The sequence below is a fragment of the Catellatospora bangladeshensis genome (assembly GCF_016862575.1).
GTDB lineage: Bacteria > Actinomycetota > Actinomycetes > Mycobacteriales > Micromonosporaceae > Catellatospora > Catellatospora bangladeshensis.
Window position 1 is genome coordinate 56065 of record NZ_BONF01000010.1, and the last position, 115343, is coordinate 171407.

At 73.3% G+C, this 115343-nt stretch carries 88 protein-coding genes and 1 pseudogene (1 of these 89 running past the window's edge); 40 read left to right on the forward strand and 49 right to left on the reverse strand.

The annotated features are described in order from the left end of the window. The first annotated feature begins 40 nt into the window (after positions 1-40). The 5 genes from Cba03nite_RS09535 (at position 41) to Cba03nite_RS09555 (ending at position 5612) form a co-directional block, all read left to right on the forward strand. The gene (locus tag Cba03nite_RS09535; protein WP_203744315.1) at positions 41-1924 is read left to right on the forward strand and encodes a Calx-beta domain-containing protein; all 1884 of its coding nucleotides are present in this window, start codon (positions 41-43) and stop codon (positions 1922-1924) included. A gap of 264 nt (positions 1925-2188) precedes the next feature. After that, on the forward strand, positions 2189-3004 hold the full coding sequence (locus Cba03nite_RS09540) for an META domain-containing protein (RefSeq protein ID WP_203744317.1): 816 nt from the start codon (positions 2189-2191) through the stop codon (positions 3002-3004). 198 nt (positions 3005-3202) lie between these two features. Continuing rightward, a complete protein-coding gene (locus tag Cba03nite_RS09545) occupies positions 3203-4069 on the forward strand; it encodes a hypothetical protein (RefSeq protein WP_203744319.1) in 867 nt (288 codons plus the stop codon). A gap of 254 nt (positions 4070-4323) precedes the next feature. Continuing rightward, the gene (locus tag Cba03nite_RS09550; protein ID WP_203744321.1) at positions 4324-4965 is read left to right on the forward strand and encodes a DsbA family protein; all 642 of its coding nucleotides are present in this window, start codon (positions 4324-4326) and stop codon (positions 4963-4965) included. A 2-nt stretch (positions 4966-4967) separates the two neighbouring features. Beyond that, positions 4968-5612, forward strand: coding sequence for a vitamin K epoxide reductase family protein (locus Cba03nite_RS09555; RefSeq protein WP_203744323.1), 645 nt, complete (start codon positions 4968-4970; stop codon positions 5610-5612). A gap of 62 nt (positions 5613-5674) precedes the next feature. Here the strand turns inward: Cba03nite_RS09555 and Cba03nite_RS09560 are convergent, their stop codons facing one another. Beyond that, a complete protein-coding gene (locus Cba03nite_RS09560; RefSeq protein ID WP_203744325.1) occupies positions 5675-7333 on the reverse strand; it encodes a RecQ family ATP-dependent DNA helicase in 1659 nt (552 codons plus the stop codon). Positions 7334-7538: 205 nt separating this feature from the next. On the opposite strand from Cba03nite_RS09560, the gene Cba03nite_RS09565 reads away from it, so the two are divergent. Further along, positions 7539-9218 (forward strand): GH12 family glycosyl hydrolase domain-containing protein, encoded by a 1680-nt coding sequence (locus Cba03nite_RS09565; protein WP_203744327.1) that lies wholly within the window; start codon positions 7539-7541, stop codon positions 9216-9218. 135 nt (positions 9219-9353) lie between these two features. On the opposite strand, the gene Cba03nite_RS09570 is transcribed toward Cba03nite_RS09565, so the two are convergent. After that, positions 9354-9692 (reverse strand): avidin-fold protein, encoded by a 339-nt coding sequence (locus Cba03nite_RS09570; RefSeq protein WP_203744329.1) that lies wholly within the window; start codon positions 9690-9692, stop codon positions 9354-9356. 91 nt (positions 9693-9783) lie between these two features. On the opposite strand from Cba03nite_RS09570, the gene Cba03nite_RS09575 reads away from it, so the two are divergent. Beyond that, entirely contained in the window at positions 9784-10563 is a 780-nt protein-coding gene (locus Cba03nite_RS09575; RefSeq protein WP_203744331.1) for an alpha/beta fold hydrolase, read from the forward strand. A gap of 191 nt (positions 10564-10754) precedes the next feature. Here the strand turns inward: Cba03nite_RS09575 and Cba03nite_RS09580 are convergent, their stop codons facing one another. Beyond that, positions 10755-11693 carry an SDR family NAD(P)-dependent oxidoreductase gene (locus tag Cba03nite_RS09580; RefSeq protein WP_203744333.1) on the reverse strand — a complete coding sequence of 313 codons (939 nt, stop codon included), beginning with the start codon at positions 11691-11693 and terminating at the stop codon, positions 10755-10757. A 165-nt stretch (positions 11694-11858) separates the two neighbouring features. On the opposite strand from Cba03nite_RS09580, the gene Cba03nite_RS09585 reads away from it, so the two are divergent. After that, positions 11859-12428, forward strand: a complete 570-nt coding sequence (locus tag Cba03nite_RS09585) for a TetR/AcrR family transcriptional regulator (RefSeq protein WP_239125596.1) — start codon at positions 11859-11861, stop codon at positions 12426-12428. A 129-nt stretch (positions 12429-12557) separates the two neighbouring features. On the opposite strand, the gene Cba03nite_RS09590 is transcribed toward Cba03nite_RS09585, so the two are convergent. Beyond that, the gene (locus tag Cba03nite_RS09590; protein ID WP_239125597.1) at positions 12558-13178 is read right to left on the reverse strand and encodes an HD domain-containing protein; all 621 of its coding nucleotides are present in this window, start codon (positions 13176-13178) and stop codon (positions 12558-12560) included. A 542-nt stretch (positions 13179-13720) separates the two neighbouring features. After that, positions 13721-14695 carry a phosphotransferase gene (locus Cba03nite_RS09595; protein WP_203744337.1) on the reverse strand — a complete coding sequence of 325 codons (975 nt, stop codon included), beginning with the start codon at positions 14693-14695 and terminating at the stop codon, positions 13721-13723. 221 nt (positions 14696-14916) lie between these two features. Here Cba03nite_RS09595 and Cba03nite_RS09600 point away from each other — a divergent pair, with 221 nt between their 5' ends. Then, entirely contained in the window at positions 14917-15918 is a 1002-nt protein-coding gene (locus Cba03nite_RS09600) for a sulfite exporter TauE/SafE family protein (RefSeq protein WP_203744339.1), read from the forward strand. Here Cba03nite_RS09600 and Cba03nite_RS09605 read toward each other — a convergent pair. The 6 genes from Cba03nite_RS09605 to Cba03nite_RS09630 all read right to left on the reverse strand — a co-directional run bounded on the left by Cba03nite_RS09605 (position 15915) and on the right by Cba03nite_RS09630 (position 20992). Next, positions 15915-16838 (reverse strand): RNA polymerase sigma-70 factor, encoded by a 924-nt coding sequence (locus Cba03nite_RS09605; RefSeq protein WP_203744341.1) that lies wholly within the window; start codon positions 16836-16838, stop codon positions 15915-15917. The genes Cba03nite_RS09600 and Cba03nite_RS09605 overlap by 4 nt on opposite strands. Further along, a complete protein-coding gene (locus tag Cba03nite_RS09610; protein WP_239125598.1) occupies positions 16838-17275 on the reverse strand; it encodes a carboxymuconolactone decarboxylase family protein in 438 nt (145 codons plus the stop codon). Before Cba03nite_RS09610 ends, Cba03nite_RS09605 begins: the two co-directional genes overlap by 1 nt. Positions 17276-17401: 126 nt before the next feature. Further along, entirely contained in the window at positions 17402-17818 is a 417-nt protein-coding gene (locus Cba03nite_RS09615; protein WP_203744343.1) for a four-helix bundle copper-binding protein, read from the reverse strand. A 40-nt stretch (positions 17819-17858) separates the two neighbouring features. Next, positions 17859-18467: an NAD(P)H:quinone oxidoreductase gene (gene wrbA, locus Cba03nite_RS09620; protein ID WP_203744345.1), complete on the reverse strand. Its 609-nt coding sequence runs from the start codon at positions 18465-18467 to the stop codon at positions 17859-17861. A gap of 163 nt (positions 18468-18630) precedes the next feature. Continuing rightward, entirely contained in the window at positions 18631-20289 is a 1659-nt protein-coding gene (locus Cba03nite_RS09625; protein ID WP_203744347.1) for an MDR family MFS transporter, read from the reverse strand. Positions 20290-20365: 76 nt separating this feature from the next. Next, the gene (locus Cba03nite_RS09630) at positions 20366-20992 is read right to left on the reverse strand and encodes a TetR family transcriptional regulator (RefSeq protein ID WP_239125599.1); all 627 of its coding nucleotides are present in this window, start codon (positions 20990-20992) and stop codon (positions 20366-20368) included. Between the two features lie 242 nt (positions 20993-21234). On the opposite strand from Cba03nite_RS09630, the gene Cba03nite_RS09635 reads away from it, so the two are divergent. Continuing rightward, positions 21235-21441 (forward strand): S1 RNA-binding domain-containing protein, encoded by a 207-nt coding sequence (locus Cba03nite_RS09635; protein WP_203744349.1) that lies wholly within the window; start codon positions 21235-21237, stop codon positions 21439-21441. A gap of 42 nt (positions 21442-21483) precedes the next feature. Here the strand turns inward: Cba03nite_RS09635 and Cba03nite_RS09640 are convergent, their stop codons facing one another. Continuing rightward, the gene (locus Cba03nite_RS09640) at positions 21484-22458 is read right to left on the reverse strand and encodes an Acg family FMN-binding oxidoreductase (protein WP_239125600.1); all 975 of its coding nucleotides are present in this window, start codon (positions 22456-22458) and stop codon (positions 21484-21486) included. 131 nt (positions 22459-22589) lie between these two features. On the opposite strand from Cba03nite_RS09640, the gene Cba03nite_RS09645 reads away from it, so the two are divergent. Beyond that, positions 22590-23231, forward strand: a complete 642-nt coding sequence (locus Cba03nite_RS09645; RefSeq protein WP_203744351.1) for a response regulator — start codon at positions 22590-22592, stop codon at positions 23229-23231. Here Cba03nite_RS09645 and Cba03nite_RS09650 read toward each other — a convergent pair. The 4 genes from Cba03nite_RS09650 to Cba03nite_RS09665 form a co-directional block, all read right to left on the reverse strand. Beyond that, positions 23228-24865 (reverse strand): GAF domain-containing sensor histidine kinase, encoded by a 1638-nt coding sequence (locus tag Cba03nite_RS09650; RefSeq protein ID WP_239125631.1) that lies wholly within the window; start codon positions 24863-24865, stop codon positions 23228-23230. The two genes, Cba03nite_RS09645 and Cba03nite_RS09650, sit on opposite strands and share 4 nt — an antisense overlap. 77 nt (positions 24866-24942) lie before the next feature. Continuing rightward, positions 24943-25386 carry a CBS domain-containing protein gene (locus tag Cba03nite_RS09655; protein ID WP_203744353.1) on the reverse strand — a complete coding sequence of 148 codons (444 nt, stop codon included), beginning with the start codon at positions 25384-25386 and terminating at the stop codon, positions 24943-24945. A gap of 99 nt (positions 25387-25485) precedes the next feature. After that, positions 25486-26343 (reverse strand): universal stress protein, encoded by an 858-nt coding sequence (locus Cba03nite_RS09660; protein ID WP_203744355.1) that lies wholly within the window; start codon positions 26341-26343, stop codon positions 25486-25488. Positions 26344-26435: 92 nt separating this feature from the next. Beyond that, entirely contained in the window at positions 26436-27074 is a 639-nt protein-coding gene (locus Cba03nite_RS09665; RefSeq protein ID WP_203744357.1) for a hypothetical protein, read from the reverse strand. A gap of 206 nt (positions 27075-27280) precedes the next feature. Between Cba03nite_RS09665 and Cba03nite_RS09670 the strand changes: the two genes are divergently transcribed. Both Cba03nite_RS09670 and Cba03nite_RS09675 read left to right on the forward strand, forming a co-directional pair. Next, positions 27281-28237 (forward strand): alpha/beta hydrolase, encoded by a 957-nt coding sequence (locus tag Cba03nite_RS09670; RefSeq protein WP_203744359.1) that lies wholly within the window; start codon positions 27281-27283, stop codon positions 28235-28237. A 272-nt stretch (positions 28238-28509) separates the two neighbouring features. Continuing rightward, positions 28510-28983 carry a hypothetical protein gene (locus Cba03nite_RS09675; RefSeq protein WP_203744361.1) on the forward strand — a complete coding sequence of 158 codons (474 nt, stop codon included), beginning with the start codon at positions 28510-28512 and terminating at the stop codon, positions 28981-28983. A 92-nt stretch (positions 28984-29075) separates the two neighbouring features. Here the strand turns inward: Cba03nite_RS09675 and Cba03nite_RS09680 are convergent, their stop codons facing one another. After that, positions 29076-29333 carry a hypothetical protein gene (locus Cba03nite_RS09680; RefSeq protein ID WP_203744363.1) on the reverse strand — a complete coding sequence of 86 codons (258 nt, stop codon included), beginning with the start codon at positions 29331-29333 and terminating at the stop codon, positions 29076-29078. 370 nt (positions 29334-29703) lie between these two features. Beyond that, entirely contained in the window at positions 29704-30567 is an 864-nt protein-coding gene (locus tag Cba03nite_RS09685; RefSeq protein WP_239125601.1) for a DMT family transporter, read from the reverse strand. 121 nt (positions 30568-30688) lie between these two features. Between Cba03nite_RS09685 and Cba03nite_RS09690 the strand changes: the two genes are divergently transcribed. The 4 genes from Cba03nite_RS09690 (at position 30689) to Cba03nite_RS09705 (ending at position 35337) form a co-directional block, all read left to right on the forward strand. Further along, positions 30689-31945: an alpha-L-fucosidase gene (locus Cba03nite_RS09690; protein ID WP_203744365.1), complete on the forward strand. Its 1257-nt coding sequence runs from the start codon at positions 30689-30691 to the stop codon at positions 31943-31945. 115 nt (positions 31946-32060) lie between these two features. Next, a complete protein-coding gene (locus Cba03nite_RS09695; protein WP_203744367.1) occupies positions 32061-33338 on the forward strand; it encodes an acyltransferase family protein in 1278 nt (425 codons plus the stop codon). Positions 33339-33370: 32 nt separating this feature from the next. Next, complete coding sequence (locus tag Cba03nite_RS09700) at positions 33371-34273, forward strand: ABC transporter ATP-binding protein (RefSeq protein ID WP_203744369.1); 903 nt, start codon at positions 33371-33373, stop codon at positions 34271-34273. Beyond that, positions 34270-35337, forward strand: a complete 1068-nt coding sequence (locus Cba03nite_RS09705; RefSeq protein ID WP_239125602.1) for an ABC transporter permease — start codon at positions 34270-34272, stop codon at positions 35335-35337. Before Cba03nite_RS09700 ends, Cba03nite_RS09705 begins: the two co-directional genes overlap by 4 nt. A 52-nt stretch (positions 35338-35389) precedes the next feature. Here Cba03nite_RS09705 and Cba03nite_RS09710 read toward each other — a convergent pair whose 3' ends face one another. Further along, positions 35390-36355 carry a GNAT family N-acetyltransferase gene (locus Cba03nite_RS09710; RefSeq protein WP_203744371.1) on the reverse strand — a complete coding sequence of 322 codons (966 nt, stop codon included), beginning with the start codon at positions 36353-36355 and terminating at the stop codon, positions 35390-35392. A 210-nt stretch (positions 36356-36565) separates the two neighbouring features. Between Cba03nite_RS09710 and Cba03nite_RS09715 the strand changes: the two genes are divergently transcribed. After that, positions 36566-37147 carry an SMI1/KNR4 family protein gene (locus Cba03nite_RS09715; RefSeq protein WP_203744373.1) on the forward strand — a complete coding sequence of 194 codons (582 nt, stop codon included), beginning with the start codon at positions 36566-36568 and terminating at the stop codon, positions 37145-37147. A gap of 113 nt (positions 37148-37260) precedes the next feature. After that, entirely contained in the window at positions 37261-37839 is a 579-nt protein-coding gene (locus Cba03nite_RS09720; protein WP_203744375.1) for an SMI1/KNR4 family protein, read from the forward strand. A gap of 75 nt (positions 37840-37914) precedes the next feature. On the opposite strand, the gene Cba03nite_RS09725 is transcribed toward Cba03nite_RS09720, so the two are convergent. Both Cba03nite_RS09725 and Cba03nite_RS39620 read right to left on the reverse strand, forming a co-directional pair. Next, positions 37915-38559, reverse strand: coding sequence for a response regulator transcription factor (locus tag Cba03nite_RS09725; protein ID WP_203744377.1), 645 nt, complete (start codon positions 38557-38559; stop codon positions 37915-37917). Continuing rightward, positions 38523-40574: a sensor histidine kinase gene (locus Cba03nite_RS39620; RefSeq protein ID WP_239125603.1), complete on the reverse strand. Its 2052-nt coding sequence runs from the start codon at positions 40572-40574 to the stop codon at positions 38523-38525. The genes Cba03nite_RS09725 and Cba03nite_RS39620 overlap by 37 nt, the downstream gene beginning before the upstream one ends. Before the next feature lie 133 nt (positions 40575-40707). On the opposite strand from Cba03nite_RS39620, the pseudogene Cba03nite_RS09735 reads away from it, so the two are divergent. Both Cba03nite_RS09735 and Cba03nite_RS09740 read left to right on the forward strand, forming a co-directional pair. Further along, positions 40708-41370: pseudogene (locus Cba03nite_RS09735) on the forward strand (ABC transporter ATP-binding protein); the annotation flags it as partial. An 85-nt stretch (positions 41371-41455) separates the two neighbouring features. Beyond that, positions 41456-42199, forward strand: coding sequence for an ABC transporter permease (locus Cba03nite_RS09740; RefSeq protein ID WP_203744381.1), 744 nt, complete (start codon positions 41456-41458; stop codon positions 42197-42199). 79 nt (positions 42200-42278) lie between these two features. Here Cba03nite_RS09740 and Cba03nite_RS09745 read toward each other — a convergent pair whose 3' ends face one another. Together Cba03nite_RS09745 and Cba03nite_RS09750 are read right to left on the reverse strand one after the other, a co-directional pair. Continuing rightward, positions 42279-42521, reverse strand: a complete 243-nt coding sequence (locus tag Cba03nite_RS09745; protein ID WP_203744383.1) for a DUF6458 family protein — start codon at positions 42519-42521, stop codon at positions 42279-42281. A gap of 37 nt (positions 42522-42558) precedes the next feature. Beyond that, positions 42559-43500 carry a cation diffusion facilitator family transporter gene (locus Cba03nite_RS09750; RefSeq protein ID WP_239125604.1) on the reverse strand — a complete coding sequence of 314 codons (942 nt, stop codon included), beginning with the start codon at positions 43498-43500 and terminating at the stop codon, positions 42559-42561. 33 nt (positions 43501-43533) lie between these two features. Between Cba03nite_RS09750 and Cba03nite_RS39625 the strand changes: the two genes are divergently transcribed. Beyond that, positions 43534-43887 carry a hypothetical protein gene (locus tag Cba03nite_RS39625; protein WP_239125605.1) on the forward strand — a complete coding sequence of 118 codons (354 nt, stop codon included), beginning with the start codon at positions 43534-43536 and terminating at the stop codon, positions 43885-43887. Here the strand turns inward: Cba03nite_RS39625 and Cba03nite_RS09755 are convergent. Then, entirely contained in the window at positions 43871-44710 is an 840-nt protein-coding gene (locus tag Cba03nite_RS09755; RefSeq protein WP_203744387.1) for an alpha/beta hydrolase, read from the reverse strand. The genes Cba03nite_RS39625 and Cba03nite_RS09755 overlap by 17 nt on opposite strands. 116 nt (positions 44711-44826) lie before the next feature. Beyond that, positions 44827-45984, reverse strand: a complete 1158-nt coding sequence (locus tag Cba03nite_RS09760; RefSeq protein WP_203744389.1) for an FAD-dependent monooxygenase — start codon at positions 45982-45984, stop codon at positions 44827-44829. Between the two features lie 81 nt (positions 45985-46065). Between Cba03nite_RS09760 and Cba03nite_RS09765 the strand changes: the two genes are divergently transcribed. Together Cba03nite_RS09765 and Cba03nite_RS09770 are read left to right on the forward strand one after the other, a co-directional pair. Beyond that, positions 46066-46776: a TetR/AcrR family transcriptional regulator gene (locus Cba03nite_RS09765; RefSeq protein WP_239125606.1), complete on the forward strand. Its 711-nt coding sequence runs from the start codon at positions 46066-46068 to the stop codon at positions 46774-46776. A 139-nt stretch (positions 46777-46915) separates the two neighbouring features. After that, complete coding sequence (locus Cba03nite_RS09770) at positions 46916-47713, forward strand: metallophosphoesterase family protein (RefSeq protein WP_203744391.1); 798 nt, start codon at positions 46916-46918, stop codon at positions 47711-47713. Between the two features lie 99 nt (positions 47714-47812). Here the strand turns inward: Cba03nite_RS09770 and Cba03nite_RS09775 are convergent, their stop codons facing one another. After that, positions 47813-49033, reverse strand: coding sequence for a hypothetical protein (locus Cba03nite_RS09775; RefSeq protein WP_203744393.1), 1221 nt, complete (start codon positions 49031-49033; stop codon positions 47813-47815). A 188-nt stretch (positions 49034-49221) separates the two neighbouring features. On the opposite strand from Cba03nite_RS09775, the gene Cba03nite_RS09780 reads away from it, so the two are divergent. After that, positions 49222-51015 (forward strand): glycoside hydrolase family 15 protein, encoded by a 1794-nt coding sequence (locus tag Cba03nite_RS09780; protein ID WP_203744395.1) that lies wholly within the window; start codon positions 49222-49224, stop codon positions 51013-51015. 1 nt (position 51016) lies between these two features. On the opposite strand, the gene Cba03nite_RS09785 is transcribed toward Cba03nite_RS09780, so the two are convergent. Then, positions 51017-52288, reverse strand: coding sequence for a vanadium-dependent haloperoxidase (locus Cba03nite_RS09785; RefSeq protein ID WP_203744397.1), 1272 nt, complete (start codon positions 52286-52288; stop codon positions 51017-51019). Between the two features lie 119 nt (positions 52289-52407). After that, complete coding sequence (locus tag Cba03nite_RS09790; protein WP_203744399.1) at positions 52408-52944, reverse strand: LURP-one-related/scramblase family protein; 537 nt, start codon at positions 52942-52944, stop codon at positions 52408-52410. 125 nt (positions 52945-53069) lie between these two features. Here Cba03nite_RS09790 and Cba03nite_RS09795 point away from each other — a divergent pair, with 125 nt between their 5' ends. Continuing rightward, the gene (locus Cba03nite_RS09795; RefSeq protein ID WP_203744401.1) at positions 53070-54962 is read left to right on the forward strand and encodes a vWA domain-containing protein; all 1893 of its coding nucleotides are present in this window, start codon (positions 53070-53072) and stop codon (positions 54960-54962) included. Next, positions 54959-56302 carry an extracellular solute-binding protein gene (locus Cba03nite_RS09800; RefSeq protein WP_203744403.1) on the forward strand — a complete coding sequence of 448 codons (1344 nt, stop codon included), beginning with the start codon at positions 54959-54961 and terminating at the stop codon, positions 56300-56302. Before Cba03nite_RS09795 ends, Cba03nite_RS09800 begins: the two co-directional genes overlap by 4 nt. Before the next feature lie 61 nt (positions 56303-56363). On the opposite strand, the gene Cba03nite_RS40260 is transcribed toward Cba03nite_RS09800, so the two are convergent. Together Cba03nite_RS40260 and Cba03nite_RS09810 are read right to left on the reverse strand one after the other, a co-directional pair. After that, the gene (locus tag Cba03nite_RS40260) at positions 56364-59168 is read right to left on the reverse strand and encodes a glycoside hydrolase family 9 protein (protein ID WP_203744405.1); all 2805 of its coding nucleotides are present in this window, start codon (positions 59166-59168) and stop codon (positions 56364-56366) included. Between the two features lie 180 nt (positions 59169-59348). Continuing rightward, positions 59349-61232: a cellulase family glycosylhydrolase gene (locus tag Cba03nite_RS09810; RefSeq protein WP_239125633.1), complete on the reverse strand. Its 1884-nt coding sequence runs from the start codon at positions 61230-61232 to the stop codon at positions 59349-59351. Between the two features lie 428 nt (positions 61233-61660). Here Cba03nite_RS09810 and Cba03nite_RS09815 point away from each other — a divergent pair, with 428 nt between their 5' ends. The 3 genes from Cba03nite_RS09815 (at position 61661) to Cba03nite_RS09825 (ending at position 65793) form a co-directional block, all read left to right on the forward strand. Next, positions 61661-62641 carry a phosphotransferase family protein gene (locus Cba03nite_RS09815; RefSeq protein WP_203744409.1) on the forward strand — a complete coding sequence of 327 codons (981 nt, stop codon included), beginning with the start codon at positions 61661-61663 and terminating at the stop codon, positions 62639-62641. Positions 62642-62719: 78 nt separating this feature from the next. Next, positions 62720-64378: an NAD(P)/FAD-dependent oxidoreductase gene (locus tag Cba03nite_RS09820; protein ID WP_203744411.1), complete on the forward strand. Its 1659-nt coding sequence runs from the start codon at positions 62720-62722 to the stop codon at positions 64376-64378. Next, entirely contained in the window at positions 64375-65793 is a 1419-nt protein-coding gene (locus Cba03nite_RS09825; protein ID WP_203744414.1) for an ATP-binding protein, read from the forward strand. The genes Cba03nite_RS09820 and Cba03nite_RS09825 overlap by 4 nt, the downstream gene beginning before the upstream one ends. Positions 65794-65889: 96 nt before the next feature. On the opposite strand, the gene Cba03nite_RS09830 is transcribed toward Cba03nite_RS09825, so the two are convergent. Together Cba03nite_RS09830 and Cba03nite_RS09835 are read right to left on the reverse strand one after the other, a co-directional pair. Then, the gene (locus Cba03nite_RS09830; protein WP_203744416.1) at positions 65890-67242 is read right to left on the reverse strand and encodes a lysine N(6)-hydroxylase/L-ornithine N(5)-oxygenase family protein; all 1353 of its coding nucleotides are present in this window, start codon (positions 67240-67242) and stop codon (positions 65890-65892) included. Positions 67243-67430: 188 nt separating this feature from the next. Continuing rightward, entirely contained in the window at positions 67431-68279 is an 849-nt protein-coding gene (locus Cba03nite_RS09835; RefSeq protein ID WP_239125607.1) for an NAD-dependent epimerase/dehydratase family protein, read from the reverse strand. 160 nt (positions 68280-68439) lie between these two features. Between Cba03nite_RS09835 and Cba03nite_RS09840 the strand changes: the two genes are divergently transcribed. Continuing rightward, a complete protein-coding gene (locus Cba03nite_RS09840) occupies positions 68440-69615 on the forward strand; it encodes a metallophosphoesterase (protein WP_203744417.1) in 1176 nt (391 codons plus the stop codon). An 86-nt stretch (positions 69616-69701) separates the two neighbouring features. Here the strand turns inward: Cba03nite_RS09840 and ligD are convergent, their stop codons facing one another. After that, the gene (ligD, locus tag Cba03nite_RS09845) at positions 69702-70673 is read right to left on the reverse strand and encodes a non-homologous end-joining DNA ligase (RefSeq protein ID WP_203744419.1); all 972 of its coding nucleotides are present in this window, start codon (positions 70671-70673) and stop codon (positions 69702-69704) included. A 181-nt stretch (positions 70674-70854) separates the two neighbouring features. Here ligD and Cba03nite_RS09850 point away from each other — a divergent pair, with 181 nt between their 5' ends. The 7 genes from Cba03nite_RS09850 (at position 70855) to Cba03nite_RS09880 (ending at position 82313) form a co-directional block, all read left to right on the forward strand. Then, a complete protein-coding gene (locus Cba03nite_RS09850) occupies positions 70855-71808 on the forward strand; it encodes a methionyl-tRNA formyltransferase (RefSeq protein ID WP_203744421.1) in 954 nt (317 codons plus the stop codon). After that, on the forward strand, positions 71805-72998 hold the full coding sequence (locus Cba03nite_RS09855; protein WP_203744423.1) for an ArgE/DapE family deacylase: 1194 nt from the start codon (positions 71805-71807) through the stop codon (positions 72996-72998). Before Cba03nite_RS09850 ends, Cba03nite_RS09855 begins: the two co-directional genes overlap by 4 nt. A gap of 104 nt (positions 72999-73102) precedes the next feature. Continuing rightward, the gene (locus Cba03nite_RS09860; RefSeq protein ID WP_203744425.1) at positions 73103-74824 is read left to right on the forward strand and encodes an ABC transporter transmembrane domain-containing protein; all 1722 of its coding nucleotides are present in this window, start codon (positions 73103-73105) and stop codon (positions 74822-74824) included. Positions 74825-74987: 163 nt separating this feature from the next. After that, positions 74988-76784: an ABC transporter ATP-binding protein gene (locus Cba03nite_RS09865; protein ID WP_203744427.1), complete on the forward strand. Its 1797-nt coding sequence runs from the start codon at positions 74988-74990 to the stop codon at positions 76782-76784. 140 nt (positions 76785-76924) lie between these two features. Beyond that, positions 76925-78835 carry a Xaa-Pro dipeptidyl-peptidase gene (locus Cba03nite_RS09870; protein ID WP_203744429.1) on the forward strand — a complete coding sequence of 637 codons (1911 nt, stop codon included), beginning with the start codon at positions 76925-76927 and terminating at the stop codon, positions 78833-78835. Positions 78836-79010: 175 nt separating this feature from the next. Further along, positions 79011-80000, forward strand: coding sequence for a phosphatase PAP2 family protein (locus tag Cba03nite_RS09875; RefSeq protein WP_203744431.1), 990 nt, complete (start codon positions 79011-79013; stop codon positions 79998-80000). A 114-nt stretch (positions 80001-80114) separates the two neighbouring features. After that, complete coding sequence (locus tag Cba03nite_RS09880) at positions 80115-82313, forward strand: transglycosylase domain-containing protein (protein ID WP_203744433.1); 2199 nt, start codon at positions 80115-80117, stop codon at positions 82311-82313. 25 nt (positions 82314-82338) lie between these two features. On the opposite strand, the gene Cba03nite_RS09885 is transcribed toward Cba03nite_RS09880, so the two are convergent. The 5 genes from Cba03nite_RS09885 to Cba03nite_RS09905 all read right to left on the reverse strand — a co-directional run bounded on the left by Cba03nite_RS09885 (position 82339) and on the right by Cba03nite_RS09905 (position 86183). After that, positions 82339-82785 carry a response regulator gene (locus tag Cba03nite_RS09885; RefSeq protein WP_203744794.1) on the reverse strand — a complete coding sequence of 149 codons (447 nt, stop codon included), beginning with the start codon at positions 82783-82785 and terminating at the stop codon, positions 82339-82341. Next, positions 82785-84398, reverse strand: coding sequence for a sensor histidine kinase (locus tag Cba03nite_RS09890; protein WP_239125608.1), 1614 nt, complete (start codon positions 84396-84398; stop codon positions 82785-82787). Before Cba03nite_RS09890 ends, Cba03nite_RS09885 begins: the two co-directional genes overlap by 1 nt. Then, positions 84395-85591: a PP2C family protein-serine/threonine phosphatase gene (locus tag Cba03nite_RS09895; protein WP_203744435.1), complete on the reverse strand. Its 1197-nt coding sequence runs from the start codon at positions 85589-85591 to the stop codon at positions 84395-84397. Before Cba03nite_RS09895 ends, Cba03nite_RS09890 begins: the two co-directional genes overlap by 4 nt. A 164-nt stretch (positions 85592-85755) precedes the next feature. Next, on the reverse strand, positions 85756-85980 hold the full coding sequence (locus Cba03nite_RS09900) for a hypothetical protein (RefSeq protein WP_203744437.1): 225 nt from the start codon (positions 85978-85980) through the stop codon (positions 85756-85758). Further along, the gene (locus Cba03nite_RS09905; protein WP_203744439.1) at positions 85977-86183 is read right to left on the reverse strand and encodes a hypothetical protein; all 207 of its coding nucleotides are present in this window, start codon (positions 86181-86183) and stop codon (positions 85977-85979) included. Before Cba03nite_RS09905 ends, Cba03nite_RS09900 begins: the two co-directional genes overlap by 4 nt. 153 nt (positions 86184-86336) lie before the next feature. On the opposite strand from Cba03nite_RS09905, the gene Cba03nite_RS40265 reads away from it, so the two are divergent. Beyond that, entirely contained in the window at positions 86337-87620 is a 1284-nt protein-coding gene (locus tag Cba03nite_RS40265) for a helix-turn-helix domain-containing protein (RefSeq protein WP_203744441.1), read from the forward strand. On the opposite strand, the gene Cba03nite_RS09915 is transcribed toward Cba03nite_RS40265, so the two are convergent. From Cba03nite_RS09915 to Cba03nite_RS09950, 8 genes are all read right to left on the reverse strand, one after another. Continuing rightward, the gene (locus tag Cba03nite_RS09915) at positions 87587-89299 is read right to left on the reverse strand and encodes a S9 family peptidase (protein ID WP_239125609.1); all 1713 of its coding nucleotides are present in this window, start codon (positions 89297-89299) and stop codon (positions 87587-87589) included. The genes Cba03nite_RS40265 and Cba03nite_RS09915 overlap by 34 nt on opposite strands. 216 nt (positions 89300-89515) lie before the next feature. Then, positions 89516-90538 (reverse strand): YeiH family protein, encoded by a 1023-nt coding sequence (locus tag Cba03nite_RS09920; protein WP_203744445.1) that lies wholly within the window; start codon positions 90536-90538, stop codon positions 89516-89518. A gap of 73 nt (positions 90539-90611) precedes the next feature. Continuing rightward, entirely contained in the window at positions 90612-92168 is a 1557-nt protein-coding gene (locus Cba03nite_RS09925) for a long-chain-fatty-acid--CoA ligase (RefSeq protein ID WP_203744447.1), read from the reverse strand. Further along, positions 92165-92743 carry an RBBP9/YdeN family alpha/beta hydrolase gene (locus Cba03nite_RS09930; protein ID WP_203744449.1) on the reverse strand — a complete coding sequence of 193 codons (579 nt, stop codon included), beginning with the start codon at positions 92741-92743 and terminating at the stop codon, positions 92165-92167. The genes Cba03nite_RS09925 and Cba03nite_RS09930 overlap by 4 nt, the downstream gene beginning before the upstream one ends. Further along, entirely contained in the window at positions 92740-94071 is a 1332-nt protein-coding gene (locus Cba03nite_RS09935; protein ID WP_203744451.1) for an MFS transporter, read from the reverse strand. The genes Cba03nite_RS09930 and Cba03nite_RS09935 overlap by 4 nt, the downstream gene beginning before the upstream one ends. Positions 94072-94186: 115 nt before the next feature. Beyond that, on the reverse strand, positions 94187-95239 hold the full coding sequence (locus Cba03nite_RS09940) for a beta-keto acid cleavage family enzyme (protein ID WP_203744453.1): 1053 nt from the start codon (positions 95237-95239) through the stop codon (positions 94187-94189). A 26-nt stretch (positions 95240-95265) separates the two neighbouring features. Next, a complete protein-coding gene (locus tag Cba03nite_RS09945; RefSeq protein ID WP_203744455.1) occupies positions 95266-96168 on the reverse strand; it encodes a TauD/TfdA dioxygenase family protein in 903 nt (300 codons plus the stop codon). A 42-nt stretch (positions 96169-96210) separates the two neighbouring features. Continuing rightward, positions 96211-97200, reverse strand: coding sequence for a quinone oxidoreductase family protein (locus tag Cba03nite_RS09950; RefSeq protein WP_203744457.1), 990 nt, complete (start codon positions 97198-97200; stop codon positions 96211-96213). A 170-nt stretch (positions 97201-97370) separates the two neighbouring features. Here Cba03nite_RS09950 and Cba03nite_RS09955 point away from each other — a divergent pair, with 170 nt between their 5' ends. Then, on the forward strand, positions 97371-98396 hold the full coding sequence (locus Cba03nite_RS09955) for an AraC family transcriptional regulator (RefSeq protein ID WP_203744459.1): 1026 nt from the start codon (positions 97371-97373) through the stop codon (positions 98394-98396). Positions 98397-98511: 115 nt separating this feature from the next. On the opposite strand, the gene Cba03nite_RS09960 is transcribed toward Cba03nite_RS09955, so the two are convergent. From Cba03nite_RS09960 to Cba03nite_RS09970, 3 genes are all read right to left on the reverse strand, one after another. Further along, entirely contained in the window at positions 98512-98727 is a 216-nt protein-coding gene (locus tag Cba03nite_RS09960) for an MbtH family protein (RefSeq protein ID WP_203744461.1), read from the reverse strand. Next, on the reverse strand, positions 98724-114614 hold the full coding sequence (locus tag Cba03nite_RS09965) for a non-ribosomal peptide synthetase (RefSeq protein WP_203744463.1): 15891 nt from the start codon (positions 114612-114614) through the stop codon (positions 98724-98726). The genes Cba03nite_RS09960 and Cba03nite_RS09965 overlap by 4 nt, the downstream gene beginning before the upstream one ends. 315 nt (positions 114615-114929) lie before the next feature. Further along, on the reverse strand, positions 114930-115343 hold the final stretch of the coding sequence (locus tag Cba03nite_RS09970) for a glycoside hydrolase family 19 protein (RefSeq protein WP_203744465.1). Its footprint extends 666 nt past the window's final position; 414 of the gene's 1080 nt are visible here — the last part of the coding sequence; the start codon falls outside the window, past its right edge — the gene reads right to left on this strand; its stop codon occupies positions 114930-114932.

Here is a 115343-nt window from a genome sequence, read left to right on the forward strand (position 1 = left end):
CGGCCGGATGCCGGCGGCTGCCCGAAAGGATGTGCCGAAGATGTCGCACCAGAACAGGTGGAGGACGCTGCACCGCAGGCGGGCGGGCCTCGTCGCGCTGGCCGTGCTCGCCGCGGCGGGCCTGCTGTCCCAGCCGGTGCCCGCGTACGCGGCGGCCGACCCCGGGGTCGAACCATCCGCCGTGACCCGCACGCTCCCACCCGGCGGCACCGCCACGATCAGCAAGGTCGTGCACACCCCGGCGGTGCCGCCGAACCCCGACATCGTCTTCCTCGCCGACACCACCGGCAGCATGGGCTCCGCGATCAACAACGTGAAGACCAACGCCGGGGACATCCTCACGGCGGTCAGCACCGCGCAGCCCAGCGCCCACTTCGCGGTGGCCGAATACCGCGACGTGGCCGTCGACCCGCCGGGCTTCACCGTCGACCAGGCGCTCACCGGCGACCAGACGGCCGTGCAGGCCGGGATCGGCGCGTGGACGGCGGGCGGTGGCGGGGACATCGCCGAGGACGGCCTCAACGCCCTCTACCAGCTGGCCACCGGAGCGGTCACGTTCCGCGACGGCGGCACCCGGATCGTGGTGATCTTCGGCGACGCCGTGTCGCACGACCCGAGCAACGGGCACACCCGCGCCCAGGTCATCGCCGCGCTGCAGGCGGCCGGCGTACGGGTGGTCGCGGTCAACGTCGGCGCTGGCGGGCTCAACAACGGCGGCCAGATCGAGGCCGTCACCACCGCCACCGGCGGCGTCTTCCTCAACAACGTGCCCGCCGACGAGGTCGCCGACGCGATCCTCGCCGGCATCCAGGCCATCGAGGTGACCGTCACCCACGAGGTCGAGTGCGACGAGCCGCTGTCGCTCTCGCTGACCCCCGCGCGCCGCACCGTGACCAGCGGTGACGACGCGCCGTTCAGCGAGACGGTGAACGTGGACGGCGACGCGGCGGGCGGCTCGTACCAGTGCGAGGTGGACTTCCTGATCGACGGCGTGAGCCACGGGTACGTGCAGACCCTGACCGTGCACGTGCCCGGCATCAGCGTCTACGACCTGTCGGTGAACGAGGGCGCGGGCACCGCGTCGTTCACGGTGACCCTGTCGGTGCCGGCCCCGCACCCGGTGAGCGTGAGCTACGCGACCGCCACGGGCACCGCGGGCGCGGCCGACTTCACCGGCGGCGCCGGCCTGATCACCTTCGCGCCGAACGAGACGCTGAAGTCGATCACGGTGCCGATCGTCGACGACACCGTGAACGAGCCGAGCGAGACCTTCAAGGTCGGGCTCAGCTCCCCCAGCGGTGCGGCGCTGACCGACGGCTCGGCCGAGGCCACCATCATCGACAACGACCGCGACGGCGTCTTCACCTGCCAGGCGACCGCGCTGGACCTGGCCGGCCAGGTGACGTCGCGGGCGAACCCGCCGCACGACCCGTGCGCCGACGACAGCAAGGCCATGCCGAACAACACGCTGAACGCGGGCCTGGTCACGGTCACCGCGACCGGCCTTTCGGCGGGCACCGACCTCACCCCGGACAACCAGAACAGCGCACCGGCCGTGGGTGACAAGGCGGTCTCCACCGCACAGCTCGACTCCACGAAGATCACCGTCGGCGGCCTGGTCACCATCGAGCTGGGCGTCATCAACTCGACGGCCTCGGCCACCTGCGCCACCGGTCCGGGCGGGCTGTCCCCGCAGTACGCGGGCTCGTCCATCATCAGCAGCCTGAAGATCAACGGTGCCACGGTGACGATCGGCAGCGGCCCGACGACCATCCCGCTGGTCGTCGGCAGCCTCAAGCTCAACAGCACCACCACCACCGCGACCGGGGTCGTCCAGCGCGCCGTCGTGCTGGACACCCTCCTCACCGACGTGGTGATCGGCGAGGCCAAGGCCGGCAACTCCGCCAACCCCTGCCGCGCCTGAAGGAAGGGCACCTTCGTCGGCTCGCGTCAGCGAGACGAGCAGCAGCTCTTATCGCTATACGTAGATGAAGGTGCCCTTCTTAACCTCTCCCGCGCTGGGCCTGATGCACCTCATCACGCCCAGCGCGGGAGCCGTTCCTCCGGCCGGGCAGGCCCTCGGAAAGCGGGCTCGTGCGCGGCGCGGGCGGCCGGTAGCGTTCCGGTCACCCCGCAACGGGCGGGAACCGGCGGCGCCGCCGGACACGTCGAAGGCAGTGTGACGACAGTGCGTAGAGCAGTGCCCCTCCTGACCGTGCTGCTGCTGGGCGCGTGTGCGCAGCAGCCGTCCGACACCGGCGCACCGGCCCCCGACGGGGCCCAGCTCGCCGGGCGGACCTTCCTCTCCACCGGCCTGGTCCGCGACGGCAAGCCGTCCGAGCTGGTGCAGGGCACCCGGATCACCCTCACGGTGCACCCCGACGGGCGGATCGGGGCGATCGCCGGCTGCAACAGCATGGGCGGGGCGGCCGACTTCACCGGCGGCAAGCTGCACGTCGACGGCGCGAGCCTGGCCACGACCGAGATGGGCTGCTCGCCCGAGCTGCACGCGCAGGACAAGATGATCTCCGACCTCCTCACCGCGGACCCGCGCTGGGACCTGAACGGGGACGTGCTCACCCTGCGCACCGACACGGTCCAGCTCACCCTGCAGGACCAGGAGTCCGCCGACCCGGACCGGTCGCTGGCCGGCACCCGCTGGGCCGTCGAGTCGACGGTCGACAAGGACAGCGTCAGCTCGGTGCCCACGAAGCCCGGCGGGGTGTACCTCGAGTTCGCCGACGGCAAGGTGACGGGCTCGACCGGCTGCAACCGGCTGGGCGGCAACGCCGTGGTGAACGGGGACAAGATCACGTTCTCCGGCATCTTCAGCACCCGGCGCGCCTGCTCGGGCGACCTGGGCACGCTGGAGCGGGCGGTCATGAAGACGCTGCGCGGCGAGGTGACCTACAAGATCACCGCCGACCGGCTCGAGCTGACCGGCGCGGACGGCCAGGGCCTGCAGCTGCGGGTGTCGGCCGCGCCGAGCCCGTCCGCCTCCTGAACCACCCCGCCCGAGGGGCCGTGCCGCGACGCGGTGCGGCCCCTCCGCGTTGCGCCCGTTCCGTCAGATCGGCGACTTTCCGCAGGTCAGAAAGCTGTCGCTGTAATCATGACCACGCGTCCTCTGTGGATTTCTCCGCACTGGCGGGCCGGGCGCGGTCCGTACGTTGAAGCCTCCTCAACCGAACAGGAGACTTCGATGCAGGCACGAGCGACCCGCGGCCGCCTCACCCGAGTGGCACTGGCCGCCGGCATGCTGCTGAGCGCCGCGGCGGTGAGCCAGCTCGCGCTGGCCGCCCCCGCGACGGCGGTGACCGGGCTGACCCGGCAGACCTCGACCGGCCCGAGCAACAGCGCCGCCAAGACCCAGAACAAGGCCTGCCCGGCGGGCACCGTCGCGCTCGGCGGCGGCGGGCTGGTCACCGGCGCCACCGGGCAGGTCGGCATGGACTTCATGCTGCCGCTGACCGGCGGCACGGCCTGGTCGGTGACCGGGCGCGAGGACGCGACCGGCACCGGCTCGAACTGGTCGCTGACCACGACCGTGCTGTGCGCGCCCGCGCCGGCCGGGTACGCCGTCGTGTCCGGCTCGTCGGCCTGGGCCTCCCCGAGCAGCAACTGGCACCAGGTGAGCTGCCCGCTGGGGCAGGTCGCGCTGGGCGTCGGCGGCGCGGTCAACGGCGCCTCGATCAGCGAGCTGCTGCTGCAGGACCTGCGGATCGACGGCAGCAGCGTGACCGTGGGCGGCTCGGAGGCCGAGGGCGGCTTCGCGGCCACCTGGCAGGTCCAGGCGCGAGCGATCTGCGCCGACCAGCCCGCGGGCTACGAGCGGCTGCTCGCCGACAGCGCGTACTCCTCCACCAGCACCCAGACGGTGTCCGTGCGCTGCACGCCCGGCCGCACCGTGCACGGGGTCGGCGCGGAGGTCGTCGGCGGCGAGGGCCAGGTGCGGCTGACCGCCGCGCACGCCAGCTCGACCACCGAGGTGACGGTGAGCGCGGCCGAGGACGAGACCGGGTACACCGGCAACTGGAAGGTCCGCGCCTTCGCTATCTGCGCGAACTGACGGGCTTGAGCGGGCGCGGGGCCCCTGGTTCCGCGCCCGCTCGGTGTGCAGCGCCCCACAGCCGACTCGCGGCGCGTTCACAGCAGGCGCTCAGGCCTCGTGAATAGAGTCCCCAGGCAGTCGGCCGATGCGTCCCGCGTTGGCTGGTTTACGGGGAAAGGTGTCTGATGCCCGCTACTACCCGACCGAACGCGTCCCGGCCGGCCCGGCCCGGGAACAAGAACCGCAAGCCGGTGGCGAAACCGGCGTCGGGGATGAGCACCAACCTGAAGTTCACGATCGGCGTCGTGGTGGCCGTGCTCGCGGTCGTCGTCGGCGCCGTGATCTTCGCGAGCAACTCGGGACCGCGCGCCGCGGGCGGTCCCGCCAACCTGGTCCGGCCCGAGTCGCACCGGCTCGGTACGGCCGCCGACGGCAAGGTCACCGTGGTCGAGTTCCTCGACTTCGAATGCCCGGCCTGCGGCGCGGCCTACCCCGGCGTGGAGAAGCTGCGCGCGGAGTACGCCGGGAAGATCACCTACGTGGTGCGCCACTTCCCGCTGGAGATGCACCCGAACGCGCAGACCGCGTCACTGGCCGCGCAGGCGGCGGGCAACCAGGGCAGGTTCGAGCAGATGTACCGGAAGCTCTACGACAACCAGCAGACCTGGGGCAACCAGCCGAACCAGGCGCCCACGTTCGAGGGGTACGCGCAGGAGCTGGGGCTGGACATGACGCGCTTCCGGGCCGACCTGGCCGCGCCGGAGACCGCGCAGGCGGTGGAGACCGACCGGCAGGACGGCATCGCGGCCGGGGTCACCGGCACGCCCACGTTCTTCGTCAACGGCAAGCAGTTCGAGCAGACGCCGACGTACGACAACCTCAAGGCCGCGATCGACGCGGCGCTGGCAGGCTGAACATGGCCACCGTCCTGGACACCGAGAGCGGGCAGGAGCTGGACGCGCCCCGGCGCACCACCGTCGACCGAGCCGCCGGCTGGATCCTGGCCGTGACCGGCGTACTCGGCACGGCGGCGGCGTTCACGCTGGCCGTGGAGAAGATCCACCTGCTGACCGATCCTTCGTACACCCCGACGTGCAGCATCAACCCGGTGCTGTCCTGCGGTTCCGTCATGATCACGGAGCAGGCGTCGGCGTTCGGATTCCCGAACCCGCTGCTGGGGCTGGGCACGTTCCCGGTGGTGGCGACGCTGGGTGTGCTGCTGCTGGCGGGGGTACGCCTGCCGCGCTGGGTGTGGCTGGGCCTGCAGGCCGGGGTCACCTTCGCGGTGGTGTTCGTGCACTGGCTGATGTTCCAGTCGCTGTACCGGATCGGCGCGCTGTGCCCGTACTGCATGCTGGTGTGGGTCGCCGTGGTGCTGATGTTCTGGTACACGACGCTGTACAACCTGCGGCACGGGCACCTGCGGACGCCTGCGCGGGCCCGACCGGCCGTGGACCTGCTGGTCGACGTGCACGCGGTCGGCCCGGCGCTGTGGCTGCTGGTCACCGTGGTCCTGATCGCCCAGGCGTTCTGGACCCAGTGGCAGATCATGCTGTCCTGACCGGCCAGTGTTAAGAAGGGCACCTTCCTATACGCATAGCGTTAAGAAGGTGCCCTTCCTTGTCAGGCGGGGGTGAGGAGGTTGCGGGCGCGGACGGCCTTGAGGGAGAGGGTGCGGTAGCCGACCTCGTCGAACAGGACGGTGATGCGGTCGTCCTCCTCGCGCATGACGACGCCGGGGCCCCACTGGGCGTGGGTGACGCGGGACTGGACCGGGAAGCCGGTGTCCACGTCGGAGCGGGCGTCGGCGGTGCCCGCGGCGCAGGTGTCGCAGCTGCCGCAGGTCTCGGCCAGGTCCTCGCCGAAGTAGCCGAGCAGGAACTGGCGGCGGCAGTCGTCGGTCTCGGCGTAGCCGCGCATCATCTCGACGCGGGTCAGCTCGATGGTGCGCATCTGCGCGGCCTCCGCGGCCGCCGCCTGGACCGCCTCGGCGACGGTGTGCTCGCCGGTCCACAGCACGCCTTCGCCGGTGGTGAGCGCGGCGGCGGCCTCCTGGAGGAGGTTGACCGAGCGGGTGACGCGGGCGCGGGTGACGTCCAGCTCCTCGACGAGGTCGTCGATGCGCACCGGGCCGCCCGCGGCGTCCAGACCGGTGGCGACGCGGGTGAGCAGGTCCTCGTCGACGGTGCCGGAGGAGAAGAAGCGCGGCAGGCGCAGGTCCTCGGGGCGGAAGTAGAGCACCGCGGTCGCCTGGTCGCCGTCGCGGCCGGCCCGGCCGATCTGCTGGTAGTACGAGTCCAGCGACTCGGCGGGGGCGGCGTGCACCACGAAGCGCACGTTCGGCTTGTCGATGCCCATGCCGAAGGCCGACGTCGCGACCACGATCACCTTGTCGGAGGCGAGGAACGCGTCGTGCACCTGCGCCCGCTCCGACGCGCTCAGGCCGGCGTGGTACGCGTACGCCTCCTCCCCGGCCTCGCGCAGCGCCTCGGCGTACTCCTCGGTCTCGCCGCGGGTCTGCACGTAGAGCAGGCCCGGCGGGTCCAGCGCGATGATCCGCTCGATGATCTCGCGGCGCTTCTCCCGCTCGGTGACCTCGCGGGACACCTCCAGCCGGATGTTGGGCCGGTCGAAGCCCTTCACCAGCTGCACGGCGTCGCGCATGCGCAGCCGCTCGACGATGTCGGCGCGCACCGGCGGCGAGGCGGTCGCGGTCAGCGCGAGCACGGCCGGGTGGCCGAGCCGCTCGATCACCTCGCCGAGGCGCAGGTAGTCGGGGCGGAAGTCGTGGCCCCACGAGGAGACGCAGTGCGCCTCGTCCACCACGAACAGCGACGGCTTGGCCTCCAGCAGCTCGGCGATGACCTCGTCCTTGGCGAGCTGCTCCGGGGCGAGGAACAGGAACTCGGCGTCACCGGTCTGCAGCGCCTCGAACGCCTCGCTGTTGGCCCGCGCGCTGCGCGCCGAGTTGACCACGTGCGCGTCCGGGGCGCCCCGGTCGATGAGGTTCTTCACCTGGTCGCGCTGCAGCGCGATGAGCGGCGAGACCACGATGGTCGGCCCGCCCACGAGCAGCGCGGGCACCTGGTAGATGGCCGACTTGCCGGACCCGGTCGGCGACACCACGAGCGTGTCCCGCCCCGCGGCCACGTGGACCATCGCCTCCTCCTGCGCCGGGCGCAGCGTCGTCCACCCGTAAACCTTCGCCGCGACCTCGCGCAGCCGCTCCAGCTCCCCCACCGTGTTCTCCTCCCCGACGGCCCACGCCGCCAAACGCCGCATCCTCCCACACCCGCGCGCCCCGGCCCGTTGATCAAGGATTACCGGGCCGGAGGGGCAACAGAACCGTTGCCCGCGTGTAACTTCCACGCAAACGACTTCTGTCAATGGTTCTGTTTACACACAGTTCGACGATGGCCTATGGTGTCCGGTGGAAGCGCTCCCAGTCTGGCACCGTCCCCGATCTCCTCCCTGCCCAAGGAGTGACATGCACGCCACGACGAGCAGAAAGCATCGCCTCACCACGATCGTGTCAGCCGCCCTGCTGACGATCGCCGCCACCGCCGTGAGCCTGCTCGCGGCCCAGCCGGCCCAGGCCGCCGTCATCTGCGAGCAGTACGGCACCGTGGTCGCCGGCAACTACGTCATCCAGAACAACCGCTGGGGCACCACCGCCACCCAGTGCATCAACACCACCAGCAACGGGTTCAGCATCACCCAGCAGGACGGCGTCGGCAGCACCTCCGGTGCCCCGGTGTCCTACCCGTCCATCTTCCTGGGCTGCCACTACAGCAACTGCAGCCCGAGCTCCCCGCTGCCCAAGCAGCTCAGCACCATCGGCACCGCGAGCAGCAGCATCAGCTACTCGTACCCCGGCAGCGGCACCTACAACGCCTCGTACGACATCTGGCTGAACGCGGACACCAACGTCTCCGGCGTCCAGGACACCGAGATCATGATCTGGTTCAACCGGCAGGGCAGCATCCAGCCCATCGGTTCCCAGACCGGCACCGCGAACATCGCCGGGCGCAGCTGGAACGTCTGGACCGGCAACAACGGCGGCAACAACGTGGTGTCCTACCTGTTCACCGGGTCGGTCATCAACTCGCTGAGCTTCGACGTGATGGACTTCGTCCGCGACACGTTCACCCGCGGCTCGCAGTACGGCAACATCAACTGGTACCTGACCAGTGTGCAGGCCGGTTTCGAGCCGTGGATCGGCGGCGTGGGCCTGACCGTGAACTCGTTCTCGGCGTCGGTCACCAACGGCGGCGGCACCCAGCCGCCCGGCACGCCCGGCACCCCGACCGCGTCCAACGTGACCTCCAGCGGCGTCTCGCTGAACTGGTCGGCGTCCTCCGGCACCGTGAGCAGCTACCAGATCGAGCGGGCCACCGGCGCGTCGAGCACCAGCTTCAGCCAGGTGGGCACGTCCAGCTCGCCGTCGTTCAACGACTCGGGGCTGGCCGCCAACACGACCTACCGCTACCGGGTCCGGGCGACGAACTCGGCCGGGTCGTCGAGCTACTCCGGCATCGTGAACGTCACCACCACCGGTGGCGGCACACAGGTGCCCGGCACGCCCGGCACCCCGAGCGCGTCCGGCGTGACCTCCAGCGGCGTCTCGCTGAGCTGGGCGGCGTCGTCGGGCACGGTCAGCGGCTACCAGGTCGAGCGGGCCACCGGCGCGTCGAGCACCAGCTTCACGCAGGTCGGCACGCCGAGCGGCACCTCGTTCACCGACTCGGGGCTGGCCGCGAACACCACCTACCGGTACCGCGTGCGCGCCGTGAACTCGGCGGGCTCGTCGGCGTACTCCGGCATCGTGAACGTCACCACCACCGGTGGGGGCGGCGGTGGCGGCTGCACCACGACCGTGGCTCCGCAGAGCCAGTGGAGCAACGGCTACGTGCTGACCGTGACGGTGACCAACACCGGCTCGTCCGCGATCAGCAGCTGGTCGTCCACGGTGACGCTGCCCTCGGGCCACGCGCACACCGGCTCCTGGCCGCAGGCCGCCGTGGTCAGCGGCCAGAACGTCACCGAGAACAGCCTGGGCTGGAACGGCACCCTCGCCCCCGGCGCCAGCACCACCTGGGGCCTCCAGGCGTCCCGCCCCAACAACACCACCACCCTCCCGACCACCTTCTCCTGCACCGCCTCCTGACACCGTGGGGGTGCGGCTCCGCCGCGCCCCCACCCCCAAGATCGTCCGACTTGCCTGGCACATCGGCGAATGCGCGGTCAAGATACGCCCGATTGCCAGGCAAGACGGATGATCGAGGGGGTACGCCCCCGCGGCTCAGCGGAGTTCGGCGACCGCGCTGGTGCCGTGGCCGGGGCGGGACTCCCACTGCCAGGTCTCGTCGAGGCGGAGGCGGCCGTCGGGGAGTGTGGACACCAGCGAAACGCAGTGGCCCGTGGACGTGGCACCGTCCAGGTTGAGCTGGGCGTAGCGGAAGTCGAGCCGGTCGCCGTCGCGGGTGCCGACCAGGAAGCCGCGCCGGATCGCGCCGCCCGCGTACTCGGCCCAGATCTCCCCGTCCTGCTCGTGGTAGGTGAAGACGGTGTCGGTGCCGACCTCGCCACCGGCCGTCTCGGACACGGCGGCGAAGCGCAGTCCGTCCAATGATCGCGTCACGAGCGCACCCTAGCCGCCGCGCGTACCGCGTCGTCACGGCCGCCGCCGGTGTAACGTCGGCCCTCATCGGCCCGAGATCATGGAGGAAGACGTGCGCACCGCCCACATCTCCTGGTCGCGCCACGGCGGCGAGCCGGGCATGCTGCTCCTGCACGGCTTCTCCGACTCCGGCGCGTGCTGGGACCCGGTCCTGCCGGGGCTGCTCGCGCACGCCGGCGCGGTGACCCTGGACGCGCGCGGGCACGGCTCCTCCGGCCTGCCGGACGGGCCCACCGGCACCGCGGCCAACGCCGCCGACGCCGCGCTGGTGCTCGACGCGCTCGGCGCGGGCCCGCTGGTCGTGATCGGGCACTCGATGGGCGCGCTGGCCGCCGCCGCGCTGGCCGCCGCCCGGCCGGACCTGGTCCGCGCGCTGGTGCTGGAGGACCCGCCCGGCCCGCACCACACCCTGGCCGCCGACGGCATGCCGTCCTGGCTGGCCGAATTGCAGGCGCTGGACCTGCCCGAGCGCATCGCCAAAGGCCGCGCCGACAATCCGGGCTGGCCGGACGCCGAGTTCGAGCCGTGGGCGGTGAGCAAGGGCGAGTTCGACCCGCGCTTCTACGACCTGCCGTACGAGACCGGCCCGTCCCTGGTCGACTCGCTGGCCGAGACGGCGTGCCCGACGCTGCTGCTCTACGGCGAGGTGGCCCGGGGCGGCCTGCTGGCTCCCTCGGACGCCGACGACTGTGCCGACGCGGCGGGCGGGCCGTTCCGCGCCGAGCGGGTCGCGCACGCCGGCCACTGCGTACGCCGCGACGCCCCGGAGGCGTTCCTCGCCGCCGTCGCGCGGTTCCTGAAGCACGGCCCCACCCCGGACCTGGCGGGCTAGCCGGGCGGGCCGCCCCGCGGCACGGACGGCCCCAGCCCTTCCGGCCTTCGCAGTTCGGGGAAACTGCAGCGCCAGCCCCTTCTGCCTTCGCAGTTTCGGGGAAACTGCAGCTTCGCGAGGCGAGGGCGCTGCAGTTTCCCCGAAACTGCAGCCGGGCCCAGTCGAGCCCAGTCGAGCCGAGCGGAGCGGTGTCAGGCCGTCAGGGTCTGCTCGGTGATCTCCCATAGCCGCTGGGCGGCGGCCGGGTCCAGCGCGTACGCCGCCACGCCGCCACGCGTGCCGGGCCGGTTCGGCCCGGCCGCGTTGCAGTCCTCGAAGTACCGCCCCGTGACACCGGCGACCAGCGGGGAGGCCGCGAGCAGCACGGACGTCGCGGCGCCCTGCTCGGGCGTCTTCCAGAAGACCTCGGCCGCGTCGAGCTGCGCGCGCAGCCGGACCAGGTCCTCCTCGCTGATGTAGCGCTGCAGGTTGGTGCTGATCGCGCCCGGCATCAGCGCGTTGACGGTGATCCCGTCGGCGGCCCAGCGCCGCGCCGCCTCGACGGCGAACAGCACGTTCGCGGTCTTCGACTGCCCGTACGCGGCCCACGGCTCGTACTCGCGCCGCTCGAAGTGGATGTCCTCGAAGACGACGGGCGAGCGCAGGTGCGCCGCGGAGCTGACCGACACGACGCGGGCGTCACCGGCCGCCGCGAGCGCGCCGTGCAGCCCGCGCGCGAGCGCGAAGTGCCCGAGGTGGTTGGTGGCGAACTGCATCTCCCAGCCCTGCGGGGTGCGCATCAGCGGCGACGCCATGATCCCGGCGTTGTTCACGAGGATGTGCAGCGGGCCGTCCCAGGCCCCGGCGAACGCGGCGACGGAGTCCTGCTCGGCCAGGTCGAGCCGGGCGACGTGGATCTCCTTGTTGCCGGTGGACTCGGTGAGGTCCGCGGCGGTGCGGTCACCGGCGGCGGTGTCGCGTACCGCCAGGGTCACCTCGGCGCCCGCGGCGGCCAGCGCGCGGGCGGTCTCGACGCCGATGCCGGAGGCGGCGCCGGTCACGACGGCGCGGCGGCCGGTCAGGTCGACGCCCTGCACGACCTCGGCGGCGGTGGACGTGGCGGAGAACGGCGTGGTGATACGAGTGGTCATGATCTTTCCGTCCTGATCGACGATGCCGGAGCAGCCCTTCCGGTACAGTCAACAACCGGAGGCCCCTCCGTTACGCCTTCCACGCTAACCGGAGGATCCTCCGCTTTGCAAGCGATCCGCGCGTACGCACCATGAGCCGCGTCACCCGCGACGAGAGGAGGAGCCGTGACCGCCCCCAGGCCGCTGCGCGCCGACGCCCAGCGCAACCGCGACCGGCTGCTCGAGGTCGCCGCCCAGGCGTTCGCCCACGACGGGCCCCAGGTCTCCCTCGACGCCGTCGCCAAGCAGGCCGGTGTCGGCATCGGCACCCTCTACCGGCACTTCCCCACCCGCGAGGCGCTGATCGAGGCGGCCTACCGGCAGGAGCTGGCCCGGCTGTGCGACGCCGTGCCCGGCCTGCTCGCCGACCTGCCCCCCGACCGGGCCCTGCGCACCTGGATGGACCTGTTCTTCGAGTACCTGAGCACCAAACGCGGCATGGCCGACGCGCTGCGCGCCGTGATCGCCTCCGGCGGCGACCCGTACGCGCACAGCCGCGAGCGGCTCGTAGGCGCCATCACCGCCCTGCTGGCGGCCGCGGTGGCGGCGGGCGCCATACGCGACGACATCGCCCCCGACGATGTGCTGATCGGCCTCGGCGGGGTGTCCCTGGCCACCGCCGACCAGGCCCGGCCCGGCCAGGCGGGACGCCTGCTCGACCTGCTCATGGACGGCCTGCGCTACCGCCCGCGCTGACCGGGGCGTTCGGGCGGAAACGCCGGAGAGGGCACGGCCGGACCGGCCCTCCCCAGCGCGCCCGCCTACCGGAAGCCATCTTGGCGAATCGCCGCTTCCGGCCGGCCCGAGCGGCGAGTGAGGACCGGCCTATCCGCGGGACACGGCCTGGATCGGGTGCCGGGACTGGAATGCCAGGCGGGCGTCCGCGTGCTCGGCCAGCGCGTCCAGGATGCCGTCGAGGCGGAGGAACGCCTCCCACGGCGGCTCCCCGGAGGCCGCGCACAGCCGGGCCGTGAAGGCGTCCTCCAGCTCGGGCACACGCCTGCCCTTCCAGACCTTGTCCGCGAGCACCACCAGGAGATCCTCCACGGTGAGCAGGTCATACGCCGTGGCGCCGTGATCGCGGGCGAAGCGGGCCAGGCGCGGGTCCACGCCGCGCTCCAGGAGCAGCTCGTATCCGGCGTACTCGTGCGCCGAACCCGGCTCCGACAGCTCCGCAAGGTGCCGCACCTTACCGATGTCGTGCGTGGCCGCGCCGAAGCGGACCTCGGCGGCGTCGCAGACCAGGGAGGGGTATGCGGCCACGACCTGCTCAACGAGGCCGGCCGCCACGTCGTGCACCGCGCGCAGGTGCGCGGCGAGCCGTGGCGGTGCGTCCAGCGCGGACAGCATGGCGGCCACCTCGCCGGGCAGCGGGCGCAGCGGCGGGTCGGCATCCTCGGTGAGTGCGAGTTCGATCGCGCGGCGGTGCGGGGAGGTCGGCGTCACCCGCGAAAGGTTAGCTGCCCGACGGCGCATACGAGCTGCGCCGGACAAGGGCCGCGAGCGGGTCAGCCCACCAGTTCCAGCAGCCGGACCGCCTGGTGTTGCAGCGTGCCGGGCGGATTACGGCGGGCAGCGCCGTTGCCGGGCAGCAGCCAGTAACACCACAGGGCCGCGAACACGCCCCGTGACCAGCGCAGCCGGTCGGGGTCGACGGCGAACCCGGCGAGGAACCCGGTCCAGTCGGTGTCGCGCGAGGACAGATGCTCGATCAGCGTGCCCAGTTCGTAGGCGACGTCCCGAGGCGCCCGCGTCCTCGAAGTCGATGATGCGCGTATCGCTTGACCAGGACGCCGCCGTCCACGGACAGCTCATGGGTCTGCATCCGGGCAGCCTAGCGGCGTTGCGGCAGGCGCGGGCGCCTCCTCGTCCGGATCAGGCGGCCGCCCTCCGGCGGTGGAGCTCCTCCGCCGGGCTGCCGGAAAGCGCCGCTGCGAGGTTAGGAAGGGCACCTTCCTCTACGTATTGCGTTAACAAGGTGCCCTTCCTTAGGTCAAGGAGGTGATGATCTCGGTGAGGAGGGTGAAGGACTTGGTGTCGTCGGCGGTGCCGGTGTGGGGGTGGCGGAAGCGGGCCAGGTCTACGGCGATGTCGGCGAGGGTCCAGCGCTCGCGGTAGAGGTCCAGCAGGGACGGGCTGGGGGTGTGGCCGGTGGCGTGGGCGTACGCGGTGAGCACTGACTCGTCGTCGGCGGCGAGCAGCCACAGGTCGCGTTCGGGTGGGGCGAGCAGGGCGGTGTCCCAGTCGATGAGGCGCCAGCCGTCGGGGGTGAGCATGGTGTTGCCGGGGTGGGGCTCGCCGTGGGTGAGCACGGCCGGTGTGTCGCGGTGCTGCTCGACCAGGTTTTCGTAGCGGGCGAGCAGGTCGCGGACCGGCTTGGCGTGCGCGGCCAGCAGGCGGGCGGCGCGGTGGGCGTACGGGCCGCAGTCCGGGGTGTCACCGGTGAGGGTCGCGTGGAGGCCGTCGAGGTGAGGCACGGTGAAGTCGTCGCGCAGGGCGTCGCGGCGCGCGGCGGCCGGTGCGGTGTGCACGGCGACCACCATCTCCAGGACGGCTTCCCGGTGACCGGGTGCGGTGTACTCGCCCCAGCCGAAGCTCTGCCCGTCGACGTGCGGGTACAGCGCGGCGGCGAAGTCCCCGGCCACCCGCACCAGCGGCTCGCCGCCCCGCGCGGGCAACGGCGCGACGGCGAACGCCAGGCCGCTGTCGCGCAGACCGCGCGCCACGGACAGAGCCGCCCGCAGCCGCCGGAAGGCGCCGTCGAGCGACTCGGTGCCCGTGCGCCTGCGGTGCAGTTCGTCGACGGTGAGGAACCACCTCCTGCCCGCGGCGTCGGCGACGGACCAGTGGTGGCTGCCCCAGCCCACCGGCTGGTACGCCAGCGTCACCGGCCCGATCCCCCACCCCTCGTCCAGGGCGGCGACGAGTCTGTCCTCGGCCAGGTCAGCGGGGCGCGTCAGCATGTCCGCCACCCTACGAACCACCCGGCCAAGGTCAACCGAATTCGTCGCAGGCGGCCCGACCCAGTCTCATTTCTGACTCACCGCGCGTCCAGGGTGTTGGATCGATCATGCACATGCGGGCGCTGAACAGCGCGTTAACAGAGTCGTGGGGACGCTGCGCCACGTACCGCAACCTGGGACGGAGACTGCCCGCCCGCACCGCCGGTCTATATGGTCACCGCATGGATCTATGGGTCGCGGTAGCCGGGTTCGGCGTCGGTGTCGTGGTCGGACTCACCGGCATGGGCGGCGGCGCGCTGATGACCCCGCTGCTGGTGCTGGTGTTCGGGGTGCCGCCGCTGAGCGCGGTCTCCAGTGACCTGGTGGCCGGCGCGATCATGAAGCCGTTCGGCGGGGCGGTGCACTGGCGGCGCGGCACCGTGGACCGGCGGCTGGTGCTGTGGCTGTGCGCGGGCAGCATCCCGGCCGCGTTCTGCGGCGTGTTCGTCGCGAAGGCGTTCGACAGCGAGGGTGCGTCGCAGGTCATCCAGTCGCTGCTCGGCGCCGCGCTGCTGCTCGCCGCGTCCGGGCTGGTGCTCAAGGCCTGGTTCGGGCTGCGCGAGCAGGCCCGTGCGGCAGCGGATCCCGCTCAGGGGGCCGTCGCGGGCGACCCGGCGCCTGTTCGCGTACGCATAATTCCGACCGTGCTGGTCGGAGCAGTGGGCGGGCTGGTGGTCGGGGTGACCTCGGTCGGCTCCGGCTCGCTGATCGTGATCGCACTGATGGCGCTCTATCCGGCGCTGCGGCCGCAGCAGCTCGTCGGCACCGACCTGGTGCAGGCGGTGCCGCTGGTCGCCGCCGCCGCGCTGGCCCACCTGCTGTTCGGCGACTTCCAGCTCGCGCTGACGGCGGCCCTGATCGCCGGCGCGGTGCCCGGCGTGCTGCTCGGCGCGGCCGTATCGTCCCGCGCTCCGGGCGGCCTGATCCGCTTCGCGCTGACCGTGGTTCTCACCGCCAGCGGCCTGAAGCTGCTCGGCGCGAGCACCCTCGCCGTCGGCATCACCACCGCCGCCCTGCTCGCGGTCCTCCCCGCCCTATGGCTGCTCGCCCGCCACCGCCTCGGCCTCACCGCCGCCGACCCAGCCACTCCTCCCGCTGTCGTCCGCCAGCCCGACGGCCCCCCGGCCGGCGCGGCTCTCCAGGAGTCGCGCCGTCAGGGAACAGCGGAAGCCGCACCTCGTTAGGACTGGGCCCAGGGGGTGGGGGCCGGGGCTGGGCGCGGCGGCACGAGGGCGCGGAGTTTGTCAGGATTGCTGAGGAGCTGGAGGCCGACGATGTGGCCGCCTTCGGACTCCCAGGTGAGCAGCTGCCAGCCGGGTCCGAGCAGGACGATCGCGGCCGGGCCGCCGTTGACCTCGGCGACGCGCCACTCCACCCGGCTCGCCTTCGCGGTGATGCCGGTGATGAAGCGGGCCACCTTCGGCGCGCCGACGACCGGGTTGAGCGCGGCGCGGACCTTGCCGCCACCGTCGCTCCACAGCACCACCTCGTCGGCCAGCAACTCCTCCAGCGCGCCACGGTCACCCGTGCTGGCCGCGGCCAGGAAGCGTTCCACCAGGGCCCGGTGCTCGACCGTGTCCACCGCGAACCGGCTGCGGTCCTCGCCGACGTGGTCGGCGGCGCGGCGGTGCAGCTGGCGGGCGTTGGCCTCGGTCAGCCCCAGCGTCTGCGCGATCTCGGCGTAGGGCAGCTCGAACGTCTCGCGCAGCAGGTACACCGCGCGCTCCGGCGGGGTGAGCCGCTCCAGCAGGCGCAGCGCGGCCAGCGACAGCGTCTCGCGCTGCTGCGCCGTCTCGGCCGGGTCGGCGACCTGCTGCCCGATCGGGGCCGGCTCGGGCAGCCAGGTGCCGGGGTAGGTCTCCCGGCGGCGTCGCGCCGAGCGCAGCTGGTCCAGCGCCAGCCGGGTGGTGACGGTGACCAGCCAGCCGCGCGGATCGGCGATGGCCGCCCGGTCCGCGTCGTGCCAGCGCAGCCAGGTCTCCTGCAGCACGTCCTCGGCGTCCCACCAGCTGCCGAGCATTCGGTACGCCAACCCGAGCAGCACCGGGCGGTGCTGCTCGAATCCGTCCGAGTTCACGGCGCGCGCCTCGATGACGGCGGACATCACAGCACCGGTTCCAGCCGGGTGGTCACGCCGATGCGGTTCCACAGGTTGATGAGTCCGATCGCGAGGATCAAGTCGGCGACCTCCTTGTCGGTGAAGGCGGCGCGGGCGGTGTCCCAGACCTCGTCGGAGACGCCGTGCTCACCGAGCCGGGTCACCTCGTCGGTCAGGCCGAGCGCGGCCCGCTCGCGGGCGTCGAAGCCGGGGAACTCCCGCCAGGTGCCGACCCCGAGCACGCGGCGTACGTCCTCGCCGTGCTTGAGCAGGTCGCCGCCGTGCAGGTCGACGCAGTACGCGCAGCCGTTCAGCAGAGACGCGCGCAGCTTGACCAGGTCCAGCAGCCGGGAGTCCAGCTGGTGGCGCAGGTACTTCTCCAGCCCCAGCACGGCGCGGTAGCCCTCCGGCGCGACCTCGCCCACGTTCATCCGCTGGCTCATCAGGCACATCCCTTCCGTTCTCCAGTTTCACGGAGACCGCAGGCCCCCGTCCCGGGAACGACGGGACAGGCGGGCCCGGATGTGACAGATCGCCACCGGCTGGGACATACGTCACAGCCGGGCGGGTCAGCGCAGCGCGGGTTCGGCCAGGGACGCTTCAGCGAGCATCGCACGGCAGGCGGCTGCGCAGGCCACGCAGGCGTCGGCGGCCGCGGCGCAGCTCGGCCGGCGGTCCGCGTGCGCCCGGCACTCGCTCGCGCACACGTCGCAGACCGTCGCGCACGCCTCCAGCACGGAGCGGACCAGCTCGGGATGGTTGCCGCGGAAGCGGTCCAGGATCTCGCCGGCGGTGGCGCACATGTCGGCGGTGTCGAGGTTCGTGCGGATGCAGATCACCAGCTCCGCCACGGCAGAATCACCCAGGCACGCGTCGGCGCAGGCGTTGCACGCCTCGGCGCACAGGTTGCACGCGCGTACGCATGCCGCCCGGGTGTCGTGCCGGAGATCCTCCTCGTCGCGGTACATCGGGGTCATCGGCTGCATGGCTCGCCTCCAGATGATCGATCGTACGCGCGCGGACCGCTCAGCCGAGCAGCTTCGCGGTGATCGTGGTGAGACGGCGGCCCTGGTAGCGGGCGGCGGCGAGCGTCGCGTCGTCCGGTTTGGCACCCTGCGTGCCCGCCGCCCACGAGGTGCCGTACGGGTTGCCGCCGGACGCGTACACCGTGTCGTCGGTGTAGCCGGGTGGGACGATGATGCAGCCCCAGTGGTAGAAGACGTTGTTGAGGGACAGGATCGTGCTCTCCATGCCCCCGTGCACGTTGACCGCCGAGGTGAAGGCGGTGACCGTCTTGTCGGCGAGCTTGCCGGCCTGCCACAGCCCGCCCGTGGTGTCGAGGAACTGCTTGAGCTGGGCCGTGGTGTTGCCGAACCGGGTCGGGGTGCCGAAGGCGTACCCGTCGGCCCATTCCAGATCGGCCAGCGCCGCCTCGGCCACGTCCCGGGCGGTGGTGTCGACGTGCTCGCGCCAGGCCGGGTTGGCGTCGATGGCGCTGTCCGGCGCCAGCTCGGCGACCCGCCGCAGCCGTACCTCGGCCCCGGCGTCGCGGGCGCCCTCGGCGACGGCCTCCGCCAGCCGGTGCACGGACCCGGTGGCGGAGTAGTAGATGACGGCGATCTTCACGTCAGGCATGGTCCTGACGATATCCACGGACGACCGGCCGTATGCCTGGTTCGCCGAATACAACGGGCGCCCGCGCACACGGCACGAGCGCCCGTGCCTTCACCGACCCGCCTTTGCTCTGCTTACAAATACGCAACCGATGCGTATTTGTAAGCAGAGCAAAGGCGCTGGGTCAGCCCACCCGCAGCGGCTCGTCAGGACGCTTGCCGGCGCCCGGAGCAGCGTCACCGGCATCCTCGGCGCCGAGGTCGGCGCTGTCGGCGGCGGCGCTCTCCTGAGCCAGGCGGTCGGCGCCGCTGAGCGTGCTGAGCGGCTTCTCCTTGATGAACAGCACCACGATGAGCGCCAGCGCGGCGAACGGGGCGCCGATCAGGAACAGGTCCGCGGTGGCGACGCCGTAGATCTCCGCGATGATCGCCCGGACCGCGGGCGGCAGCGCGGCCAGGTCGGGGACCTGGGTCGAGCCGCCACCGGCCGCGGCGGGGCCGAACTTCTCCACCGACAGGTCGGTGATCCGGTTGGCCATGACCGCGCCCAGCGCGCTCACCCCGATGGCACCACCCATGCTGCGGAAGAAGGTCAGCACGGAGGTGGCCACGCCCAGCTCGTGTGCGGGCACGTCGTTCTGCGCGGCGAGCACCAGGTTCTGCATGAGCAGGCCGACGCCGATGCCGAGCACCGCCATGTACGCCGACAGCACCGGCACGCTGGTGGTGTGGTCGATGGTGCCGAGCAGCACCATGCCCGCGGTCATGATGAAGCCGCCCGCGACCAGGTAGATCTTCCACTTGCCGTACTTGGTGATCAGGCCGCCCGCAACGGTGGACGACACCAGCAGACCGAAGATCATCGGCAGGCTCATCAGGCCCGCGACGGTCGGCGACTTGCCCAGCGAGATCTGGAAGTACTGCGACAGGAACACCGCGCCGCCCATCATCGCCAGACCTACCAGCACGCTGGCGATGATGGTCAGGGCGACCGTGCGGTTGCGGAACAGGTTGAGCGGGATGATCGGTTCGGCGGCCCGCGATTCGACGAGCACGGCCAGGGCCAGCAGCACGACACCGACGCTCACCAGCAGCGCGGTCCAGCCCGACGCCCAGGCGAACTTCTGCCCGGCCAGCGTCGACCAGACCAGCAGCGTGGACACGCCCGCGGTGATCAGGAACGCGCCCGCGTAGTCGATCTTCACCTTGCCGGGCGGGGTCGGCGGCAGGTGCAGGGTGCGCTGCAGCAGGTAGATCGAAAGCAGCGTGAACGGGACGCCGATCAGGAACGTCCAGCGCCAGCCGAGCCAGTCCGTGTCGACGATGACGCCGCCGATCAGCGGACCGGCGATGGTGCCGATGCCGAACACGGCGCCGAAGATGCCGGAGTAGCGGCCCATCTCGCGCGGCGGGATCATCGCCGCCATCACGATCATGGCGAGCGCGGTCATGCCTCCCGCGCCGACGCCCTGCACCAGCCGGCTGACGAGCAGGGTCTCCACGTTCTGGGAGAGACCGGCGATGAGCGAGCCGACCACGAACAGGCCGAGCGAGAGCTGGATGAGCAGCTTCTTGCTGTAGAGGTCGGCCGCCTTTCCCCACAGCGGGACGGTGGCCGTCATCGCCAGCAGCTCGATGGTGACGATCCAGGTGTAGACGGACTGGCTGCCGTGAAGCGCGCCGATGATGCGGGGCAGCGCGTTGGCGACGATCGTCGACGCCAGGATGGACACGAACATGCCGAGCATCAGCCCGGACAGTGCCTGCATCACCTCCCGCCGCGACATGGAGGTGGGCTCGGCGCCCCGGTCCGCCTGGTCGGGCGGGTTGGCGGTGGTGGTCATTCGTTTCCTCACGTGATGTTTCGACCGGGTGAGGATCACCCGGGGGTACGGGGGTCGGGGCGGGCCGCGCCGGGGATCAAACGGCGCGGTCGGGCAGCCCCGCGGCCAGGTCGGTGAAGGCCTCGTCGACGAGCGCGCCCAGCGACAGCCGGCCGCCCGCCTCCATCCAGCGGGTCGCGGCGACCCGGAAGGCCGCGCCGGTGGTGGCGACGACCAGCGCCGGATAGCCGTGGGCGAGGGGGTCGACGCCCAGGTGCGCGGCGATCACCTCGGTGGTCACCCGCTCGGCCTCGGCGCCGCTGAGCACCAGCCTGGGCAGCAGCTGCGGGCTGCGGTGGACCACCTCCATGCGCAGGAACCAGTGGTCGCGGTCCGCCTCCATCGCCGCGACGACCAGCAGCACCGCGCGGCGGACCGCCTCCAGCACCGGCATCGCCGGCAGCAGCGAGGCCAGCCGCACGCGCATCGCGTCCACCTCGACCAGGTGGTCGCCGAGCACGGCGTCCTCCTTGGAGGCGAAGTAGTTGAAGAACGTGCGCGGCGAGACGCCGGCCGCGGCGCTGATGTCGTCCACGGTCACCTGGTCGAACCCGCGCTCGGCGCACAGCCGCAGGGCCGCGCCGGTCAGCGCGGCCCGGGTCTGCTGCTTGCGCAGGTCGCGCCGGCCCAGCGGGGCGGCGTCGGAGTGCACGTCGGGAACCACGGCACGATTGAAGCGCGAACTTGCAGCGACTGCAAGTTCATTTCCGGCGGCGCGTGCCGTGTAATCGGATTGCCCCGGGCACGCGCGGGCCGCTAGCGTCTGGCGCGTGACTGCCGGGTCGGCCCAGTGCCGTGATCAGAACAGGCATCCGGCTGTGCCGTGATCGCCCGGCGGGCCCGCGGCCCGCCCTCCTTCGCTCGACGCCCGCCTAAGCGGAGCCTGCCGAGGAAGGAGGTGAGCGCATGTCCCGCTTCGAGGAACTCAACGCCGGGGACGTCCTGGTCGGCCAGGTCGTCTCGATCGTGCCCTTCGGCGCCTTCGTCAGGATCGCCGACGACGCCGACGGCCTGCTGTACGGCGAGACCGGGCCGCAGGTCGGTTCGAGCGTCACGGTACGGATCCTGGAGATCGACCGTGAGAAGCGCCGCGCCAGCCTGACGCTGGTGTGACGTGACGGGGGAGGCGGCCCGGTGCGGCCGCCTCCCCCGTGCTCACCCCTCCAGGACCTCCTCGAACAACCGGCGCACGGTCCGCGGCGGCTCGCCCGGCGGCGCGTGCCCGACGCGCACCGCCAGCTGCGGGTAGCCGCCGTCCGGCAGCAGCCGGCGCAGCTCGTCCCGGGTCACCGACAGCTCGGTGACGTCGCTGATCGGCGCCGTGCCCAGCCCCGCGCCCACGGCGGTCAGCAGCACCGCCGACAGCGCCTCACCGGCCCGCAGCCAGTCCCCCGGCCCGTCGTGCTCGGTGAACACCACCGCGTAGCGGGCGCCCCGGTCCGTGTCCGGCCCCGCCGCCAGCGTCGGCCCGCCGAACGGCGCGAAGTCGCGTACCGGCACCCGGCGCGGCACCGCCCGCACCGTGCCCGCGGTGTCGACCCCGTCGCCGCTCCACGGCGGCCGGTGGGTCCAGTCGGCCAGCTCGGCCCGGTATCCCGGGTCGGCCATCCGCAGCGCCCCCGCGCGGACCGCGCTCAGCGCGAGCACGGCGAGCTCGCCGTCGCCCACCAGCTGCAGGTCGGCGCCCTGTGCCCGGGCCGCCGCGACCAGCTCCGCGCACACCTCGGCTGCCACCGGCCGCTCGGTGAACGCACGCCGGTCGGTGCGCCGGCGCGGGATGGCCGCGAACGCGCCCCGCTCCGCGGCGGTGGGCTCGTGCGGCCCGGTCAGGGCCAGCTCGGCGAGCAGGTCCGGGTCCTCCGGGCCGGGCATCCGGCGCACGTCCACCGCGTAGCCGGCCATCGCCAGCGCCACCCGGGCGTGGTGCAGCGCGACGCCGCAGCTGACCGTCAGCAGGCGGGCGTCGGGGTCGGCCACCAGCAGCTGGCGCTGGCGGTCGGCGTACAGCCGCAGCCGGCCGGGCCCGGCGACCCAGCGCCACGGCTGCGTGTTGAAGATGGAGGGAGCGGCGAGCGCGGTCCGGGCCGCGTCACGCAGCACCTCGTCAGGTAGGGATTCGTCGGCTCGCATGAGTCCACTGTGCGCGCGCTCACAGCACCGGGTGCAGGGCCGCCGGTAGTGCGCCGATGGGCCGTGGGTCACCTTCCCGGCCGGGACTTAGGTCCCTTCCGGCGTGGCACCTGAGCGGGCAGACTGCAGGGGTGATCCGTGTGTTCCTGCTCGACGACCACGAGGTGGTCCGCCGCGGGCTGAGCGACCTGCTGCAGGCCGACGGCGACATCGAGGTCGTGGGCGAGTCGGGCTCGGCGGCCGAGGCCTCCCGGCGCATCCCGGCCCTGCGCCCTGACGTGGCCGTGCTGGACGCGCGGCTGCCCGACGGCAGCGGCATCGACGTGTGCCGGGACGTGCGCTCGGTCGACCCGGACATCAAGGGCCTGATCCTGACGTCGTACGAGGACGACGAGGCGCTGTTCGCCGCGATCATGGCCGGCGCCGCCGGGTACGTGCTCAAGCAGATCCGGGGCACCGACCTGGTCGACGCCGTGCGCCGGGTCGCGGCAGGGCAGTCGCTGCTGGACCCCGCGGTGACGCAGCGCGTGCTGGAGCGCATCCGCAACCCGCAGCACCAGCCCGACCAGCTCAAGTCGCTCACCGAGCAGGAGCGCAAGATCCTCGGCTACGTCGCCGACGGCCTCACCAACCGGCAGATCGCGGCGCAGATGTTCCTGGCCGAGAAGACGGTCAAGAACTACGTGTCCAGCCTGCTGGCCAAGCTCGGCCTGGAGCGGCGCACCCAGGCCGCGATCCTCGCGGTCAAGCTGCGCGAGCAGGGCCAGCGCTAGCCGAGCGGCACCCGCCAGTCGAGCACGGTGCCGGTCGGCTCGTTCGGCTCGACGGCCAGCCGGCCGCCCCGCAGCGCCGCCCGCTCCCCCAGGTTGACCAGCCCGCCCCGGGCCACCGCGCCACCGCAGCCGTCGTCGCTGACCGTGACGGCGAGCCCGCCGGACCCGACGCGCACCTGCACCCGTACCCGGCTCGCCCCGGCGTGCCGCACCACGTTGGACAGCGCCTCGCGGACCACCGCGAGCAGGTCGGCGCGCAGCTCCTCGGGCACCGCGCTGTCCAGCGGCCCGTCCAGCACCAGCTCCGGCCGGAAGCCCAGCCCTTCGGCGGCGTCCTCGGCCAGCCCGCGCAGCTCGGCGCGCAGCGACTCCCCCGCCGGGCTGCGCAGCTCGAAGATCGCCCCGCGGATGTCGCGGATGGTGCTGTCCAGCGCGTCCACGGCGGTGCCGATCCGGGTCGCGACCTCGGGCTTCTGCCCCGACATGCCCGCCACGGTCTGCAGCTGGAGCCCGGTGGCGAACAGCCGCTGGATCACCACGTCGTGCAGGTCGCGGGCGATGCGCTCACGGTCGGACAGCACCAGCAGCTGCTCGCGGTCCTCCCGGGCCCGCGCCTGCTGCAGCGCCAGCCCGGCCTGCCCGGCGAACGCCGTGAGCAGCAGCTCGTCGTCGGCCCGCGCCGGGCCGGGATACCCCACCAGCAGCACCCCCTGCGCGCCGGCCAGCGGCGCGGCGACGGCGCGCACGTCGGGCACCGGCACCGGCCATGGGGCGGCCTTGCCGAGCCGCTCCAGCGCGACCACCTGCTGCAGGTCCAGCACCGGGCGCAGGCCCGTCTGCCCGGCCGGCAGCACCGCTCCGGAAAGGCCCGGCACCGGCTCGGCGGCGTCCACCGCGGCCACCCGCAGCGTGCCCGCCGCCTCGTCATGCAGCAGCACCGCCACCAGCGACGCCTCCGCGACCTCGCGGGCCCGGCGGGCCACCAGCGCCAGCGCCTCGTCGGTGGTCAGGTCACCGGACAGCGCCGTGATGATCTCCGAGGTGGCGGCGAGCCAGTGCTGGCGGCGCTGCGCGAGCGCGTACAGGCGGGCGTTCTCGATCGCCGCGCCGGCCGCCGCCGCCAGCGCCATGGTGATCTCCTCGTCGTCCTCGGTGAACGACGCCGCCTCCCGCTTCTCGGCCAGGTAGAGGTTGCCGAACACCTGGTCGCGGATGCGGATGGGCACCCCGAGGAAGCTCTTCATCGGCGGGTGGTGCGGCGGGAAGCCGACCGAGCGGGGATGCGCCGAGATGTCCGGCACCCGCACCGGATGCGGCTCCGCGATCAGCAGCCCGAGCACGCCGTGCCCGGTGGGCAGGTCGCCGATGGCCGCGTGCGCGCGCGGGTCGATGCCGTGCGTGATGAACTCGACCAGCGTGCGGTCCGGCCCCACCACCCCGAGCGCGCCGTAGCGGGCGTCGGCCAGGTGGCACGCCGCGACCACGATCCGCTCCAGCGTCGAGCGCAGGTCCAGGTCGGTGCCGATGCCGACGACCGCGTCGAGCAGGCTGCGCAGCCGCTCGCGGCTCGCCATCACCTCGGCGACGCGGTCCAGCAGCTCCTGCAGCAGCTCGTCCAGACCCGCCCGCGACAGCGGCGGCAATCCCAGCGTGTTCCACTGCTGTTCCACACCGGCGATGTTATGACGGGCCGCCGGGCGCGGGAAGCCGGTCACCGCGCCAGCAGGGCGACCAGGTCGCTGCCGGTCACGATGCCGACCGCGACGCCGCGCGCGTCGACCACGGCCACCGCGTCCACGCACTCGGTGCGCATCAGCCGCGCCGCGTCCACCACCGCCGCTTCCGCGGCTACCACCGCGGGCGTACGGTCCAGCACCGAGGAGACCCGCCGGTACGTCAGCGAGGTGGGCTCGGTGGCCCAGGCCGCCACCACGGACCGGTCGGCGAGCACGCCCACGCAGCGGCCGCCCTCGTCGGTCACCACCAGGTGCCGCAGCCTGTCCCGCACCATCACGCCGAGCGCCTCGCCAAGCGTGGCCGACGTCTCCACGCACCGCACCGGCGCGCTCATCACCTCACTGAGCTGCCGCCAGGCCAGCCCCGGCTCCGCCGCACGCCCGGCCGTGCCCCACGTTTCCGCGATCCGCGTGTCCATGACCCACCCCCGGCTAAGCCACCCTCAACTCCAGGGTGACCCGCCCTTCGCCGCGCGCCCAGGGCCGTTGGACCCGTGCGGGCGGGACCCGTCACGAACTCAGGCGCGGGCGACCAGGACCGGGCAGGCGGCGTGGTGCAGCAGCTGCTGGCTGACCGAGCCGAGCAGCAGGCCGGTGAAGCCGCCCCGGCCGCGGGCGCCGACCACCACGAGCTGCGCCTGCTCGCTGAGCCGGACCAGCTCCTGCCCGGCCCGCCCGGAGATCACCTCGGCGCGGACCCGGACCTCGGGATGGCGGCCCCGGCAGGCGTCGAGCGCGTCCTGGAGCACCTCCAGCTCCTCCTTGCGAGCGGACTCGGCGTCGTAGAGCTGGGTGGCGGCCAGGCCCGGCGACTCCCGCCACGCCTTCACCGCGACCAGGTCGGCGCCGCGCCGCGCCGCCTCCCGGAACGCCGCCTCGACCGCCGGATTGGCGCCGGCCGAGCCGTCGCAGCCGACCAGCACCGGCCCGGTCGGGTCCGTGCGGCCCCGCACCACCAGCACCGGCGTCGTACTGTGCGCGGTGACCTGGACCGCGACGGAGCCCAGCAGCAGCCCGCTGAAGCCGCCCAGGCCGCGGTCGCCGAGCACCACCAGCGCCGCCTCCCGCGCCTCGCGCAGCAGCACCGGCGCGGGCGCCCCGGTGACCAGCTCGGTGGCGATCTCCAGGCCGGGTGTCTCGTCCGTCGCGGCGGCGGCCGCCAGCTCCAGGACCCGCTCCGCGTCGTGGCGCAGGCCGCCCTGCGGCACCGCCTCGGACGCACCGGTGTCCACGTGCATCAGGGGCCAGATGAAGGCGTGCACGATCCGCAGCGGGCAGCGGCGCCAGCCCGCCTCCCGCGCGGCGGCGCGCACCGCGCGCAGGGCCGAATCCGATCCGTCCACCCCGGCCACGACCGGGCCGTTTCGCTCGTTCATCACGGGACCTCCGTCTTCCATTGTCGGTCTGGCAGGGCCTTGACGACGGCGGTACGGCCCACCTGGCCAGGTGGGCCGTACCGCGGGGAGGCTCAGGCGGCGACGGGGGTGCGCTCCGGAGCCTCCACCGGGGCGAAGGCCTCGGTGCGCGGGGTGCGCCAGGCGTGCACGAAGCCCGCGGCGGCCAGCAGCGCCATCACCAGCGCGGCGAGGAAGGCGACCAGCGCGGCCTGCCCGGCCTTGACCCCGAATTCGCTGAACCCGTAGGTGGTCAGCAGCAGCCCGCGCAGCGTCTCGCCCTTGAACAGCGTCTCCCGCTGGGCGGTGACCTCGGCCAGCTGCTGCTGCAGGGCGGTCACGTCCGTACCGTTCTTCTGCGCCTCGGCGATCTGCGCCCGCAGCGCCGACTGCGGCTCGCCCATGTCGGCGTACGTCTTGCCGCCCGCGATGCCCTTCAGGTGCAGGCCGATGAACTCGTTGGCGTACACCTCGGCCTGCTTGCCGGTGGTCATCGGCTTGCCGGCGTTCTCGACCAGGCCCGGCTGCTTGCGCTCCTCGTCGGTCAGCGTGTCCAGGGTCTTGAAGGTGATGTTCTGCTCGGCCAGCTGGCGGCCCACGTAGTCGTTGGCGAAGTCCGCGTTGGCCTGCAGCACGAGGCCCGCGACGGCGAGCAGGAGCGCGATGGCCACGCCGCCGAGGCTGAACATGAGGTCGAGGGTCCTGCGCTTCATGGTTTCCGTCTCCTTAGGACGTCTGCTGCCGTGTGTCCTCAGCGTCCCTTTTCACCGGTGGCCCGGGGCAGGGCGCGACGGCCCGACCCGGCGGGACCAAAGTCACCGGCCCGCGGGGACCCATTGCCCGCCCGGCGGCCGAGCTGAGCCGATTCCCGGACGTACGCCGGGCCCGCGGCGCACAGTGGAACGGACGGGAGGTGGCGGTGGGCCTGGACGAGACCACGTTCGCGACCACGGCGCACCCGCCGGACGCGGTGGCGTTCGAGGCGGAGACGGCCCGGATCGTTCGCGAGACGCCCTGGCCGCCCGCGAGCGCCGCGCAGTTCCGGGTCCTGGCCCGCGAGCTGCTGATCGCCCGCGCACCCGGCGGGGAGTTCTACCGCTCGCCCCACGCCACGGATCTCGCGATCCCGGTCGGCTCCGGCACGATGGCGGCCCGGGTGTTCCGCTCCACCACGCCCACGGGCCTGTTCGTGCACCTGCACGGCGGCGGGTGGACCGTCGGCGCCGCCGACGAGCAGGACGGCTACCTGGAGGATCTGGTACGCGGCACCGGCCAGACCGTGGTCAGCCTGGACTACCCGCTCGCTCCGGAGCGGCCGTACCCCGGCCAGCTCGACGACTGCGAGGCGGCGGTGCGGTGGCTGCTCGGCCACCCGGGCGAGTTCGGCGTGAACGCGGTGACCTGCGGCGGGGAGTCCTCCGGCGCCAACCTGGCGCTGGCCGTGGCGCTGCGGCTGCGCGACCGGCCGGCGGAACGGCCGCTGCGCGCGCTGAACCTCTGCTACGGCCCGTACGACCTGACGCTGACGCCCAGCGCCCGTGCCTGGGGCGAACGCGGCGGGGTGCTCACCACCGAACGCATCCGCTGGTACACCGAGCAGTACGTGCCCGACCCCGCCCGCCGCGCCGATCCCGACGTGTCCCCGCTCTACGCCGAGCTGCCCGGACTGCCGCCGATCCTGCTCACGGTCGGCACCGAGGATCCGCTGCGCGACGACACGCTTTTCCTGTACGCCCGCCTGCTGGCCGCCCGCACGCCGGTGAAGCTGCTGGTGGTGCCCGGCGCGGGACACGTCTTCAACCTGGTGCCGCTGTCGCTGACCTGGCCCGCCAACGCGCACGCGCACCGCTTCCTCGCCGCAGCGCTGGCCGGCTGACCCCTTCCCGCGCGGCATGCGCGAGCGAATCTTCATGCAGCTCAGCCGTTGCGGCAACCGGAAAGGGTCGTCCAGCTCTCGCTGTCGGCCGGCGGTGGTGGGATGATCTGCGCGCCGCTCGCACGGCACCGCTCGGGGGACGGGATCGTGCGACCCTCGTAACCCCGTGTCTCCACACCGGCAGCGACCGCTCCGATGTGGATGCTCGCCGGGCGCAGGGGCCCCGCGCCGCGGGAGCGCCGGCGCGTACGACTCGGCGAGGGAGGAACGCTGTGACGCGGGCAGAAGCCGGCGCATTCAAGATTCTCAAGGGACTCGGCATCGCGGTCCTGAGCGTGGTGGCGCTCGTACTGGTCGCGGTGTACTGGGAGCCGGTGCTCGACACCATCGTGGCGACCTGGAACTACCTGATCGACCGGATCCCGACCGACGGCGGGCAGCGCACCGCCGTGCTCGTCTACCTGATCGCGGCGGTGGTGCTGGGCATCCTGTTCTCGCAGGCCGGCCACTTCACCGCGTACGGCATCGCGATGGGCCTGGTGCCGCTGCTGTGGGTGCTGTTCTGGGAGGGCTTCCCGCCGCTCGGCCTGCACCCGGTGTGGACGTCGAACATGGGCATCACCCACCTGAGCCCGAGCCAGGTCGCCCTGTGGGCGGTGGTCGCGGCCGTGGTCACCACGCTGGTGTTCGTGCCACTGGAGTACCGGGAGAAGTTCCAGCGCCACCGCCGCGCGCGCCGGGGCTGAGACAAGCCGAGGCGGGTGGTGCGCAGGGCACCACCCGCCTGGCCCGGTCCGGCACCCGAGGCTACGCGAGTGCCGGCTCGGTCTGGGGTTCCTCAGACGTAGGTGACGGTGTCGAGGTACACGTACTCGTCGTCACGGACCATGAGGTGAGGGGCCGTCACGGTCTCCTCCTGCACACCGCGCTGCCCGCCGCGGATCACGACCGCGGACTCGGGCGAGGTGTCGGAGACGATGCCCGCCTGCCACGCACGCTCGCGATAGACCCAGACCCGGTCGCCGGGCTGGTACGAGTCGGTGGCCGCGATCTCGTCAGGAGATCGGCGCGCGGGGTTGATCCGGGGAGCTGGCATTCGTGCCTCACTGCGGCGAACGTGCTCGCGGATGGGAAATCGGAAGCAGGGCCGTCCCAATGTACGGGATGGCGGTGTTTCCGTGAAGCCGGCCGGTCAGGGATGGGATCCCGGCCGCCCGCCCGGAGCTGTGGAGTCCACACCTTCCGGGCCACAGATGCAAGTGCCACTATGCAAACCAGACCTTGCGTTTGCGACTCCCATCATGCAAGCGAACCCGTGACCGCGCAAGCGCTCTGGGTACCTGTCCGTGACGTCCAGGAACGTGGGACGCACGCTGCGTCACCTACCTGGTGTAACGCGCCCGACACATCCCATGGACGCGCAGTTTTCCGAGGACCGCCGTCCACATGCTGAGAACAGGGTAGGCTCACCGTCCCGCCTCGGCGGGCGCCGCCGTGGCGGTGGCGCCCTCCGCCGGGCCGCCGCGCAGCTCGCCGAACCGGGCCAGCGCCAGCGCGCCGCCCACCGCGAGCAGGAAGCCGCCCACCGCCACCGGCGCCCAGCCCGCCCGCGCCTCGTCCCCGAGCACCAGCACGCCGACGACCGCGGGCAGCACCGTCTCGCCCACCACCATCGCCGCCGTCGCCGTGGTGACCGCCCCGGCCGACAGCGCCATCGTCCACAGCACGAGCGCGATCAGGCTCGACACCGCCACCAGGTAGGTGGCCGGCTCGCGCAGCAGCCGCACCGGGTCCAGCTCCGGCAGCGTCCGCGCGGCCAGCGCCAGCACGCCGAAGCACAGGCCCGCGCACAGGCCCAGGATCGGCGTACGCCATCTGCCCGGCAGCCGCCCCGCCAAAAAACCCAGCACGGCCAGCCCCAGCAGGCTCGCCCCGAGCGCGGTGTAGAAGTCGGTGTGCGCGCGGGTCGCCCCCTCCGGGCCCGCCGAGCAGCCCAGCAGCGCGAGGCCGAGACACACGGCCCCCACGGCGAGCTTCTCGCCCCGCCCCAGCCGCTCCTTCATCACCACGGTCGCCGCGATCGCGGTGACGGCCAGCGCCGACGCGACCGCCGCCTGCACCAGGAACAGCGGCAGGTGGCGTAACGCGACCAGCTCGAAGCCGAAACCGAGCAGGTCCAGCCCGGTGCCGGCCAGGAACGGCACTGTCAGCCAGGCCCGCACCAGCGAACGCGGGTCCTCCTGGCTGACCGGGCCCACCCTCCGCATGCCCACGGCCTGCATCACCGAGGACAGGCCGAAGCAGACGGCCGCCAGCAAGGCCCCGATCATGCTCACCACCAGCACCGGTTCATCGTTTCACGGCACCCGGCCCCGATCCCGGGGTTCGACGCCGCGCGCCGTTTCCTATACGATCGCTCGCTAGTAACCGTTTACTATGCCGAGGAGCGCCATGCCCACCCTGCCCACGCCGGGACAGATCGCCTGGCAGGAGGCCGGCTTCGGCATGTTCCTGCACTTCGGCATCAACACGTTCCACGGCCGGGAGTGGAGCGACGGCACCCTCGACCCGGCGACGTTCGACCCCTCGGCGCTGGACGCCGCCCAGTGGGTCGACGTCGCACGGCGCGCCGGTGCGCGATACCTGGTCCTGACGGCCAAGCACCACGACGGCTTCTGCCTGTGGCCGACCCGCACGACCGCCTACTCGGTGGCCTCGTCACCCTGGCGGAACGGACGCGGGGACGTCGTCGGCGAACTGTCCGCCGCCTGCCGGGACGCCGGGATGCCGCTCGGGCTCTACCTGTCCCCGTGGGACCGCAACGCCGCCTGCTACCCCGACCCGGCCGCCTACGACGCGTTCTACGTCGCCCAGCTCACCGAGCTGTGCACGCGCTACGGCCCGCTGTACGAGCTGTGGTTCGACGGCGCGGGTTCGGAGGGCCGCGCCTACGACTGGGACGCGATCATGCGGGTGGTCGACACCCACCAGCCCGGCGCGATGGTGTTCAACATGGGCCGCCCGACCATCCGCTGGGTCGGCAACGAGGACGGCCTCGCCGCCGACCCGTGCCACTACACGGTCGACCGGCTGGGCCGCTCGATGTTCACCGCCGACCAGGACACCCTCGACGGCGCCCGCTACCTCCCACCCGAGTGCGACGTCCCGATCCGGGCGCACTGGTTCTGGCAGCCCGACGACCGCGACACCCTCAAGAGCACCGAGCACCTGCTGGCCGTCTGGTATCGCTCGGTCGGCCTCGGCGCGGGCCTGCTGCTCAACGTGCCCCCGGACCGGCGCGGCCGGCTCGACGACGCCGACACCGCCCGCCTGCTGGAGGTCGCCGCCGAGCTGCGCCGCCGCTTCGCCGACCCCGTCCCCGCCCGCCTGACCCACGAATCCGGCCGGGTGACCGCCGACTTCCCCACCGAGATCGACCTCGACCACCTCGAACTCCGCGAAGACCTCACCGCCGGCCAGCGCGTCGACGCCCACCAGGTCCACCAGGGCGACACCCCGGTCGCGTCCGGGCGCACCGTCGGCGTACGCCGCTGGCACGCCTTCCCCGCGATCCGCACCCGCCGCCTCACCATCACCCTCGACGACCCCCACGCCCGCCTCACGGCCGTCACCGCCTTCCACACCGGCCACGAGTCCCTGCCCGCCCTCCAACCCCAACCCTCGCTTCAGCCCTCGAAAATGGACTGATCCGCCGACCACCAGGCGGCCCTCCCACCGCGTCCCACCTGACGACGAAGGAAGGGCACCTTCTTATCGTTTTCCGTGGTAGAAGGTGCCCTTCTTAACGAAGGGAACCCGTGGCATGGCCACCGAACAAGCGACCCCGGGCACGGCCGCGCCGGCCGGTCGCCGCCCGGAGCTGGACGCGATCCGCACGCTGGTCGTGGTCGGGCTGATCTTCTTCCACTCCGCGCTGGTCTTCGACGAGCGCGACGACTACTACGTCAAGAACGCCGACACCACCGAGGTCACCACGGTCATCGCCGGGCTCGCCGTGGTGTGGGCGATGCCGCTGCTGTTCCTGATCGCCGGGTACGGCGCACGGCACTCGCTGCGCCGCCGCGGGCCGGGCGGGTTCGCCGCCGAGCGGCTGCGGCGGCTGGGCGTGCCGCTGCTGTTCGCCGCCGTCGCGCTGCTGCCGATCCCGCAGTGGCTGCGGCTGCGCGCCGCCGATCCGGGCTACGACGAACCCTACTGGCGCTTCCTCCCGCGCTTTCTCGACGTGCGGTTCCAGCCGGACGAGTTCCCGTTCCTGCTGGGCGGGGAGCACTTCGAGTCCGGCCACCTGTGGTTCGTGGTGATGCTGCTGGCGTGGGCGCTGCTGCTGGCGGCGGCGGTCCGGCTGCTGCCGCCCGCCCCGCTGCGGCGCCTCCAGGGACGGGCGGCCGCAGCGGTCGCCCGCCGGGGCGTCATCCTGCTGCCCGCGCTGCCACTCGCGCTGATCTGCGCCTTCGACGGTATGGAGGAGGGCTACGCCGGCTGGAGCCGCTGGGCCTACCTGCTGTTCTTCGCCTACGGCACGCTGCTCGCGGGCGACGAGCGCTTCCGCGCGGCGATGCGCCGCGACGCCGTGCCCGCGGCCGTGCTGGGCGCGGCGCTCATGCTGGCCGGCATGCCGCTGTTCCTGTCCCTCGAGGACGGCGACCCGTTCAGCGACCTGACCGGCGTCGCCATGACGGCGCGCTTCCTCTACGGCATCACCGGCTGGTGCTGGGTCATGGCCATCCTCGGACTGCTCGACCGCCGCCGCAGCCCGGACAGCGCGTCGGCGCGAGCCGAGCCGGACCGCCCGGCGGCCGACGGTGACCCCGGAACCGGCAGCGCGGCCGGGCCCGGCCAGGCGCCGACCGGCGTCGGCCGCCGGGTCTACGCCTACCTCGCCCTCGGCGCGCTGCCGATCTACATCCTGCACCAGCCGATCGTGGTGGCCGTCGCCTACGTCGTGGTCTCCTGGCCGGCGCCGATCCTCGTCAAGTACGCCGCCCTGGTCACGATCGCGCTGCTGCTGACCATCGGGGCGTACGAGTTCCTGGTGCGCCGGACCCGCATCACCAGGTTCCTTTTTGGAATGCGTCCATAACGGACTGGCAGGCAGAAGATAGGGTGCACCACATGTCATCAGCGATCAAGGTCGAGGAGCTGCGCAAGTCGTACGGCGAACTGCGCGCCGTCGACGGCATCTCCTTCGAGGTACAGGCCGGGGAGTTCTTCGGCATCCTCGGCCCGAACGGGGCGGGCAAGACCACCACCCTGGAGATGGTCGAGGGTCTCCGCCAGCCCGACTCCGGCACGGTCAGCCTGTTCGGCGAGAGCCCCTGGCCGCGCAACCCGCGCCTGCTCCCCCGGATCGGCGTACAGCTGCAGGCCAGCGCGTTCTTCGAGCGGCTGACCGCGCGCGAACAGATCCGCACCTTCGCCTCCCTCTACGGCGTGCCCGCACGCAAGGCCGACGAGTGGCTCGGCGTGGTCGGCCTGGAGGACATGGCCGACAAGCGCAACGAGGACCTGTCCGGCGGCCAGCAGCAGCGGCTGTCCATCGCCTGCGCCCTGGCGCACGGCCCCGACCTGGTGTTCCTCGACGAGCCGACCTCGGGTCTGGACCCGCAGGCGCGCCGCAATCTGTGGGACGTGCTGCGCGACATCAACTCCCAGGGCCGCACCGTCGTGCTGACCACGCACTACCTCGACGAGGCCGAGTCGCTGTGCGACCGGGTCGCCATCATGGACCACGGCCGCATCCTGGAGTCGGGTCCGCCCGCGTCGCTGGTGCGCGACCTGGACGCGCCGACCCGCATCTCCATCGAGAGCGGCGTGCTCACCGCCGACGCCGCGCGCACGCTGGCCGACGGCGTCGAGGTGTCCGACGACGGGGTTTCGCTGACCCTCGCGACGCGTACCCCCGCCCCGGTCCTGTCCGCCCTGGCGGAGCGGGACGCGCTGCGCGGCCTGTCGGTGCGCGGCGCCACCCTGGAAGACGTCTTCCTGCACCTCACCGGAAGGGAGTACCGCGCGTGACCGGTTTCGTCAGCCTCTCGGCGGCGATGGCCCGCGGGTTCTTCCGCGACCGCACCGCCATGTTCTTCACCATCCTGTTCCCGCTGATGTTCCTCGTGCTCTTCGGCGGCCTGTTCAAGGACAGCGGCGCGTCGAAGACGGACGTGCTGCAGATCGGCTCGGTGCCGGTGCTGGAGCAGCTGCCCGCCGAGGCCGCGGCCGGGATCGGCCAGGTGCTCGCCGTCGAGCGCACCGACGACCGCGCGGACGCGCTGGAGCAGGTACGCAAGGGCGACAAGGCCGCCGCGCTGGAGCAGGTCGGCGGCGAGCTGATCGTGCACTACTCGGCCGCGGACCAGGTCAAGTCGGCCACCGTGCAGGGCATCCTGGAGTCGCTCGTACAGGAGGCGAACCTGGCCGCCGCCGGGGTCACCACGCCAGCGCTGAAGCTGAGCGCCAAACCGGTCGAGGACGAGTCGCTCAAGGCCATCCAGTACATGACGCCGGGCCTGCTGGGCTGGGCCATCGCCACCGGCGCCACGTTCGGCGCGGCGCTGACGCTGGTCACCTGGCGGCAGAAGAAGATCCTGCGCCGCCTGCGGCTGTCCCCGGTGCCGGTGACCTCGATCATCAGCGCCCGGGTCTCGGTCAGCATCGTCATCGCGCTGGTCCAGTCGGCCATCTTCATCGGCGTGGCGCTGCTGCCCTACTTCGGGCTCCAGCTGGCCGACCAGTGGTGGGGCTTCATCCCCATCATGATCGCCGGCACGCTCGCCTTCCTGTCGATCGGCCTGCTGGCCGGTGCCGTCGCCAAGACCGCCGAGGCGGCCAGCGCCATCGCCAACCTGATCACCCTGCCGATGGCGTTCCTGTCCGGCGCGTTCTTCCCGCTCGAAGGCGCCCCGGAGTGGCTGCGTACCGTCTCGGAGTTCCTGCCCCTCAAGCACCTGGTGTCGTCCATGCAGGACGTGATGGTCCGCGGCGAGGCGTTCTCCGTGACCCTCCCGGACATCGGCATCCTGCTCGGCTTCACCGTCGTCCTCTCGGCGGCCGCCGCCGCCCTCTTCCGCTGGGACGACGCCTAGAACACAAGGAAGGGCACCTTCTTATCGTTTTCCGTAGTAGAAGGTGCCCTTCTTAACCTCCGAGGGCGCGGGCCCGCTCGAAGACGCACAGCGCGTGACGGTGTACCCCCTCGCCGGGGTCGAAGTCGAAAGCCCGCCGGAACCCGGCCTTCTCGCAGGCCCGCACCGAGGCGGTGTTAGCCGTCGCCGGGTCCGCCACCACGAACCTGTTCCCCGGGAACCGCACCGGCACCACGTCGCGGACGTACTCCCAGATCAGCCTGGTGCCGAAGCCCCGGCCGGCGAGCGACGGCTCACCCACCGCGTAGTCGATCGACACGCAGTCCGCGCCGTCACGGGTCACCCAGCGGGCCGTCTCCAGGTAGTCGTCCTGCGCGGCGAGCGGCGTCGACTGGATGAAGCCGACCGGCCGCCCGTCCAGCAGCACCACGTCCACCGCCGTCGGCGACACCCCGTCGATGCGCGGACCGTACTTCCCCTCGGCCGCCGCCACATCCGCCGGGACCTGCGCCCACCAGCGGCTCACATGCTCAGCCTGCAACCACCGCACCAGGTCCGGCAGGTCCGCCCGCGCCAGCGGCCGGAAGGTCAGCGGCGACAGGTCCATCCCCAGCGCCCGCCGGTAGCGCCCGGCAACGTGCCGTGGCTGCACCAGCTCGGCCACCCGCTCCGGCCGCGCCCAGACGAACCGGTCGTGCTCGCCGTTCAGCACCACCTCGGCGTCCGCCCCGGCCTCGGCGGCGAACAGCGCCCAGCTGCCGGACAGGTCCACGGGCACCGGCACGAGCCCGGTCAGCCCCGTCTCCTCCCGCAGCTCCCGCACCGCCGTGGCCAGCAGCGCCTCCCCTGGCTCACGGCCTCCGGCCGGCGCGGTCCACGCCCACGGCCCGGCGTCGTCAGGCTCGTAACGCGTACGGTGCATGAGCAGCACCGGGCCGTCGGCGCGCCGCACCACCACGGTCGCGCCCAGCGGCCACTCCCCGGTGTCCCCGATCCGGGACGCCTCCGGTCGCGCCATCTCACGCCGCTCCTTCCAGCCCACCGCCGCCACCAGCGGTCCTCGACCACCCGGCCGTACGACGATCCGTCGAGATCGCCGAAGTGCCTCCCACCTGCGACGGCGGTCTGTGCGAGTTTCGCGGCAGCGCCAGGAGCAGCAGATCGGCCCGTCTTCCGTAGCGGAAAACGCCTCCATTAACGCACGCCTCCTCGGCTACCGTGCCTACCTGTGATCAGGACATCGCTGCGCGGCCGACTCGACGAGCTCGCCCCCCGTGTGCGCGCGTACCGCAGGCTGCGGGGCTACGACGAGAGCAGCCGGGTGACGATCGAGCAGCTCGACAGGCTCGAATCGCAGCTCGGCCTGCGGCTGCCGGAGGAGTATCACGCCTTCCTCACCCGCTTCGGCACCGGCGGGTTCGGCCTGCTCACCCCCGGCGAGGTCTACCTGCGCAGCCGGTGCGACATGAGCGGTGAACGGGCGTACGTGTCGTTGCCATTCGCGGTGACCGACGGCCACGGCCTCGGCTGCTGCCCGGAGGACGAGATGCTCCACGGCTCCGTGCCTATCGCCGAGAACGGCTGCGCGTTCTACACCGCGCTCGCGGTGACCTCGGCGTCAGCCGGTACGGTCTGGCGCAACGACTACGCCGTCCCCGGGGCGGACGACTTGTTCTGCTGGGCCCCCGCCGGCATCACCCAGACGGATCCGGTGACGCCGCTCGGCTTCCTGTCCTGGATCGAGCAGATCGTGGCGTACCGCGTGCCCCGGCGCCCGCGGCGATGGTTCCTGCCGCGCCGCCTGCGCTGATCCGATCCCGCGCCCTCGCGTCCTCGCCTGGGCGAGACGAAACAACTGCTCGTCGCACCGTCCGCGGAGAAAGTGCCCTGTCCACGCAAGCCTGTTCCGCTACCGTCGTCGCTGTGCTCGAGACCTCGCTGACCCGCCGACTCGACGAAGTCGCCCCCGAAGTGGACGCGTACCGTCGGCGCTGGGGTTACGGCGAGGGCAGCCGGGTGACGGCCGAGCAGCTCGACCAGCTCGAAGCCCGGCTCGGCCTGCCGCTGCCCGAGGAGTACCGCGCTTTCCTCATCCGCTTCGGCACCGGCGGCTTCGACCTGCTCACCCCCGAGCGGGTCCTCCACAAGAGCCAGTGCGACTACGGTGGCTGGAACCACGTGACGCTTCCGTTCGCGTTGGCGGACGGCCACGGCCTCAGCTGCTGCCGGGACGACCAACTGCTCAACGGCACGGTGGTCATCACCGAGGGCGGATGCGCGTTCTACACCGTGCTCGCGGTCACCTCGGTTTCGGCTGGCACCGTGTGGTGCAACGACTACGCACCGCCCGGGTCCGACGACGAGTTCTGCTGGGCGCCCCCGGGTCTCCCACAGTCGGACCCGGTGCCGCCGCTCGGCTTCCTGTCCTGGATCGAGCAGATCCTGACGCGCCGGGCGACCGGCCGTCCGCGGCTGTGGTTCCTGCCGCGCTGGCTGCGCTGATGCCCAGCCCTCGCCCGGGATGGGTTAAGAAGGGCACCTTCTACTACGCATAGCGTTAAGAAGGTGCCCTTCCTTTCAGGCGTTGAGGTATGCCAGGACGGCGAGGACGCGGCGGTTGTCGTCGTCGGAGGGGGCCAGGTCGAGCTTGGTGAAGATGCTGTTGGTGTGCTTGCCGACGGCGCTGTCGGAGAGGAACAGCTGCTGGGCGATGGCGGCGTTGGAGCGGCCCTCCGCCATGAGCGCCAGCACCTCGCGCTCACGGGGAGTGAGCCGGGCCAGGGGCGCGTTGCGGACCGGCTGGCGCATCAGCTTCGCGATGACCTCCGGGTCCATGGCCGTGCCACCGGCCGCTACGCGGCGGACGGCGTCGAGGAACTGGTCGGCGTTGAAGACGCGGTCCTTGAGCAGGTAGCCGATGCCACCGGTGCCGTCGGCGAGCAGCTCGCGGGCGTACAGCTGCTCGACGTGCTGGGACAGCACCAGCACCGGCAGGCCGGGCACCTGGCGGCGGGCGTCCAGCGCCGCGCGCAGCCCCTCGTCGGTGTTCGTGGGCGGCAGCCGCACGTCCACCACCGCCACGTCAGGACGGTGCGCCAGCAGCGCGGTGAGCAGGTCCGGGCCGGTCTCCACGGCGGCGGCGACGGTGCACCCGTGCGCCTCCAGCAGGCGGACCAGTCCCTCTCTCAGGAGGTAGAGGTCCTCGGCGAGGACAACACGCACGGTATCTCCATCGTCAGCACGGTCGGGCCGCCCTGCGGGCTGTGCAGGGCCAGGGTTCCGTCGAATGTAGCGAGCCGCCGGCGCAGCCCGCGCAGGCCGCTGCCCCGGGCCGGGTCGGCGCCGCCGTGGCCGTCGTCGGTGACGGTGACCCGCAGCAGGCCGCCTACGTGGCGGATGTCGACGCCGACCCGGTGCGCGCCGGCGTGCCGGGCGGCGTTGGCCAGCGCCTCGGCGACGGCGAAGTACGCCGCGGTGGCGATCGGGGCGGGGGGCTGACCGGGCAGCTCGGCGTGCACGTCGACGGGCAGCGCCGCGTCCAGCGCGAGCGCGCGTACGGCGTCGACCAGGCCGCGTTCGGCGAGCACCGGCGGGTGGATGCCGCGGACCAGGTCGCGCAGGTCGGACAGGGCCGCGGCGGACGTCTCCCGGGCCTGGGCGAGCAGCTCCCGGGCGGCGGCGGGGTCGCGGTCCATGAGCTGCTCGACCGTGCCGAGGCTGAGGCCGACGGCGACGAGCCGGGCCTGTGCGCCGTCGTGCAGGTCGCGCTCGATGCGGCGCAGCTCGGCGCTCTGCGCGTCGACGGCGTCGGCGCGGGTCTGCGCCAGGTGCTCGACCCGTTCGCTGAGCCGCGCGGTGCGGCCGGGCGCGAGCAGCAGCAACGCCCAGCCGACGATCGTGTACAGCACCGGCCGGGCCAGCACCACCCCGAGCAGGCCGAGGAGCAGCCCGACCGGCACCGAGACCCAGCCCGGCACGGCGGCCAGCGCCGGGAAGGCGAGGGCCAGCAGCTGCCAGCAGTACCAGGGACTGACCCAGAACCCGGTGATCAGAAACAGCGGCAGCCCCCACAGCGGCCAGAACAGCGCCTGCCAGAACAGCCCGAAGTAGCCGACGCCGATCAGCGCCCCGGGCAGCACCGCGCAGAGCGCGACGAGCGGCGCGGTCGCCATCCAGGCCAGGTCGCGCCAGGTCGCCGGGTCGCCGAGCACCCAGGGGAAGAACCCGGCCCGGATCGCGCCGTCGCGGGTCGCGTACAGGCTCCGCCCGACCCGGTAGCGCCCGTCCGGGCCGGGCTCACCGAGCGGCTCCCGCGGCCGGTACGGGTCGGGCAGCTCCACGCCGCCCCACTTCGCGCACAGCCGCCGGTACTGATTCATCATGGGCCGGACGGCGTAGCTGATCCAGGCGATGCCGAACCCGCCGCTGACCATGGTCAGCAGCAGCGTCAGCGCGAACACGGCGAACCCGGTCAGCGACAGCCCGAGCAGCAGCACCGCCTTCCAGGTGTCGTGCCCGCCGCGGCGCAGCCACTCGCCGAACCCCGAGGTGTGCCACCAGCTGCGGCTCGCGTGCCCGAGCCAGTAGCGGGACCACAGCCCGTGGGCCCGCAGCAGCATCGGCCCGGCCAGCGCACCGGCGGCGACGGCGGCCAGCCCCGCCGCGACCGCGAGCCACGTCGGACGGCCGTCCAGCACGCCGCCCCAGGACGTCGCGGCCGTCGGCAGCCAGGACCACGTCCCGCCGCCCGCCGCGGCCTCACTCCCCGATGCGGCCGCGGCGCTCACCCCGGCCGCTCCCGCGAGCGCGGCCACCCCGGCGACGATCAGCAGCGGCCCGAGCAGCGCGGGCACCGCCCCGAGCGGCGCGAGCAGCACCAGCCAGCCCCAGTCCCGCGCGGTGGCCGGGTCGTCGGACAGCCACTTCATGCGCAGGAAGAAGCGGGGGTACGCGGGCGACTTGAACAGCTGCCCGTCGTGCTCGTACCAGCCGTCGGCGCGCTGCGCCGGCACCGGCGCGGATCCGCTCTGGTAGGGCGTCTCCACCGCCACCCCGCCCCAGGCCAGCGCCAGCCGCCGGGAGAACCCGGTGAGCCGGCGGCAGACGCCCACGGCGGCCGGGTACGTGATCACCACGGCGACCGAGGCCATCAGGGGCACTGACGCGGCGAGCCCGGCCACCGCGAGCAGCGCGAGGGCCAGCAGGCGGAGCGGGGCGAGGGCGTACGACCGGATCATGCCCGCCATCGTCGCCGATCGGCCGGATGCGGCGCACTGGCCCCAGGTGCCTGAAGGGGGTGGGGTTTTGTGCACCCCCGCTCGGCAGTCAGCGTCATACCGGCCGTGGCGCGCCGAATCTAGCGTCTTCGGCATGGCAGTCATCGAAGTTAGCGGACTCACCAAACGATACGGCGACCGCACGGTCGTGAACGGCGTCTCGTTCACCGTCGCCGAGGGCGAGATCTTCGGCATCCTCGGCGAGAACGGCGCCGGCAAGACCACCACCGTCGAGTGCATCGCGGGCCTGCGCAGCCCCGACGGCGGCGCGATCAGCGTGCTCGGCCTGGACGCGCGGCGCGACCACGAGCGGCTGCGCGGCCTGGTCGGCGTGCAGCTGCAGGAGAGCCAGCTGCAGGACCGGCTGCGCGTCGGCGAGGCGCTGCAGCTGTACGCGTCCTTCTACCCCGACCCCGCCGACTGGCGCGAGCTGCTCGCCTCGGTCGGCCTCACCGAGCAGGTGAACACCCCGTACGCGAAGCTGTCCGGCGGGCAGAAGCAGCGGTTGTCGATCGCGCTGGCCCTGATCGGCAACCCGCGCGTGGCGATCCTGGACGAGCTGACCACCGGCCTGGACCCGCGGGCCCGGCGCGAGATCTGGAAGCTGATCCGCGCGATCCGCGACCGCGGGGTGACCGTGCTGCTGGTGACGCACTTCATGGACGAGGCCGAGCGGCTGTGCGACCGGCTGGCCGTGCTGGTCGACGGCGGCCTGGCCGCGCTGGACACCCCGGCCGGGCTGATCGCGGGCGTCGGCGACGTCGACGGCTACCGCGCCAACCTCGAGGACGCGTTCCTCGCCCTGACCGCCCCCTCCCACGACAGCTGACCAGGAGCTCGCCATGTCCGCCCTGTCCCGCCTGACCGGCACCGAGGCCCGCCTCTTCCTGCGCGAGCCGGTCGGCGCCTTCTTCGCCCTGGCCTTCCCCGCGGTGCTCGTCGTGGTGCTCGGCAACGCCATCCCGGCCTTCAGTGAACCGTCGGCCGACTTCGACGGCGAACGGCCGATCAACCTCTACTTGCCCGTGGTGCTGGCGCTGGCCATCGGCACGGTCACCATGACCAGCCTGCTCGGCGTGCTCGCGCAGTACCGCGAGCGCGGCGTGCTGCGCCGCCTGGCCACCACCCCGGTCAAGCCGTCCGCGCTGATCGGCGCGCAGCTCGGCGTGAACGTGGCCGCGCTGCTCGTCGGCTCGGCGCTGATGATGATCGCGGCGGCGGTCGCGTTCGGCAGCCGCGGCCCCGAGAGCTGGCCCGCGCTGCTGGTGGCGTTCGTGCTGGGCGCCGCCGCGATGACCGGCGTAGCGCTGCTGATCGCCGCCGTCGCCCCGAACGCCCGCGCCTCGGCCGGCATCGGCACGCTGGTGTACTTCCCGATGCTGTTCTTCGCCGGCGTCTGGACCCCCGGCCCGATGATGCCGGACGCGGCGCAGCGCATCGCCGACTTCACCCCGCTCGGCGCGGCCTCCCAGGCTATGCAGGCCGCCTGGTCCGGCGACTGGCCCCAGCCCCTGCACCTGGCCGTCACCGCCGGCTACGCCCTCGTCACCTGCGCCCTCGCCAGCCGCCTCTTCCGCTGGCAGTAACCCCGAAAGGAAGGGCACCTTCTTAACGCTATGCGTAGAAGAAGGTGCCCTTCTTAACGTCCCGGGGGTGGACGGCGGATCACATCGGCGGCGGCGGGACCGGGTCGCTCTCCTCGACGACCCGCCGGTCGACCGGCGTGTTGGTCACCACGGTGCGGCGGCGGCCGCTCCAGATGACGGTGGTCAGGATCAGCCCGGCGGCGCCGACGGCCATCAGGATCCAGCCGACCACGTCCAGGTCGAGACCGCTGATGCTCACGTCGAGCGCGAAGGTGAGGATCGCCCCGACGGCGATCAGGAACAAGCTCGCGCCGATACCCATGTCAGCCTCCTTCCGGCGAGTGCTCGCCTCGGGGCCGCTATACCCGCCCGTGCCCGCCGTGAACCTCCTCCGCCGCGGCCGGGCGATGGTGGTCCAGCACCGCGTGCGGATCCGGGTGCTGCCCCGCCGGGTCGGCGTGGACCAGCGCCGCCGTCAGCTTCGGCACCGCGTGCAGGAGCCGGTGCTCGGCGTCCACCGCGATCGCGTGGGCCCGCGCCAGATTCAGCCCGGCGTCCACCTCGACCGCGCACTCGGCGCGCAGCCGGTGCCCGATCCAGCGCAGCCGCACCTCGCCCACGCCCAGCACGCCCGGGGTGTCGCGCAGCGTCTGCTCCACCGTGTCGACCAGCTTCGGGTCGACCGCGTCCATCAGCCGCCGGTACACCTCCCGCGCGGCGTCCTTGAGCACCACCAGGATCGCCACCGTGATCAGCAGGCCCACCGCGGGGTCGGCCCACCACCAGCCCAGCGCCGCGCCCCCCGCGCCGAGCAGCACCGCCAGCGAGGTGAATCCGTCGGTACGCGCATGCAGGCCGTCCGCGACGAGCGCCGCCGAGCCGATGCGCCGCCCGACCACGATCCGGTAGCGCGCCACCAGCTCGTTGCCCGCGAACCCGACCAGTGCCGCCGCGGCGACGTACGGCAGGTGCCGCACCTCCTGCGGGTCCAGCAGGCGGCGCACCGCCTCGTACCCGGCGAACGCGGCGGAGGCGGCGATGGTGAGCACGATGAAGATGCCCGCGAGGTCCTCGGCCCGGCCGTAGCCGTACGTGTACGACCGGGTCGGGCTGCGCCTGCCCAGCACGAACGCGACGCCGAGCGGCACGGCGGTCAGCGCGTCGGCGACGTTGTGCAGCGTGTCGCCGAGCAGGGCGACGGAGTGCGAGAAGTACACGATGACGGCCTGTAGGACGGCGGTGACGCCGAGCACGACCAGGGAGATCCACAGCGCGCGCAGGCCCTCACGGGACGACTCCATCGCCGAGTCCACCTTGTCGGCGGCGTCGTGTGAGTGCGGGCTGACGAGGTGCCCGACCTGGTGCCGCAGCCGGGCGAGGAGACCGCCGTGAGCGTGCTCGCCCTCGTGCCCGTGGCCGTGCCCGTCGCCGCGCCCGTCGCCGTGGCTGTGGCTGTGGCCATCGTGCTCGTGACCGTCGTGGCCGTGTGGGTGGCCGTGATCGTGGTCAGCGGTCGGGGCGGAGCCGTGGGCATGACCGTGGGTTTCGTCGCCGTGCTGGTGGTCGTGACCCGCACCCATGCCGTGCCTCCCGCCCTCCGGCGCGGGGAGTCTCCCGCGCTCGGCTCATCTCATCTGCGTATACCACCGGCGGCGCGCCCCATGCCGCGACTCACCGGCCGGCCGTGATGCGGTCGGCGAGGCGTACCACGGCGTCCATGACCTGATCACCCTCGAACAGCACCGCGTCGTTATGATCGGCGCCCTCCACCACCGTGACCTCCACCGGCCCGGCGGCCGCGGCGGCCACCGCGCGGCTCTGGTCCGGCGGCACGACGGAGTCCGCGGTGCCGTAGACGACCGCCGTCGGCACGTCGATCTTCGCGATCTGCTCCGCCAGCGGGAAGCGGTCCCGCAGCATGGCCCGCACCGGCAGGAACGGGTAGTGCGCTGCGGCGGTCGCGGCCAGGTCCGTGAACGGCGAGCGCAGCAGCAGCCCCGCGGGCGGATGCTCGGCCGCCAGCCCGGTCACCACGGCCCCGCCCAGGCTCTCTCCGAAGTAGATCAGCCGGTCCGGCCGCACCCCAGCGTCGTCCACCAGATAGCGGTACGCCGCCCGCACGTCCTCGGCGAGCCCCTGCTCGGACGGGCTGCCCGGATTCCCGCCGTACCCGCGATAGTCGAACAGCAGCACGGTGAACCCGCGCTCGGCCAGCTCCGCCGCGACGGAGGCCCGCCCGGCCCGGTTGCCGCCGTTACCGTTCGCCACCAGCACGGTCACGCCGCGGTCCGGCCCCGTCGGCGGCACCAGCCACGCGCCGAGGGAGAGCCCATCGCTGGTACGCAGCGTGACGTCGCGGGCCCCGGGCAGCGCGGCGGCGGCCGGGCCGGGCGAGGACGCGTCGGGCAGGTAGATGAGCCGCCGTTGCAGCAGCCACAGCGCCGTCACCAGCAACGCGACGATCAGCAGAACGATCAGCGCGGGCCGGATCAGCGTGGATGCCTTCAGCACCGCACCATTGTCCCGCCCGAATGCCGCTTCCGGAACGGCAGCCGAGCGCTCCTGCCAGTGAGACGTTAAGAAGGTGCCCTTCCTCTACGTAAAGCGTTAAGAAGGTGCCCTTCCTTTCAGTAGGTGGGCAGGTGCAGGGCGGTGGTGCGGTCGTCCGCCTCGCGGAGCATCAGGTCGCGGAAGTAGGGCCGGTTGAGCAGGCTGTTGCGCAGGCGGGCGGCCCAGGCGCGGCGTGGGGCGAGGAAGCGGCCGGTGTTCTGTCCGCCTTGTCGACCGCGCTCGGCGTAGCCGCGCAGCAGTCGCTCGTACCGGCCGAACGCGACGGTGTGGTCGCCGTCGGCGGCCAGCTCACCTGCCAGCACGTACGCGCCGACGATCGCGTTGCCCGCGCCCATGCCGCCGATGGTGGCCCCGCACGCGGCGTCGCCGAGCAGCGCGATCCGGCCCTGTGACCAGGGGGTGACGTCGATCCGGCAGATCGCGTCGAAGTACAGGTCGGTGGCGTCGGGCAGCGCCGCGAGCAGGCGTGGAGTGTGCCAGCCCATGCCCGCGAGCGCCCTGGCGATCAGCTCGCGCTGCCGGGCCGTGTCACGGCGGTCGTAGTCCAGCTCGGGTGACGCGAAGGCCACGAAGGCGCCCGCCCGCGCCCGATCGCGGTGGTCGCCGCCGACGCTCGCCATCCGGCCGGGTTCGTTGTAGAGCAGGCTGGTCCGGCCCAGCCCGGGAAAGCCCGGCACCGCCCAGGTCGCCACGTAGTAGCCCTGGTGGCGCAGGTAGCGCTCGTGCGGGCCCCAGGCCAGCCGCCGCACCGCCGAGCGCACCCCGTCCGCGCCGACGACCAGGTCGAACACGGCCCGCTCACCGGAGGCGAAGCCGACCTCGACCCCGTCGGGGGTCTGCGCGAGCGCGGTCACCGAGTCGTCGAACCGGTACGCGGCCCACGGCGCGCTGTGCTCGTACAGGATCCTGCCCAGGTCGCCGCGCAGCACCTCCAGCTCGCCTCCGGCGAAGTCGGCGGGCAGCTCCATCAGCCGGCGGTCCTGCGCGTCGACGAAGCGCATCGGCGAGCCGCCGGTCTGCACCTCGCGCAGTTCGTCGAGCACTCCCATGCGCTCCAGCACGGTCAGGTGCGCGCCCCGGAAGTCGACCGCCCCGCCGCCGGTGCGCGGCCCGGACGCGACCTCCACCACGGTGGGCCGGAACCCGGCCCGGCCGAGCCAGTACGCCAGGGCCGGTCCGGCGATGCCGGCCCCCGAGATCAACACGCTGCGCATGACGCCTCCCCAGAATTGTGTCCGGCGGACACCGTTTCTAACTGTGTATGCTAGACACAGTTTTGTGAGGAGGGCAATCGGGTGACGTCGGACTTCCTGTGGGCGGTACGCGCCCAGCCCACGCGCGGCCCGAAACCCGCGCTCACCCTGGACCGGATCGCCGAGGCCGCCGTCGCTGTCGCCGACGCCGAGGGGCTCGCCGCCGTGTCCATGCAGCGCGTCGCCGCCGATCTCGGCTTCACCAAGATGTCGCTCTACCGCTACCTGCCCGGCAAGGCCGAGCTGGTGGCCCTCATGGTCGAGCACGCCGTCGGCGCCCCGCCCGAGCTGGACCCCGCCGACTGGCGCACCGCTCTGCGCGACTGGGCCCACCACCTGCTCGCCGCGTACGTGCGTCACCCCTGGGCACTGGAGGCGACCGTCGGCCCCCGCCCCCTCGGCCCGCACGAGCTGGGCTGGATGGAACACGCCCTCGCCGCACTGTCCGGCACCGGCCTGTCCGGCACCGAACGCCTCGACACCATCGCCGTGCTGTCCGGCCACGTCCGCATGATCGCCCAGCAGGCCGCCGCCGCCCGCCACCCCGACGCGCAGTTCAGCGCCGGCATCACCGCCGCCCTGACCGGCCACGCCGACCGCTTCCCCGCCCTGGCCGCGACCATGACCGCCGCCGCCACCGAATCCGGCCACGACCAGGCCTTCGAGTTCGGCCTCGCCCGCCTCCTCGACGGCCTCCACACCCTCATAAGAGGAAGAACACCCTCCAAACACAAAGGAAGGGCACCTTCTTAACGCTATGAGTAGAGGAAGGGCACCTTCTTAACCTGAGGCCGCCCGATCTCGCCCACGACCCGATACGCGGACCCCGGTCTGGGCGCACCGCGCAGGAAACCCCGGCGACACATCCGGGCCGTCCGGTTACCGTCGAGCGGTGCGAGTGACCGGAAGCGAGCTGCGCCCACTGGCCGAGCTGGCCTACCGGCAGGCCAGGCGGGGCGGCGGCAGCGAGTCCGTGCGGCTGCCACTGCAGCGGCTCGCCGTGGACCGGGTCCCCGCCGGCTGCGACGGTGTGCTCGTCACCGGCGATCTGCAGGGCGTGGCCCCGTCCCCGTACGGCGGCCCCGAGGTGCTGCTCGGCGTCGCCCTCGCCGACCACCTCACGGTCTGGGCCGAGCAGGGCCTCCTCCCGCCCCCGCACCGGCTGGCCGTGGTGCTCGCCGGCGACCTCTACTCCGCGCCGACCGCCGACGTACGCGGCGCCACCGGCGAGGTCAGCGAGGTGTGGCTGGCCTTCGCCGCGGCCGGCTGCACGCTGGTCACCGGCGTGCTCGGCAACCACGACGTGCTCCCCGAGGACGCCCTCGCGGGCCTCGACCCGGCCCCCGCCCCGCTCGACGGCGACACGATCATGTTCGGCGGCGTGCGGTTCGCGGGCGTCGGCCACATCATCGGCGACCCCGCCCGCCCCGGCCGCCGCGCCGAATCCGTCCAGCTCGGCACCCTCGACGCCGTGCTCAAGACCGGACCCGACCTGCTGATCCTCCACGAAGGACCGCCCGGTCGCGCGCCCGGCCAGCGAGGCAACCAGGCCATCGGCGACCGGATCGCCCGCGCCGCTCCCCGGCTGACCGTGTGCGGCCACATGCACTGGCCGCAGCCGCTGTCACCACTCGACACCGGGCACGTGCTGAACGTGGACTCCCGAGCCGTCCTGCTACAGGCTTCCTGATCCCGGCGCGGTGCACACCATCGCCACCGCTCGCGACTTCCAGGTTGCCCTCGCAACCCAGAAGTTGCCGTCGCGTGCCGGACATGTGCTCCCGGCCGGTCAGCGGACCGGGTCCGTGGTCCAGCCGGCCTGGTCGGCGGGCTCGGCCAGCGCGTGCAGGTCCGGCTGCGCGAGCACCTGGACGTGCCGGTAGAAGCCCTCCAGGCCGCCCGCACCGAGCAGGGCCGCGATCTCGCCGTCACTCGCGCCGAGCGACACGTACGGCCCCGGGTCGCCGTAGACCGCGAGCGCCTTGCCGCCGCCGGGAAGGTCCTGGCGGATGGCACGGTGACCGTCGACGGTGGCGTTGCTGTGGTCGCCCGTCCAGCCGTACCCGGGGATGATCCCGGTGACCCCCACCGAGAGCACGCCCTGCGCGAGCCCTTTCGGGTCCGGGCAATAGTCCCCGGCGGCGAAGACGAGCGACCCGGTCCAGCCCACCTTGGACTGTTCGGTGACCCATGCCGCGGCCAGGCGCAGGCCCTCGGCGGGCGGTGGCACGGCCAGCGGGAAGCGCAGCGATGCGGTGCCGAAACGCAGGTCGCCGGCGATCCTGGCGAGCGCGGCGAGCTCCGCGGCGGTGTCCTCGCGGGTCGGGGTCAGTTCCTGACCGACGATCTCAGCCCAGGCGCCGGGCGCATACTCCCAGCGCAGCGCACCGTCGGTCCAGGTCGCCGGACGGCCGCGCACCGCGGGCGCCACCGCCGGGGCGGCCGCGGCCGGTTCCACCGAGCGCGGCATCGCGCCCGCGGCCAGCGAGCAGTCGCGGTGCGGCGGCACCCCTTGCGGGAAGAACGTCACCAGGACCCTCGCGCCGATGCTGCTCTTGGGCAGCCCAGCCTCCATGGCGTACGCGCCGTGCGGCCCGGCCTGAACGATCGTGGTCCGCGGCACCATGCCGCCCGGCAGCCACCCGAACCGGGCGAAGCGCACCACCGGGTCGAACGACGCGGGCGCCGCCGTGGGCGGCGTGGTGGTGAACGGAGTCGCCGGCACGGGCGGTTCGACCGCAGCGGCTGACCAGCGCGTCTCCGGTGCGGCGGCTCCGGTGGCCGGGGTGCCGGCCACCGTGCCGGCCCGCACGGCACCGAAGGCCACCGCGGCGACGAGCACCCCGGCCGCCGCGATCCGCCGGCCGGACAGCCCTCGTCGCGAGCCGCTGCGACCCGCCTGGGCGACCTGCGCCGCCGTGGTTCCGTCGGCCGGCGCGGGCGCCCCATCCGGGATCAGCGGCGCGGCGGGCACACCGGCGGAGGAGGGGGGTTCGGGCAGCCGGGTCATGTCGGGCTCCGGAGATCGAGGAGTGAGCGCGCCGGGCGAGCCGACGCCGTCTTGAGCGATCGCTCAAACGACACGATAGCCACAGTTGAGCGTTCGCTCAAGAGGCTCATGACCTGCGGCTCCAGGACGTCTGCCCAGTTCCGGATCGGATCCGTTTCATCCCACGCCAGACGGGTAACGTCGCTCACATGCCGCTGCGCATCGAGGACTACGCGGTCATCGGCGACACCCAGACGGCCGCACTGGTCGGCCGGGACGGGTCGATCGACTGGCTCTGCCTGCCCCGCTTCGACTCCGGAGCCATCTTCGCCGCCCTGCTCGGCACCCCCGAGCACGGCCGCTGGCAGATCGCGCCCGCGACGCAGGTGCGCGCCGTACGGCGGCGCTACCGGGGCGACACGCTGGTGCTGGAGACCGAGTTCGACACCGACGAGGGCACCGTCCGGCTGGTCGACTTCATGCCGCCCCGCGGCGAGGCCGCCGACGTGGTGCGCATCGTCGAGGGCGTCAGCGGCCGCGTGCCCATGCGGATGGACCTGCGCCTGCGCTTCGACTACGGCCACGTGGTGCCCTGGGTGCGCCGCGTCGACGCCGACCTGGTCGCCATCGCCGGGCCGGACGCGGTGTGGCTGCGTACCCCCGTCGCCCTGCACGGGGAGAACCTGGCCACCGTCGCCGACTTCAGCGTCGGCGCCGGCTTCCACGTGCCGTTCGTGCTGACCTGGCGCGAGTCGCACCTGCCCACTCCGCACCCGGTCGACCCGATCGTGGCCCTGGAGGGCACCGTCTCGTACTGGCAGGAGTGGATCGCCGCCTGCACCTACGACGGCCCGTGGCGCGACGCGGTGGTGCGCTCGCTGCTCACCCTCAAGGCGCTGACCTACGGCCCGACCGGCGGCATCGTCGCCGCGGCGACCACCTCGCTGCCGGAGGAGCTGGGCGGCGTACGCAACTGGGACTACCGCTACTGCTGGCTGCGCGACGCCACGATCACCCTGCAGTCGCTCATGTACTGCGGCTTCGTCGAGGAGGCCCGGTCCTGGCGGGCCTGGCTGCTGCGCGCGATCGCGGGCGACCCCTCCAAGCTCCAGATCATGTACGGCGTCGCGGGCGAGCGCCTGCTCACCGAGCGCATCGCGGAGTGGCTGCCCGGCTACTGCGGCAGCCCGGTGCGCATCGGCAACGCCGCTTCGGAGCAGTTCCAGCTCGACGTGTACGGCGAGGTCATGGACGCGCTGCACCAGGCGCGCAAGGCCGGCATCGAGCACGAGCAGCCGTCCTGGGATCTGCAGCTGGCGCTGATGAGCTTCCTGTCGGACAACTGGACCCGCCCGGATGACGGCATCTGGGAGGTACGCGGCGGCTCGCAGCAGTTCACCCACTCGAAGCTGATGGCGTGGGTGGCGGCCGACCGCTCGGTGAAGGCTGTCGAGCAGTTCGGCCGGACCGGACCGGTGGCCCGGTGGCGCGAGCTGCGCGACGAGATCGCGCGGGACATCCTCACCCACGGCTTCGACGCGCGCCGCAACACGTTCACGCAGTTCTACGGCTCGACCGAGCTGGACGCGTCGCTGCTGATGATGCCGCTGGTCGGTTTCCTGCCCGCGACCGACCCACGGGTGCGCGGCACGGTCGCCGCGATCGAGCGCGAGCTGCTGCAGGACGGTTTCGTGCAGCGCTACACGCAGCGCCCGGAGAACCTGGTGGACGGGCTCCCGCCGGGCGAGGGCGCGTTCCTGGCCTGCACCTTCTGGCTGGCGCAGAACTACGCGCTGATGGGCCGGGTCGGCGAGGCGCGCGAGCTGTTCGAGCGGATGCTGGACCTGCGCAACGACGTGGGCCTGCTGGCCGAGGAGTACGACCCGGACGCCCGGCGGCTGGTCGGCAACTTCCCGCAGGCGTTCAGCCACGTGCCGCTGATCGACACCGCCCGCCACCTGACCGACGCCGCGGGGCCGGCGGAGAACCGGCCCCGCGAGTGAGTCAGCTCCCGACCGGCCGGAAGTAGTTCTTGCCGCCGAGGAAGGCGGCCTTCTTGCCGATCACCGCGCCGTGGCTGTCGGCGGTGCGGAAGTGGATGCCGGCCCACACCCGCGCGTCGATGATCTCCTTACGCGCCTCGGAGAACCGGGTGAAGCTGCGCGTCGTCCCGGTCACGGCGTTGAACCCGGAGAACGCGACCTGGTCGGTGCCGAAGAAGTCGGTGAGCGCCCAGGTCCAGGCGGAGATGTTGCACGAGTGCCCGGACGAGTGCTCGTACCACGGCGGCGTGTCCAGCAGCGGGGTCCACGCCGGGTCCGGGTCGGTGGCCGGGTTGCCGTCGGTGTCCGCCTCGCGGATCGCGGTCACCGGCCGCCAGGACTTCCAGTGCGCCTTGTCGTTGTGGCAGGCGATCACCGCGTCGGCGGTGGCCATGCCGACCCGCGCGAACAGCCGGGCGCTGTCGGCGGCCGACAGGCCGTGCCCGGTGGCCAGGCCGCGCAGCATCGCCTCCTGGGGCACCGCGGCCCACCACCGGGCCGCGTCGGTCTGGTCGGCGGTACGCGTCGCGCTGGTGCGTGAGCCGACCGCCTTGACCTCGTTGAAGTCCTCCGTGTACGCCTCGCTGGTGAGCGCGTTCGGCCCGTCGGAGCGCAGCGCGGCCGCGTCCGGGATGGTGAACGGTTTGACGTTGCCGGCCCACGGCGCCGGGTCCACGGCGAACGCGGGCGGCGTCGGCCGCCACCGGCCGGGCTCGGTGCCGATGACGACCTCGGTGGGCACGCCCCGGCCGTCGCCCTGCCGCGCCGTGATCATCGCGGTGGCGGCCTGCTCGCCGTCGGTGATGCCGCCCAGCTTGGCCGGGCCCTCGGGCACCGCGGCGAGCGCGGCGTCGTACTTCGCCTGCAGCGCCGCGGCCTGCCCCGGGAACAGGTGGGCGAGCATCCGGAACGCGGCCGTGGCCGCCGCCGCGTCGACCGAGTCCCCGGGCTGCGACTCGACCTGCACCAGGTACGGCGTGTGGGTACGGGTGATGCCGTTGACCGCGTCGTACACGGCCCCGTGCACCATGGCCCGGTTGATCAGGGCGACGTGCGGCACGAACGGGCCCGCGTTGCGGATCGCCTCCTCGGTGTGCTGGTTCCACACGACGACGGCGTTGGGCGCGGCCGTGCCGGACGCGCGGGCCGGTTCGGACGGACCGGCCGGGAGCAGGGCCGCGGTTGCCGCGGCGGCGGTGGCGAGGACTGCACTGACACGGGGACGGAGCCGCATGTTCTCTCCTGGGTACGCGCGGGCCGGCCCGGGGTGGGCCGGCCGAGACGTGTCCATTGTGCAGGCATTTGATCCGAAAACGAACTACCCGATAGGCGGGTTCGGCGGAAAAGCGCAGGTCAGCCGCCGCTTGAGGCCTGCCGGAGGGCCCGCACCGCGCTGCGCAGGCACTGCGCCAGGCAGATCGCCTCCAGCGCCGTCATCACCGGCCGGTCCAGCGTGAACTCGTACGAGTCCGGGTTGAAGGAGAACACCCCGGTCGTCGGCGTGATCCGGGCGAACGCCCGGCCGCCCGCGGCCAGCTCGAACCGCCGGTCCGACCACATGCTCGTCTTCAGCACCTCGACGGTGTGCCCGTTCGCCAGCGTGGCGACCGCCCCGTGCACGGGCCGCCACAGCCCCAGCCGCAGCTCGACCACCCGGCCGCCGGAAGGGCCGGTCACCCCGTAGGTGCGCGCCATCATGCCGTGCGTGCGACCCTCCGCCACCACCGTGTCGCGCGGGTCCAGGATCTCGAAGCGCTGCCGCATCGTCCAGAAGTGGTACCGCACCTTCGCCACGACGTGCCCGTTCGCGAGCATGACCGGCGACGTCCCGGTCTGCAGGATCTTGTCCGGCAGGTACAGGGTGCCCGTGAACGGGTCGAGGAGGCCCATACCGTGCACCGTAGGCGGTCCGGGCAAGCTGTCCGGGGTCCGGGCACATCGGCCGTCGCCCATATCGGTTACCGTCGTCACACAGATGTCACCCCTGTCGCCATTGGATGATCGGAGCCTGCCCGGTGTCCTCTCCAGCTGACCCGGGCGGCGGGCCCGCGCGGCGGGACGGCCCGGACCGGGAGATGGTGTCGTTCGTCGCGGTCAGCCTGCTCAGCCTGGTCACCGTGCTGGCACAGGGGGTGCCGGACACGTTCCTGCAGTGGTTCGGCGCGGTGGTGGGCGCGCTGGCCGGCGGGGTCGCCGCGCAGTCCGCCGTGGTGGCGCGGCTGCTCGACCGGGGTTTCGACGTGATCCGGGTGATGCGCACGGTGCGCTGGGAGCGGTTCCGCTGGGTGCTCACCATGCTCGCGCGCACCGTGCTGGGCCTGCTCGTCGCGCTGGCCCTGGTGCTGGTGCTGCCGCGGGCCGTGGACTGGGTGCGGCTGCGCCTCGACGGCTGCCCCCCGCCGGTGGCCCTGCGGCTGGTGACCACCCCGGAGCAGCTGCCGACCGCGCGGGACCTGGCCGACGCGTTCGCCGCGAGCACCGCCGACGGCAACAAGGGCTGCCGCGCCGCGGCCGTCTTCGTGTACGCCGCCGACCCGGTGCTGACCGCCGAGGCCGTCCGGCTCGGCTGGGCCGCCGAGCACCTGCTCGCCCTGGGCCCGCGGCCCGAGCTGTGGCTGCCCGGCTCGACCTACTTCACGGCGGGCCTGGCCGGCCTGCCGGTGGCCGTGGAGATGCGCCCGGTCGCGGCGACGCCCGTGGTGCTGGCGCTGCCCGAGGGCGCGGAGGTGGGCGCCGGTCCGCGTACCCGCACCTGGAGCCAGCTGCTCCAGTCGAGCCGCCGCTACGACTGGTCCGTGGCCCGCCCCGATCCGGCGGTCTCGTTCACCGGCGAGCTGGCGACCCACGCGCTGTACGCCGGACTCGACGGCCTCACCCCGGCGGAGCTGGAACGCCAGCTCGCGGGCGGGCTGGACCGCGGCGGCTACCCGCTCGGCGACGAGTTGAGCCTGCTGTGCCGGCACGCGTCGTCGGCCGGCGGCGCCGTGACCAGCCTGATCGTCACCGAGCAGCAGCTGCTGCGCTACCAGCGGGACCGGGAGCTGGGCGACGCCTGCCCGCCCGGCGGCCGCCGCCCGGCGCTGCGCGCGGTGTACCCGTCCGACACCCTCGGCCTCGACTTCCCCGCCGTGCGCATCGGCTGGGCCGACGCCTCGCCCGAGCAGGACACCCAGGCGCGCGCCTTCCTGTCCTGGCTGGACACCCCGGGCGGGCGGGCCGCGCTGGCGGCGGGCGGGCTGCGCACCCCGCACCCCGGCGGCGACCTGCCCGCGGTCGAGTTCGAGAGCACGCCGCCGTCGGCCTCCAGCCTCGCCACGACCATGGACTCCTACGACCGGGCCCGGCGGCCCGGCCGGGTGCTGCTGGCGCTGGACACCTCCGGCTCCATGGCCGCGCCGGTCGCCGACGGCGGCCGCAGCCGCTACGACGTGGCCGCCGCGGGCATCGCGAACACGCTGCGGCTGCGCGGCCCGGCCGACGAGTTCGGGCTGTGGGCCTTCCCGCACGTGGGCGGCGCGCGCCAGGTGTTCCCCATCGAGAACCGGCAGCTCGCCGAGGCTCAGGTCGAGGACGCGCTGCGGCGCATCCGGCCGCAGGGCCCCACCCCGCTCTACCGCACCATCGCCGACGCCGTGCCCGCCGTGCGGACCGACACCGACGCCGTGCAGGCCCTGGTCGTGCTGACCGACGGCGAGGACACCGGCTCGGGGCTGAGCCGCCGCCAGCTCGTGGACCGGGTACGCGGCCAGGGCGTGCGCGTGTTCGTCGTCGCGGTCGGCGAGGCGAGCTGCGGCGGCGCGCTCGCCGAGGTGGCCGGGGCGACCGGCGGGACCTGCCGCCAGGCCAGCTTCGCCGACCTGGAGGCCACGGTGTCCGACATCTTCTCTCTGCTGTGGAAAGGGGCGTGACCGTGTCGAGTGAGCTGCTGGACGGCATGTTCGACGCCGCCCGCCGGCGCCGGGGCACGCTCACGGGCCTGGGCGGCGTGGCCGCCGGGCTCGTCGTCGGCTACCTCGCCGCCGTCCTGCTGGCGGCGCCCGCACCGGACCCGGCCGCCCTGGAGCCGGGCGAGCTGGTGGTGCTGAGCGGGGCCGACGAGAGCACCGGTGCGCAGCGCCGCGCGCTGATCGAGCAGTGGAACGCCGATCCGCGCCTGCCCGACGCGCGGCTCGTCGAGGTCAGCGGCGGCGCGGACGCGCACCGGGCGGAGATGGTCCGGCGCGCCCAGGCCGGGGACAGGACCGTCGACATCTACAACCTGGACGTCACCTGGACCGCCGAGTTCGCCGACGCGGGCTGGATCCGCCCGCTGGACGAGACCGTCACCGACACCTCGGGCTTCCTGGAGAAGCCGCTGGCGACCTGCCGCTACCACGACAGGCTTTGGGCGCTGCCGTTCAACACCGACGCGGGCCTGCTCTTCTACCACGCAGACCTGACCGGCGACGAGCCGCCGACGAACCTGGCGGGCATCCGTACCGTCACCAACGAGGTGTTCGCCCGCCCCGGCGGTCCGCCCGCCGGGCTGGAGGCGGGCTACACCGGGCAGCTGCGCGACTACGAGGGCCTCACCGTGAACGCGCTGGAGGCGATCTGGGCGGCCGGTGGCGAGGTGGTCGACGCCGACGGCGAGGTGGTCGTCGACTCCCCCGCGACCCGGGCCGCGCTGACGCAGCTCGCGCTCGGCATGACCGAGGGCAACCCGCGTACGGTGCTGCCCGCCTCGCTGGGCTTCGACGAGCGGGCGGGCACGCTGGCCTTCCAGGAGCGCCGGGTGCTGTTCATGCGCAACTGGCCGGTGGCCTACGGCCAGCTCGTCGCGGCCGAGGCCGGGGCCGCGCCGCTGCGCATCGGCACCCAGCCGATCACCGACTCGGTGCTGGGCGGGCAGAACCTGGCCATCGCGTCGGGCAGCGACCAGCCCGAGGCGGCGCGGCGGCTGATCGAGTTCCTGACCGGCGAGCGCAGCCAGCAGCTGCTGTTCGAGCGGGGCGGCTTCGCGGCCACCCGCGAGCTGATCTACCGCGACGCGGCGGTGCGCAAGGCGTTCCCCTACGCCGACGACCTGCTCACGGCGGTGCGGGCGGCCCGGCTGCGGCCGGTGACCCCGCGCTACGCGCAGTTCAGCGAGGTGTTCCGGCGCGGGGTGGGGTACGCGCTGCGCCACGGCGGGCAGCTGCCGGACGGGTTCGCCGACGCGCTGCGCGCGGCCCTGTCCGGAACGCCGGGCGGCCCGAGACTCCCCTGACGGAGGGAGTCCCGGGCCGGGGCCGCGGCTCCCCTGGCGGGAGGAACCGCGGCCGGGCCGGTCACGCCGGCGGGGTGCCCCAGGAGAGCACGCCGCCGACGTAGCCGGGGATCGCGGGCGCGTCCGCGAACGCGGTGTTCGTGCCGCGGCTGTAGTCGTTCAGCTCGTTGAACGCGCTCCAGTCGGACTTGTGCAGGCGCAGCTGGATCTCGCCGGTCGAGGCCCCGGCGGCGAGCGTGCCGCCGGTGAAGGTGACCTCGACGTAGGTGTCCGCGCCGGTCACCGGGCTGGACAGGTTCACCACGGTGGTGCGCACGTTCGCGCAGCCGAGCTGGGCCCAGTCGCAGTAGACGCTGACCCCGCTCGCGCCGTCCCGGTTCAGGTAGTACCGGGCGGTGACCGTGGTCAGGCCGACGGACGAGGTCGAGCTGTTGACCACCTGGAGCCCGAACCGGATCGAGTTGTCCGCCGGGGCGCTGTCGTTGTTCTTGTAACGCACGGTCAGCGCACCGCCGGTGGGCGCGGGCAGCGTGGTCGCGGTGATCGGCCCCGCCGCCGCCGACTGGTCCCCGGCGGTGTTGCGGGCGCGCACCGTGTACGAGTACGCGGTGTTCGGGCTCAGCCCCGTGTCGGTGTACGACGTCCCCGTCACCACGGCCACCTGCACGCCGCCGCGGGAGACCGCGTAGCTCGCGGCTCCGGTCACCGGATCCCAGCTGATGGTGACCGAGCTGCTGGTCGTCGCCGTGGTGCGCAGGTTCTGCGGCGGCGACGGGGGCACTACGTCCCCCGGCTGGGTCGTGCCGGTGACCGCCGCCGAGGCGGCCGAGACGTTCCCGGCGGCGTCGCGAGCACGCACCGTGTACTGGTACGCCGTGGCCGGGGTCAGCCCGCTGTCGGTGTAGGACGTGGTCGCGGCCGTGCCGAGCAGGGTCGTGCCGCGGTACACGTCGTACCCGGTCACGCCGACGTTGTCGGTGGACGCGTCCCACGCCAACGCCACGCTGTTCTGCGTGGTCCCGGTGACCCGCGGGTTGGCGGGCACGGTCGGCGCGGCGGTGTCCACCGGCTGGCCGCCGACCAGGTAGTCGGTGGTCGCGTCGAGGTAGGTGGCGACCCAGACCAGCGGCGCGTTCCAGTTGATCGTGTTCTCCTTGGAGCCCCACGCGTCGGGCGCGGTGTTCTTCGGCGCGTACGACTTCGCCGCCGGGCGGCCCGTGGGCGTGGCCGGATCGTTGATCAGCTCGTTGTTCGGCCCGCCGGCCAGCCACCCCTTCGGGTACGCCAGCCCCGGGTACCTACCCCACGCCCAGCGGTCGTGCAGGTCGGTCTCGTAGAACTCGCCGTAGCCGGTGACGTAGGACAGCCGCATGGCGTTGTTGCCCATCAGGTAGTCCATCGACCGGTTCAGCGCCTTGAGGTAACCGAGGTTGCTCGACAGGTCGAACGCGACGCCGAGCACCAGCATCCGGTTGGCGATGAACGAGTTCGAGCCCCACGGGTACGCCGACGCGCCGCTGATCAGCGACGGGTAGCCCTCGCCGTTGAGCGTGGTGACGATCTGGTCCGCGAACGCGCGCACGTTCGCCCGCATCGTGGTCAGATCCGCGGCGGGCAGGTCGTTGCTCACGCTGACCAGCGACAGCGTGCCGGTCGCGGCCACCTCGGCCCAGTCGAACTGCCCCATCTCCCGGTAGTGCGGCGAGCCGGTCACCGCGCTCCGGTAACCGCCGACCGCGCTGTCGGACCGCTTGAGCGCGGTCAGGTACAGCTCGGCGGCCGCGGCGTACCGGTCGTCGCTGTTCTTGGTGTCGCCGTAGTCGCCGCCGCCCTCGGCGTCGGAGGCCGTGGCGTAGTCCACGTTCGGCTGCGCCTCGGCCCTGGTCCAGGCGTCCTTCGCGCTCGACCACAGCGTGCTCGCCCGCGCCGCGTCGTACGGCGCCAGCACCCGCGCGAGCTGCGCGTTGGTCCGCGCGACGGCGTACGTCGCGTTGGTCGACGGGCCCATCGCCGACCGCGCCAGCCCGTTCTCCTGGTCGACCGAGGTCACCGGGAACGCGCTCCACGCGTGGTTGTGCACCTTGTGCGAGGCCAGGCCGCTCGACGGCAGCAGGCCCGACATCCAGCGCGAGCCGAACTCGACCTCGTCCAGGATGTCCGGCCGCCCGTTGGCCAGCTCCGGGATCGCCAGCGACCCGTCCGGGTACGCCGTCGGCCGCCGCTCCAGCAGGTTGAGCAGCGTCCACGCCGACACCGCGTGGTTGACCGCGTAGATGCCGAAGTCGCCCGCGTCGGCCCAGGAGTAGCGCACGTTGAGCCGCTGGCTGCCGCACCAGCTGTTGTAGCAGGGCGCCGACTCGTCGCCGGGGTGCAGCGCGGCGTGCGCGTGCCCGGCGTTCTGCAGGTACTGGCCCTCGACGGCGCTGCCCATGCGGTGGAAGTAGAAGTACTGCATGGCCTCCTTGCCGAGGGCCGGGTAGAGCGAGCTGGCCGAGATCGAGAACGGCACGCTGGTGCCCGCGCCGTCGACCCACAGCACGTAGCTGCCGGGCGTGGTCAGCGCGCTGAAGTCGGCCTTGTGCACGGTGTCGCCGGAGGCACGGTCACTGCCGTACACGGTGGTGGTGCCGGAGGCGACGACGGCACCGCCGGAGGCCTGGCGCACCTGCCAGGCGCGGGCGCTACCGCCGGTCACCACCGTAGCGATCTTGTCGGCGCCGGTGAGGTAGCCGATCTGGTTCACGCGGACCGGGCTGGTGTCCACGTCGGCGGACGCGGGCGCGGTCGGCAGCAGCGGGAAGAGCAGGGCGGCGACGGCGGCCGCGGCGATCGCCGCGCGCACGTGCCGGGACGGGAGGCGTCTCATCGGTGGCTCCTGTGATCGGGGGAGGAGTCTGCGGTGGACAGCGAGACAGACCGGCCGGCGGCGGGAAGGGAGCCTGCCGCCGGCCGGGGTTTCCGGGTGCTCGACGTGATCTCCCCGGCGGAGGCCCGCCGGGGAGATCCGAGCAGGTGCGGGTCCCGGCACGCCGGGCCCCGCGAGCCGTCACGGGACGGCGAGGGCGCAGCTGGTCACGGTGATCGTGCCGGTGCCGTTCGCGACGAACCCGAACGAGGCCTTGCCCGAGGGCGCCAGCGCGCCGTTGTGCGGCGCGTTGGTGACGGTGCTGCCGCTGCGGACGCCGTTCCACAGGTTGCTGATCGTCAGCGTCGACGGGATGTTCAGCACCACGGCCCAGCCGACCGAGCTGCTGGTGCTGGTGTTGGTCACGGTGACCTCACCCTGCATGCCGCCCTGCCAGCTGCCGGTCACCAGCAGGGTCGCGGTGCAGCCGCCCCCGCCGCCCCCGCCGCCGGAGGTGGTGCCGGTGACCGCCGACGACGCCGCGGAGACGTTGCCCGCCGCGTCGCGCGCCCGCACCGTGTACTGGTACGCCGTGGAGGCGGCCAGGCCGGTGTCGGTGTAGGTCAGGCCGGAGACGGTGGCCACCTTGGTGCCCGCGCGGTAGACCTCGTACGCGGTGACGCCGACGTTGTCGGTGGCCGCGTTCCAGGCCAGCGAGACCGAGCTGCTGGTCACGCCGGTGGTACGCAGGCTCGACGGCGCGGACGGGGCGATGGTGTCGCCGGTGCCGCCCCCGCCGCCGTACACGTCGGCGAGGTTGTAGCCGGTGCTGCTGCTGGCGCCGCCCAGCCGGACCTGGTGGTCGAGGCTGACGAACTTGTTCTGGTGCTGCCACAGCGCCGGCTTGAGCAGGTTGAGCTTGGCGGTGTCCCAGGTGGCCCAGTCGTCGAGCAGCAGGCCGCCGGTGTCACCCGAGTTCGGGTTGAGCACCCAGAACGTGTGGTGCAGCTTGTTCTCCGCGATCAGGTCGCGCAGCGCGGTCATCCACTTGTCCTGGCGGGCGTCCTGGCCGAGCCGGCCGCCCCACTCGCCGATCAGCAGCGGCGAGATGTTGTCCTCGTGGAGGTAGAACCAGTTCGGCCGCCACACGTCGTTGGTCAGCGACGCCTTGTCGAACGTGCCCTGGAACCACGGCTGCTCGTACACCAGCGGGCCGTAGTCGTGCGGCGAGTACATCAGCTGGTCCTGGTTGGCGCCCAGGTTGACCGGGTAGTCGCGCGCGCCGCGCAGGTTGCCGCCCCACCAGTTGTAGAAGTAGTTGGGCGTCAGGTCCGGGTCGGTGTTCGGGGAGTTCCAGGTCTCACCCGGCCGCGGGTAGACCTCGATGCCCTCGCACAGGATCAGCACGTTGGGGTTGATCGCCAGGATCCGGTTGCCCGCCGTCTGGCAGGCGTACTTGAAGTTGTCCTGGTCCGTGCTGTTGTCCCACTTGGCCCGCGGCGGCGAGTTGGGCGTGCCGTGCGGCTCGTTCTTGATGTCCATCGCGACGATGGTGTCGTTGTTCTTGTACCGAGCGGTGACCCACTCCCACGCCTGGTAGAACTGCTCGGTCGTGATCGTGCCCTTCCACCACACCGGGTAGATGTGGCCGGAGTTGTCGGCCTCGGCGCTGTGCACGTCCAGCATGACCTTCAGGCCGAACTGCTCGCACAGCTGCAGCCAGTAGTCGAAGATCTGCAGGTTGTTCTTGCCGGCCAGCTCCGGGTTGGCGTACGTGTTCACGTTCGGCGCGGCGACCGTCTGGCCGTTCTTCCACTCCAGCAGCAGCTGGGTCGAGATCGGCACCCGGACGATGTTCATGCCGCGGTCGGCCATGCCCTTGGTGATGGTGGTGATGTTGCCCGACCACAGGCCGTGGAAGACCCGCTCGGAGGCGTTGAAGCCGAACCAGTTGACACCGGTCATCCACACCTGGTTGCCGGCCTCGTCGAGCACCTTGTTGCCCTGGACGTGCAGCCAGTCCTTCTCCGGCACGGCCGCGGCGGCGGTGGTCGGGGCGAGCACGGCCGCGCCGGCCGCCAGCATGGTCGCCAGCGTGGCCAGTGCGAGGGGTACGCGCAGCCGGGAGCGGCGCCCCGGCCTTTCTCTGAGTGCCATGGAGGAACCTTCCGGGAACGGTGACGCCGGTGGCGATCGGAGCCACCGGCAGGACGGGAGCGCTCCCATCCACGGCCCGGATCGGGCCGCGCTCCCCCGGCCGGGCACCGGGGGCCGCGCGGCCGCGAACAACCCGAGGAGGCGGGGCTGATCGGGATCCCGACACCCTTCGCGCGAGGTCCGATGTGGTACGGACATCGACGACAGTGAACGGGAGCGCTCCCATTTGTGTTGGAGCGTAAAGGTCCCTTAACCCGCGCGCAACAGTCTCCGTCAATCTCGTCGTTCCCGGCTGCCGGTCGCGTGGTCGAGAACGGGGTTGTCCCGGAGAGCGCTCTCCGGGCATCATCTCCGCCATGCGCAGCATCACCAAGCCGGTCCTGTCCGGCACCGACATCGCCCGGCTCATCCGGGACGGCCTCGGCGAGCAGGCCGTCGTCACCGGTCACGAGGAGTTCACCGACGGCTTCTTCAACGCCGCCCACGCGGTGCGGCTGGCCGACGGGCGGGAGGTCGTGCTCAAGGTCGCCCCCGACGCCGGGCTGACCGTGCTGACGTACGAGGTGGACCTGATGCACACCGAGATCGAGTTCTTCCGCCGCGCGGCCGGCGCGGGCGTGCCGCTGCCCCGGATGTGGCACGCCGACCCCGAGCGCGGCGTCATGGTCATGGAGCGGCTGCGCGGCGTCTCGTTCGAGCAGGCGAAGAAGACCATGGACCCGGCGCATGTGCTGGAGATCCGGCGCGAGCTGGGCCGGATCAGCGCCGCGATCACCGCCGTGCCCGGCGAGCGCTTCGGCTACCCGCGCCGCGACGGGCGCACCCGCTCGGGCTCCTGGCGGGAGTCGTTCCTCCAGTACATCGAGGACATCCTGGGCGACGCGACCGGTTCGGACCGGCCGCTGCCCCGGCCCGCCGCCGAGATCCGCGAGCTGGTGCACCGGCACGCGCCGCTGCTCGACGAGGTGACCGCCCCGGCGCTGGTCCACTTCGACCTGTGGGACGGCAACGTCTTCGTCGTCGCCGACGGTGACGGCTGGCGCGTCGAGGGCATCATCGACGGCGAGCGCGCCTTCTACGGCGACCCGGTCGCCGAGCTGGTCTCGCTGGTCTCGTTCGTGCCCGAGGCCGAGGCGGCGGCGGTGCTCGACGGTTTCCTGGGCCGGGCGCTGACCCCGTCCGAGCAGATCCGGCTGTGGCTCTACCGCAGCTACCTGTGGCTGATCCTGATCGCCGAGACGGCGGTGCGCGGCTACCCCGAGAAGGAGAACGCCGAGCTGATGGCCTTCGCCACCGGGATGCTCAGCAGCGACCTGGCCGAGCTGGCCGCGGTGTGAAAGTTACAGGGGTGACCGCTGTGGCATTCGTGATCACCCTGGCATGGATCAGGCCCGGCTGGGTGTTTGATAGGTGTCATGAGCACTCCGGCGATCCTGACCGTGGACGACGATCCCGCCGTCTCCCGGGCGGTGGCACGCGACCTGCGCCGCCACTACGGCGAGACCTACCGCGTGGTGCGGGCCGCCTCCGGGGCCGAGGCCCTGGACGCGCTGCGTGAGCTGAAGCTGCGCGGCCAGCAGGTGGCCCTGCTGCTGGCCGACTACCGGATGCCGCAGATGAACGGCATCCAGTTCCTGGAATCGGCGATGGACCTCTACCCGCAGGCCCGCCGGGTGCTGCTGACCGCGTACGCCGACACCGACGCGGCGATCAACGCCATCAACCTCGTCGATGTCGACCATTACCTGCTCAAGCCGTGGAATCCGCCGGAGGAGCGCCTCTACCCCGTCTGCGACGAGCTGCTCCAGGCCTGGCAGTCGACCCCGGCAGCAGCCGCCGCCGAGCTGCGCGTGGTCGGGCACCGCTGGTCCGCGCACTCGTACAAGCTGCGCGACTTCCTGGCCCGCAACCTGGTGCCGTTCCGCTGGTACGTCGCCGACGACCCGGAGGGGGCCCGGCTGCTGGAGGCGGCCGGGGTCACCGCCGACGACGTGCCGCTCGTGGTCACCACCGAGGGCAAGACGCTGGTCCAGCCGGACACGGCGACGCTGGCCGGCAACATCGGCCTGACCACCCAGCCCGCGTCCGACTTCTACGACGTGATCGTCATCGGGGCCGGTCCGGCCGGGCTCGGCTCGGCCGTGTACGCCGCCTCCGAGGGCCTGCGCACGGTGCTCGTCGAGCGCCGGGCCACCGGCGGGCAGGCCGGGCAGAGCAGCCGCATCGAGAACTACCTCGGCTTCCCCGACGGCGTCTCCGGCGCGCAGCTCACCGACCGGGCCCGGCGGCAGGCGCTCAAGTTCGGCGCCGAGCTGCTCTCGGCCCGCGAGGTGACCGCCCTGGAGACCTGCGGCTCCGCCCGGGTGGTGCACTTCGCCGACGGCACCCGCATCGCCGCGCACAGCGTCGTGCTGGCTACAGGTGTGTCGTACCGGATGCTCGACGTGCCCGGCTGCGCCGACCTGACCGGCCGCGGGGTGTACTACGGCTCCGCCGCCACCGAGGCTCCCGGCTGCAAGGACCAGGAGGTCTACATCGTCGGCGGGGCCAACTCGGCCGGCCAGGCCGCCGTCTACTTCAGCCGGTACGCCAGCCGCGTGCACATCCTCATCCGGGGCGAGGACCTGCGCCGGTCCATGTCGCGCTACCTGATCGACCAGATCGAGGCCATCGAGAACATCGACGTGCACCCGTTCACGCAGGTCGAGCGCGGCGAGGGCGAGGAGCACCTGGAACGGCTGGTGCTGACCGACAACCGGACCGGCGACCAGACCGCGGTGGACGCGTCCTACCTGTTCATCTTCATCGGCGCCGAGCCCGGCACCGACTGGCTCGACGGCGTGATCGACCGCGACCCGCACGGCTTCGTGCTCACCGGCCCGGACCTGCTCGCGGGCGGCAAGCGACCGGCCGGATGGCCGCTGCAGCGCGACCCGTACCACCTGGAGTCCAGCGTGCCGGGCGTGTTCGCCGCCGGAGACGTGCGGTCCGACTCGGTCAAGCGCGTCGCCTCCGCCGTCGGCGAGGGCGCGATGGCCATCTCACTCGTACACCGCTATCTGGAGGGGCAGTGACCACCGAACTCACCCCCGCACTCCTGAGGACCCTGTTCCTCTTCGAGGCCCTAGACGACGAGCAGATCGACTGGCTCGCCGAGCACGGCCGGATCGAGTGCATCCCGGCCGGCCCGATCTACACCGAGGGCGACGAGGCGACCTGCTTCTACGTCCTGCTCACCGGCACCGTCGCGATCAGCCGCCTGGTGCACGGCGACCACGTCGAGGTCAGCCGCACCGACCAGCGCGGCGTGTACGCCGGAGCCATGCAGGCGTACCTCGGGGAGCGGGTGCCGCAGCGCTACGCCAACTCGCTGCTGGCCATCAGCGACGTCGAGGTGTTCGTGCTGCCCTCGGAGCAGTTCGCGCACATGATGCGCGACTGGTTCCCGATGGCGATGCACCTGCTGGAGGGCCTGTTCTTCGGCATGCGCAGCATGCAGACGGTCATCGGCGAGCGGGAGCGGCTGCTGGCGCTGGGTTCGCTGTCGGCGGGTCTGACGCACGAGCTGAACAACCCCGCCGCGGCCGCCGTGCGCGCCACCGCGGTGCTGCGCCAGCGGGTCGCCGGGATGCGGCACAAGCTGTCCCTGATCGCCGACGGCCGGCTGGACGGCACCAAGCTGCGGCAGCTGGTGGACCTGCAGGAGGAGGCGGTCAAGCGGATCGACGCCGCACCGCAGCTCACCCCGGTGCAGACGTCCGACGCCGAGGACACCCTTGCCGACTGGCTGGAGGAGCGCGACATCACCGGAGCGTGGGACATCGCCCCGACACTGGTCGCGGGCGGCGTGGACCAGGAGTGGCTGCAGCAGGTCTCCGACACGGTCGGCGAGGAGAACTTCGAGTCGGCGGTGCGCTGGCTGACCTACACCCTGGAGACCGAGCTGCTGATGGGTGAGATCGAGGACTCGGTCACCCGCATCTCCGGCCTGGTCGCCGCCGCCAAGCAGTACTCGCAGCTGGACCGCGCCCCCTACCAGGAGGTCGACGTCAACGACCTGGTCAAGGCGACGCTGGCCATGTTCGCCGGCAAGCTCGGCAAGGGCGTGAACGTGGTCAAGGAGCTGGACCGCTCGCTGCCGAAGATCCCCGCGTACGCCGCCGAGCTGAACCAGGTGTGGACCAACCTGATCGACAACGCGCTGGGCGCGATGGGCGGGACCGGCACGCTCACCGTGCGCACCGGCCGCGAGAACGGCAACGTCTACGTCGAGGTGGGCGACACGGGGCCGGGCATCGACCCGGTGATCCGGCCGCGCATCTTCGAGCCGTTCTTCACCACCAAGCCGGTCGGCGAGGGCACCGGCCTGGGCCTGGACATCTCGTACCGGATCGTGGTCAACAAGCACCACGGCGACATCCGGGTGGAGTCCGCGCCCGGCGACACCCGCTTCCGGGTGCTGCTGCCGATCGAGGCGCCGGCCGAATAGGTCACCTCCCGCCGAAGATCGCTGTCTCGTGTCAGAACACGCGGTTAAACCGCAGGTTGTGACACGTGACAGCGATCTTGCCAGTCGGCCGCCAAGCTACGCCGTCGCGAACTCCTCCGCCGGGACGGAGCGGATCAGCGCGGACAGCTCGGCCGGGCTGGGACCGGACGGGGCGTCGCGGTGCTCCAGCACGGACTGCAGGATCTCCCCCGCGCGTACGGCCGTCGCCGACAGCAGCGACGACGTGATGCCGTGCGTGTGCTCGGTGCCGCCCTGCAGGTAGATGCCGCAGCCCAGCTCCGCACCGGTGGACAGCCGGTAGTCGCGCCCGGCGGCCAGGCGGCCGTGCTCGTCGCGGCGCACGTGCGCGGCCAGCTCACCGAGCAGCGCGGACGGGTCGGCCTGCCGGTAGCCGGTCGCGCAGACCATGATGTCCGCGTCCAGCTCGCCCTGCTCGCCCGTGATCAGCGAGGAGATCCCGACGCGTACCCGATCGCCAAGATCTTCGGCCCCGGTGACCCGGCTGGCGTTGAACATCCGCAGCCGCTCCCGGCCCAGCACCTTCTCCTGGTACATCCGCCGGTAGAGGTCGTTGATCAGGTCGAGGTCCACCACGGAGTAGTTGGTGCCCCGGTGGTAGTCGAGCAGCAGCTGCTTGGTCTGCGCCGGGGCGGTGTAGAAGTCGTCCACGGCGCCCGGGTCGAAGATGCGGTTGGCGAACGGGCTGTCGTCGGCCGGGCTGTACCCGTAGCGCGAGAAGACGGAGCACACCTCCGCCTGCGGGAAGCGCTCGTGCAGGAACGCGGTCGCCTCGGCGGCGCTCTGCCCCGCCCCGACCACCACGAAGCGCCGCGCGCCGGTCCACTGGTCGACCTGGCGCAGCAGGTCGTGGCTGTGCCATACCCGCGGTGACGGCTGCACGCCCGCGGGCAGCTCGGGACGCAGGCCGGTCGCGAAGACCACGTTGCGGGCGCGCAGCGCGATCGCGGTACGCGGCCCCTGCGCGATGACGTTGAGGTACGCCGCGCGGCCGTTCTCGTACACCGGGTGCACGTCGACGACCTCGTGTCCGTAGCGCACCACGTCGCCGACCTGCCGCGCCGCCCACTCCAGGTAGTCGTGGAACTCGACGCGCAGCGGGAACAGGTTCTTGTGGTTGATGAAGTCGATCAGCCGGCCACGGCTGTGCAGGTAGCACAGGAAGCTGTAGCGGCTCGCCGGGTTGCGCAGGGTGACCAGGTCCTTCATGAACGAGACCTGCATGGTCGCGTCGTCGAGCAGCATGCCGCGGTGCCAGCCGAACTCGGCCTGCCGCTCCAGGAAGACGGCGCTGACCGGGACGGGACTCTCGTCGGCGGCGATGGCCAGGGCCAGGTTGGACGGCCCGAACCCCACGCCCACGATGTCGTGGATGACGTCTGCACCGGAACCGAGCGTGAAGTCTGGCATTTCCGTCCTATCCCTAAGCGTCGCCGATAGCCCTCTTGGACTATGACTTAGGTTAGGCTAACCTACTGCCCGCGCCTTGCCAATACGGGGTCGTGGCTGATGCCGGTCGTGAATGGATCGATGATCTATATCGGTAAATTAGGCAAGGCAACCCTCAGTGTCAAGCGAGCGCGGCGTTCATTCGCCCGTCAATCGCACAGATGCCGCGGCACCAGCCCGAGCAGTTCCGTCGCGCGGGACAGGTCGAGCGGCACGGCCCGGCCCGGGAACGCGATCCGGCGCGGCACACCCGGGTGGAAGCGGTCCAGCAGGTCCTCGGTCGGCAGCGCGGCCAGCGTCTGCGGCGCGGCCACCAGGATGACGTGGCAGCCGGTGAGCGGCCGGGTCAGCGCCAGCAGGTTCGCGGTCGCCGCGTCCCGGTCCTCCAGGTACGCCCACAGCGACCGCGCACCTTCCACCGGCTCGCCGCGGTAGCGCTCGGCATAGACCGGCAGGCGCTCGGCCAGCCCGCCGAGCAGCGGGAAGCGCAGCACGACGACGGTCATCCCGTACCGCCGGTTGATCATCTCGCCGATCTGCTCGTCGACCTGCTTGCTCAGCGCGTACGGATCGGCGGCCAGCAGCGGGTGCGCCTCGTCCAGCGGCAGGTAGTGCGGGGCGAGCGGCCGCGGCGCCCAGGCGAACCCGTACGCCGACTGGCTGCCGGCCAGCACGGCCCGGGTCACGCCCGCCTGCGCCGCCTCCTCCAGCACCGTGAACGTGCCGCGTGTGTTGCCGCCGAACACCTGCTCGGCCGTGCCGAGCGTGGGCGCCGGGATCGCGGCGCAGTGCACCACCGCGTCCACGCCCGACAGCGCGTCGCGCACCGCCGCCGCGTCGCCGCTGTCCCCCACCACGACCCGGTCCGCCTTCAGATCGCCGGGATCGCGCAGGTCGAACGCGGTGGCGGCGATCCCCTCCCGCGCGAGCAGGTCCAGCGTTACCCGGCCGAGCCGCCCGGCGGCACCGGTCACCAGCACCCGGTTCACGATCCGCACCGCCGACTGCCCCGCGCTCCGCTCATGCCTCGTTTCTACCCGGCCGCGCCGATGCCCGGCCCACCGCCCGACTGTTCAGCGAACCTTCAGGTGGAGGCGGGGCATGCGGTGGAGGCACCGTGGCATGCTGGAGAGTCCGACTTTCAGATGAGGAGTGCCGGTGTCGACTGGCGAGGCCGTACAGGCCGTTCCCGCGCGGCGGTCGCTGCGGCCGCTGCTGTTCGGTCTGGCCGTGACCACGGTCCTGGGCCTGCTGTTCGGGGTGCCCTGGTGGACGCTGCTCGCGTCCGGCGCGCACTGGCCCACGCCCGTCGTGGTCGGCGGCACCGTGCTGTTCGGCGGGTTCGCGCTGGCCTTCCCGTTCCTGATGTTCCAGGGCCACTCGCGCGGCAGGGACTGGGCGTCGCGGATCGCGGACACCACCCTCGGCGTGGTCTGGGTGCTGTTCACCTGGGCGATCCTGGGCAACGTGCTGCGGGCCGGGCTCGCGCTGGGCGGGGTCGCCGACCCGCTGCGGTCGCGGATCACCGCGGCCGCCGTCGCCGCGGTCTCGCTGGTGCTGGTCGTCTGGGGGTACGCCGAGGCGATGCGGGTGCCCCGGGTGCGCCGGGTCGAGGTGGCCCTCCCCCGGCTCGGCAAGGGGCTCGACGGCCTGAAGGTGGTGCTGCTGACCGACACGCACTACGGCCCGATCGAGCGTTCGCGCTGGTCGGCGGGGGTGACCGAGGCGGTCAACGCGCTGGAGCCGGACATCGTCTGCCACACCGGCGACATCGCCGACGGCACCGTCGCCCAGCGCCGGGCCATGGCCGCCCCGCTCGGCGAGATCAGGGCGAAGCTGGCGCGGGCGTACGTCACCGGCAACCACGAGTACTACGGCGAGGCCGAGGGCTGGCTCGGGCACATGGCCGAGCTGGGCTGGGAGTGCCTGCACAACCGGCACCTGGTGGTGGAGCGCGGCGGCGACCGGCTGATCGTGGCCGGCGTGGACGACATCACGGCCGCCCACTCGCGCACCGGCCACTCCATGGACCACGCGGCCGCCCTCGCCGGCACCGACCCCGAGCTGCCCGTCCTGCTGCTGGCCCACCAGCCCAAGCAGATCGCCGACGCGGTCCGCCACGGTGTCGACCTCCAGATCTCCGGCCATACCCACGGCGGCCAGATCTGGCCCTTCCACTACCTGGTCAAGCTGGACCAGCCCGCCGTGCAGGGCCTGACCCGCCACAGCGAGCGCACGCAGCTCTACACCAGCCGCGGCACCGGCTTCTGGGGCCCGCCCCTGCGCATCTTCGCCCCCAGCGAAATCACCGAACTGACCCTCCGCGCCGCCTGAAGATCCTCCGACTTGCCTGGCAATCGGGCGTATCTTGGGCGCGCATTCGCCCACTTGCCAGGCAAGTCGGATGATCGTGCCGGCGGTCAGGCGTCGGTGGGGCCGGCTTCGCGTTTGGCTTTGGCGCGGCGTTTGCCCTCGTGCATGGCCTGGACGCGGGCGATGGGGATGGTGTGGCCCTCCTCGACCAGGTCGGCGGGCAGCGCCTGCGGGGCGGGCATGCAGTCCGCCCACGGGTCGCGCTCGGCGACCAGGCCGGGCACGGTGCGCACGGTGAAGTCGGCGGGGGTGACGTTCTCCACCTCGGACCAGGACACCGGGAACGACACCGGCAGGCCGGGGCGGATCCGGGGACTGTAGGCCGCCACGACCGTGGCGCCGCCGGAGCGGGTCGCATCGAGGAAGACCTTGCCGTGGCGGTCCTCGCGGATGAACGCGGTGGTGGCCAGCTGCGGGTCGAGGCGTTCGGCGCGGGCGGCCACGGCCCGGGTCGCGGCGGCGACGTCCTCGGGACCGGCGGCGCCGTCCAGCGGCACGAACACGTGCACGCCCTTGCTGCCGCTGGTCTTGACCGCGCCGTCCAGCCCGCAGCCGGCCAGCGCACGGCGTACCAGCAGGGCGCCCTGCACCGCCAGGTCGAAGTGCGCGCCCTCCGGCGGGTCGAGGTCGAGGATGAGGTGGGTCGGCCGGTCCGGCGCCGAGGCCAGGGCCAGCGCGGCGTGGTACTCGACCGCGCGCTGGTTGGCGAACCAGATCAGGGTGCGCCGGTCGTCGCAGAGGGCGTAGGTGACGTCGCGGTGCGACGCCTCGGCCCACACCGTCACCGAGCGCACCCAGTCCGGCGTGTACTTGGGCAGGTTCTTCTGCATGAACGGCGGCTGCCCCGGGCGGACCCGCATCACCGACAGCGGCCGGTCGCGCAGCACGGGGACCATCCGCTCGTGCACCGCGTCCAGGTAGTCCACCAGGTCGCGTTTGGTCGCCCCGGCCCCGTCGAACAGGGGCTGGTCGAGGTTGGTCAGCTCCACGCCGTCGCGCGTCTCACCGTCACGGGCCATGTGATCACCATTACCCGGTCCGGGCGCCCCGTCAACGCGAGTACGGAAAACGTCAACCAGGCCTGTCATACGCCTCCGTCCGGCGGGGACGGTGACCCTTCCGCGGGGAGGGGGCAGGGGCTACATTAAGGTTGCTTAGGTAAGGCTTGCCTATATTGACGGTTGTTTGAGGAGGCACCCCATGCGGGCCGCGATGTTCGGATATCAGACCTGGGGCCACCGCACGCTCCAAGCGCTGCTGGAGGCGCCGGATCTGGAGGTCGTCCTCGTCGTCACGCATCCGAAGAGCGACCACGCATACGAGCGCATCTGGAGCGACTCCGTCGCCGAACTGGCCGTCGCCCACGGCGTACCCATGCTGGAGCGGAGCCGGCCCGACGACGACGAGCTGTTCACGCAGCTCAAGGAGGCGGAGCCGGACGTCATCGTGGCCACCAACTGGCGCACCTGGATCCCGCCGCACATCTTCAACCTGCCCCGCCACGGCACGCTGAACATCCACGACTCGCTGCTGCCGAAGTACGCCGGGTTCTCGCCGCTGATCTGGGCGCTGCTCAACGGTGAGCCCGAGGTCGGCGTCACCGCGCACATGATGGACGACACCCTCGACGCGGGCGACATCGTGCTGCAGTGGCCGGTGCCCGTCGGCGAGCGCGACACCACCGTCGACCTGTTCCACAAGACGCTCGACCTGTTCGGCCCGATCACCGTCGAGGGCCTGCGCCTGATCGCCTCCGGGCGCACCGACTGGACCCCGCAGGACCGTACCCAGGCCAGCTTCTTCCACAAGCGCGCCGACGAGGACCTGCGCATCGACTGGACGTGGACCGCCGAGGAGCTGGACCGCCTGGTCCGCGCCCAGTGCGACCCGTACCCGAACGCGTACACCTACTACCGGGGGCAGCGCGTCCGCGTCGTCAAGGCGTCGGTCTCGCAGGCCGTGTACGGCGGCACCCCGGGCCGGGTCTTCTACCGCGAGGGCGACGGCGTCGCGATCGTCGCGGGCGCCGAGGCACGGCGGGGGAAGAGCAAGGGCCTGGTCATCGAGCGGGTACGCCTCGACGACGGCACCGAGCTGGCCGCCACCGACCTGTTCCGGACCATGGGCGGCTACCTGGGACACTTCCCGTCGTGACCGAGCTGACCGAACTGCTGTCCGAACTCGTCCGCGTGCCGAGTGTGGGCGGGACCCCGGCCGAGGCGGGCATCCAGGCGATGCTCGCCGAGTGGATGCGCGAGACCGGCCTGGAGGTCGACCTCTGGGAGCTGCCGCTGGAGCGGCTCACCGCCGATCCCGCGTTCCCGGGCATGGAGGTGCCGCGCGAGCGCGCGTACGGGCTGGTCGGGCGCCTGCCCGGCACGGGTGGCGGCCGGTCGCTGATGTTCAACGGGCACGTCGACGTGGTGCCGCCCGGCGACCTGGCGGCGTGGACGGACGACCCGTTCTCCGGCCGGGTCGAGCAGGGCCGCGTCTACGGCCGGGGCGCCTGCGACATGAAGGGCGGCCTGGTCGCCGCGCTGCTCGCGGTCAAGCAGCTCAGGCAGGCCAGGCTGCGCGGCGACGTGCTGGTCGCCTGCGTGGTGGGCGAGGAGGACGGCGGCCTGGGCACGTACGGGCTGCTCGATCGCGGCTGGCGGGCCGACGCGTGCGTCATCCCCGAGCCGACCGGCCTGGCCGTGGTGCCCGCCAACGCCGGGGCGCTGACCTTCCGGCTGCGCGTGACCGGACAGTCCACCCACGCCGCCCGCCGGACCGGAGGCGTCAGCGCGGTGGAGAAGTTCCTGCCCGTCTTCGCCGCGCTGCGCGAGCTGGAGGCGGCCCGCAACCGCGACGTCGACCCGCTGATGCACGCCTGGGACCTGCCGTACGCGCTGGAGATCGGCACCGTGCACGCGGGCGACTGGTCGTCCTCGGTGCCCGGCGAGCTGGTCGCCGAGGGCCGCTACGGCGTGGCGCTGGACGAGAGCCCGGCGCGGGCCAAGGCTGCGCTGGAGGCGGCCGTCGCCGCGGCCTGCGCCGCCGACCCGTGGCTGGCCGCGCACCCGGTGACGGTCGAGTGGTGGGGCGGGCAGTTCGCCCCCGCCCGCAACCCCGACCCGGCCCTGACCGAGGCGCTGGCCGCCGCGACCGGCACCGAACCGGCCCGCTGGGGCGCGCCGTACGGCAGCGACCTGCGGCTGCTCGCCGCGGCGGGCATCCCGGCGGTCCAGTACGGACCGGGCGACATCGACCTCGCCCACGCCCCCGACGAGTACGTGCCGGTCGACGAGGTGGCGCAGGTGAGCGCGACCCTGGTCCGGCTGGCCACGACCCACTGCGGCTGACCGGTGCCGGCCCCGTGACCGGCCCCGACGCGCATCGCGGGCAGCCCACGGACCGGGCGCCCGCCAACCCCGCGGCCCGCCGCCGCACCCCTGAAGGAGTGGACATGTCCCAGCTCACCGGCGGCCGCGTGCTGCGCCGGGCCCTGCGCGAGCAGGCGGGCCGGATCACCGGCAGCGCCGTGCTCAGCACCGGGCACCAGGCCGGCGAGGCCCTGGTCCCGGTGGTGATCGGCGTGGTGGTGGACCGGGCCGTGGGCACCGGCTCGCCGGAGTCGCTGCTGCTGTGGATCGGCGTGCTGGCGGCGGTGTTCGTCACGCTGTCGTTCAGTTTCCGGTTCGGCGCCCGGCTCGGTGAGCGCGCCGCCGAGCAGGCCGGGCACCGGCTGCGGGTACGCGTCACCGAACGGGTCCTCGACCCGCGCGGCGGCGCCGACACCGGCCGCCTGCCCGGCGCGCTGGCCAGCATCGCCACCGGCGACGCGGGCCGGGTCGGCATGGTCGCGCTGGTGCTGCCGCTCGGCGTGGCCGCGATCGCGGGCCTGGCCGTCGGCGCGATCGCGCTGCTGCGGGTGTCGCTGCCGCTCGGCCTGCTGGTGCTGCTCGGCACGCCGCTGATGATGCTGCTGGCCCACCTGCTCGGCCGCCCCCTCCAGCGGCGCAGCGAGGAGGAGCAGGAACGCGCCGCCCACGCCGCCGGGCTCGCTGCCGACCTGGTCGGCGGGCTGCGCGTGCTCAAGGGCATCGGCGCGGAGCGGGCCGCCGCCGACCGCTACCGGCTCAGCAGCCGCGCCGCACTGACCGCGACGCTGCACGCCGCCGGGGCCAAGGCCCGCCACGACGGCACCCTGCTGGCCGTCAACGGCCTGTTCCTCGCGCTGGTCGCGCTGCTCGGCGGCAGGCTGGCCGCCGACGGCGACATCAGCATCGGCGCGCTGGTCGCCGCGGTCGGCATGGCGCAGTACCTGACCGGCCCGCTGTCCTTGATGGTCTGGGTCAACGGCGAGCTGGCCCAGGGCCGCGGCAGCGCGGGCCGGATCGCCGAGGTGCTGAGCTCCCCGCCAGCCGTGGGCGGTGACGCGGAGCTGCCCGGCCCGGTGAAGGGCCAGGTGACCGTGCACGGGCTCACCCACGCCGGGCTGGACGGCCTGGACCTGGACGTGCCCGCGGGGGCGTTCGTCGGCATCGTCACCACCGACCCCGCTCACGCCGACGCCCTGGTGGCCTGCCTGAGCCGCGAGCGCGAGCCCGCCCGGGGCACCGTCACCCTCGACGGCCTCGACCTGTCGGGCGTGGACCCCGATGCGGTACGCGCCGCGCTGCTCGTCGCCGCGCACGACGCGGACCTGTTCGAGGGCACCTTGCGCGCCGACATCGACCCCGCGCCGACCGAACACCGCGTGCCGGCCCCGCGCGATGGCGCAGGTGACGGCGGGCGGCTGGCTCGGGCGCTCGCCGCGTCGGCCGCCGACGAGGTCGCGGCGGCACTGCCGGGCGGGCTGGACGGGCTGGTCGGCGAGCAGGGCCGGACCCTGTCCGGCGGGCAGCGCCAGCGCGTGGCCCTGGCCCGCGCGCTGGCCGCCGACCCGCCGGTGCTGGTGCTGCACGAGCCGACCACGGCCGTGGACGCGGTCACCGAGTCCCGCATCGCCCAGGGCGTACGCCGCCTGCGCGAGGGCCGCACGACCGTGGTCATCACGACCAGCCCCGCGCTGCTGTCCACCGCCGACACCGTGCACCTCGTCGACGGCGGCGCCGTCACCGCCTCCGGCACCCACGACCAGCTCGTCCACGAGCACGCCGCCTACCGCGCGGCGGTGCTCGCATGAGCACGCGCCGCGACCAGGCGGCAACCCGCATGCGCACGCCACGGCCAAGCCGAGGGCCCGGCAGCAGCGCCCGCCGTGACCGAGCAGCAGCCCTGAGCATGCCGCGCCACCACTGCGGAGGAGCCGCCGTGGGGACGCGCGGCGAACGAGCCGAGGAGCAGGCATGACCGCCCCCAGCGTGACCGTCCCACAAAACGCCGTGACCGAGCGGCGGGAGCTGCTGCCGGTCGCGGGCGGCCGGGAGACGCTGCGTGCGCTGCGCGCGCTGCTGCGGCCCCGCCGTGGGCTGGCCGGGGCCGGGTTGCTGGTGCTCACCACCGCCACCGCGATCGGGCTGACCGTCGCGCCACTGCTCGGCCACCTCGTGGACCTGGTCAGCCAGGGCCGCCCAGCAGGCGCGCTGACCACCCCCGTGGTGGCGCTGGCCGTCGTGGCGGTGGTGTCCGGCGCACTGACGGCCTACGGGCTCACACTGGTCGCGAGGCTTGGGGAGGGTGCGCTCGCCGAGCTGCGGGAACGGTTCCTCGACCGGGCGCTGCGGCTGCCGCTGGGCCGGGTGGAGCGGGCCGGGTCGGGCGACCTGACCTCCCGGGCCGGCAACGACCTCAGCGCCGTCGCGTCCGTGGTCCGCAGCGGGCTGCCGGAGCTGGGCCGTTCGCTGCTCGCCATCGTGCTGACCCTGGCCGGGCTGGGCGTGCTCGACTGGCGGCTGCTGCTCGCCGCGCTGCTCGCCGTCCCGGTGCAGCTGCACACCGTGCGCTGGTACGCGGGCCGCGCGCTGCCCGTGTACGCCCGCCAGCGGGTCGCCGTCGGCGCACAGCAGCAGCAGCTGCTGGAGACCATCGGCGGGGCCGCGACGGTGCGTGCGCTGCGCCGCCGCGAGCGGCACCTCGACCTGGTCAGCGGCCGCTCGCAGGAGGCCGTCGAGCTGACCATGCGCGGCGTCAACCTGGTCACCCGCTTCTACGCCCGGCTCAACCTCGCCGAGTTCATCGGCCTGGGCGCGGTGCTGGTCACCGGATTCCTGCTGGTGCGCGCCGGTGAGGTGAGCATCGGCACGGCGACCGCGGCGGCGCTGTACTTCCACCACCTGTTCACGCCGATCAACACCGCGCTGGGGCTGATCGACGACGTGCAGGCCGCGTACGCCGCGCTGGCGCGCCTGGTCGGTGTCGCCGAGCTGCCCGAACCCGCCGCGCCGCCCGCGCCGCGCTCCCCCGCCGACGCGTCGCTGCACGCCGACGGGGTCACGCACGCGTACGACGCGGACCGGCCGGTGCTGCACGACGTGAGCGTCGCGGTGCCGGCCGGGCGGCGGGTGGCGCTGGTCGGTGCCAGCGGCGCGGGCAAGAGCACTCTGGCGGGACTGGTCGCGGGCGTACACGAGCCGACCGCCGGGCGCATCCGGGTCGGCGGCGTGGGCCTGGGCGACCTCGACCCGGCCGGCCGCCGCGCGGTCGCGCTGATCACGCAGGAGGTGCACGTCTTCGCGGGCACCCTCGCCGAAGATTTGCGCCTGGCCGAGCCCGCCGCGGCCGACGAGCAGCTGCTCGCGGCGCTGGACAAGGTCGGCGCGGCCGAGTGGGTGCAGGCGCTGCCGGACGGGCTGTCCACGGTGGTCGGTGAGGGCGGGCACCGGCTCACCGCCGCCCAAGCCCAGCAGCTCGCCCTGGCCCGGCTGGTGCTGGCCGATCCGGCCGTGGCCGTGCTGGACGAGGCCACCGCCGAGGCGGGCAGCGCCGGGGCGCGGGTGCTGGAGGCGTCGGTCGCCGCCGCGCTGGACGGGCGCACGGGCCTGCTGGTCGCCCACCGGCTCACCCAGGCCGCGCTCGCCGACCAGGTGGTGGTGCTGGAAGGCGGCCGCATCGTCGAGAGCGGCACCCACGACGAGCTGCGCGCGGCCCCCGGCGGCCGCTACGCCGAGCTATGGCGGGCCTGGTCGGGCCGCCGCTCCGGGTAGCCCGCCCGCGACCGGTGGGCGAAGATCGCTGCTTCGTGGCAGAAAGTGTGGTCTGGCCCCACCTTCTGACCCGAAGTAGCGGTCAACGACCGCTGGCGCGGCCCGTAGACAGCGACGTATAGCGATGAAAGCATGTGCCGATGCGTCGCATACCCCTGCTGTGCGTGCTCGCCCTGCTCGGCACCACCGTGCTGGCGACACCCGCCAACGCCGCCCCCGTCGCGCTGCTCAGCGACCCGATCTACGACTACGCCACCGCGATCCGCGAGACCGTCTACGTCGAGTCGCCGCTCGACAACGACGGCGACGGCATCCGTGACAAGATCGTCGCGGACATCATCCGCCCCCGCGAGGCCGCCGCGGCCGGGGTCAAGGTGCCCGTCATCATGGACGCCTCGCCCTACTACCAGTGCTGCGGGCGCGGCAACGAGTCCGAGAAGAAGGTGTACGCGGGCGACGGCACGGTCAGCAGGTTCCCGCTGTACTACGACAACTACTTCGTGCCGCGCGGGTACGCCTTCATCGCCGCCGACCTGTCCGGCACCAGCCGCTCGACGGGCTGCGAGGACGTCGGCGGTGCCGCGGAGGTGCAGGGCGCCAAGGCCGTCATCGACTGGCTGAACGGCCGCGTCACCGGCCGCAACGCCGCCGGGGCCGTGGTCAGCGCGACGGGCTGGAGCACCGGCAAGGTCGGCATGATCGGCAAGTCGTGGGACGGCACGGTCGCCAACGGGGTCGCCGCGACCGGCGTGCAGGGCCTGGCCACCATCGTGCCGATCGGGTCCATCTCCAGCTGGTACGACTACAACCGGGCCAACGGCATGGTGAACCCGAAGGTCAGCTCGGTGCCGAGCCTGCACTCGCTGGTCAACAGCCGCCCGTCGGGCACCTGCTCGGCCGTGGCCGGCGCGCTGAGCAGCGGCCACGCCGCGAGCACCGGCAACTACAACTCGTTCTGGGCCGCGCGCAACTTCGTCACCGCCGCCGCATCCGTGCGGGCGAGCGTGTTCGTGGTGCACGGCCAGAACGACCTCAACGTGCAGGGCGTCCACTTCGGGCAGTGGTGGGACGCGCTGGCCGCCAACAACGTGCCGCGCAAGATCTGGCTGTCGCAGGAGGGCCACGTCGACCCGTTCGACTTCCGGCGCGCGACCTGGGTGTCCACGCTGCACCGCTGGTTCGACTACTGGCTGCTGGGCATCGACAACGGCATCATGGGCGAGCCGATGGCCGACGTGGAGCGGGCCGCGGACGTGTGGCAGACGAGCACCCTGTGGCCGCCGTCGGGCACCGCCACGGCGAACTACGTGCTGCAGGGCACCGGCGACCCGGGCACGCTGGCCTCCTCCGGGGCCGGGTCGGGCAGCCTGTCGCTGACCGACGCGCCGTCGCTGAGCGAGGCCAACGCGGTCAGCTCGCCGACCACGGCGCGCACCGGGCGCAAGGTGTACCAGACGCCGGTGCTCACCTCGGACCTGCGCATCTCCGGCACGCCGACGATCACGGTGCGGGTGCGGTCGAGCAAGGCGACGACCACGCTGACCGCCAAGCTCGTCACGTACGGCACCGCGACCCGGGTCAACTACCGCAGCTCGGGTGAGGGCATCAGCACGCTGACCACCCAGTCGTGCTGGGGCGCGTCGTCGAGCACCGACGACGCCTGCTACAAGGACACCGCCAAGGTCGTGTCCAGCGCGGCGTACCAGGTGCTGTCCCGGGGCTGGATGGACGGGCAGCACCGGGACTCGCTGACCGCCACCACTCCGATGAACACCAGCACCTATTACACGATCACGTGGAAGCTGCGCCCGATCGACCAGGTCATCCCGGCCGGGCAGCGCCTCGGCCTGGTGCTGACGCTCACCGACCCGGAGTTCGTCACGGCGCACTCGACCGGGGCCACGGTCACCGTCGACCTGGCCGGCAGCGTGCTGAAGCTGCCGATCGCCCCGGCCGGCGCCCTGGCGGCCCCGTCGGCCCTCAGGACCGACAGCCCCACCGTGATCTACGACGGCACCGTCAGCCCGCTCGCGGGCACCCGGTTCCAGTAACGGCGGCAAGATCGCCGTCTCGTGTCCGAACCTGCGGCCAGACCCCGCCTTCGGACACGAGACGGCGATCTCCCTTAGCGGGACGCGGCACTCTGGGCGAAATCGGGGCTGAAGTCCCTTATTCCAGCTATAGTTGCGTCGTTTTGCGCGTCGGTTAACGGGTACTGTTCATCAGGTGCACGTCATTCCTGACGCGGACCGGCTCGCGGGGCGGCCCCGGGAGCGGACGACCTCGGGCGGGCCGGTCGTTCCCGGGCCGGCCCTGCGGGCGCTCGACGTCATCGTGCTCGGCTACCTGGCGGCGGCCGCGCTCATCGTCGCGGCCGGGCACGACCGGGTGGCGGGCTGGGGTCTTTACCTGATCGGATACGCGGCGACGGCGGCCGCGATCGCGGGACTGCTCGCCGCGTATCGCCGCCGACCGCACGACCGCGTGCTGACCGCGCTGCGGCTGACGTATCCACTCGTGTGCGCGCCGCTGCTGTACACCATGACCGGTGGCATGGTCCTGTCCCTGCACGGGCGCTACCTCGACGACGCGATGAACCGGTTCGAGACCGCGCTGTGGGGCGGCCACCCCGCCGACCGAGTCGGCACGTTCGCGTCACGGCCGCTCACCGAGCTGTTCTACGCCTGCTACGTGAGCTACTACCTGTACATCGTGGTGCCCCCGGTGCTGCTGCTGGCGCGCCGCCGGCTGGACGACCTGGCGCGGCTGGTCACCACCGTCAGCGCGGCCGTGTACACCTGCTATCTCGGGTTCGTGCTGCTGCCGGTGCGAGGGCCGGTCCATTCGCTCGCCGGACGGCTGGATCCGCCGGTGCTCCAGGGGTATGTCCTCGCGCCCGCGCAGCAGTTCCTCATGGCCCACGCCGACCCGGTGGGCACCTGCTTCCCGTCCGCGCACGTCGCCGGGGCGTGGGCGGTCTGCCTGGCGGTGCGCCGCATCCAGGGACGTGCCGCGTTCCGGTGGCTGCTGCTGCCCACGGTCGGGCTCACCGTCTCAGTGGTCTACACCCGCTACCACTACACGGCGGACGCCGCAGCGGGCCTGGCCGTGGCGATCGCCGCCGACCAGCTCGTCAAACGGCTGCTACCTGGCCCGATCCGCCGACCGGGGATCCACTCCGGACGGGTACTTGACAGCGCCGGGCAGATCAACTGAAGATCTCGCCACGCCGACGTTGCAGGGTGGTCACCACGTTGTTTCGCGGCGCAAGGAATTGTCGTGCGCGTGTGCGACCCTTGAGCCCAGCACGTGATCCGAGGCGGTGGCCGCATGCGTGTACGCATTCGCAGGATTCTCATCGACGTCTCCGCCATGCTGCTGTGCGGCGTGCTCGCCGGGGTCATCGTGGCCGCGGCCGCGTTCCCCGGTCTGGCGCTGACCGGCTTCGCGGCCCAGATCGGCGGCTACGAGCTGGGCGAGCTGCCCGATGAGCTGATGATCAACACCTCGCCGCAGCTCAGTTACGTCTACGCGAGCAACGGCACCACCCTGCTCGCCACCATGTACGACGAGAACCGGCGCGACATCCCGCTGTCGCAGGTGCCGCCCGTGGTGCGGCAGGCCGTGCTGGCCGCCGAGGACCAGAACTTCTACAAGCACATCGGCGTCGACGTGAAGGGCATCGCGCGGGCGTTCATCGCCAACAAGCGCGCCGGCAGCGTCGAGCAGGGCGCCTCCACCCTGACCATGCAGTACGTGCGGCTCACCATCTCGTACTCGGCGACCACCGCGCAGGAGGTCGTGGACGCCACCGAGGACACCGCCTGGCGCAAGATCCGGGAGATGCGATACGCGCTGGCCATCGAGGAGAAGCTGTCCAAGGACGACATCCTCGAGGGTTACCTGAACACGGCGTACTTCGGCAACCGCGCCTACGGCATCTTCGCCGCCGCGAAGGTGTACTTCGACAAGGAGCCCAAGGACCTCACCGCCGCCGAGGCCGCGTTCATCGCGGCGCTGGTGAAGTTCCCCGGCGACTTCGACGCGCAGAGCCTGCGCGGCAAGGACCTGGCCGTGTCCCGGCGCGACTACGTGCTGGACGAGATGGTGCAGACCAAGGCGCTCACCCTGGAGCAGGCCGCGGCGGCCAAGGCCGAGGAGCTGAAGGTGGTCGGCGCCAGCACCCCGAACGGCTGCGTGCAGGCGTCCAACATCAAGTGGGGCTTCTTCTGCGACTTCTTCCAGCGCTGGTGGAACGAGCAGGACGCGTTCGGCACGACGCCGTACGAGCGGGAGCGCCAGCTCAAGTCCGGCGGATACCGGATCGTCAGCTCGCTGGACCCGACCACGCAGTCGGCGATGGACCGCAGCATCGACCGCTCCCTCAACCGCAACCCCGACCTCGACGGCGGCAAGTGGAAGTGGAAGTCCGACGCGGTCATGCTGGCCGCGGTCGAGCCCGGCTCCGGCAAGGTGCGCGGCCTGGCCACCAACCGCAACTTCCGGCTGGACAGCAAGACCAAGCCGGCCAACGGCAAGCACTCCAACCCCGCGCTGGCCCGGCGCGGCGTCCGCGGCACCTACCCGAACACGACCAACCCGCTGATGTCCGGCGGGCCGGACCTGGGCGGCTACCAGGCCGGCTCGGTCATGAAGATCTTCACGCTGGTAGCGGCCCTGGAGAAGGGCTACCCGCTGAACTACAACATCAACACGCGGGCTCCGTACGTGTCCCGCACCCGGATCACCGGCAGCCCGAGCTGCGGCGGCCACTGGTGCCCCACCAACTCGGGCGGGCGTGCCTGGGGCAGCCAGAACATGTGGACCGGCTTCGGCAACTCCGTCAACACGTACTTCGTGCCACTGTTCGAGCGGGTCGGCGGTGCGCGGGTCATCGACACCGCCAAGCGCATGGGCCTGACCTTCTACGACAACCCGCGCGCCACGATGGACGACGCCTACTGGGCCAACGAGCGCCCCGAGCTGTGGGGCCCGTTCACCCTGGGCGCCTCCGACCACACCCCGCTGCAGATCGCCAACGCGTTCGCGACGCTGGCCGCCGACGGCGTCTACTGCGAGCCGATCCCGGTCGAGAAGATCACCGACCGGCACGGCGTGCAGGTGGCCGCGGGCAACCCGCGCTGCAAGCAGAACCTGCCCGTCGACGTGGCCCGCGCCGCGATCGACGCGGCCCGCTGCCCGCTGGGTGACCAGTCGCTCTACGGCCGCTGCAACGGGACCACGGCCCGCGACTCCAAGGAGATCATCGGCAAGTGGATCGCCGGCAAGACCGGCACCACCGACAACTCCAAGTCGGTGACGCTGACCATCACCACCAAGCTGCTGGCCATCAGCGGCTTCCAGACCGACCCGGACTGGGCGCAGGTGAGCACGCACAAGATGTCGCACCGGGTGATCAACCCGGCGGTGCAGTACGCGATGCGAGACGCCATGAAGGGCAGGCCGAACACCCAGTTCAGCAAGCCCAGCAGCAACCGGCTGGTGTTCGGCAGGGGTCCCACACCGTGAGGCCGGGGTGCGCCTGCCGGGGCCGTCAGCGGCGGCTGGGCAGGCGCACCACGCTCACGAAGAAGTCGTCGATCTGCTTGACCACCGAGATGAAGCGCTCGAAGTCCACCGGCTTGGCCACGTACGCGTTGGCGTGCAGCTGGTAGCTGCGCAGCACGTCCTCCTCGGCCTGCGAGGTGGTGAGCACGACCACCGGGATGCGGCACAGCTCCGGGTCGTTCTTGATCTCGGCGAGCACCTGCCGGCCGTCGCGGCGGGGCAGGTTCAGGTCGAGCAGGATCAGGTCCGGCATGACCGCGTCGGCGAACTCGCCCTCGCGGCGCAGGTAGGCCAGCGCCTCGACCCCGTCACTGACGACGTGGAGCGTGTTGCGCATCTTGTACTCCTCGAACGCCTCGCGCGTCATGAGCACGTCGCCCGGGTCGTCCTCGACCAGCAGCACCGTGATCGGGCGGTCGGTGTCCTCGGCCATCATGCGGTCAGCTCCTTGTGCTGAGTCGGCACCGGGAGCGTCGCCGCACCGGTGTTGTCTGTCACGGGCAGCGCGAACAGGATCGCCGCGCCCTCGGTCCGGGTGGCGTCCACCCAGATCCGGCCGCCGTGGTACTCCACGATCTTCTTCGCGATGGCCAGCCCCATGCCGGTGCCCGGGTAGGCGTCCTTCGGGTGCAGCCGCTGGAAGATGATGAAGATCTTCTCGGCGAACTCGGCCTCGATGCCGATGCCGTTGTCCGCCACCGTGATCTCCCAGCTGTCGCCGTCGCGGCGCGCGCTCACTTCGATCCGCGGCGGCACGTCCGGGCGCCGGAACTTCAGCGAGTTGCCGACCAGGTTGGCCAGCAGCGTCACCAGCAGCGCCTCCTCGCCGGAGACGGTGGGCAGCTCCGACCAGGTGACCGCCTCGGCGCCGAACCGGTCCTCCGGGTTGACCTGCCCGGCCACCTCCGCCATGACGGCGTCCAGCGAGACCGGCTCGAAGCCGCTGGTGTTGCGCCCGATCCGGGAGAACGCCAGCAGGTCGTTGATCAGGCGCTGCATGCGCTGCGCGCCGTCGACCGCGAACAGGATGTACTGGTCGGCGCGCTCGTCGAGCTGGCCGGCGTAGCGGCGCTGGAGCAGCTGGCAGAAGCTGGCCACCTTGCGCAGCGGCTCCTGCAGGTCGTGCGAGGCGACGTAGGCGAACTGCTCCAGGTCCCGGTTCGACCGGGTGAGCTCGGACGCCTGGGCCTGCAGCTGCTGGTTGATCGCCTCGACCGCCTCGCGGGCCCGGCGCACCTCGCGCAGGTCGGCGGCGATCTGGCGGCGCATGGTGTTCACGTCCCGGCCCAGGCTGGCCAGCTCGGGCGCCCCGGTCACGGAGATGTCCGCGTCATAGGCCCCGCGGGCCACGTTGCGCACCTGCGCCGCGAGCTGCGTCACCGGCACCGTGACCATCCGGTTGATCATCACGACCAGGCCGGCGCCCAGCACGACGATCACCAGCCCGGCCGCGATCAGCAGCACCACCAGCTGGTTGCTGCTGGACCGCACGTCGTCGACGGCGCGGTTGCGCTCCGTGAGGATCTGCTCCTGCAGCGTGGCGAGCTCGGTGCGCGCGGAGTCGAACCGCTGCTTGCCGTCCATCTGGTTGAGCAGCTGCTGGGCCGCCTCCGGACCGGCATCACGCGTCTTGGTGATGGCGGGCTCGGCCACCTGGGTGCGCCAGGCGGTCGCCGACAGCCGCGCCCGCTCCAGCTGGCCGCGGATCTGCGGGTAATCCTCCAGCAGCGGGATCATCGTGGCGTAGAGCTGCTCCTCCTGCTCCCGGCCGTCCCGGAAGGGGCCCAGGTCGGCGGCGTCGCCGCTGAGGGCGTACCCCCGCATGCCGGTCTCCTGGTCGAGCAGCGCCATGCCCAGCTGCTCGCCGGACACGCGCAGCACGCCGGTCTTGTTCAGCACCACGTCCAGCTGCTCGCGGTTCACCGCGGCCAGCGCCGTGGCGGCGAGCGCGAACAGCGCCAGCAGCACCGCCGCCGCGCTGATCAGCGCCGTAATCCGAGCGCGCAGCGACCAGCCGCGCGGGTGGCTCCACCTCACTGTGATCACCGGTTCGCTTCCTTCGTGAGCAGGACGATCGCCACGTCGTCGGCCAGGGCTCCGCCGTTGAGCGTCTCGGCCTCCTCGACGAGGCTCGCCGGCAGCCGCTCCATCTCCTGCCCGCGGGCCAGCCGGGCCGTGCACAGGCGGGTCAGGCCGTCGTCGGTGAGCCGCGCGGTGCCGTCGCCCACCCGGCCCTCGACCAGGCCGTCGGTGTAGAGCAGCAGAGACCACTCCGGGCCCAGCTCCACCTCGGCGCGCTCCCGCGGCGCGTCGCCCAGGCCCAGCAGCAGCCCGTACGGCGCGTCGACCTCGGTCACCCGGCCGTCGCGCAGCAGCAGCGGCGGCGGGTGGCCGGCCAGCCAGCACGAGGCCCGCCCGGCGGCGACGTCGATGCGCAGCACGGCCATCGTCGCGAAGGTGCTCGGATGGCTGCGCTCGCTGGAGAGCACCTGCTCCATCGCGGCTAGCGTCTGCTCCTGCGGCACCCCGGCCAGGGTCAGCGCCCGCCAGGCCACGCGCAGCTCGACGCCGAGCGCGGCGCCGTCGACGTCGTGCCCGCTGACGTCGCCGATCATGGCGTACACCGTCTCCGGGCAGGTCTGCACCACGTCGAAGAAGTCGCCGCCCAGCAGGGCCTCATAACGGCCGGGCCGGTAGAAGGTGTGCACCGCCAGCTCGTCGGTGGTCATCAGCGGCTGCGGCAGCAGGCCCCGCTCCAGCCGGGCCGACTCGGCCTGGCGCAGCTCCACCTCGCGCAGCCGCCGCGCGTTCTCCTCGGCGTACTTACGCTCCACGGCGTACTGCACCGATCGTTCCAGCAGCGCGCCGTCGACCTGGCCCTTGACCAGGTAGTCCTGGGCGCCCTCACCGACCGCGCCGATGCCGACGTGAGTGTCCTGCTGGCCGGTGAGCACGCAGACCGCGGTGCCCGGCGCCTCGGCCAGCACCTTGCGCAGCCCGTCGATGCCCTGCGCGTCGGGCAGGCCCAGGTCCAGCAGGATGCAGTCGACCTCCGACAGCAGCGGGCGCGCCTCGCGCAGGCTGCGCACGATGGTCAGCTGGATCGCCGCGTCCTGCTCCCGCAGCAGCTCCTCGACCAGGAACGCGTCGCCCTCGTCGTCCTCGACGAGCAGCACCCGCAGCCGGGTCAGCCGCGCCGGAACACGCGGCTGCGCCGGCACGGGTGCAGCGGTGAACATGGATGTCCTACTTCCGGCGCCGCAGGTGGGGGTCGAACGCGTCGGTCGGGCAACGCACGCCGATCATGCCTGCGGCGAGGCGGGTTGCACAACTTATGCATTCGGCAGGTACCCGCCTGTACCGCCGCCGTGGATCTGTTGCGGCCCGGGCGCCCGGAACGCGGTCAGCCGGCGCCCCGCAGGCCCGGTATCTGGCCGGGCCAGAGCCGGCGCACCTGCCCCGCCTGCGGGCCGCTGAGCACCTCGACGACCGGCATGCCGTGGCCCGGGTCTACGCCGACCACGACGCCGTACACGCCGGGGCCGTCGTCCAGCCGCACCTCGCTGCCGAGCACCACCCTGCTGCCGTCGGCGACGAACCACAGCGGCTCGTTGCGCGGCGCCGTCACGGCGACTGCTCGCGGCGCAGCCCGTCGACGAGCAGGGTGAGCAGCCGCGTGTCCGCGCGCGCCCAGGCCGTCGCGGCGTTGAACCGTGCGATCGCGTCGGCGTCGGGCAGCTCGCCCGGATCCGGACCGGCGGCCGCGACCCCGTCCGGCCGGTGCTCGCCCTCGCCCCGCCGGGCCCTGCGCAGAATCCTGTCAAACAGCATGTGTCCAGCACACGGCACACCCGGCGGCCGCGGTAGGCGGCCGATGCGGACACGGCCGGTGTCCGCATCGCGGCCCGCCCCGAGGGCGCGCGAACCCGATCTCTGCGTCCACAATCGAGGGTGCAACTTCATCGACCAGGTAGGTGGTGTGTGATGGGCCAGCGGCCGCGTGAGCTGGAGCCGACCAGGTCTCCGCTGCACTTCTTCGGCGCGGAGCTGCGGCGCCTGCGGGAGGCGCGCGGCCTGTCGCAGGCCGGGCTCGGCCGGCTGCTCTTCCAGCACCGCGACCTGGTGCGCAAGGTCGAGACCGCGCAGCGGATGCCGAGCGAGGAGTTCGTCGGCCGCTGCGACGACGTGTTCGGCGCCGACGGCGCGCTGCGGCGGATGTGGCCGATGCTCGCCCGCGAGGCGCGGCTGCGCCGCGGCGGCGACCCGCAGGGCGGCGGCTACCGCGCCGAGGTCTCCGACCAGCGGGCGCTCGACTGGCTGCTGTCCCGGCAGCGGCCCGGCCGGCGGCGCATGGAGACGCAGGCCGGCCGCCACGCGGAGCTGACCTTGCGCAGCATCCGCGAACTCGACCACGCCTGCGGCGGCGGCGCCGCCTACTCGGCGGTGGCCGGGGTGCTGGAGGACGCGTTCGACGAGGTGTTCGCCACCAGCCCGCAGGTGGCCGCGGGGCTGCTGGAGCTGGCCGGCTACGAGGCCGTCGACATCGGTGCGGACGGCCTGGCGCAGCGGCACTACCTGCGCGCGCTCGACCTCGTCACCACGGACGGGGACCGCCTCTACGGCGGCTACCTCGTCGGCGTCAGCCTCGGCCACCTGGCGCTGCACTGCGGCGACAGCGCGCAGGCCGTCCGCCTGGCCGGCGCCGCGCTGCACGGCACCGCCCGCCAGGCCGGGCCGGGCGTGCGCGCCGTCCTGCGGACCGCCCTGGCCCGCGCCCACGCCCGCCGGGGCGAGGAGCGGGCCTGCCTGACGGCCCTGCAGCAGGCGGACGCGGACCTGGCCCGCCGGTGCCGGTCGGACGAGCCGAGCTGGCTCGGCTACTTCGGCGAGGCCGATCTCGCCGACGGCAAGGCACACTGCTACTTCGACCTCGGCCGTTACGAACTCGCCCGGGACGAGGCGATCCGGGCGCTGCGGCTGCTCCCGCCGTTCCGGGTGCGCCGCCGGGCGATCGACGCCGCGCTGCTCGCATCGAGCCTGGCCCGGACCGGCGACGTGGCGCAGGCGTGCGCCGCGGGGCGGCTGGCCGTCGCGCAGGCGAGCACCACGGTGTCGTTCCGCGCCAAGCACCGGGTCGCGCTGATGATGGCGGAGCTGCACCCGTACGCCGACCTGCCCGAGGTGCAGGACCTGATCGAACGCGTGCGGACCTCGATGCCCTCGCCCGCGGTGTATCACCTGGCCGCGCGCGCCAGGACGGACCGGTAGGCGGCCAGCTCCGCCAGCGCCGCGGCACGGGCAGCGGGCCCGGTCAGGTAGTGGCCGGTCCCGGGCAGCTCCAGCAGCCCCTGCAGCAGGCCGCGCCCGGCGAGGGCCGCCGCGAGCGCCGTCACGTCCGCGACGGGCGCGACCGGGTCGTCCGTGCCGTGGACGAGCAGCGCCGGCGCGGTGAACCGGGACGCCCGCACCGCCGCGTCCGGGTGCGCGAGGACGGCGGCGTGCGGGCGCTGGAAGCGCGGCGCGGTGCGGCGCCACCCGGCGGGGTCGACGATCGCCGAGCGGGCAGTCGCCATCGCGAACGGGCCGGGCTCACCGACGGCGCGCAGGGCCGTGTAGCCGCCCGCGCTCGCTCCCGAGACGAACACGGCGCCCGGCCGGGCGCGGCCCGTGTCGAGCAGGTGCCGTGCGACGGCCCGGCAGTCCGCGACGTCGGCGATCCCCCACCGGCCGTCCAGCGCCTTGCGGAACGCGCGGCCGTATCCGGTGCTGCCGCGGTAGTCGACGTCGGCGACCGCGAACCCGTGGCCGGTGAAGAACTGCACGTCCTCGTCGAGCCGGTACGCGCTGTGGTGGGTGGGCCCGGGGTGCGGCCGCACGATCAGCGGCGCGGGGCCTGCACCGGGCGGCGGGTAGTACAGCGCGGTGACCTGGTCCGCGCCGGAGCCGACCCGGATCACCTCGGGCACGGCGAGGTGCCCGGCGGGCCGCTCGTGGGAGCGGATCACCTCCACCCGGCCCGTGCCGTCGGTGGCGACCAGGGCGATCTCCGGGGCGCGCACCGGTGAGCCGCCGATGACGGCCACCCGGTCGCCCACCGTCGCCAGGTAGGGCTTGAGATGGGTGTACGGCAGGCCGGCCAGCCGCTGGGCACCGTCGGCCTCGACCAGCACCAGGCGGTGTTCCGGCCCCGACTGCGCCGTGATCGCGAACCGCCCGCCCGGGAGGAAGGTGTAGTTGGCGTAGTCCAGCTCCCAGGGCGCCGCGGCGTTCTCGGCCGCCATCGGCGCGACGGGTTCGGCGCGTCCCGCCCGGTGGCGGTACAGGTTCCACCAGCCGGTCCGGTCGGAGAGGAAGTAGAGGCAGCCGTCCGGTCCCCAGCGCGGCTGCACCGCCGACTCGTCCGGGCCGCCCGCCACCCGCACGGCGTCGCGGAGCCCGTCACGGCCGTATGCCGCCGTCCACACCTCGCTCGCGTCCCACGGCATGACGCCGTCCGCCCAGCGCGTCCAGGCCAGCCGGCCGCCGTCGAGGCAGGCCGCGCCGAGGAACGGGGACTCGGTCAGCACGGTCTCGCCCGCACCCGCCGGGTCGACGGCCACGAGCTGATCGTGGGTCGCGGTCTCCCGTACGCCGAGCAGCAGCCCGTCCCCGCTGCTCAGGCCGCCGTGCGGGTATGGCGAGGCGGTGAGCCGGCGGCCGGATCCGGCGTGCCACACCTGCCCGTCGGGCTCGCGTACCACCCAGACGTCCGCGCCAGCCACGGCGTACGCGCCGCCGCCGTAGGCGTGTACCCGGCTGCCGACCGGCAGCGCACCGAGCACCGTCCCGCCGGACAGGGACCAGGTCGCGACGACGCTGCGGCCCGCGTCCGGCACGCTCTCCACCCAGTGGAGACCGGCCGGTCCGGCGGCGAGGCTGTCGTATGCGGCTGCCGTCCCCTGGCTCACCGGCCCATCCGACCACAGCGCGGGGCGCCCGGCGAGCCGCACCCATGCGGACCTGCCGGCGGTCCGCATGGCCGGTCTGGCGCACCGGCGCGCGGTGCGCGTGAATGGATCGCGAGGCCCCTGCCGCCGTGGCGCGCACCGCTGCGGGCAGGCGCCGGGGCGGGCCCGGTTTCCATCTCCCATGGCGGGCCCGCCCGCCACGCGATCCGCCGACGGTCAGCCCGGCACCAGGTGCAGCACGCCCACGAGCGCGACCCCCGTGATGAACAGCGTCGACACCAGGGCCGCCGCCAGCAGGCGGCCGCTGCCCCGCAGCAGCGAGGCCAGGTGCACCGCGGCGCCCATCCCGAACATCGCCGCGCCGAGCGCCGCCACCTGCAGGTGGCCGATCCAGCTGAGCGCGGCGGGCGGCAGCAGCCCGGAACTGCGCAGCGCCACGCAGCCGAGGAAGCCGAGCACGAACAGCGGCACCAGCGGCGGCCGCCGCGTGCCGGTCGCGGCACCGGACGACCGGAGCCGGCGCAGCGCGCTGACCGTCGCCACGACCGGGGCGAGCAGCAGCACCCGGGTCAGCTTGACCACGACCGCGATGGCGACCGCCGCCGCACCGGCGGGCCCGGCCGCCGCGACGACCTGGCCGACCTCGTGCACCGCGGCCCCGGTCCACACGCCGAACTGCGCCTCGCTCAGCCCGAGCGGCTCGCGCAGCAGGGGAAACGCGATCAGGGCGAGCGTGCCGAAGAGCGTGACCATCGCGACGGCGGCGGTGACGTCCTCCTCGTCGCCGCCGGCGGTGGCCTCCATGGCGGCGATCGCGGACGCGCCGCAGACCGCGACGCCGGTGCCCAGCAGCAGGCTGCGCGCGGCGCCCAGGCGCAGGCGGCGGCCCAGCCAGGCCGTGCACAGCAGCGTGCCCACCAGGGTGGCGGCGACCAGTGCGACGACCGGCGCGCCGAGCGCGGCCACGGCTGCGAACGACACCGAGCAGCCGAGCAGGACCACGCCCGTACGCAGCAGCTTCTTGGTCGTCCTGCCCAGCTCGGCCCGGCCGGTGCGCGGCAGCAGGTTGAGGTTGGCGGCCGCCACGCCCAGCGCGACGGCCCAGGTGAGCACGCCGATCTGGGGCACCAGCAGGTGGCCGAGCACCGCGCCGCCCAGTCCCGCGGCCAGCGTGAGCGTGGACGCGAGGGCCGGGGTGCGGCGCGGATGCGCGGCGGGGGCCAGCAGCCCGGCGGTCACCACGGCCACCGCCCCGGGCCGGGCGGGCGGCACCACGCGGGGTGGTGCCGCCTGGACCCGGTGAGCGTCGCGCTCACCGGCCCGCCAGTTCGCGCTTGAGGATCTTGCCGGTGGCGGTCATCGGCAGGCTCGGCACGAACTCGACCAGGCGCGGGTACTTGTACGACGCCATGCCCTCCCGGCACCAGGCGATCAGCTCGTCCTCGGTGAGGTCGGCGCCGTCGGCCTTGATGACGTACGCCTTGACCTCCTCGCCGTGGCTGTCGTGCGGCACGCCGACGACCGCGGCCAGCGACACGGCCGGGTGGGTGAGCAGGACCTCCTCGACCTCGCGCGGGTACACGTTGAAGCCACCGCGGATGATCATGTCCTTGGCCCGGTCGACGATGTAGTAGAAGCCGTCCTCGTCCCGCCGGGCCAGGTCGCCGGTGCGGAACCAGCCGCCGGACAGGACTTCCGCCGTCGCCTGCGGCCGGTTGTAGTAGCCCTTCATCACGTTGTGCCCGCGGATCGCGATCTCGCCGACCTGGTCGGCGCCGTCGATCGTGTTGCCGTCGGCGTCGACGAGCTTGAGCTGCACGCCCCACACCGGCACCCCGATCGAGCCCGGCCGCGGCTCGCGCTCCGGGTCGCTGAAGGTGGCCAGCGGCGACGTCTCGGACAGGCCGTAGCCCTCCAGGATCTGCACGCCGAAGCCGTCCTTGAAGCGCTTGATGATCTCGACCGGCAGCGAGGCCCCGCCGGACACGGCCACCCGCAGGTTCGCCGCGATCTCGCTGACGTCGGCACCGTCCAGCGCGTTGAGCAGGCCCCAGTACATCGTCGGTACGCCGGCGAAGAAGGTGATCCGCTCCCGACGCAGCGCCTCGACCGCCTGCTTCGCGTCGAAGCGGGGCAGCAGCACCAGCGTCGAGGCGACCGCGAACCCGGCGTTCATCTGCACCGTCGAGCCGAACGAGTGGAACAGCGGCAGGGTGACCAGGTGCCGGTCGTGCCCGGTGGCCAGCGAGCCGAAAAGCCGGTTGCCGGTCAGCGCGTTGAGCACCAGGTTGCTGTGCGACAGCTCGGCGCCCTTGGGCTTGCCCGTCGTGCCGCTGGTGTACAGGATGACGGCGGTGTCCGTCTCCTTGGTGTCCGCCGTGTCGAACGTGGACGGCCGCCCGGCCAGCGCCTGGCCCAGCGTCTCGGCCCCGGCGATCGGCGACTCCGCGCCCGGGTCGGCGGTGATCAGGAAGAACTGGCCGCAGCCGCCGTCCTGCTGGAAGCCCGCGTGCCCCTCGGCGCCCATCGGCAGCTCGGCCGTGCCCTCGAAGCAGAAGTACGCCCGCGCCTCGGCGTCGGCCAGGTGGTAGGCGATCTCCCGCGCCTTGAGCAGCACGTTCAGCGGCACTACGACGGCGCCCGCCTTGAGGATGCCGTAGTAGACGATCGGAAACCACGGCACGTTGGGGCAGGACAGCGCGACCCGGTCACCGGGCCGGATGCCCCGCTCGGCCAGCAGCTGCGCCACCTGGTTGGCCGCCGCGTCGACCTGCGCGTACGTCAGCCGGGTGGCGCCGAGCACGACGGCGTCGCGGCCGGGGTGGCGGCGGGCGCTGTCCTCCAGCAGGGTGGCCAGGTTGAGGGTCATCGGGGGTCCTCCATGGTGCGCAGTTCGTCGATGAGCGGATGGACTCCGGGCCACTCGCCGTAGCCGGAGGCGGGGTTGAGGTGGCCGACCCGGCCGAGGCCGTGCCAGCAGCTGCCCCAGGCGGCGGCCAGCGCCCGGACCCGGCCCGGCTCGCCGAGCGGGTCGTCCGCGCTGGCCGCGACGATGCTCGGGAACGGCAGCCGCTGCCGCGGGATGGGCACCCAGCCGTGCTCGCGCAGCGTGCGCAGCGACGGGTACTCGGCCGGCAGCGGCAGGGCCAGGTCGGGCGGGGTGGCCAGCAGCGCACCCCGCACCGTCCCGGTGTCGTGCCGGGCGGCCCAGTGGACCGTGGCCAGAGCTCCCGCGCTGTGCGCCACGATGATCACCGGGCCGCCCGCCGCGGCCACTGCCTCCTGCAGGGCCGCGACGCGGTCGTCCAGGCTGGGGTTCTCCCGGCCCAGCGGCTGGACGGACCGCACGTTCGGAAGGGTCGCGGCGAGCCGGGTCTGCCAGTGTTCGTCCACGTGCCCGCGCAGTCCGGGCACGGTGACGATCACGTCCGCGACGTCGGTCATGCCTCGCCCTTGGCGGTGCCGCCCACGCCGGCGGCCGCGAGCCGCTGCAGGCTGGACGGGTAGGCCCGCCTGCCCAGGTACAGGAAGACGGCGGCGGCGACGGCGACCAGCGGCACGTAGCGCATCGCGGTCTCCAGCCCGAACCGGTCGGCCAGCGCGCCCGTGATCAGCGGACCGGCGGCCAGGCCGAGCAGGTTGTTGAAGAAGGTGTAGATGCCGAACGCGGTGGCCCGGATCGACTCGTGGGTGAGCCGGGCGACCATCGCGCCGGTCGGGCCCGTGGTCCCGGCGGCGAAGAAGCAGCCGGCGGCGAGCAGCGCCATCTGCAGGCCACCCGGGGCGACGGCGAAGCCCACCCCCAGCAGGACCAGCGAGGTCAGCGCGAAGGCGATCGCGGTGTTCCACTTGTGCATCGGCTTCGTGCGGCTGAGCCGGTCGGTGATCATGCCGCAGCCGACCATGCCCGCGCCGAGGATCAGGATGAAGATCGCGGCGACGCCGCCCGCGCGGTCCGGCGCCATGCCGTACGCCCGGTTGAGGTAGCTGGGCAGCCAGGCGAACAGCGAACCGGCGATGAACAGCTGGAGGCCGCCGCCGATGTAGGCGAGCACGACCGCCGGGGTGGAGAACAGCGTGGACAGGCGGGCGCGCTGCCCGGCCGCCAGCGCGGGGCTCTCCCCCGCGGGCTCGGGCACCCGGTGCGCGTCGAGCTTGCGCTCGCTGATCATCGCCCGGTAGAGCACGGCCAGCACCAGGCCCAGGATGCCCATGATGGCGAACGCCCAGCGCCAGCCGAACTGGACCGCGAACACGCCGCCCAGGGCCACGCCGAGCACCGAGCCGAACGAGCCGCCGGCCATGAACGCGCCGGTCAGCGAGGCGCGCCGGTGCGGGGCGAACACGGCCAGCACCACGGCCAGGCCGACGCTGCCGTACGCGGCCTCACCGAGGCCGATCAGGAACCGGGCGAGCAGCAGCTGCCCGTACCCGGCGGCCAGGGCCGAGCCGACGGTGGCCAGGCTCCACACGATCGCCATGATCACGATCGAGTTGACCCGGCCCCAGCGGTCGCCCAGCAGCGACAGCGGCGCGGCCAGGATGCCGACGGTCAGCGCGACGATGCTGGTCAGCGAGCCGAGCTGGGTGTCGGTGAGGGCCCACTCCGTCTTCAGGAACGGGAACACCGCCGACAGGACCTGCCGCGACATGTAGTCCGACAGCAGCAGCGCGAAGGTGAGCGTGAAGACCGCCCACGGGAAGAGCCGGGAGGTGGTGCGGGTGGCGGCGGGCGGCGCGATGGCGACGCCCTCGCCGGTCTGCAGTGCCATGATGCTCCAAACGGGATGTCCGGCCGGCGCGGGTGAGAGGAACGCGGCGGCATGGGGGAGGACGTGGGGTGCGACGACCGCACCCCACGGATGGAGATCTGCTCTTTGTTACGGGTCAGGCGTGGAAGGTGAACCCGACCTGGCCGGGCTTGCGGTTGGGCGCGAAGCCGAGCTTGGCCAGGGCCTCGTCGGCGGTGTCCCAGTACTCGCCGATCTTGTAGATGTCGCGGGCCTCCTTGCCGTCCGCGACGCCCCGGCCCAGCTCGCCCGCGATCCGGACCAGCTGCTCGATCGCCTGGACCGAGGTCTGCTTCTCGCCCTTGCGGGCCCACAGGTTGTCCTCGTTGCCGCAGCGCGTGTGCAGGCCCATCGCGATCGCCATGGTGTTGATCGGCAGCACGTTGCGCATGATCGCTTCGAGGGTCAGGCTCGCGCCGTCCGGCACCTGGCGGATGAACTCCATCATCGAGTACGGGGTCGGGCTGTCGAACCCGCCGCCGATGGCCACCCAGGACACGTTCAGCGGGCCGGTGTACACGCCCCGGCGCACCAGCCGCTCCACGGTGTGCAGCTGCGCCACGGTGGCGAGCTGGAAGTGCGGCTGGATCCCGGCGGCGCGCAGGCGGCGCAGGTGCTCCTCGACCCAGGCCGGCTCCGCCGGGACGACCATGTTGCGGTACGCCTCGTACAGCGCGGGGCGCTCGAACGAGGTCCCGGCGATGTCGTCGGCCGTCATCAGCTCGACGATGTTCATCTGGTTGGTGTTGATGGCGATGGTGACCTGGTCCGGCGCCGGGTCGAGGTTGGCCAGCATGTGCCGGGCCTCGTCCGCCAGCCACCTGGCCTCCTCGCCCTCGTTCTCCGGGGCGAACGAGATCGAGCCGCCGATCTGCAGGATCATGTCCGGCACGGCCTCGCGCAGCCGGCCCAGCAGCTCGTTGAACTTCGACAGCCGCTTGGAGCCCTTGCCGTTCAGCTCCCGTACGTGGATGTGCAGCACGGTGGCGCCCGCGTTGTAGCAGTCGACCGCGGCCTGCACGTGCTGGTCCATGGTCACCGGGATGTCCTCGGGGAAGTCGCCCGGCTCCCACTCCGGCCCGTACGGCGCGGCGGTGATGACGAGCTTCTCCTGGTTCTCCGGGAACAGCGAGTCGTCGAGGAAGTGCATGGGGGTCTCCTTCGGTGTCGGTCGGCTCAGAACGTCTTGTCGCCGATGACCCCGGCCCGCTCCATCTTTCGGACCGCGGGCCAGTAGTCCTGTACGGCGTAGTGCTGGGTGGAGCGGTTGTCCCAGATCGCGAAGCTGTTCTTGGTCCAGCGCCAGCGCACCTGGTACTCCGGGATCGCCGCCTGGCGGATCAGGTAGTTGAGCAGCTCGCTGCCGCCGGGGGTGTAGTCGAAGCCGAAGCGCACGCGCTCCGGGGTGTGGAAGTTGGTCAGGTGCGTGGTGAACGCGTTCACGAACAGCACCTGCTCGCCGGTCTCCGGGTGGGTGCGCACCACCGGGTGCTCGGCGTCGGGGAAGCGCTCGTGCAGCGCCAGCCGCAGGTCGAGCGGCATGTTGGCGCCGAAGCTGGCCTCGATGCTGTGCCGGGCGCGCAGCCCCGCGATCCGCGCCTTGACGTCGTCGGGAAGCCGCCGGTACGCCTCGGCCATGTTCACCCAGATCGTGTCCCCGCCGACCTCCGGCGTCTCGACGCAGCGCAGCACGCAGCCCATGGGCGGCGCCTCGCGCCAGGTCGCGTCGCAGTGGTACGCGTTCTCGTAGTGCTCGGCCGGGCTGTCCAGGTCCTTGTAGATGCGGACCAGGCCGGGGTGGTCGGGGTCGCTGCCGGCGACCGGGTGGTCCTCCAGCGGTCCGAAGCGCTCGGCGAGCGCGACGTGCTCGGCGCGGGTGATGTCCTGGTCCCGCAGGAACAGCACCTTGTACCGCAGCAGCAGCGCCTTCAGCTCGGCGAACAGCTCGCCGTCGCGCGAGGCCTCGGCGAGGCTGACGTTGCGCAGCTCGGCGCCGATGTGCACGGTCAGCGGGTGCACCTCGATCGTGCTCTGCCGCCGCACCGGTGGGGCCGGCTCCGTATCGTCGATGATCTGCATGGACCTCTCCTCACTGTCTGATCGGCTGGGGGTGGTGCGGCGTCAGCGGCCGGCGGATTCCAGGTGGAAGACCGAGGAGCCGATGCTGCGGCCGGATTCGAGATCGTGGTGGGCGCGCACCGCGTCCTCCAGGGCGTACCGCTGGTTGATCTCGATCTTGATGCGCCCGGCGGCGACGTGGCTGAACAGCTCCTCGGCCAGCTCGGCGCGCTCGGCCGGGTCGGCGATGTAGTCGGCCAGCGCGGGCCGGGTGACGAACAGCGAGCCCTTGATCGCCAGCTGCATGGCGTCGATCGGGGGCACCGCGCCGGACGCGGTGCCGAAGCACACCAGCAGCCCGCGCCGCCGCAGCGAGTCCAGCGAGCGCTGGAAGGTGGTCGCGCCGATGCTGTCGTACACGACCGGCACCCCGGCCCCGCCGGTCAGCTCGCGTACCCGCGCGGCGACGTCCTCCCGGGGGTAGACGATGGTGTGCGTGCACCCGTGGGCCTTGGCGACCTCGGCCTTCTCGTCGGTCGACACGGTGCCGATCACGTCGATGCCGAGCAGGCGGGCCCACTGGGTGAAGATCAGGCCGACCCCGCCCGCGGCGGCGTGCAGCAGCACGGTGTCGCCCGGGGCGAGCGGCGCGATCCGGCGCAGCAGGTAAGCCGAGGTCAGGCCGCGCATCGTCATGGCCGCGGCGGTCTCGCAGGCGATCGCGTCCGGCAGCTTGATCAGCGGCGCGACGTCCATCACCCGCTCGGTGCTGTACGCGCCCAGCGGGCTGCCGGTGTAGGTGACCCGGTCGCCCACGGCGAACCCGTCGACCCCCGCGCCGACCTCCTCGATCACACCCGCGGCCTCGACGCCGAGCCCTGCCGGCAGCGCGCTCGGGTAGAGGCCGCTGCGGAAGTAGGTGTCGGCGAAGTTCAGCCCCACCGCGAGGTGGCGTACCCGGACCTGGCCCGGCCCGGGCGCGCCGACCTCGACCGCCTCCCAGCGCATCACCTCGGGTGCGCCGTGCTGGTGGAAACGGACGGCCTTCGCCATGATCGGCTCCCGGAGGGTCGGGGGCCGGTTCAGGCCCCGATGCCTTGCCGGGCGCCCCGTGCCGCCCGGCCTACCTGCTGTGATGGCGGCAACAGTAGGCGTGAGCGGGGCCACATGCTATACATCGTGGGACAGCTTTCTTACCCCTACGGGACATTCGGGAGCCGGTTTTGGGCCCTTCTCTCCGCTATGCGTCGCTGAGCGGTTATCTGGAGCTGTCCCAGTCGCTCGGCCTCGACCCGGCCGAGCTGATGCACGGCGTCGGTCTCGACGTGATGGACCTGGCCCAGCCCGACAAGTGGGTGCCCGCGGGACGGGTCGCCCGGCTGCTCGAACTGTCCGCCCGCGAGTCCAGCCATGACGACTTCGGCCTGCGCCTGGCCGAATACCGGCGCGCCTCGACCATCGGGCCGCTCAGCCTGGTGCTGCGCGCCGAGCCGACCCTGCGCAGCGGGCTCGACCTGCTGATCCGCTACGAGCACAGCTACAACGAGGCCATCCGCATCCGGCTGACCGAGTCCAACGGCCTGGCCACCCTCCGCACCTGGTTCGAGTTCGGCGAGCCCGCACCCTCCCGCCAGGCGGAGGAGCTGGCCGTCGCGGTGCTGTACGCCATCCTGCGCCAGTTCCTCGGCGCGCAGTGGCAGCCGCTGGCGGTGTGCTTCGCCCACCCGGCGCCCGCGGTCCTCGATACGCACACCCGGCTGCTCGGCGGCCGGCTGCAGTTCGGGCACGGGTTCAGCGGCCTGGTCCTCTACTCCCGCGACCTCGACGCGCCGAACCCGGCCGCCGACCCGGCCGCCCGTGCGAACACGCCCGAGCTGCTCCGGACGCTGGCCGCGCCGCGGGGCGCGTCCACCGCCGACCGGGTACGGGAGATGGTCGAGGTGCTGCTGCCCACCGGGCGGTGCGCCGCCGACGAGGTGGCCCGCGCGATGGGCGTGGACCGCCGCACCCTGCACCGCCACCTGGCCACGGGTGGCGAGACGTTCACGTCCATCGTGGACGCCACCCGCGCCGGGCTGGCCGAGCGTTACCTGTCCAACGACCGCTACCGGCTGACCGAGATCTCCGAGCTGCTCGGCTTCGCCGCGCCGAGCGCGTTCTCGCGCTGGTTCCGCCTCCAGTTCGGCGACAGCCCCAGCGGCTGGCGCCGCCGCCGCTCCGACCTGTCCCCGGCCGGCACCACCGGCTGAGCCCGGCCGGTGGAAGATCGGCGTCTCGTGTCAGAAAGTGCAGTCCAGCACTGCATTTCGACACGAGACACCGATCTTCCCCCAATCCGCAGACTCCACCGAAGCCAGACTCTGATCAGGCCGTGGCGTCCATGCGCTCGCGCAGGGTGCGCGGGCGCAGGTCGGTCCAGTGGGCCTCGACGTAGGCCAGGCAGGCGTCGCGGGTGTCCTCGCCGAACACGGTGCGCCAGCCCGCCGGGACGGCCGCGAACGCGGGCCACAGCGAGTGCTGGTCCTCGTCGTTGACGAGCACCAGGTAGCGGCCGTCGGCGTCTTCGAACGGGTTGGTCATCGGTGCGTCTCCTTCTCGGTGCCGGGCGTGCCCGGCGGGATCTCCAGACCGGCCGGGGCCGGGGTGTACAGCTCGGACAGGGTGCGGGCCGGGTCGGCCACCGCGGCGGTGAGCAGCCGCACCAGGTCGCCCGCGATCCGCTCGGCGGTGGCCCGGTCGAACCGGGAGGTGGCGTACTCCAGCTCCACGTGCACCGGGTTGTCCCCGGCGGGTTCGTAGAAGCTGACGGTCAGCTCGGCCCGGACCGTGCCGGTCGGTATCTGGCTGAAGCGCAGCGCCTCGTCGCCCAGCCGGGCCTCCTCGTGGTGCACCACCATGACCCGCAGCCCGTCCCTGACCGGACCCGCCGCGTCCCACACCGCCGCGAACGGCACGTCCTGGTGGTCGAGCGCGGCCAGGTCCGCCGCCCGCACCCGCCCCAGCAGCCGCGTGAACGGCGGATCCCCGGACGTGTCGGTGCGCAGCACCACCGTGTTGTAGAAGCACCCGGCCAGGTCGGCCAGCGCCTCCTCGGTCCGCCCGGCGGCGAGGCTGCCGATCGGCAGGTCGGTGCCGCAGCCGTAGCCGGTGAGCAGCGCCGCGAACGCCGCCTGCACCACCATGAACATGCTGGTGCCGCTGCGCCGGGCCAGCTCGTCGATGCCACGGTGCAGCGCCGCGCCGAGCATGAACTCGACCGTCTCGCCACGCCGCGACGCCTGCCTGCCGCGCGGCCGGTCGGCGAGCAGGTCCAGGTCGAGGTCGGGCATGATCGCCAGCGCGGCGCGCCAGTACCCGAGCTGCCGCGCGTACCGGCTGTCCGGGTCGGCCGGATCACCGAGCAGCGCGTACGCCCAGCGCGTGTAGTCGGCGTACGTCACCGGCAGCGGCGCCCAATCCGGGGCGGCACCCCGCAGCCGGGCGTCGTACGCCGTGGCCAGGTCGCGCAGCAGCGGCACCACGGACCACTCGTCCACGGCCAGGTGGTGCGCGGTGAGCAGCAGCGCCCGGTCCGGCACGCCCCGCTCATCGGCGCCGATGACCAGGCGCGCCCGCAGCGGCGCCCGCCCGGTCAGGTCGACGGTCTCCCGGGCGAGCGCGTCCAGCCGCGCGGCGAGCGGGGTGCCGTCGTCGGCCACCGGCTCCAGCACCCGTTCCGGCAGCGCGCGGCGCGGCACGCCGTCCGCACCGTGCACGGTGTGCAGCGGCTGATGCCGCGTCACCACGTCGCGCAGCGCCGCGTCGAGCGCGACCACGTCCAGCCCGGCCGCGGGCACCGCGAACGCGATGTCCCAGCCCGGCGCCGTCACCTCCTGATGCAGCCGCCACGGGTGCAGCTGCACCGGCGCGAGCCGCTCCGCGAGCGTCCCCGCCTCGTCGCCTACCAGCACCGGCCGGTCGGTGTCCGCCGCGTCGTCGAGGCGCGCGGCCAGCTCGGCCACGGTGGGGGCGTCGAAGACGTCGCGGACGGCGAGCTGCGCGCCGAGCGCCGAGCGGATCCGGCCGATCAGGCGCATCGACGCCATCGAGTGGCCGCCCAGGGCGAAGAAGCTGTCGTGCACGCCCACCTGCGGCAGCCCCAGCACCTCGGCGAACAGCGCGGCGAGCTGGTGCTCGCGGGCGGTCGTCGGCCGGGCGCCGCCCGCCAGCGAACCCCAGTCGGGCGCGGGCAGGGCCTTGCGGTCCACCTTGCCGTTCGGGTTCACCGGCAGCGGGCCGTCCAGCACCACCACCAGCGACGGCACCATGTACTCCGGCAGCACCGACGCGACGTGGGCGCGCAGCACGGCGGGGTCGGCGGGGCCGTCCGGGGACACGTACGCCACCAGCCTGGTCGTGTCGCCGGAACGGTCGGCCACCACCGCGGCCTGGCGCACCGAGGGGTGCCCGGCGAGCACCGCCTCGATCTCGCCCGGCTCGATCCGGAAACCGCGGATCTTCACCTGGTTGTCGGACCGGCCCAGGAAGTCGATCGTGCCGTCGGCCTGCCAGCGGGCCCGGTCGCCGGTGCGGTACATGCGCGCGCCCGGCCCGGCGAACGGGTCGGCCACGAAGCGCGACGCGGACATGCCCGGCTTGCCGAGGTAGCCGCGGGCCAGGCCGCGACCGCCGACGTAGAGCTCGCCGACGACGCCGACGGGCACCGGCCGCAGCCGCTCGTCCAGGATGTACGCCAGCGTGTTCGGGTCGGGGCGGCCGATCGGCACCGGCGCGTCCCACTCCGGCACGGCCCGCCACAGCGTCGAGTTGACCGTCGCCTCGGTGAGGCCGTACGCGGCGAACAGCTTCAGGTGCCCCGCCCAGCGCTGGATCAGGCCCGGCGGGACCGTCTCCGTGCCGACCAGCACGCACAGCCCCTCGGGCAGGTCCGCGTCGGGCGGCAGGATGGACACCAGTGACGGCGGCAGGATCGCGTGCGTGACGCCGTTGGCGTACAGCAGCTCCGACAGCGCCGGGCCGGGCACGCGGGCCTCGTCCGGGGTGACGACCAGCGCCGCCCCGGTGCACAGTGCCATCGACACCTCGAACGCGAACACGTCGAAACCGATCGAGGCGAACTGCAGCACCCGGCTGGCCGAGGTCACCCCCATCGGGTCCACGGCGGTCTCGACCAGGCTGCCGATGCCCTCGTGGGACACGGTGACGCCCTTGGGGCGGCCGGTCGAGCCGGAGGTGTAGATGACGTACGCCGCATGGTCCAGTCCGGACGGCGGCGGCAGCACCGGGCGCACCGGTGTCGCGTCGTCGATCTCGTCGAGCACCAGCACCGGCGCGGCCGTCTCCGGCAGCAGGCCGCGGGCCTTGCCGGTGGTCAGCACCAGCGCCGCCGCCGAGTCCTCGATCATGTACGCGAGCCGGTCCGCCGGATGGTTGAGGTCCAGCGGCAGGAACGCCGCCCCGAGCCGGTTGACCGCGAGCACGGCCACGATCGTCTCCAGCGAGCGCGGCACCGCCACCCCGACGACGCTCTCGGGGCGTACCCCCTTGGCGGACAGCACCCGCGCGAGACGCCCGGCGCGCGCGGCCAGCTCCACATAGGAGACCTCGCGCTCGCCGTCGATCACCGCCACCGCCCCGGGGGCCCGCGCGACCTGGAGCGCGAACGCCTCCGGCAGGGTCAGCTCGGCGACCCGGCGCGCGGTGTCGTTGAAGCCCCGCAGCACCCGCTCCCGCTCGCCGCCGACGAGCAGCTCCAGCTCGGCCAGCGGCCGGTCCGGACCCGCGCCCACCTGCTCGGCCAGCGTGACCAGACGCCGCCCCAGCAGCTCCACGCTCGCCCGGTCGAACAAGGCCGCCCGGTAGGTGAGCAGGCAGTCCAGCTCGCCGTCCGGGCCGTCCAGCAGCTCGACCACCAGGTCGAACCGGGCCGTGGTGACGTCCAGCGGCTCGTCCTCGCAGCGCAGCCCGGCCAGCCCGGACCACTCGTCGACATGGTTGCGGTGCACCACCATGACCTGGAACAGCGGGTTGCGGCCCGGCAGGCGGGGCGGGTTGACCGCCTCGACCACCGCGTCGAACGGCACGTCCGCGTGGGCGAACGCGGCCAGGTCGGTCTCCCGCACCCGGGCCAGCAGCTCGGTGAACGACGGTGACCCGGACAGGTCGGTGCGCAGCACCAGCGTGTTGACGAAGAAGCCGACCAGGTCGTCGAGGCCCTCCTCGCCGCGCCCGGCGATCGGCGCGCCCAGCGGCAGGTCGTCGCCCGCGCCGAGGCGGTGCAGCAGCGCCGCCGACAGCGCATGGGTGACCATGAACATGCTCGTGCCCGCGCGATTGGCCAGCTCACGGAGCCGGGTCGCGGTCGCCGCGGGCAGGCGCAGCGACACCGAGCCGCCGCGCGCGTCCGGCTCGGCCGGACGGGGCCGGTCGGCGGGCAGGATCAGCTCCTCCGGCGCCCCGGCCAGCGTCTGCCGCCAGTAGGCGAGCTGCCTCGCGGCGAGGCCGTCCGGGTCGGACGGATCACCGAGCAGGTCGCGCTGCCACAGCGTGTAGTCGGCGTACTGCACCGGCAGCGGCGCCCAGTCCGGCGCGCTCCCCCGGGTCCGGGACTCATAGGCGGCGGCCAGGTCGCGCAGGAACGGCCCGTCCGACCACTCGTCGGTCGCGATGTGGTGCAGCAGCACCACCAGCACGTGCTCCTCGGGTCCGGCCTCGATCAGCGTGCCGCGCACCGGCAGCTCACCGGCCAGGTCGAACGGCCGCGCCACGGCCTCCGCGACCAGCTCGGCGACGTCGCCGCCGATCATCTCCAGCACCGGCCGCGCCTCGTGCGCCGGCAGGATCCGCTGCGACGGCACTCCCTCGACGGCCGCGAACACCGTGCGCAGCGACTCGTGGCGGGACACCACGTCGTGCAGCGCGTCGTGCAGCGCGGGCCGGTCCAGCGGGCCGTGCAGGCGCAGCACCAGCGGGAAGTTGTACGCCGCCGACGGACCGCTGAGCTGGTCGAGCAGCCACAGCCGCTGCTGCGCGGCCGACAGCGGCAGCGCGCCCTCGCGCGGCCGGGCCGTCAGCGCGGCCCGCGGCGATGCCGCCGCCTCCGGGCTGATCCGGGCCGCGAGCTGCGCCACGGTCGGCGCCTCGAACAGGTCGCGGATGGACAGCTGCGCCCCGAGCGCGGTGCCGGCCCGGCTGACCAGCCGGATCGCCAGCAGCGAGTGACCGCCCAGGTCGAAGAAGCCGTCGTCCACGCCGACCGCGGGCAGGCCCAGCAGCTGCGCGAACAGCTCGCACAGGGTGCGCTCGGCCGCGGTGGCCGGCGGGCGGTTCGCCGCACCGGTGAGCACGGTCGCCTTCGGCAGGGCCCGTACGTCGAGCTTGCCGTTGACGGTCAGCGGCAGCCGGTCCACGGCCGTCAGCGCGGCGGGCACCATGTAGTCGGGCAGCGTGCGCTTGAGGTGCGCCCGCAGCTCGCGCAGCACGTCGTCGTCGGCGCCGGACCAGCCGGGACCGCGCACCACGTACCCGGCCAGCCGCTTCGCGCCGTCGCCGGACGCGTCCACGATCACCGCGGCGTGCGTGACGGCCGGGTGGGCGCCCAGCGCCGACTCGATCTCGCCCAGCTCGACCCGGTAACCCCGGATCTTCACCTGGTCGTCGGTGCGGCCGAGGAAGTCCAGGTTGCCGTCCGCGCGGCGGCGGACCAGGTCGCCGGTGCGGTACATGCGGTCGCCGGGGGCGCCGTACGGGTCGGCGACGAAGCGCTCGGCGGTCAGCCCGGCGCGCCGGTGGTAGCCGCGGGCCAGGCCGATGCCCGCGATGTACAGCTCACCGGGCGCGCCCGGCGGCACCTCGCGCAGCCGGGCGTCCAGCACGTACGCGCGGGTGTTCCAGATGGCGCGGCCCACGGTCGGGCTGTCGCTGTCCAGGGTGCCGCCGCCGAGCGTGTTGATGGTGTACTCGGTCGGCCCGTAGAGGTTGTAGCCCAGCGTGCCGGGGGTGTCGCGCAGCGCGGCCCACACCGCGTCGGACACCGCCTCGCCACCGAGCAGCACCAGCGGCGGCCGGTGCCGGCCCGGCCCGTCTGCCAGCAGCCCCTCCTCGATCAGGTGCTGGGCGTAGGTCGGGGTCACGTTGACCACGTCGATCTCGTGCCGGTCGCAGTAGGCCACCAGCGCGGGCGCGTCGCGGCGCAGCTGCTCGTCGCAGACGTGCACCTCGTGCCCTTCGACGAGCCAGAGCAGCTCCTCCCAGGACATGTCGAACGCGAACGACACGGTGTGCGCGATCCGCAGCCGGCGGCCCCCGGCGGCCTCGATCACCGGGTTGAAGATCGCCTCGCGGTGGTTGAGCTGCATGTTCGTCAGGCCGTGGTACGGCGTGACGACGCCCTTCGGGCGGCCGGTCGAGCCCGACGTGAAGATCAGGTACGCCGGGTGCGCCAGCCGCCCCGGCACCCCGGGCGCGAACCCGGGGCGCTCGGCGTCGGCCAGGTCGCCTGGCTGATACGCGGCCAGCTCGGCGCGCACCGCTGGATCGTCCAGCAGCAGCGGGTCCGCGTTCGGCGGCAGCTTGCCCGCGACCGCGGACACGCTGAGCACGCACATCGGCGCCGTGTCCTCGATCATGAAGCCGAGCCGCTCGGCGGGCAGGTCCAGCTCCAGCGGCAGGTACGCGGCGCCCGTGCGCAGCACCGCGAACAGCGCCACCACCATGTCGGCGGTGCGCGGCAGCGCCAGGCCCACCACCGTCTCCGGGCCCGCGCCCCGTGCCAGCAGCAGCCGCGCCATCCGGTTGATCCGCGCGTCGAACTCGGCGTAGGTCAGCCGCAGCGCCCCGTCGACCAGGGCGGTCTCGTCCGGCGTACGGGCCGCCTGCACCGCCAGCAGGTCGGCCACGGTCAGCTCGCCGATGTCGTGCTCGGTGCGCGCCCACTCGGCGTCCTGCGCCGCCCGCTCGCCGGGCAGCAGCAGGTCCAGCTCCCGCACCGGCGCGTCCAGCCCGGCCACCAGCCGCTCCAGCACCAGCCGGAACCGCGCCAGCACGGCCCGCGCCGCGTCGCCGTCCACGATGTCCGGCCGGTGGTCCAGCCACATCCGGATCGCCCGCGCCGGGGTCACCACCAGCGTCAGCGGGTAATGCGTCGCATCCACGCCGTCGACGGCCTCGATGCCGTGCCGGGCGCGCAGGTCCGCCGTGGCGTCCTCGTCCACGAAGTTCTGCAGCACGTACAGGGTGTCGAACAGCGTCGCGTGCCCGCTGTCGCGCTGCACCCGGCCCAGGCCGACGTGGTCGTACGGCATCAGCGCCAGCCGCTGCTCCTGCACCCGCCGCAGCAGGTCGCCGCCCCGCTCATCGGGCCCGGGGCAGACGCGCACGGCGACCGTGTTCAGGAACAGGCCGATGATGTCCTCGACCCGCTCCACCTCGGCGTGCCGCCCCGCGACGGTCATGCCGAACACCACGTCCGCGCGGCCGGTCAGCGCGCCCAGCGCCAGCCCCCACGCGGTGGTCAGCACCGTGTTCAGGGTCAGCCCGCGTTCCCGCGCGACGGCGCGCACCCGGTCGCTGAGCTGCTCGGACAGCACGTCGTCGACCCGCTGCGGCACGGCCGGCGCCGGAGTGCGGTCGGCCGGCCCGACCAGCGTCGGCTCAGCCAGCCCCGCCAGCGCCTCCTGCCACGCCCCCGCCGCGGCCGCGTCGTCCTGGGCGGCCAGCCACGCCAGGTGGTCGCGGTACGACCCCGGCACGGGCAGCCCGGAGGCGTCGCCGTCGCGCTCGTACAGGGTGAACAGCTGCTCGACGAACAGCTCCTCCGACCAGCCGTCCCACAGGATCAGGTGGTGCGTGACGACCAGCCGGTCCCGGCCGTCCGGCAGCCGGACCAGCAGCATCCGGCACAGCGGCGGGCGGGCCAGGTCGAACCGGGCCACCCGGTCGGCGGCCGTCAGCTCGGCGGTACGCGCCGCGGCCTGCTCCGCGCTCAGCGCCGTCAGGTCCACCTCGGTCAGCGGCAGCTCCAGCCCGTCCACCACGAACTGCACCGGACGGCTCAGCCCCTCGCTGGTGAACCCGGCGCGCATCGCCGCGTTGCGGCCCAGCAGCACCGCACCCGCCCGCCGCAGGCGGTCCGCGTCCACCCGGTAGCCCAGGTCGAACGCGTCCTGTCCGGTGTAGACGTCGAGGCTCGCGCTGTCGTAGCTGGCGTGGAAGAACAGGCCCTCCTGCAGTGGCGACAGCGGCCACACGTCGGCCACCGGCCCCGGGCTCAGCCCGTCCAGCCGCGCCCGCTCCGCCTCGCTCAGCTCCACCAGCGGAGCCAGACCCGGCACGGCAGCGGGATCGGGCTGCCCGGCACCGGACCCGTCGCGGTAGACCAGCACGTCGGCGAGCCCGGCGCGCTTCGCCCCGACCGCCGCGGCAGCCCCCGGCACTGCGGCAGCCCCCGGCACTGCGGCAGCCCCCGGCACTGCGGCAGCCCTCGGCACTGCGGCAGCCCTCGGCACTGCGGCTGTCCCCGGCACGGGGGCGGCGCCGGCCAGGGCGGTCAGTGCCGCCTGCCACAGCGCGGTCAGCGTGTCGAGGTCGGCGGCGGTCAGCATGCCGTCCGGCCAGGTCCACGTCGTGGTCAGCACCGTGCCCTGCGGGCCCTCGGCCGCGACCACGTCCAGCTGCAGCGGGTGCGACAGCGCCAGGCCGCCGTTGACCTCGCCGATCGCCGCCGACTCGGGCGCGGGCGTCCACGCGGCGCCGGTCGCCGCCGGGAAGCGGCCGAAGTAGTTGAACAGCACCTGCGGGGCGGCCATCCGGGCCAGCAGCGGCGCGGTCTGCGCGTTCAGGTGGCGCAGCATGCCGTGGCCGAGCCCGCCGTCGGGCACCGCACGAAGCCGCTCGCCCACCGCCGCGACCAGTGCGGGCAGATCGTCGCCGGCCTCCGGCAGGCGCACCGGCTGCACGCTGGTGAACCAGCCGACCGTGCGGGACAGGTCCAGCTCCGGCTCCAGCTGCTCCCGGCCGTGCCGCTCGACGTCGACGAGCAGCTCGCCGGTGGCGTACCCCCGGCGCTGCCGCCACCCGCGGACCGCCACCGCCAGCGCGGCCAGCAGCCCGTCGGTGATCCCCCCGAGTGCGGGCACCGCCGCCAGCAGCGCCGCCGTCGTCTCCGCGCTCAACTCCGCCACCCGCCGCACCGCGCGTGCGCCGGGCGCACCGGTCATCGGCAGGTTCGTCCCGGGCAGCAGGTCCGCGCCAGGGGCGAGGGTGGCCGCCCAGTGCTCCAGCTCGGCCAGCCGCTGCGGCTGCTGCGCCTGCGCGCTCACCACCTGGGCGTATCGGCGTAGCGACGTGCCCACCGGCGACAGCGCAGCCACCGCGCCGTTCGCGGCGTCCCAGGCCACGGCCAAGTCCTCGAACAGCACCCGCCAGGACACCCCGTCGACCGCGAGGTGGTGCACGGCGAGCAGCAGGCGTCCGGGCCGGTCGCCCGCGTCGAACCAGACCGCGCGCAGCACCCGGCCCGTGTCCGGGTCGAGCGCGCCGGTCGCGGCGGCCGCGTGCTCGGCCAGCAGGCTGGGCAGCTCCTTCTCATCCACCGTGGACAGGTCCACGCGGGTCAGCAGGTCGACCGCGGACACGGTCCCGGCCGGCTCGGCGCGCAGGGTCCACAGCACGGAGGCGATGCGCTGCAGGCGCAGCCGGAGGCCGTCGTGATGGTCGAGCACGCGCTGCAGCGTCGCGGCGATCGCGCCCTGGTCCGCCCCGGCGGGCGTGACCAGCAGCATCGGCAGCGTGAACCGCTCGATCGGGGCACCGGTGTCGCGCAGCCAGTGCACGATCGGCAGCAGCGGCACGTCTCCCACCCCGTCAGCGGGCACCGATGCTTCGGACGGAGGCAACTTCTGGGTTGCCAAGGCAACCCCTGTGTTGCCGGCATTCGCGGAGTCCTCCACCCGAGCCAGTTCGGCCAACCGTCGTGGTGTGCGCGCGGCGAGCACGTCCCGCGGGCTCACCACGATCCCGGCCCGCCGAGCCCGGCTGGATACCCCGATGGACAGGATGCTGTCCCCACCGAGCGCGAAGAAGTCGTCATCCGCCTCGACGCTCGCCACCCCCAGCACCACCGCGAAGATCCCGCCCAGGACGCCCACCGGCCCATCCAAGATCGTCCGACTTGCCTGGCAGTCGGGCGTATCTTGAGCGCACATACGGCCATGTGCCTGGCAAGTCGGACGATCATGGGACGGCGCGGACGGCGCGGACGGCGCGGACGGCGCGAGCGCGGACGAGGGCGTGGGGCGGGGGGCGGGGAGGGCGGCGCGGTCGAGTTTGCCGCTGGGGGTAAGGGGCAGCGCGTCGAGGACGACGAACGCGCTCGGGACCAGGGCCGGGGGCAGCGCGGCGGCGGCCGCCTCGCGCAGCGACACCGCGTTGAGGAAGTGCCCGGCGGTGGGGACGGCGTACGCGACGAGCTGGGTGCCGCCGGGGCCGTCGGTCCGGGCCACGACGGAGGCCTGGGCCACGTCGGGCCGGGCGGTCAGCCACGACTCGATCTCGGCAGGGTCGATGCGCACCCCGCGCACCTTGATCTCGTGGTCGGTGCGGCCGGCGTAGACCAGCGTGCCGCCGGATTGGCGTACGACCAGGTCACCGGTGCGGTACATGCGCTCCCCCGGCGCGCCGTACGGGTCGGCGACGAAACGTGACGCGGTCAGCGCGGCCCGGCCCAGGTAGCCGCGCGCCAGCTGCACGCCGGAGACGTACAGCTCGCCGGGCACCCCGTCGGGCACCGGGCGCAGGCAGTCGTCCAGCACGTACAGGCCGGTGCCCGCGACGGGACCGCCGATCGGCACCGCCGCGCCGTGGCCGCCGTCGTTCGGCCACCAGGTGACCTGCACGGCCGTCTCGGTCGGGCCGTAGAAGTTGTCCAGCCGGGTGCCGGTGGCCGCGTACCAGCGCCGGGCCAGCTCACCGGTCACCGCCTCGCCGCCGCAGGAGACCCAGCGCAGGTCACAGGCCCAGGACGGGTCCGCGACGACCTCGTCGGCGAGCAGGAACGCCTCCACCATGGACGGCACGAACGTCACCGCGCTGACCCGGTGCGCGCGCATCAGCTCGGCCAACTCGGCCGGGTCGTGCTGGGCGCCCGGCGCGGGCAGCACCACGGCGGCCCCGGCCGTGAGCGGCCAGAAGATCTCCCACACCGACGTGTCGAAGGTCGCCGGGGCCAGTTGCAGCATCCGGTCGGCGGCATGCAGACCGAAGGTGCGCTGCGACCACTCCAGCTGCGCGACGATGGCCCGGTGGCTGACCAGCACCCCCTTGGGGCGGCCGGTCGAGCCGGAGGTGTAGATGACGTACGCGGGGTGCTCCGGGTCGACCCGCGCGGGCTCACCCACGGCCTCGCCCGCGTCGGCGAGCACGTAGGACAGCCCGTCCCGGCGGGGCAGGCGCGGCAGCAGGTCCGGGCTGGTCACCACGAGGGTCACCCCGGCGTCGGCCAGCACCGCGGCCAGGTTCGGGTGCGCCGGGTCGACCGGCAGGTACGCCGCACCGGCGTACAGCACCCCGAGCATCGCCGTGACCTGCTGCGCCGAACGCGGCAGCGCGACGGCGACGACCCGTTCCGGTCCCGCGCCCCGCGCGGTGAGCCGAGCGGCGAGCGCCGCCGCGCGCCCGGCGAGCCCGGCATAGCTGAGCTGCTGCTCGGCGTCGATCACAGCCACCGCGCCGGGGGTCCGCACCGCTTGCGCCGCGACCATCCCGGCCAGAGAGCCGACGGCCCGCCGCACGTCCGGTGCCGCCACGGCGGCCGGGGGCAGCTCCCCGCGCAGCGGCGCCACGCGCACGCCCAGGTCGACCGCGCCGGCGGCCAGGTCCGGCGTGTCGAGCACCGCGTCCAGCAGCGCGGGCAGGCCGTGCTCGATGCGGGCCAGGGTGACCGCGTCCAGGCGCGCCGGGTCGTACTCGACGACGAGGGACAGCGCGTCGCCCGGCGTGGCGAGCAGGCTCACCGGGTAGTGCGTGGCCTCGCGGTAGGACACACCCCCGACGCGCACGGTGCCGGAGGCGTCGCGCAGCTCGCCGGGGTCGGGCAGGTTCTCGACGGTGACCAGGGTGTCGAACAGCTCGGTCCCGGCCAGCCGGGTGATCGCGGGCAGGCCCAGGTGCTGGTGGTCCAGCAGCGCTGTCTGCGCCGCGGCGAGCCGGTCCAGCACCCCGCCGAGCGTGTCGTACGGAGACCAGGTCAGCCGCACCGGCACCGTGTTGATGAACAGGCCGATCATCGACTCGATGCCGGGCACGTCGGTGTCCCGCCCGGACACGGTGCTGCCGAACACCACGTCCCGGCGGCCGGTGAGGCGGCCCAGCAGCAGCCCCCACACGCCGTACAGCACCGTGCCCGGGGTCAGCCCCCGCGCGCGGGCCAGCGCCGCGAGCCGCGCCCCGGTGCCCTCGGCCACCGCGATCGCGACCTGCCGCACCTCGCCCCGGCCCGGCTCGCCCGCGCCCGCGGCGGCGAGCCGCGTCGGCCCGTCCACCCCGGACAGCGCCTCGCGCCAGGCGCTCTCGGCCGCGCCCCGGTCCCGCTCGGCCAGCCGCCGCAGGTGCTCGCGGTACGGGGCCACGGCGGGCAGGCGTACCCCCTCGCCGGTGGTGTAGAGGTCGACCAGCTCGCGCAGCGCGACGGCGGCCGACCAGCCGTCGGTGACGATGTGGTGGTGCGTGAGCACCAGGGTGTGGCGCTCGCCGCCGTGGTCGACGAGCAGGTGGCGCACCAGCGGCGCGGCGGCCGGGTCGAACGGGGCCGCCTTCTCCTCGGCCAGGATCTGCTCGAACAGCTCCGCGGCGGGCGCGGCCGCCATCCGCGACAGGTCCACCTGCCGCCACGGCGCACCCGCCCGCCCGGCCACCGCCTGCACCAGGCGCCCGTCGGCCAGCTCGTGGAACGACGCCCGCAGCGGCGCGTGCCGGGCCACGATGCCGTCGACGGCCCGGCGCACGGCCGCCGGGTCCACCGGCCCGTGCAGCTCGACGACCTGCTGCACCTGGTAGCTGCCGTCGCCCGCGTACGCGTGGAACAGCAGGCCCTCCTGCAGCGGCGACAGCGGCAGCACGTCGGCCAGCTCCGGCACCGCCGCCTCCAGCGCCTCCACCTCGGCCTGCGTCAGCGTGACCAGCGGGAAGTCCGACGGAGTGTGCCCGCCCGCGCCCGGCAGCGCCGCCGCGTCGGCCAGCTCGCCCAGCACGTCGAACCAGCCCTGCGCCAGCTCCCGCACGGCCCCCTCGTCCAGCAGCGCCTCGGGGAACGCCCAGGTCACACCGAGCGACGGCCCGTCCGGCCCCTCCTGCGCGAACGCGTTGACCTCCAGCGTGTACGGGGCCACCGGCATCGCGGCGTCGTACCCGCCGGCCAGCATGCCGACGCCGGGCAGCGCGGTGAAGTCGCCGTCCTCGACCCCGAAGCGGCCCAGGTAGTTGAAGCTGAGCTGCGGCTGCGGCAGCCCGGCCAGCAGCGGCGCGGTCTGCGCGTTGAGGTGGCGCAGCAGGCCGTACCCGGCGCCGTGGTCGGGCAGCGCGGCCAGCGCCTCCTTGACCCGCTTGAGCGCCGCGCCGAGGTCGGCCGGGTCGTCCCCGAGGTCGAGCCGCACCGGGAAGATGCTGGTGAACCAGCCGAGCGTCCGGGACAGGTCCGCGCCCGGCACGAGCTGCTCCTCGCGGCCGTGGCCCTCCAGCGCGATCAGCGGCGGCGGCGTCGGCAGGCCGCGGGCGGCCCGCCAGCGGGTGATCGCGGTGCCGAGCGCGGTGAGCAGCACGTCGTTGACGCCCGCGTGCCAGGCCGCGGGCACGGTGGTCAGCAGAGGCGCGGTCTGCGCGGCGGGCAGGCGCAGCGTCAGGTGCCGCACGGTGGCCAGGTCGCCGACCGGGTCGAGGGCGCGGTGCGCGAACGCCGGGTCGTCTTCGGCCAGCATGCCGGTCCACATCTCCAGCTCGGCGAACCGGTCCGGGTGCTCGGCCGCGGCAGCCAGCCCGGCGGCCCAGGTGCGCAGCGTGGTGCCGACCGGGCTCAGCCTGGGCAGGCGGCCCGAGACGGCGTCGGCGTAGGCGGCGGCGAGGTCGGGCAGCAGGATCCGCCAGGTCACACCGTCGACGATCATGTGGTGCAGCACCAGCACCAGCAGCCCGGGGTCGCCGGGCCCGGCGTCGAGCCATACCACCTGGAACATCACGCCACCGGTGGGGTTCAGCCGCCCGATCGCCTCAGCCGCGGCGGCGTCGGCGCCGACCCCGGCGTCGGCGCGGCGCAGCAGGTCGGCGGCGGGCACGGAGCCGGGCGCGGCGACGATCAGGCGGCCCGCACGGTCCGGGGTGGAGCGTTCGAGGCGGGAGCGCAGCACGTCGTGGCGGTCGGTGACGGCCTGCAGCGCGGCGGTCAGCGCCTCGCGGTTGGCCCCGGCGGGCAGGCGCACCGCCAGCCACTGGCTGAACGCATCGATCTGCCCGCCGCAGCCGTCCAGCCAGGACATGATCGGCGTCAGGGGCAGCTCGCCCACCCCGGCCAGCGGGTCCTCGGCGGGCGCGGCCTGCGCCTGCGCCGCGACCAGCGCGAGCCGGGAGACGGTGCGCTGCTCGAACACCTGGCGCGGGGTGACCGACAGCCCGGCCCGCCGGGCGGCGATGACGAGCTGGATGGACACGATGCTGTCGCCGCCGAGGGCGAAGAAGTCGTCGTCCACGCCGACCCCGGTCAGCCCGAGCACCTGCTCGAACAGCCCGCACAGCAGGCTCTCCCGGCCGTCGCGGGCGGCCCCGCCGGTGGCGTGCGCCGCGTAGTCGGGCGCGGGCAGCGCGGCCCGGTCCAGCTTCCCGCTGGTCGTCACCGGCAGCCGGTCCAGCACCACGACCGCCGCGGGCACCATGTGCTCCGGCAGAAACTCCTGGGCGTATGCCCGCAGCACGCCGGGCGCGACCTCGCGTCCCTCGCGGGGCACCACGTAGGCGACCAGCCGGGTGTCGCCGGGCCGGTCCTGCCGGGCCAGCGCCGCGGCCTGCCCGACCGTGTCGTGCCGCAGCAGCACCGACTCGACCTCGCCCAGCTCCACCCGATACCCGCGGATCTTCACCTGGTCGTCGGTGCGCCCGGCGAAGTCGAGCCGCCCGTCGGGCAGCCAGCGCACCAGGTCACCGGTGCGGTAGAGGCGCTGCCCCGGCGCGCCGAACGGGTCGGCGACGAAACGCTCCGCGGTCAGGGCGGGCCTGCCCAGGTAACCGCGGGCCAGGCCGGGTCCGCCGAGATACAGCTCGCCCAGCTCGCCGACGGGCACGGGGCGCAGCGCGGCGTCGAGCACGTAGCAGCGGGTGCCCGGGTCGGGGACGCCGATCGGCACCCCGGCGAGCGCGTCCATGTCCGGATCGCACAGGCCCAGGGTCGAGTTGACGGTCGCTTCGGTGGGCCCGTACGCGTTGAACATCTCCCGGCCGCGCGCGTAGCGGGCCACCAGCGCGGGCGAGATGCGCTCGGTGCCCGCGAGCAGGGTCGCGCCGTCGGGCAGCGCCAGCTCCTCGGGCAGCGCGGCGAGCAGCGCGGGCGGCAGGATCATGAACGTGATGCCGTGCGCGTGGGCGTACTCGGTCAGCTCCGGCCCCGGCACCCGCCGCTCGGCGGGCACCACGACCAGCCGCGCGCCGGTCAGCAGCCCCAGGCACAGGTCGAAGAAGGCCACGTCGAAGCTGGGCGAGGCGAACTGCAGCACCCGGCTGTACGGCCCGACGCCGAGCCGCTCCGTCGCGGTGGCCAGCAGCTTCACCACCCCGGAGTGGCTGACCACGACCCCCTTGGGCCGCCCGGTCGAGCCGGAGGTGTAGATGACGTACGCGGCGTTGTCCGGGCTCAGCGCCGTGCCGAGGTCCGCGTCGGACGGCGCGGTGTCCGGCCGCTGTGCCAGCTCGGCGATGACGGCCTCGGCGTCCAGCACCAGCGGCGGCCCCGGGCGTCCGGCGTCGTCGGCCCCCGCCTGCGCACCGCCGCGACCGATCGCCGCGTCGAGCACCGGCGCGAGTTCCGCCGTGGTGACCACGCAGGCCGGCTGCGCGTCGGCGACCATGTACCCGATGCGCTCGGCCGGGTAGTCGGGGTCGAGCGGCAGGTACGCCGCACCCGCCTTGAGCACGGCGACCTGGGCGACGATCAGCTCCAGCGAGCGGGGCAGGCACAGCGCGACGACGCGCTCCGGCCCGGCGCCCCGGGCGAGCAGCGCGTGTGCGAGCCGGTTGGCCGCCGCGTCGAGCCCGCCGTAGGTGAGGCTGGTCTGCTCGAAGACCAGCGCGATCGCGTCACGCCGCAGCCCGACCTGGGTCGCGAACAGCTCCGGCCAGGTGGCGGGCGGTTGCGCGCAGTCGGTGTCGTTCCACGCCACGAGGATGCGGTGCAGCTCCTCGTCCGGCACGGGCTGAGACACGGTCTCGGTCACGGGAGACACCTTTCGGGGGTGGTGCGGGCGGCGCGATGGGGCGGTGCGGGGCGGGACGGCTCAGCCGAGCGGCCACAAACGACGGTGGCGCACGGGTCCGGTGTGCGGCGACACGGCGGGCATGGTTCCCCTCGGCGAAGGCAAGGGCTGAGCAGGATGGTAAAGTAAGGCTAACCTAATTTCAAGATTCGCGGCTTTTGCGCAGGTCAGCGGCTTTTCTCACGACCATCGATCCGCGATGGTCACCCCGAGGCGATCGCGCACAAACGGAAACCGGGGCCCGCCGCGGATCGGCGAGCCCCGGGGACCGGTGGTTCAGCAGTACAGGTTGTTACCGGCGGGCACGCCGAGGATGCCGACGAACTGCTGGTACTTGGTGACGCGGCTCTGCACCTGGGCGGGGTTGCCGCCGTTGCACTCGATCGAGCCGTTGATGCTGCGGATCGTCTCACCGAAGCCCGCGCCGTTGACCATCGCGTTGTGCGGGGTCATGGTGCCGGGGCCGTTCTGGGTCATCCAGTACCAGATGCCGGTCTTCCAGGCGACCGCGGCGTCGGTCTGCACCAGCCACGGGTTGGTGAGCAGCGGCAGGCCGAGCGCGTTGCCGGCCGCGTTGTAGTTGAAGTTCCAGCTCAGCTGGATCGGCCCGCGACCGTAGTACGCCGCCTGCCCGGCCGGGCAGCCGTAGGACTGGCTCGCGTCACAGTAGTGCGGGTAGTTCGCGGTGTT

Bases quoted from the DNA above. Each gene is read 5' to 3' on its own strand.
- Cba03nite_RS09535 (WP_203744315.1), top strand. From the start codon at position 41: ATGTCGCACCAGAACAGGTGGAGGACGCTGCACCGCAGGCGGGCGGGC.
- Cba03nite_RS09785 (WP_203744397.1), bottom strand. From the start codon at position 52,288: ATGCGGCTCCGTCCCCGTGTCAGTGCAGTCCTCGCCACCGCCGCCGCG.
- Cba03nite_RS09750 (WP_239125604.1), bottom strand. From the start codon at position 43,500: ATGGAGTCGTCCCGTGAGGGCCTGCGCGCGCTGTGGATCTCCCTGGTC.
- Cba03nite_RS09560 (WP_203744325.1), bottom strand. From the start codon at position 7,333: ATGCGGCGTTTGGCGGCGTGGGCCGTCGGGGAGGAGAACACGGTGGGG.
- Cba03nite_RS09615 (WP_203744343.1), bottom strand. From the start codon at position 17,818: ATGCAGCCGATGACCCCGATGTACCGCGACGAGGAGGATCTCCGGCAC.
- Cba03nite_RS09545 (WP_203744319.1), top strand. From the start codon at position 3,203: ATGCAGGCACGAGCGACCCGCGGCCGCCTCACCCGAGTGGCACTGGCC.
- Cba03nite_RS09655 (WP_203744353.1), bottom strand. From the start codon at position 25,386: ATGGACACGCGGATCGCGGAAACGTGGGGCACGGCCGGGCGTGCGGCG.
- Cba03nite_RS09865 (WP_203744427.1), top strand. From the start codon at position 74,988: ATGACCGCCCCCAGCGTGACCGTCCCACAAAACGCCGTGACCGAGCGG.
- Cba03nite_RS09695 (WP_203744367.1), top strand. From the start codon at position 32,061: ATGGCCACCGAACAAGCGACCCCGGGCACGGCCGCGCCGGCCGGTCGC.
- Cba03nite_RS09700 (WP_203744369.1), top strand. From the start codon at position 33,371: ATGTCATCAGCGATCAAGGTCGAGGAGCTGCGCAAGTCGTACGGCGAA.
- Cba03nite_RS09690 (WP_203744365.1), top strand. From the start codon at position 30,689: ATGCCCACCCTGCCCACGCCGGGACAGATCGCCTGGCAGGAGGCCGGC.
- Cba03nite_RS40265 (WP_203744441.1), top strand. From the start codon at position 86,337: ATGGGCCAGCGGCCGCGTGAGCTGGAGCCGACCAGGTCTCCGCTGCAC.
- Cba03nite_RS09950 (WP_203744457.1), bottom strand. From the start codon at position 97,200: ATGGCGAAGGCCGTCCGTTTCCACCAGCACGGCGCACCCGAGGTGATG.
- Cba03nite_RS09680 (WP_203744363.1), bottom strand. From the start codon at position 29,333: ATGCCAGCTCCCCGGATCAACCCCGCGCGCCGATCTCCTGACGAGATC.
- Cba03nite_RS09610 (WP_239125598.1), bottom strand. From the start codon at position 17,275: ATGAGCCAGCGGATGAACGTGGGCGAGGTCGCGCCGGAGGGCTACCGC.
- Cba03nite_RS09960 (WP_203744461.1), bottom strand. From the start codon at position 98,727: ATGACCAACCCGTTCGAAGACGCCGACGGCCGCTACCTGGTGCTCGTC.
- Cba03nite_RS09550 (WP_203744321.1), top strand. From the start codon at position 4,324: ATGAGCACCAACCTGAAGTTCACGATCGGCGTCGTGGTGGCCGTGCTC.
- Cba03nite_RS09925 (WP_203744447.1), bottom strand. From the start codon at position 92,168: ATGACCCTCAACCTGGCCACCCTGCTGGAGGACAGCGCCCGCCGCCAC.
- Cba03nite_RS39620 (WP_239125603.1), bottom strand. From the start codon at position 40,574: ATGATCCGGTCGTACGCCCTCGCCCCGCTCCGCCTGCTGGCCCTCGCG.
- Cba03nite_RS09935 (WP_203744451.1), bottom strand. From the start codon at position 94,071: ATGGCACTGCAGACCGGCGAGGGCGTCGCCATCGCGCCGCCCGCCGCC.
- Cba03nite_RS09595 (WP_203744337.1), bottom strand. From the start codon at position 14,695: ATGCTGACGCGCCCCGCTGACCTGGCCGAGGACAGACTCGTCGCCGCC.
- Cba03nite_RS09775 (WP_203744393.1), bottom strand. From the start codon at position 49,033: ATGACCCGGCTGCCCGAACCCCCCTCCTCCGCCGGTGTGCCCGCCGCG.
- Cba03nite_RS09580 (WP_203744333.1), bottom strand. From the start codon at position 11,693: ATGACCACTCGTATCACCACGCCGTTCTCCGCCACGTCCACCGCCGCC.
- Cba03nite_RS09880 (WP_203744433.1), top strand. From the start codon at position 80,115: ATGCGTGTACGCATTCGCAGGATTCTCATCGACGTCTCCGCCATGCTG.
- Cba03nite_RS09640 (WP_239125600.1), bottom strand. From the start codon at position 22,458: ATGCGAGCCGACGAATCCCTACCTGACGAGGTGCTGCGTGACGCGGCC.
- Cba03nite_RS09665 (WP_203744357.1), bottom strand. From the start codon at position 27,074: ATGAAGCGCAGGACCCTCGACCTCATGTTCAGCCTCGGCGGCGTGGCC.
- Cba03nite_RS09600 (WP_203744339.1), top strand. From the start codon at position 14,917: ATGGATCTATGGGTCGCGGTAGCCGGGTTCGGCGTCGGTGTCGTGGTC.
- Cba03nite_RS09660 (WP_203744355.1), bottom strand. From the start codon at position 26,343: ATGAACGAGCGAAACGGCCCGGTCGTGGCCGGGGTGGACGGATCGGAT.
- Cba03nite_RS09860 (WP_203744425.1), top strand. From the start codon at position 73,103: ATGTCCCAGCTCACCGGCGGCCGCGTGCTGCGCCGGGCCCTGCGCGAG.
- Cba03nite_RS09885 (WP_203744794.1), bottom strand. From the start codon at position 82,785: ATGGCCGAGGACACCGACCGCCCGATCACGGTGCTGCTGGTCGAGGAC.
- Cba03nite_RS09810 (WP_239125633.1), bottom strand. From the start codon at position 61,232: ATGCTGGCGGCCGGCGCGGCCGTGCTCGCCCCGACCACCGCCGCCGCG.
- Cba03nite_RS09870 (WP_203744429.1), top strand. From the start codon at position 76,925: ATGCGTCGCATACCCCTGCTGTGCGTGCTCGCCCTGCTCGGCACCACC.
- Cba03nite_RS09760 (WP_203744389.1), bottom strand. From the start codon at position 45,984: ATGCGCAGCGTGTTGATCTCGGGGGCCGGCATCGCCGGACCGGCCCTG.
- Cba03nite_RS09905 (WP_203744439.1), bottom strand. From the start codon at position 86,183: ATGCTGTTTGACAGGATTCTGCGCAGGGCCCGGCGGGGCGAGGGCGAG.
- Cba03nite_RS09635 (WP_203744349.1), top strand. From the start codon at position 21,235: ATGTCCCGCTTCGAGGAACTCAACGCCGGGGACGTCCTGGTCGGCCAG.
- Cba03nite_RS09740 (WP_203744381.1), top strand. From the start codon at position 41,456: ATGTCCGCCCTGTCCCGCCTGACCGGCACCGAGGCCCGCCTCTTCCTG.
- ligD (WP_203744419.1), bottom strand. From the start codon at position 70,673: ATGGCCCGTGACGGTGAGACGCGCGACGGCGTGGAGCTGACCAACCTC.
- Cba03nite_RS09745 (WP_203744383.1), bottom strand. From the start codon at position 42,521: ATGGGTATCGGCGCGAGCTTGTTCCTGATCGCCGTCGGGGCGATCCTC.
- Cba03nite_RS09820 (WP_203744411.1), top strand. From the start codon at position 62,720: ATGAGCACTCCGGCGATCCTGACCGTGGACGACGATCCCGCCGTCTCC.
- Cba03nite_RS09850 (WP_203744421.1), top strand. From the start codon at position 70,855: ATGCGGGCCGCGATGTTCGGATATCAGACCTGGGGCCACCGCACGCTC.
- Cba03nite_RS09555 (WP_203744323.1), top strand. From the start codon at position 4,968: ATGGCCACCGTCCTGGACACCGAGAGCGGGCAGGAGCTGGACGCGCCC.
- Cba03nite_RS09790 (WP_203744399.1), bottom strand. From the start codon at position 52,944: ATGGGCCTCCTCGACCCGTTCACGGGCACCCTGTACCTGCCGGACAAG.
- Cba03nite_RS09565 (WP_203744327.1), top strand. From the start codon at position 7,539: ATGCACGCCACGACGAGCAGAAAGCATCGCCTCACCACGATCGTGTCA.
- Cba03nite_RS09815 (WP_203744409.1), top strand. From the start codon at position 61,661: ATGCGCAGCATCACCAAGCCGGTCCTGTCCGGCACCGACATCGCCCGG.
- Cba03nite_RS09605 (WP_203744341.1), bottom strand. From the start codon at position 16,838: ATGTCCGCCGTCATCGAGGCGCGCGCCGTGAACTCGGACGGATTCGAG.
- Cba03nite_RS09930 (WP_203744449.1), bottom strand. From the start codon at position 92,743: ATGACCGACGTCGCGGACGTGATCGTCACCGTGCCCGGACTGCGCGGG.
- Cba03nite_RS09780 (WP_203744395.1), top strand. From the start codon at position 49,222: ATGCCGCTGCGCATCGAGGACTACGCGGTCATCGGCGACACCCAGACG.
- Cba03nite_RS09625 (WP_203744347.1), bottom strand. From the start codon at position 20,289: ATGACCACCACCGCCAACCCGCCCGACCAGGCGGACCGGGGCGCCGAG.
- Cba03nite_RS09945 (WP_203744455.1), bottom strand. From the start codon at position 96,168: ATGCAGATCATCGACGATACGGAGCCGGCCCCACCGGTGCGGCGGCAG.
- Cba03nite_RS09940 (WP_203744453.1), bottom strand. From the start codon at position 95,239: ATGCACTTCCTCGACGACTCGCTGTTCCCGGAGAACCAGGAGAAGCTC.
- Cba03nite_RS09710 (WP_203744371.1), bottom strand. From the start codon at position 36,355: ATGGCGCGACCGGAGGCGTCCCGGATCGGGGACACCGGGGAGTGGCCG.
- Cba03nite_RS09895 (WP_203744435.1), bottom strand. From the start codon at position 85,591: ATGTTCACCGCTGCACCCGTGCCGGCGCAGCCGCGTGTTCCGGCGCGG.
- Cba03nite_RS09685 (WP_239125601.1), bottom strand. From the start codon at position 30,567: ATGATCGGGGCCTTGCTGGCGGCCGTCTGCTTCGGCCTGTCCTCGGTG.
- Cba03nite_RS09830 (WP_203744416.1), bottom strand. From the start codon at position 67,242: ATGCCAGACTTCACGCTCGGTTCCGGTGCAGACGTCATCCACGACATC.
- Cba03nite_RS40260 (WP_203744405.1), bottom strand. From the start codon at position 59,168: ATGAGACGCCTCCCGTCCCGGCACGTGCGCGCGGCGATCGCCGCGGCC.
- wrbA (WP_203744345.1), bottom strand. From the start codon at position 18,467: ATGCCTGACGTGAAGATCGCCGTCATCTACTACTCCGCCACCGGGTCC.